The sequence below is a fragment of the Pseudomonas sp. FW306-02-D09B genome, from assembly GCF_058782685.1.
In genome coordinates, this window is sequence record NZ_JBYSXY010000005.1 from 228,505 (window position 1) to 340,489 (window position 111,985).

Genomic DNA, 111,985 nt, shown 5'->3' on the forward strand with positions numbered 1-111,985 from the left:
CTCCCGACTTTTACGTCGTATGGTTTAGGTTTTTTAGATTAAAGCGGTAAAACAAATCGTTTCATCGAGCCCGGTACGGGCCCCCTCTCGCCGAGGCGAGAGGGACATCAGACTAGCCGAAGCCGGTCTTAATGGTTCTCTTCGTGCGCCATCGACAGGTAGACGATGGTCAGCATCATGAAGATAAACGCCTGCAGGGTGATGATCAGGATGTGGAACACAGCCCACGCCCACTGCAGCACAATGCCCAGGCCGCTAAGCCAGAGCAGGCCGCTGCCGAACATCACGGCGATCAGGATAAACACCAGCTCGCCAGCGTACATGTTGCCGAACAGACGCAGTGCCAGCGAGATTGGCTTGGCAATCAGCGTCACGAATTCCAGCAGGAAGTTCACCGGAATCAGCAGCGCCTGAACAAAAATGTTCTTGCTGCCGAACGGGTGCAGGGTCAGTTCGCCGATAAAGCCGCCGATGCCCTTGATTTTGATGCTGTAGAAAATGATCAGCGCGAACACCGAGAAGGCCATGGCCAGCGTAGCGTTCGGGTCGGTGGTCGATACGGCGCGGAACGGAATCTCGTGGTTGCCGGAAATGGCCGCAGCCAGTTGCGGGATCCAGTCGACCGGTACCAGGTCGATGGCGTTCATCATGAACACCCAGACGAAGATGGTCAGTGCCAAAGGTGCAACCACCGGGCTACGGCCATGGAAGCTGTCTTTCACGCTGCTGTCGACAAATTCGACCAATACTTCAACGAAGTTCTGCAAGGCACCTGGTACGCCGGAAGTCGCCTTCTTCGCCGCCATGCGGAAAAGAAGAACGAAGATCAGCCCCAACGCGACCGACCAGCCGAGGGTATCGACGTGGAAAGCCCAGAAGCCCATTGCCTTGGCTTCTGCTGCGGTGTGGGCAAAACCCCAGCCGCCGGTAGGTAGCTGACCGAAGGTCAGGTTTTGCAAGTGGTGCTGGATATAGCCCGAAGCGGATTCTGCTGCCATGGTTGCCTCAAACGCCCTAAGGTCTCGAAAGTCTTGTTCTCATCAGCAGGGGAGCGAACCAGCTGACCAGTTGGGTCAGCACGAAGACGCCGAATACAGCTAGCGGCGCCAGTGGCTTCACACCTGCGAACGTCAATGCAAAGAGCACTGCCGTCAAAATCAGTTTGCCTGCCTCGCCGGCATAAAAAGACCGGACAATGGCTTGAGCTGCTCGGGCGCCGGAAAACCGAAATGCCCTGTGAGCGAAATAAACATTGGGAAGCAAGGCTATCAGACCTCCGCAGAGTCCTGAGTATCCGGCTACGACTCCATGCCATCGCCAGAGCGCCGTCGCTGCAAGCAGCAAAACGACAAATTGCGCCAATAACACGGGAAAAACCGCCAAGCGATGGAACGGCAAGCGGTTTGGCGTGCGGGTTTCCATCACTTTTGCTCCTCAAAGGCCGGCTGCCAGAATTCAATAACTTGGCATAATTTGTGCCGACAAAATGCGCGCAGAGTATAGGGGCGGTTCAGCCCCTATTCAACTGTCAGGTAGTGATTTCGAACGTCGCGCTACATGAGGAAATGTTTCAGCGGATATGTGCGAGGACGCCTTGAAGCTCGTCAAGGGAGTTGTAGCCAATCACCAACTGCCCTTTGCCCTTCTTCCCGTGGCGGATCTGCACCGCAGAGCCTAGGCGCTCTGCCAGGCGTTGTTCGAGACGAGCGATATCCGGGTCCGGTTTCGAGGGTTCGGCGGGCGCCGGTTTACCACTCAACCACTGGCGAACCAGGGCCTCGGTCTGACGCACGGTGAGGCCACGTGCGACAACATGTCGCGCCCCCTCGACCTGTTGATTTTCCGGCAACCCGAGCAAAGCCCGGGCATGACCCATTTCCAGGTCGCCGTGGGACAGCATGGTCTTGATGACTTCCGGCAATGCAATCAGGCGCAACAAGTTGGCCACCGTCACGCGGGATTTACCCACAGCCTCGGCAACTTGCTGCTGAGTCAGCTGGAATTCCTGCTGCAAACGCTGCAGGGCGACCGCTTCCTCGATCGGATTGAGGTCTTCGCGCTGAATGTTCTCGATCAGCGCCATGGCGATTGCGGTTTCATCCGGCACATCGCGCACCATCGCCGGGATGGTTTCCTGGCCAGCCTGCTGGCTGGCACGCCAGCGGCGTTCACCGGCGATGATTTCAAAGCGGCCAGCACCGATCGGGCGAACCACGATCGGCTGCATCACGCCTTGGGCCTTGATCGACTGTGCCAGTTCTTCCAGCGCCTGGGGATCCATATCCCGACGCGGCTGGTACTTGCCGCGCTGGATCAGGTCCAGCGGCAGGTGTTGCAGCTCACGCTGATCGGCCTGCACCGCCAGCTCTTCAAGCGAACTGACGGTCGGACCACTCAGCAGTGCATCCAGTCCACGTCCGAGACCTCGTTTCTTGACGGCCATGGGGATTCCTTAAGTTGCCTGAGCAGCGGCAATGCGTGAATTTTTGCGTTGACGACGAACCATCTCGCCCGCCAGGGCCAGATAGGCCAGTGCGCCACGGGATTGTTTGTCATAGGCCAACGCCGGCATGCCATAACTTGGCGCTTCGGCCAGACGGATGTTGCGCGGTATCACGGTGTCGTACAGTTGCTCGCCGAAGTGTTCCTTGAGCTGCGCCGACACATCGTTCATCAGGCTCAGGCGCGGGTCATACATGGTCCGCAGCAGGCCTTCGATTTTCAGGTTCGGGTTCAGCAGCTCAGCGATGCGCTTGATGTTATCCACAAGGTCGCTCAACCCTTCGAGCGCGAAATACTCGCACTGCATGGGGATAATTACCCCGTCGGAGGCAACCAGAGCATTGAGCGTGAGCATCGACAGCGACGGTGGGCAGTCGATCAAAATGTAATCGTAGTTCTCACGGATCGGCGCCAAAGCGCTGCGCAGACGGCTTTCCTTCATCTGCATTTCCAGCAGAACGACTTCAGCCGCGGTTAAATCGCGGTTGGCCGGCAACAACTGGTAACCACCGTGTTCGGAAAAGTGCATGGCCTGGGCCAGATCGCATTCGCCGATCAACAGGTCGTAGACCGAGTTTTCCAGGCCGTGTTTATCCACACCGCTACCCATGGTGGCGTTGCCCTGTGGATCAAGATCGATCAACAACACCCGGCGCTTGGTCGCGACCAGGGATGCTGCGAGGTTGATGCAGGTGGTGGTCTTGCCCACACCACCCTTTTGGTTCGCTATCGCGAATACCTTAGCCATTCTTGCTTGTGTTCCCAATCATGCCCTGCGGCGCAGTATCAGCAGATGGCGTTGGCCTTGGCAACCGGGTACGGCCAGGGCGTGTTCGCTATCGAGGTGGAAGTCTGCCGGCAATGCTACCAGCTCATCGGCGGGATGAACGCCCTTCATTGCCAGCCAACGCGTGTCGCTATCGCCCAAGTGGCGAGTCCAGTTGCTGAAGTTCTCCATGCTGCTGAATGCCCGGGAAATAATCCCGTTGAACGGCAGTTCAGGCGTGAAGGCTTCGACGCGACTGTGGATAACTTGCAGGTTATCCAGTTTGAGTTCGAGTTTGACCTGAGTCAGGAAGCGGGTTTTCTTGCCGTTGCTGTCCAGGCACGTCACTTGCGACTCGGGAAACAGGATCGCCAGTGGAATACCCGGCATGCCGCCGCCACTGCCAACATCCAGCCAGCGACCGTTTTCGATGAAGGACATCACGCTCAGGCTGTCGAGCAGGTGCCGCGAAACCATTTCGTCCGGATCACGCACGGCGGTCAGGTTGTAAGCCTTGTTCCATTTGATCAACAGGGCCAGATAACCCAGCAGCTGCGCGTGCTGGGTTTCTGTCAGGCTCACACCGAGCTGGCGAGCACCTGTGGATAACTCTTCGGCATGTTGCGAGGTGACCAACGAACTCAAGCGCTTTGCTCCAACTGACGGCCCGCGCCGCGTTTTTTCAAATGAATCATCAACAGCGAAATCGCTGCCGGGGTCACGCCCGGTATCCGCGAAGCCTGGCCCAGGGTCTCTGGACGGGTCGCGCCGAGCTTGCTCTGGATCTCTTTGGAGAGACCGGAGATGTTCGTGTAATCGATATCCACAGGCAATTTGGTGTCTTCACTGGCCCGCAGGCGAGCAATTTCATCTTGCTGGCGGTCGATGTAACCGGCGTATTTGGTCTTGATTTCGACCTGCTCGGCGACCTGTGGATCTTCTGCACCGGCACCTGTCACCGAGATCAGACCAGCGTAGTCGATTTCCGGACGGGTCAGCAGGTTCAGCAAGTTGTATTCGTGGGTCAGCGGCGTGCCGAACTTTTCGGCAATCGCATCGCCCTGCTCCGTACCGGGGCGAACCCAGGTGCTTTTCAGACGTTGCTCTTCCACTTCGATGCTTTCGCGTTTTTTGCAGAAAGCCGCCCAGCGCACGTCGTCCACCAGACCCAGCTCGCGACCTTTTTCGGTCAAGCGCAGGTCGGCGTTGTCTTCGCGCAGGATCAAACGGTATTCGGCACGGGACGTAAACATCCGATACGGTTCCTGGGTACCCAGGGTAATCAGGTCGTCGACCAATACGCCGATGTACGCTTCGTCGCGACGCGGGCACCAGCTGTCTTTGCCCTGGGCACGCAATGCTGCGTTGGCCCCGGCCAGCAAACCTTGGGCCCCGGCTTCTTCGTAACCGGTGGTGCCGTTGATTTGTCCGGCGAAGAACAGACCACCAATAACTTTGGTTTCGAGGCTGTACTTCAGGTCGCGCGGATCGAAGTAGTCGTACTCGATGGCGTAGCCCGGGCGAACGATATGAGCGTTTTCCATGCCGCGAATCGATTGCACGATCTGCAATTGCACGTCGAACGGCAAGGATGTGGATATCCCGTTCGGGTACAGCTCGTGGGTGGTCAAACCTTCCGGCTCGATGAAGACCTGATGGCTTTCCTTGTCGGCAAAGCGGTGAATCTTGTCTTCGATCGACGGGCAGTAACGCGGGCCGATGCCTTCGATCTCACCGGCAGCAGAATACATAGGCGAACGGTCGAGGTTCGCGGCAATGATTTCGTGGGTACGCGCATTCGTATGGGTAATCCAGCAACTGACCTGCTGTGGATGCTGTTCCTTGTTGCCCATGAACGACATCACCGGGATTGGCGTATCGCCCGGTTGCTCGGTCATCACCGAGAAATCCACAGAGCGGCCGTCGATACGCGGCGGAGTACCGGTTTTCAAACGACCCACACGCAATGGCAGTTCACGCAGACGGTGAGCCAGTGCGATCGATGGTGGATCACCGGCGCGACCGCCGGAAAAATTCTGCAAACCGATGTGGATAAGTCCACCGAGGAAGGTGCCAGTGGTCAACACCACGGAGTCTGCGAAGAACCGCAGGCCCATTTGGGTGACAACACCACGCACTTGCTCCTGTTCGACGATCAGGTCGTCGGCGGCCTGTTGAAATATCCACAGGTTCGGCTGGTTCTCGAGAATCTCGCGTACAGCGGCCTTGTACAGAACGCGATCGGCCTGGGCGCGAGTAGCGCGCACGGCTGGGCCTTTGCGGCTGTTCAAGACGCGAAATTGAATACCACCTTTATCGGTAGCCATGGCCATCGCACCGCCAAGGGCATCGATTTCCTTGACCAGATGGCTTTTGCCGATCCCGCCAATCGCGGGGTTGCAGCTCATTGCTCCGAGGGTTTCCACGTTATGCGTCAGCAACAGGGTTTTTGCCCCCATACGTGCTGATGCAAGTGCTGCCTCGGTACCGGCATGACCGCCGCCGATGACGATCACTTCAAAACGGGAAGGGAAATCCACCACGCACCTCGTGCCTGCTTCAGTTGGGTAATCAGGAATAGTTTGAGCTCAGGTTTTCGGACCTGGTCGACAAGTATAGGGACTTCGCCCTTCCTAAAGAACCCTTTGCACAAAATTTAACCAGCTGTGGGTAAGTCACGGACAATAGAAATTAAAAAGAAAGAAATTTATTAAATCTTTGTTTTTATGTTTATTTCTATAGAGCAACTTTTCTGTGGATAGATCTATGTAGCCCTTTATTTTCAATGTGTACAGAGGAATGAAAGCCTGTGGTCATGTGCCAAGGAGGCCCTTGGATAACCGGTGTAAACCTGTGGATGAATGGGGTGGTTATCCACAGAGGTGGTTTTCCTCAGTTTTGAAGCCCTGTTATCAACCGTGCTCAGTGGCAGTTATTCACAGGGCTTAATCCACAGAAAAGCGCTGAATGGAGCAAATTCCGCCCACGGAAAAACCACCGAAGCGATCGATGCCGCTCGGCAATGCGAAAAATCTGGGGGATACACGGATTCGTGGGAGCTGGCTTGCCTGCGATTTAAGCAACACGGCGTGTCAGACACGCCGCCTCGCGAGCAAGCTCGGCTCCCACGGAGGGAGAGGTGAGGTTATTTACCGATACAGAAGCTGGAAAAGATCCTGCCCAACAGGTCGTCGGAGCTGAATTCGCCGGTAATTTCACCCAACGACTGCTGTGCCTGACGCAAATCTTCAGCCAGCAGCTCTCCGGCACCGGCCAAGGTCAGCTGCGCGCGGCCATGTTCGAGTGAAGCACTGGCATGGCGCAGGGCTTCCAGGTGACGTCGGCGGGCGCTGAAGCTGCTTTCCGAGGTCTGCTCATAGCCCATGCAGGCCTTGAGATGATCGCGCAGCAGCTCCAGGCCTTCACCTGCCGACCTGGCGCTCAAGCTGATGGTCACGTGGCCATCTTCACTGACTTCCAGCGCTATCGCTTCTCCGGTCAGGTCTGCCTTGTTGCGGATCAAGGTCACTTTGGCCGGATCCGGGCGTTGCTCGAGGAATTCAGGCCACAAGGCAAAAGGATCGAGCGCTTCAGGCGCAGTGGCATCGACCACCAGCAACACCCGATCTGCCTCGCTGATGGCTTTCAATGCCCGTTCCACGCCAATTTTCTCGACCTGGTCTTCGGTGTCGCGCAAACCAGCGGTGTCGACCACATGCAGAGGCATACCATCGATGTGGATATGTTCGCGCAGGATATCCCGGGTCGTGCCGGCAATCTCGGTAACAATCGCCGCTTCACGGCCAGCCAATGCATTGAGCAGGCTGGATTTTCCGGCGTTAGGGCGACCGGCAATCACCACAGTCATGCCGTCACGCAGCAATGCACCCTGCCCGGCTTCACGCAACACGGTGGATAACTCATCGCGCACTGCATCGAGCATCTTCAGCACGTGACCATCGGCAAGGAAGTCGATTTCTTCTTCAGGGAAGTCGATTGCCGCCTCAACGTAGATCCGCAATGCAATCAACTGCTCGGTGAGGTTATGCACACGCTGCGAAAATGCGCCTTGCAACGAACGCAGTGCATTTCGGGCTGCCTGTGCAGAACTCGCTTCGATCAAATCGGCGATGGCTTCGGCCTGGGCCAGGTCGAGTTTGTCGTTGAGGAACGCGCGTTCGCTGAATTCACCCGGCCGGGCCAGACGGCAACCCAATTGCAGGCAGCGCTGCAGCAACATATCCAGAACGATCGGACCACCATGGCCCTGGAGTTCCAGTACATCTTCACCGGTGAATGAATTCGGTCCAGGGAAATACAAGGCGATGCCTTCGTCCAGCACATCCTCGTTTTCACTGAGAAACGGGCCGTAATGGGCGAACCGTGGTTTCAGTTCGCGACCGCTGATGGCTTTCGCCGCAACACTCGCCAGCGGACCGGAAATACGGACGATACCGACACCGCCACGGCCTTGAGCAGTGGCGACGGCGGCAATGGTTTCACGAGGAGTGCTCATGATTCGATATCCAGATAAAAATGACGGATAGCAAAACGCCCCACTAGGGGGCGTTTTGAGTGGTTATCCACAGAGTAAGTTATGCCGCCGCTTTTTTGGTAGCCGCTTCAATCTTACGTGTGATGTACCACTGTTGGGTGATGGACAGGCAGTTGTTCACAACCCAGTACAGCACCAGACCCGCAGGGAACCACAGGAAGAAGAAGGTGAAGATGATTGGCATCAGCTTCATCACCTTGGCCTGCATCGGATCCGGAGGAGTCGGGTTCAGCTGCTGCTGGATGAACATGGTTGCGCCCATGATGATCGGCAGAATGAAGAACGGATCCTTGATCGACAGGTCAGTAATCCACAGCATGAACGGTGCCTGGCGCATTTCCACGCTTTCCAGGAGTACCCAGTACAGCGAAAGGAAAACCGGCATCTGCACGAGGATTGGCAAGCAACCACCCAGTGGATTGATCTTCTCTTTCTTGTACAGCTCCATCATGGCTTGCGACATTTTCTGCCGGTCATCGCCATGTTGCTCTTTCAGCGCAGCCAGTTTCGGTGCCACTGCACGCATGCGCGCCATGGATTTGTAGCTGGCAGCCGACAGCGGGAAGAAGATCCCCTTGATCAGCATGGTCAAGAAGATGATCGACCAGCCCCAGTTACCAACGATCGCGTGGATATGTTGCAACAGCCAGAAGATCGGCTGGGCGATGAACCACAGAATGCCGTAGTCGACCGTCAGTTCCAGACCTGGGGATAACTCTTTCAGTATCGCCTGGCTTTTCGGACCTGCGTACAACGTAGCGCTGGTTTCAGCCTTGGCACCTGGCGCAACGGACAATACCGGGCCAGTGAAACCGATGATGTAGTTGCCTTGGCTGTCTTTGCGAGTCTGCACCACGTTGCTGTCGTTCTTGGCTGGAATCCAGGCAGTCACGAAGTAGTGTTGCAGCCAGGCGACCCAGCCACCGTTAACGGTTTCTTTCAACGACGCCTTGTCGATATCTTTCATCGACACTTTTTTGTACGGCTCTGCACTTGTCCACAGGGCAGCGCCCAGGTAAGTGGCAGTGCCGGTAGCGGTAGTCGAAGAAGGATCGGCACTTGCATCGCGCTTGAGCTGGGCAAACAGATTGCCCGTCCAGGCTTTATCGCTGGTGTTGTCGATCAGATAAGTGACTTTCAGATCGTACAGACCGCGAGTAAAGCTGAAGCGCTTGATGTAATTGACGCCAGCGTCGCTGAATTTCAGGTCAACGTTGAGCTGGTTCTGGCCATCAGCCAGTTGATAAGTTTTCTGTTCGGTCGAGTAAACCGGACGACCGGTAGCACGAGCATCCGGACCGTTGGTACCGGTCAGGCCGCTTTGAGCCAGGTAAGTACGTTCGCCACCGTTATCAAACAGCTGGAACGGAATTTCCGGATGGTCCTGACGACGTGGATACAGCGGCAGCATCAGCTGGGCGATATCACCACCTTGAGGATCGATAGCCAGTTCGAGCACATCCGTTTTGACATGGATGAGATCTTTATTGGTGACTACCGGCGTTGCGGCAGGGGCACTGATATCGGTATTCGCGCTGGGTACATCGGCACTGGCGGCAGCATTGTTACCAAGTGGCGTATCCGGAATAGCCGGGGCAGCCTGATTGGAAGCAACATTCTGAGTCGGCAAGGCAGCCTGACCATAGTCCTGGTTCCATTTCAGAACCATAACGTAGGACACGATTGCCAGGGCGACGATCAGGATCGTGCGTTTAATATCCATGATTACTCGGCCATCGAAGAAGAACGGGAGGTAGGGATAGATGGAACCGGGTCATAACCACCGGGATTCCACGGATGACAGCGACCTAAACGACGAAAGGTCAGCCAGCCACCGCGCAGAAGGCCATGATTTTCTATGGCTTCATACGCGTAGCAGGAACAACTGGGGTAGAAACGACAGTGGCTGGCCATCAAAGGACTAATGGCATAGCGATAAAACTGGATCGGAACGAGCGCCAGTTTACGCATCAGTGCTGTCTACCCCTACAGTTTCGGTTTTGACTGCTGGTACCGGCGTGCTGCGTGCCAGACGTTTCCAGAGTTTGCCGAAATGCTGAATCAATTCGGGGTTTTCTACATCACCCAAACCTTTGCGCGCGACGATAACGATATCCCAACCAACCAGAGAATCCTGGTGGAGGCGAAATGATTCGCGCATCAAACGCTTGAGGCGATTGCGCTCAACGGAGAGCTTCACACTCTTTTTCCCGATAACCAGCCCTAGGCGGGGGTGATCGAGATCGTTGGTGCGTGCAAGGAGCAGGAGATTTTTCCCCGGAACCTTGCCGGTAGGGGAGTCAAAGACTGCCTTGAAATGCCGGGGGGTAAGCAAACGCTTTTCCCGACTGAAGTCCTGACTCACCTCCAGTACCGGATTATCAAACTGCCAGACGCGCACGACCTTTGGCGCGACGACGCGACAGGACGGCACGGCCGTTCTTGGTAGCCATGCGAGCACGGAAACCGTGGGTACGAGCGCGTTTGATAGTGCTTGGTTGGAAAGTACGTTTCATGTCGTGTTACCTGGTTCGTCCACAACGGGCCGGAATGGCCCCCGTTTTAAGAGACCGGGGATTCTAGAGAAAGCAAGCCTCTAGGTCAATTTCCAACCAACGTTTCCTTTAAATGGATATCCGAAGGGTTCGTCCTTGAAAGGTGGACAGCTAGATATAAAAATAAAGAAGGGAATTATTTAAAGCTTTTCTGTAAAGCTTATAAAAGCTAGGCCTGCCATCCTCTGTGGATAACTACCTTTAGCCCTTCTATTCCGTGCTGTACAGAGAATGACAACTACAGTGGAAAACGGTGGTCAGCCTGTGCTGCGCTGTCGGATAAGCTGTGTGTGGAATGGGTGGTTATCCACAGGCAGGTTATCCACCGGGTTTGCCCCCCACTTGTACAATGAGCTTAGGTAGGTTTATCCACAGGGCTTATGCACAGACCATTGGTCGTCTTTTTTACGTATAAAGCGTTGATTCTTCGACACCCGTGAGCAACCTACGTGTGGATAAGTCGGCGTCTGGTCGCTACAATGGCCGCTTGTTTTTGCCTCACCGGCTTTCAACTTAGGGGATATCCGTGTCAGTGGAACTTTGGCAGCAGTGCGTGGAGCTTTTGCGCGATGAGCTGCCTGCCCAACAATTCAACACTTGGATCCGTCCACTACAGGTCGAAGCCGAAGGCGACGAGTTGCGTGTCTACGCACCGAATCGTTTTGTTCTCGACTGGGTCAACGAAAAGTACCTGAGCCGCGTGCTCGAGCTGCTGGATGAGCACGGCAATGGCATGGCGCCGGCGCTTTCCTTATTAATAGGCAGCAAACGCAGTTCAGCACCTCGTGCTGCGCCGAATGCACCGTTGGCCGCAGCGGCGTCTCAAGCCCAGGCCGCGGCTGCACCTGCACCCGTCAGTGCGCCTGCACCTGCCACGTCGACCAAGCGAGCAACACAAAAAACCGCCGAGGTCAGCGAAGAACCGTCTCGCGACAGCTTCGACCCAATGGCCGGCGCCAGCTCGCAACAGGCCCCGGTACGTGCAGAACAACGCACCGTGCAGGTCGAAGGCGCGCTCAAGCACACCAGTTACCTGAACCGCACCTTTACCTTCGAGAACTTTGTCGAAGGTAAGTCCAACCAACTGGCCCGTGCGGCAGCCTGGCAGGTCGCGGACAATCCCAAGCACGGTTACAACCCGCTGTTCCTGTATGGCGGCGTTGGCTTGGGTAAAACCCACTTGATGCACGCTGTGGGTAACCACCTATTAAAGAAGAACCCGAATGCCAAGGTCGTGTACCTGCATTCCGAGCGCTTCGTGGCCGACATGGTCAAGGCGTTGCAGCTGAATGCTATCAACGAGTTCAAACGCTTCTACCGTTCGGTCGATGCGCTGCTTATCGATGACATTCAGTTTTTCGCCCGCAAGGAACGTTCCCAGGAAGAGTTCTTCCACACGTTCAACGCCCTGCTTGAAGGTGGCCAACAGGTCATCCTCACCAGTGACCGTTATCCGAAAGAAATCGAAGGCCTTGAAGAGCGCTTGAAGTCGCGCTTCGGCTGGGGCCTGACGGTCGCCGTCGAGCCGCCGGAGCTGGAAACCCGTGTCGCGATTCTGATGAAGAAAGCCGACCAGGCCAAAGTCGACCTGCCGCATGATGCTGCGTTCTTTATCGCCCAGCGTATTCGTTCCAACGTCCGTGAACTCGAAGGCGCGCTCAAACGCGTAATCGCCCACTCGCACTTCATGGGCCGCGATATCACCATCGAGTTGATTCGCGAATCCTTGAAGGACCTGTTGGCGCTTCAGGACAAACTGGTCTCTGTGGATAACATTCAGCGCACGGTCGCTGAGTACTACAAGATCAAGATTTCGGATTTGCTGTCCAAGCGCCGTTCGCGTTCGGTCGCACGTCCACGGCAAGTGGCCATGGCGCTGTCCAAGGAACTGACCAACCACAGTTTGCCGGAAATCGGCGACGTATTTGGCGGTCGCGACCACACCACGGTTTTGCACGCATGCCGCAAGATCAACGAACTTAAGGAATCCGACGCGGACATCCGCGAGGACTACAAGAACCTGCTGCGTACACTGACCACTTGATGAACACCAGCGCAGCTAATTAAGGCAAGGGACTAGACCATGCATTTCACCATTCAACGCGAAGCCCTGTTGAAACCCCTGCAACTGGTCGCAGGCGTCGTCGAGCGCCGACAGACCTTGCCGGTGCTTTCCAACGTGCTGCTGGTTGTCGAAGGCCAGCAGTTGTCGCTGACCGGTACCGACCTGGAAGTCGAGCTGGTCGGTCGTGTGCAACTCGAAGAACCGGCCGAGCCGGGCGAAATCACTGTTCCGGCGCGTAAGCTGATGGACATCTGCAAGAGCCTGCCGAACGACGCGCTGATCGACATCAAGGTCGATGAGCAGAAACTTGTCGTGAAAGCCGGCCGTAGCCGCTTTACCCTGTCGACGTTGCCAGCCAACGATTTCCCGACAGTGGAAGAAGGCCCAGGCTCGCTGACCTGCACTCTTGCGCAGAGCAAACTGCGTCGTTTGATCGAACGTACCAGTTTCGCCATGGCTCAGCAGGACGTTCGCTATTACCTCAACGGCATGTTGCTGGAAGTCTCGGCCGGCATCATCCGCGCCGTGGCCACCGACGGTCACCGTCTGGCCATGTGCTCGATGCAGGCTGACATCGGCCAGCCGGATCGTCACCAGGTGATCGTTCCACGTAAAGGTATTCTGGAACTGGCGCGCTTGCTGACCGAGCCGGATGGCAATGTCAGCATCGTTTTGGGCCAGCACCATATTCGCGCTACCACCGGCGAGTTCACCTTTACCTCGAAACTGGTCGACGGCAAATTCCCTGATTACGAGCGCGTTCTGCCCAAAGGTGGCGACAAGCTGGTATTGGGCGATCGTCAGGCACTGCGTGAAGCGTTCAGCCGTACCGCGATTCTGTCCAACGAGAAGTACCGCGGCATTCGCCTACAACTGGCCAACGGTCAGCTGAAGATCCAGGCGAACAACCCGGAACAGGAAGAGGCGGAAGAAGAAGTTGGCGTTGAGTACAACGGGGGCTCGCTGGAAATCGGCTTCAACGTGAGCTATCTGCTCGACGTGCTGGGCGTGATGACTACTGAGCAAGTGCGTTTGATCCTGTCTGACTCCAACAGCAGCGCGCTGGTGCAAGAGTCCGACAACGACGACTCGGCTTATGTTGTCATGCCGATGCGCCTGTAAACATGTTCAGCAGACGCTAGATGTCCCTCAGTCGTGTCTCGGTCACCGCGGTGCGCAATCTGCACCCGGTGACCTTCTCCCCCTCTCCCCGCATCAACATCCTGTACGGCGCCAACGGCAGCGGCAAAACCAGTGTTCTGGAAGCCATCCATCTGCTGGGGCTCGCCCGTTCGTTTCGTAGCAGCCGCCTTTTACCAGTCATCCAGTACGAGCAGTTAGCGTGCACGGTGTTTGGCCAGGTCGAATTGGCCGAAGGTGGACACAGCGCGCTGGGGATATCCCGGGACCGCCAAGGGGAGTTCCAGATTCGCATCGACGGGCAGAACGCCCGCAGTGCTGCGCAACTGGCAGAAATCCTGCCGCTGCAATTGATCAACCCCGACAGCTTCCGCCTGTTGGAAGGCGCACCGAAAATTCGCCGACAGTTTCTCGATTGGGGTGTGTTCCACGTGGAACCACGTTTCATGTCTACCTGGCAGCGCTTGCAGAAGGCCCTGCGCCAGAGAAACTCTTGGCTGCGGCATGGTACACTTGACGCCGTTTCGCAAGCGGTTTGGGACAGAGAATTGTGCCAGGCCAGCGCTGAAATTGATGAATACCGCCGCGCTTATATCAAAGCCTTGAAACCAGTCTTTGAACAGACCTTGAGCGAACTCGTCGAACTCGAGGGCTTAACGCTTAGCTATTACCGGGGTTGGGACAAAGAGCGAGAGCTGAGTGCAGTGCTCGCCGCGTCCGTTCACCGGGATCAGCAAATGGGGCATACCCAGGCCGGACCACAACGCGCTGATTTGCGTCTTCGATTGGGCGCACACAATGCCGCGGACATCTTGTCTCGTGGTCAGCAGAAGTTGGTGGTTTGTGCATTGCGGATTGCCCAAGGGCATTTGGTCAGCCAGGCCCGGCGCGGCCAATGTATTTATCTGGTGGATGACTTGCCGTCCGAGCTGGATGAGCAGCACCGCCGCGCGCTTTGCCGTTTGCTGGAAGACTTACGCTGCCAGGTTTTTATCACCTGTGTAGATCATGAATTATTGAGGGAAGGCTGGCAGACGGAAACGCCAGTCGCCCTGTTCCACGTGGAACAGGGCCGTATCACCCAGACCCACGACCATCGGGAGTGAAGGCATGAGCGAAGAAAATACGTACGACTCAACGAGCATTAAAGTGCTGAAAGGCCTGGATGCCGTACGCAAACGTCCCGGTATGTACATTGGTGACACCGACGATGGCAGCGGTCTGCACCACATGGTGTTCGAGGTGGTCGATAACTCGATCGACGAAGCTTTGGCTGGTCATTGCGACGACATCAGTATCATCATCCACCCGGACGAATCCATCACCGTGCGCGACAACGGTCGTGGCATCCCGGTAGACGTGCATAAAGAAGAAGGCGTCTCGGCGGCCGAGGTCATCATGACCGTGCTGCACGCCGGCGGTAAATTCGATGACAACTCCTACAAAGTATCCGGCGGTCTGCACGGTGTAGGTGTGTCGGTTGTAAACGCCCTGTCGGAAGAGTTGATCCTGACCGTTCGCCGCAGCGGCAAAATCTGGGAACAGACTTACGTCCACGGTGTTCCGCAAGAGCCGATGAAAATCGTTGGCGAAAGCGGATCTACCGGTACGCAGATCCACTTCAAGCCTTCGGCTGAAACCTTCAAGAACATCCACTTCAGCTGGGACATTCTGGCCAAGCGGATTCGTGAACTGTCCTTCCTCAACTCCGGTGTCGGCATCGTCCTCAAGGACGAGCGCAGCGGCAAGGAAGAGCTGTTCAAGTACGAAGGCGGCCTGCGTGCATTCGTTGAATACCTGAACACCAACAAGACTCCGGTCAACCAGGTGTTCCACTTCAACGTCCAGCGTGAAGACGGCATCGGCGTGGAAATCGCCTTGCAGTGGAACGACAGCTTCAACGAGAACCTGTTGTGCTTCACCAACAACATTCCCCAGCGCGATGGCGGCACTCACCTGGTGGGTTTCCGTTCGGCACTGACGCGTAACCTGAACACCTACATCGAAGCAGAAGGCCTGGCGAAGAAGCACAAAGTCGCCACCACCGGTGACGATGCCCGTGAAGGCCTGACCGCGATCATTTCGGTCAAGGTGCCGGATCCCAAGTTCAGCTCCCAGACCAAAGACAAGCTGGTTTCTTCCGAAGTGAAGACTGCGGTCGAACAGGAAATGGGCAAATACTTCTCCGACTTCCTGTTGGAAAACCCGAACGAAGCCAAGCTGGTTGTCGGCAAGATGATCGATGCGGCCCGTGCTCGTGAAGCAGCGCGTAAAGCTCGCGAGATGACCCGTCGTAAAGGCGCGCTGGATATCGCCGGCCTGCCGGGCAAACTGGCGGACTGCCAGGAAAAAGACCCTGCCCTGTCCGAACTGTACCTCGTGGAAGGTGACTCTGCTGGCGGCTCCGCCAAGCAGGGACGTAACCGCAAGACCCAGGCGATTCTGCCCCTCAAGGGCAAGATCCTGAACGTCGAGAAGGCTCGTTTCGACAAGATGATCTCTTCGCAAGAAGTCGGCACCTTGATCACCGCGCTGGGCTGCGGCATCGGCCGCGACGAGTACAACATCGACAAGCTGCGTTATCACAACATCATCATCATGACCGATGCTGACGTCGACGGTTCGCACATCCGTACCCTGCTGCTGACCTTCTTCTTCCGTCAGTTGCCGGAGTTGATCGAGCGTGGCTACATCTATATCGCTCAGCCGCCGTTGTACAAAGTGAAGAAAGGCAAGCAAGAGCAATACATCAAAGACGACGACGCCATGGAAGAGTACATGACGCAGTCGGCCCTGGAAGATGCGAGCCTGCACTTGAACGAGGAAGCACCGGGTATCTCCGGCGAAGCCCTCGAGCGTCTGGTGAATGACTTCCGTCTGGTAATGAAGACCCTCAAGCGTCTGTCGCGCCTGTACCCGCAGGAGCTGACCGAGCACTTCATCTACCTGCCAGCGGTGAGCATGGACCAACTGTCCGATCACGCAGCGATGCAGAACTGGTTGGCCCAGTACGAAGTTCGCCTGCGCACCGTCGAGAAATCCGGCCTGGTCTACAAAGCCAGCCTGCGTGAAGACCGTGAACGTAACGTCTGGCTGCCAGAGGTCGAACTGATCTCCCACGGCCTGTCGAACTACGTCACCTTCAACCGCGACTTCTTCGGCAGCAACGACTACAAGACCGTCGTCTCCCTGGGCGCTCAGTTGAGCACCTTGCTGGACGAAGGCGCTTACATTCAGCGCGGCGAGCGCAAGAAAGCCGTCACTGAGTTCAAGGAAGCTCTTGAATGGTTGATGGCCGAAAGCACCAAGCGTCACACCATCCAGCGATACAAAGGTCTGGGTGAGATGAACCCGGATCAGCTGTGGGAAACCACCATGGATCCAGGCTCGCGCCGGATGCTCAAAGTGACCATCGAAGACGCCATTGGCGCGGACCAGATCTTCAACACCCTGATGGGTGATGCGGTCGAACCACGCCGAGACTTCATCGAAAGCAACGCGTTGGCAGTCTCTAACCTGGACTTCTGATCTGTTGTTGGTTCACACAGTAGTTGCTCATTTACACTTATAAATGAGTCCGGCTCCCTCCCGAGAGGTGAGCCAGAAAAAAGGCCAGCGCACCGCGCTGGCTTTTTTTTTGCATTTTTTTTGAACATCGAGGCTCGACTATCCTTAGAGATCCTGTACTGCACAGCTCCCTTTTGGCTTCAGTAATAGTGAACTGGCGAGACTGAATCGTGTCTATGAAACCAGGGACGACTCAGTAACTACATGGCCGGCGGTACTGATCAAATCAACCGGGCCAGCCCTTAAAGCGTTCAGTAGGAATCAAACATGTCTAAGAAGCTTGCTGCTGTTTTGTTGTCCGTCGTTGTGGGTATGGTTGCCGGTAATGCAATGGCTGCTGATGGCCAGTGGAAAAAAGATCACCCGCGTCGAGCCGAGGTAAATAGTCGTCTGGCCAACCAGAACAAGCGAATCCATAACGAAGTCAAAGAAGGCGAAATGACCAAGGGACAGGCGGCCAATCTGCATAAGGAAGACCGCCAGATTCGTCAGGAAGAGCGGGACATGGCTAGCCAGAATAAAGGGCACATAACCAAGCAGGAACAAAAGAGCCTTAACCAGCAAGAAAATGCGGTAAGCCACAAGATTGGCGGCTAGGTTCAATTTTCTTCTACTGAATGGGTGTCTTTTGAGAATGCACCCGGTACAACCAGCAAAACTGAAAAAGGCCAACGCTCAGCGTTGGCCTTTTTTGCTCACGAGAAACCTGTGAAAGGTTACTCGCTCGCAGCCGCGACACTTTCCAGTCGATACCCGTACCCGTAGATCGTCAGCAACTGCCAACCCCGATCGGCCGTCAGCCCCAGCTTGTTGCGCAGGCGGTAGATATGCGTATCCAGTGGCCGTGAAGACACCATCTCTTCATGGGTCCAGAAACGCTCGTAGAGATATTCCCGCGACAGCGGCCGGCCCAGGTTGGCAAACAGGCAGCGGGCCAGACGGTATTCCCGTTCGGTCAGGCTGATGGGTTTTCCAGCGCGGGTCACCGTCAGTTCGGCGTCATCGAAGTTCAGATCGTTGAAACTCAGCACTTCGCTGGCAGCATTGCGCTGCAAGCCGTGTCGGCGCAGTACGGCACTGACACGGGCCTGGAGCTCATTGGGACGGAACGGCTTGCTGACGTAATCATCGGCGCCGGCGTTCAAGGCCTGAACGATGTCACTCTCCGCATCGCGGCTGGTGAGCATGATCGCGGCGGGAGGTGCCTCCATATGTTCGCGGGTCCAGCGCAGCAGCGATAGACCGCTGATATCAGGCAGCTGCCAGTCGAGTATCAACAGGTCGAACGTCTCGCGTCGAAGCTGGCGTAGCAAGTCTTCGCCGCGCTCGAAGCTGTGCAAGGTCCACGCTTGCTCTCCGGCTCCGGGAATCTGTCGCAGTGTCTGTTCCACCCGGCGTAGCTCGGCGGGTTCGTCATCCAGTATTGCGACACGCATGCGGGGCGTTCCTTCATCTCGTAGAGTGCGATGGGTAAAAATCCTATGTGCGGAGTTTAGGCTGATTGTCTGAATCTGAACAATTGTGGTGAATTGCTCCAGGTTCTTTGCGTCTGGGTAGGCTGATATCAATTGGCCGGCAATCGGCAGATATCAGCTCGAAGACTCGAGGACGCAGCGATGAGGAACAGTCGGAATGTTCGTGCACTGATCGTGGAGGTGACCAGGGACAAGGCGCTGACATGCTGCCTGTCGTTGGCATTTTTGGCTTATGTAGGAGTTGCTTCGCAGACTGTGAGTTCAAGCAGCGAAGCACCGAATGAACACGTGACACAACGCTATTTCAGTCCAGCGGTGGTGAATGTGGCGTTCAGTGACTCACGGGGCTTTGCACCGGTGAGCACTCCTGCGGACGGCGAGCAACCGTTGCCACTGCGGCTTCCTGAAGAGCAGCAGCGCTGGGTGTTCTAACGCGGACTCGGGCAATTCTGAACAAATGTGGAGAATTGCCTCATCGAACGTCGGGGTCGGTAAATTCTCAAGCGTTGAGTGGCACAGGAGCATTCGGAAGTGCTCCGACACAGGGAGTGTCATCGCCAACCTGGCGGGACCGCCGATCGCCGGTTCGCTTGCGGTCTGCAGTTCAGGGGAAAAAAAGGAGTGCCGTCTCACATTGTAAAACCGGATTGATACTGACTCGGTTCCGACACACGGATGTGTCACCTCCTCCCCTCTTCGATTTGTTTGCCTTTATGGATATCCACGACTGCTTTTGTAATGGATGTGGACGTTATGCATAGACGTGGGCTATCTGCCGCAGAGCCCTGTCGGGTAAGGTGCGTAAAGCTGATGAATCAGATGATCGGCCAGATTCTAATAAAAGCCTGAAAAGCGAATCCAATGAGCCAAATGACTTCTTTGCATTGTCGCCACCTGGGCACCTGCCTGTTACTGGTCATTGGCCTGGTGAGTCCATTGACCCAGAGCGCATCCGCAGCGTTCTTCAGCTCAAAGCGCTTGCCGTATATCGATGACAACCAGCAATGCCGTGGACAACCCCTGCCCGCCACTGTCGAACACCTGACGGGCGAAGCCTGGAAGCTCGACCGCAAGGGCAATCAGGTGGCGCTCGAAGAAGGGATGACGGTTGACGAGCAGGAAGGCGTGAAGACCTCCCCTTCGGCGTTCGTCAGTCTGTCGCTGGGTGATGGATCACGTATCGTTCTGCCGTCCAGTTCGCAGGTCACGTTGCGATTAAACGAAGAACTCCTTGTCCCTCAGGTGATTCTTGAGCAAGGTCAGGTCGAGTCGTATGTGATCAAGCGCGCCAGCGACTATGATCGTTTTCAGATTGTGACGCCGGTCGGCGTGCTTGGGGTCCGAGGCACCCACTTTCGAGTGCGAAACAACGACAATGGGCAATCGCTGATCGAAGTGCTGAATGGCCAGGTGGCGGTCGATCGTGGTGAAAACCTTGATGCGCCAGCGAAAAAACGCACAGGCAATCCACTCGCGAAAAAAGCCGAAAAACCGGTAGATGAAGTGCAGGTCATGGCTCGCCAAGGGTTACGCATTCAGAAGGAAGGCAAGCTGACGCCGAGCGAGCTGTTGCCAGCACCGCAGTTGTTGGGGCAGACCGGTCAAACCGGCCCTGCACCGGTCTGGCAGTTGATCATGAAACCCTTGAACGGGGCCACGCGCTACCGGGCGCAAGTGGCGACCGACACAGACTTCCTGAACATCAAGCAGGAACAGTTTTCCAGCACGCCAGAGATCGACTTCAGTGGATTGAAGGCGTTTTTCTACCATGTTCGACTCTCTGCGTATGACGAGCAGGGGCTTGAGGGAGAGACCGGGGTATATGACATCTTCTATTACCCCAGGACCACGCGTGTCCAATAACGACTCGGCCCATTGTCGATGAAACCCTGGCCAAGGAAGGAAGGTCGCGAGCTGACCCAGGCCCAGCGGCTGTTTCATCGGATGGTCCGTGAATGGCTGTGGGTCAGCCTGATCCTGCTGCCATTGACGGCGCTGCTGTCCTTGAACCATGGGCTGACGCTGAGCAATCTGCTGTACGACAACCTGCGTCGGCTGAGTCCGCTTCCGGTTGACCCGCGAATCCTTATCGTCACCATCGACGATTACAGCTTGCAGCAACTCGGTCAGTGGCCCTGGTCGCGAACCTTGCACGCCGACCTGCTGGATCGGCTCAGCGCTGCAAAGGTCAAGGGTGTGCTGTTTGACGTGATCTTTAGCGAGCCAGACAAGCTTCCCGACAACGACCTGCGCCTGGCACACGCCGCATGCCAGGCTGGCAACGTGTTCGTGCCTTTGCTGCGCGAAGGGGTTGCCCGTTACGGGTTGCCGCTGGGTGAAATCGAACCCGTGGCGCCGTTGAGGCTCTGTGCCAAAGGTATCGGGCATATCAACGCCGAGGCGGACGCTGATGGCATCGTACGCAGCGTGTACCTGCGCGAAGGCCCTGAGCGTAATCCAAGGGCGCAACTGGCCTGGCTGCTTTATGAGACGACCACTGAAGGTTCGGATACCCTGCCCGGCTCGCCGTTGGCATTAACGGTTCAAGGCTGGCAACGAACCAACGGCATTCGAATTCCCTTTATCAGCGCAAATGCAGGTTTTCCCAGCGTTCCTTACGTGAGCGTGCTGCGGGGTGAAGTGCCACCCGAGCTGCTGCATGATCGCCTGATCCTGATTGGCTCTACGGCGCCGGGGTTGGGCGACCGCTATGTAACACCGCAATCAGCGAGCATTGGCACCACGCCGGGCATCGAGATTCAAGCCAACATCCTCAACGGACTGCTGCAACAACGCAGCATCGTGGTACTCGCCGATGGCTGGGCGGTCGGGTTGTCGACGGCCATCGTCGCGTTGCTGCTGGCCTTGCTGCTGTTCCGTCCACGGCGTGCCTTGTGGTTGACCCTGGGCTGCATGGTGATGGCATTGGTCGCCTCGGCGCTGTTGCTCCGAGCCGGTTGGTGGTGGTCGCCCAGCGCCAGTTTGCTGGGGATGCTGCTGGGGTATTTGATCTGGAACTGGCGACGCTTGAGCGCAGTGCTCGCTTACTTCGGCTGGGAACTGGCACGGCTTGATAGCGAACCGAAAGTGTTTCCAGAGCGCCGCCGCACGCCGTCACCGGCCGGCGATGTATTGCAGGGGCAGATCGTCGCGCTGGAACAGGCGATGAGCCGGACCCGCGATACCCGACGCTTCATTGCCGACGGTCTGGAATACCTGCCGGTGGCGACGCTGATCAGCGATCCGAACGGACGGATCCTGCTGGCCAACCGCAATGCGCGGGGGCTGTTTGCCAGCGATCTGGTCGGCGAAGACCTGCTGCGACGGCTCTCGGAGATTGGTTATCCGGGGCTGCTCGAGCAGGGAAGTCCTGGGTTGTCGACGCTTGAGACCAACGAGTTTCGCGATACCCAAGGGCGAAGTTTGCGTATGGACCTGGCGCCATTGCTGCCGGCTGAAGGCGGAACGGCGATTGGCTGGTTGCTTAGCCTGACGGATCTGAGCGTCGAGCGCGATGCCGAGGAACAGCGCGCGGTGCTGCTGCGGTTTCTTTCCCATGACCTGCGCGCCCCTCATTCAGCGATTCTGGCCTTGCTCGACGTCCAGCATCACCAAGGCACGGGTGACGCGCAGTTGTTCAGCCAGATCGAGTTGCAGGTACGCAAGGCCTTGAGCCTGACCGAGGCTTTTGTGCAGCTGGCCAAAGCCGAGTCCGAGGCGTACCAGTTCGAACCGAGCATGTTCGCGATGCTGGTGCTTGACGCGTTTGATCAGGCGATGAGCATTGCGCAACTCAAGCAGATCGAGTTGTTGCACGATCTGGACGAAGAAGCGGAAGGCATGGTCCTGGCCGACCAGTCGTTGCTGACCCGGGCGCTGTTCAACCTGTTGGAAAACGCCATCAAGTACAGCCCGGCGGGTTCGCAGGTCAGCGTGCGGGTGAGTTGTGCACAGGGCTGGTTGACCTGCGAGATCGCCGACCAGGGCAAAGGTATTGCAGCCGACGAACTCCCCGAATTGTTCAGCCAGTACAAGCGCTTTGCTTCGTCTCAAGGCAGTGAGGGATTGGGCCTGGGGTTATCGATGGTCAAAGCGGTGGTGGATCGCCACGGTGGACGGATTTTCTGTGAAAGCCAGGTTGGGCAAGGTACGACGTTCAGCGTTCAACTGCCGATGCTGGAGGAGTGAAGCATTCCCCTCCGTAGCAGCTGTCGAGCCTGCGAGGCTGCGTTCGGCTGCGAAGCAGTCGTAAATCCGGTTTGCGGGGTCTACCTGAATCACCGCGGTTTCTGATTTTACGACTGCTGCGCAGCCGGACGCAGGCTGCGCCAGCTGCTACGGATCGCGTGATAACCGGGGGTTGAAACAGGCATAAAAAAACCGGCGCAAATAGCCGGTTTTTTTGCGTCGCGAAAACTTATGCACGTTTTCCTGCGTTTTATGAGCTTAAGAAATATCTATGTAAATCATAAATTTAGCTAACAAATAAGACGCTTTTCAACAAAACGGTACACAGGTTATCCACAGAACGTCAGACAGTCTCTTTATCCGCCGCAGCAGGCAGTGGCGGTAGCGAACCCATGTCCCGCTGGGTCTGCTCGTTCCAGGCCGCAGCGCGGTCGTTGAGCTCGGCAATCGCCCGTGGTCCGCTGCCTTCGGCATACATCGGTGCACCGATGACAACGGTGATGGTGCCGGGTGTTTTCAGCCAACCGGTTTTCGGCCAGAACTTGCCAGCGTTATGCGCGATTGGCAGCACAGGCAACTGCGCATTGACCGCCAACGCCGTGCCTCCACGGGAGAACTTGCCGACGGTACCGAACGGAACGCGGGTGCCTTCCGGGAAGATCAGCACCCAGACATTGTCCTTGAGCAGTTCATCGCCCTTCTTCGCCACATGCTTGAGCGCGGCTTTCGGGTTGTCGCGGTCAATGGCGATTGGTCGTAGCATGGCCATCGCCCAACCAAAGAACGGCACATACAGCAGTTCGCGCTTGAGCACCTGGCTCAATGGCTCGAAGTAGGCCGACAGAAAGAATGTTTCCCAGGTGCTCTGGTGGTTCGAGAGAATCACGCACGGTTGGTCGGGGATGTTCTCGGCACCTTTGACTTCATAGTCAATGTCCAGGAACACCTTGCTCAGCCACAGCGCGCAGCGGCACCAGTAGACGTTGATGAAACGGTAGCGCGCCTTGAACGGTAAAAAAGGCGCGATAAAAAAGCTCAGGCTGCACCAGAGCAACGAGCTGGTGCCCAGCAGCAGGTAAAAAAGAAAGGTTCTGATTGCCTGCAAGATCGACATAGCGGCATTTGCCTATTAAAAGTGCGCACCCGAACAATCCTTGATCAGGATGTCAGAATCGCCCTAGTTGTGGATAAGTTCTGCGGCAATCGCCGCCAGATCGTCAAAAATCAAAGTACCTACCGGTAGGGTCTTGCCCAAAGTCTTTTCGCCTTTCCCGGTTTTTACCAAAACTGGCTGACAGTCGACGGCTTTTGCCGCCTCCAGGTCACCGAGACTGTCGCCGACGAACCATAGGTCAGTCAGCGCCACGTCGTAATGTGCGGCAATGGTTTTAAGCATGCCGGGTTTTGGCTTACGACAATCGCAGCCTTCGTCCGGCCCGTGCGGGCAATAGACGATGAGGCCGAGCTCGCCGCCCTGCTCTTCCACCAACGTGCGCAAGCGCTCGTGCATGGCGTCGAGGGTGGCGACATCGTAATAGCCGCGAGCAATGCCGGACTGGTTGGTAGCGACAGCTACCGTCCAGCCGGCCTTGCTCAACTGCGCGATGGCTTCGATCGAGCCCGGGAGCGGAATCCACTCTTCCACCGACTTGATGTAAGCGTCGGAGTCGTAATTGATCACTCCGTCCCGATCGATAATCAGCAGTTTCAACAGCAGCTCCTCAGCCCAGCAACGAGATGTCGGCAACGCCGAGGAACAGACCGCGCAAACGTGCCAGCAACGCATAACGGTTGGCGCGGACCTTGGCGTCTTCCGCGTTGACCATCACGGCTTCGAAGAACGCATCGACCGGCTCGCGTAACGCGGCCAGACGTGCCAGAGATTCGCTGTACTGCCGGGCTGCAGCCATTGGCTGCACCGCTTGATCCGCTTGCTGGATCGCCGAGTACAGGGAGAATTCGGCGGCGTTGTCGAAGTACTTGGCTTCGACGGTGCTCGGCACGCTGCCTTCGATTTTGCTCAGCAGGTTCGACACGCGCTTGTTTACCGCAGCCAATGCAGCGGCTTCCGGCAATTTGCGGAACGCTTCTACGGCTTGTACACGTTGATCGAAGTCCAGCGCCGAACCCGGTTTCAGGGCACGAACCGACAGGTAAGTGGCCACATCCACGCCTTCGTCTTCGTAACGGGCACGCAGACGGTCGAAGACGAACTCCAGCACTGAATCAGCCAGGCCGGCAGCCTTGACCTTGCTGCCGAACGCATTGACAGCGAACGCCACGGCGTCGGTCAGGTCGAGGTCGAGCTTCTTGTCGATCAGGATCCGCAACACGCCCAGCGCAGCACGGCGCAGGGCATACGGGTCTTTGCTACCGGTTGGCAGCATGCCGACACCGAAGATCCCGACCAGGGTATCGAGCTTGTCGGCGATGGCCACGGCCGCACCGGTCAGGGTGGTCGGCAGTTCAGCGCCGGCACCGCGCGGCATGTACTGCTCGTTCAGCGCCAGTGCGACATCTTCCGGCTCGCCATCGTTGAGGGCGTAGTAGTAACCGGCGACACCTTGCATCTCCGGGAACTCACCGACCATCTCGGTTGCCAGGTCGCACTTCGACAGCAGGCCTGCACGCGCCGCCCACGAGGCGTTGCCGCCGATACGTTGAGCGATGAATGCGGCCAGTTTGGACACGCGCTCGGCCTTGTCGTAGACGCTGCCGAGTTTTTCCTGGAAGACCACGTTTTGCAGGCGCAGGTTGAAGTCTTCGAGTTTCTGCTTCTTGTCTTGCTTGAAGAAGAATTCGGCGTCGGTCAGGCGTGGGCGAACCACTTTCTCGTTACCGTCGATGATCTGCTGCGGGTCTTTGCTCTCGATGTTGGCCACGGTAATGAAACGTGGCAGCAACTTGCCGTCGGCATCCAGCAAGCAGAAGTACTTCTGGTTGTCCTGCATGGTGGTGATCAGGGCTTCTTGCGGCACATCGAGGAAGCGCTCCTCGAACGAGCACACCAGCGGCACTGGCCATTCCACCAGCGCGGTCACTTCGTCGAGCAGGTCCGGCGGAACGATCGCGGTCCCTTCCTGACGAGTGGCCAGTTCGGCGGTACGCGTGCTGATCAGCTCGCGGCGCTCATTGGCATCGGCCAGTACGTAGGCTGCACGCAGGTCGTTCAGGTAGTTGGCTGGCGAGGTGATGCGCACGCTTTCCGGGTGATGGAAGCGGTGACCACGGGAATCGCGACCGGCCTTCTGGGCGAGGATGGTGCAGTCGATCACCTGATCACCAAGCAGCATCACCAGCCATTGGGTTGGGCGAACGAATTCTTCCTTGCGAGCACCCCAACGCATGCGCTTCGGGATCGGCAGGTCGTTCAGCGAGTCTTCGACGATGGTCGGCAACAGGCTGACGGTCGGCTTGCCGGCGATGCTTTGGCTGTAACGCAGCTTCGGCCCGCTTTGATCGATTTCGCTCAGCTCTACGCCGCACTTCTTGGCAAAGCCCAGGGCAGCCTGGGTCGGATTGCCTTCGGCGTCGAACGCGGCCTGGCGTGGCGGGCCGTCGAGGTTGATGCTGCGATCCGGCTGTTGAGTGGCCAGTTTGGTGATCAGCACGGCCAGACGACGCGGTGCGGCGTAGACCTGCTTGGCTTCAAAGCCCAGGCCAGCGGCCAGCAGGCCCTTCTCGATACCGGCGAGGAACGCATCGGCCAGGGTGTTCAGGGCTTTGGGTGGCAGCTCTTCGGTGCCCAGTTCAACCAGGAAATCTTGAGCACTCATTGTGCAGCCTCCAGCTTAGCCAACACTTCATCACGCAAATCCGGGGTCGCCATCGGGAAGCCCAGCTTGGCGCGAGCCAGCAGGTAGGCTTGCGCAACGGAACGCGCCAGGGTGCGAACACGCAGAATGTATTGCTGACGCGCAGTCACCGAGATCGCCCGGCGTGCATCCAGCAGGTTGAAGGTGTGCGAGGCCTTCAGGACCATTTCGTAGCTTGGCAGCGGCAGCGGTTGATCGAGTTCGATCAGGCGCTTGGCTTCGCTTTCGTAGAAATCGAACAGTTCGAACAGCTTCTCGACGTTGGCGTGTTCGAAGTTGTAGGTCGACTGCTCCACTTCGTTCTGGTGGAACACATCACCGTAGGTCACTTTGCCGAACGGACCGTCAGCCCAGACCAGGTCGTAGACCGAGTCCACGCCTTGCAGGTACATGGCCAGACGCTCGAGGCCGTAGGTGATCTCGCCGGTCACCGGGTAGCACTCGATGCCACCCGCCGCCTGGAAGTAGGTGAACTGCGTCACTTCCATGCCGTTGAGCCAGACTTCCCAGCCCAGACCCCAGGCACCGAGGGTCGGCGATTCCCAGTTGTCTTCGACGAAACGGATGTCGTGCACCAATGGGTCCAGGCCCACGTGCTTGAGGGAGCCCAGGTACAGTTCCTGGAAGTTGTCCGGGTTCGGCTTCAGGACTACCTGGAACTGGTAGTAGTGCTGCAGACGGTTCGGGTTTTCGCCGTAGCGGCCGTCAGTCGGGCGACGACTGGGCTGCACATAAGCGGCGTTCCAGGTTTCCGGGCCGATGGCGCGCAGGAACGTGGCGGTATGGAAAGTGCCGGCGCCTACTTCCATATCGTAGGGCTGAAGTACCACACAACCTTGCTCGGCCCAGTATTGCTGGAGGGCGAGGATCAAGTCTTGGAAGGTACGCACGGCTGGCGTAGGCTGGCTCACGAAATTCACCTGTTTCTTGGGCTGCGATTTAAAGAGCGGGAGTATACCCGATTCATTCGTCCGCACGCCCCCTGGAGCCTTATGCCACGCTGCTTTTGGTGTTCCGAAGATCCGCTGTACATGGCTTATCACGATCAGGAGTGGGGCGTACCGCTACGCGATGCGCAGCGCTTGTTCGAGTTGCTTTTGCTCGAAGGGTTCCAGGCCGGCCTGTCTTGGATCACCGTGCTGAGGAAGCGCGAGCGCTACCGTGAGGTGTTGTTCGGCTTCGATGTACAACGGGTGGCGCAGATGAGCGACGCCGAAATAGACGATTTGATGCTTGATCCGGGGATCATCCGCAACCGCCTCAAACTTAACGCCGCACGGCGCAATGCCCAGGCCTGGATGGCGCTGGAGGACCCGGTGGAGCTGCTTTGGTCGTTTGTCGGCGGCGTCCCGAAGATCAATCATTTCAAGGATCGCAGTGAAGTGCCGGCCGTGACACCGGCCGCCGTGGAGATGAGCAAAGGTCTGAAAAAAGCCGGTTTCACGTTTGTCGGCCCAACCATCTGCTATGCCTTGATGCAGGCCTCGGGCATGGTCATGGATCACACCACCGATTGTGATCGTTACGCCATCTTGCGCAGTGGGCGGTTAGAATAGCCGGCTCGCGACAAGGTTCATGACGTCGGTTCAGAAGATCAGGAGTGACCTGTGGATAAGTTTAAAGGCGCCTTGCTGGTAGGCGCTCTGCGTTTGTTTGCCTTGCTCCCGTGGCGGGCGGTGCAAACGGTAGGCGCGGCGATTGGCTGGGTCATGTGGAAAACCCCCAACCGTTCCCGCGACGTGGTGCGCATCAATCTCGCCAAGTGTTTCCCGGACATGGACGCCGCCGAGCGCGAGCGTCTGGTGGGACAGAGCCTGATGGACATTGGCAAATCATTGACCGAAAGCGCCTGCGCCTGGATCTGGCCGGCCCAGCGCTCCATCGATCTGGTGCGTGAAGTCGAAGGCCTCGATGTGCTCAAGGACGCGCTGGCTTCCGGCAAAGGCGTGGTCGGCATCACCAGTCACCTGGGTAACTGGGAAGTGTTGAACCACTTCTATTGCAGCCAGTGCAAACCGATCATTTTCTACCGTCCGCCCAAGCTCAAGGCGGTGGATGAATTGCTGCGCAAGCAGCGGGTGCAATTAGGCAACCGCGTAGCAGCGTCCACCAAGGAAGGCATCCTCAGTGTCATCAAGGAAGTGCGCAAAGGTGGTGCAGTGGGGATTCCGGCTGACCCGGAACCGGCCGAATCCGCCGGGATCTTCGTGCCCTTCTTCGCCACCAAGGCTTTGACCAGCAAGTTCGTGCCGAACATGCTCGCGGGCGGCAAAGCGGTCGGCGTCTTCCTGCACGCCCTGCGCCTGCCGGACGGTTCAGGCTACAAAGTGATCCTGGAAGCCGCGCCCGAGGCTATGTACAGCACCGATACCGAGACGTCCTGCGCAGCCATGAGCCAGATCGTCGAGAAATATGTGCGGGCTTACCCGAGCCAATACATGTGGAGCATGAAGCGCTTCAAGAAACGCCCGCCGGGCGAAGCACGCTGGTATTGATCCAGCTGGCATGATCTGTGGATAACCTTGGGCTGGGGTTATCCACAACCGTTCAATCAAGGGCGCAGAAGATGTCCGAACACCGTAAGTCATTTCGAATCAAGATCCAGCACGAGAGCTTCGGCGAGTGCCTGGGCCAGACTCGCAACCTTTCCGCCAGCGGCGTCTACGTGAAGCATCCGACGCTCGCGGCGTTGGCCAAAGGCGCGGTCGTCTATGGTCAGGTGCAGGGGTTGCCGTGCGGTGCGCCGCGAGTGCGCATGGAAGTGGTGCAGGTCGACGCGGAAGGCATCGGCCTGCGTTACCTTTGAGTTGAGCGTTTTTTGATCAGCTGTCCAACCGGTCAAGCTTCTTCAGAAACACCGTCATTTCCTTTTCTGCCTGCTTGTCGCCATGCGCGCGAGCTGCTTCCAGGCCCTGCTCCCAGGCCTGACGGGCGGCTGCATGGTTTGCCTGTGCCAAATAAGCCTTGCCCAGTAACTTCCAGGCTGCCGAGTATTTCGGATCGAACTCCACGCAGCGGCTGAAATGCTCGGCCGCCTTGGCATGTTCGCCCAGATCCAGATAACCCTTGCCCAGACCGAAGCGCAGCAGCGAGTTATCCACACCCTTGGCGAGCATTTTTTCCAGCGATTCGATCATCGGGTGGATTCCTTGTTGAGGTGGATCAGGAAGGGATAGGTGTCAGTGAGATTGCTTTCGCGAGCAAGCCCGCTCCCACACTGGATCTTTGCCATACACAAAATATGTGTTCACTGAAAATCTAATGTGGGAGCGGGCTTGCTCGCGAAGAGGCCCGCACGAGCACCGTAAGTCCCGGATCAGAAGAAACTCAACCCCACGTGGAACAACTTCTCCACATCACGAATATGCTTTTTATCCACAAGGAACAGAATCACATGGTCGCCGGCTTCGATCACGGTGTCGTCGTGGGCGATCAACACTTCTTCATCGCGAATGATTGCACCAATAGTAGTCCCCGGCGGCAGGACGATGTTTTCGATGGCCTTGCCGATCACCTTGCTCGACTTCGCGTCACCATGGGCAATCGCCTCGATGGCTTCTGCCGCACCGCGACGCAGCGAGTGCACGCTGACGATATCGCCCCGGCGCACGTGGGCCAGCAAAGTACCGATAGTCGCCAGTTGAGGGCTGATGGCGATATCGATATCACCGCCCTGGATCAGGTCGACATAGGCCGGGTTGTTGATGATGGTCATCACCTTCTTCGCGCCCAGGCGTTTGGCCAACAGCGACGACATAATGTTGGCTTCGTCGTCGTTGGTCAGCGCCAGGAACAGATCGGCGTCGGCGATATTCTCTTCCAGCAGTAGATCGCGGTCCGAGGCGCTGCCCTGCAACACCACGGTGCTGTCGAGGGTGTCCGAGAGGTAGCGGCACCGCGCCGGGTTCATCTCGATGATCTTCACCTGATAGCGGCTTTCAATCGCCTCGGCCAGCCGCTCGCCGATCTGCCCGCCACCGGCGATGACGATGCGTTTGTAGCTCTCGTCGAGCCGGCGCATTTCGCTCATCACGGCGCGAATGTTCGCTTTGGCCGCGATAAAAAACACTTCGTCGTCGGCTTCGATCACCGTATCGCCTTGCGGCAGGATCGGTCGATCACGACGGAAAATCGCTGCCACGCGGGTATCGACGTTCGGCATGTGTTCGCGCAACTGGCGCAGTTGCTGCCCCACCAACGGTCCGCCGTAGTAGGCCTTGACCGCCACCAGTTGGGCCTTGCCCTCGGCAAAATCTATCACCTGCAATGCACCGGGGTGCTCGATCAGGCGCTTGATGTAATGGGTCACTACTTGTTCGGGGCTGATCAGCACGTCGACCGGGATCGCGTCGTTGTCGAACAGGCCGGCGCGGGTCAGGTACGCGGCTTCGCGCACCCGGGCGATCTTGGTCGGCGTATGGAACAGGGTGTGCGCGACCTGGCAGGCGACCATGTTGGTCTCGTCGCTGTTGGTCACCGCCACCAGCATGTCGGCGTCGTCGGCACCGGCCTGGCGCAGCACCGTTGGGAACGAGCCGCGACCTTGCACAGTGCGGATGTCGAGGCGATCACCGAGATCCCGCAGGCGTTCGCCGTCGGTGTCGACCACGGTGATGTCGTTCGCTTCGCTGGCCAAGTGTTCAGCCAGCGTACCGCCGACCTGCCCCGCGCCGAGGATGATGATCTTCATCCGGTCACTCCCTTGAAATCCGCTTAACCGCGTGCGGCGGCAATCTTGATCAGCTTGGCGTAGTAGAACCCGTCGTGACCGCCTTCTTGTGCCAGCAACTGGCGGCCATGCGGTTGCTTGATGCCGGCCTGGCTGGCGATGTCCAACTCGCGAGCACCCGGAGTTCGGGCGAGGAAGGCTTCGATAACTTCGGTGTTTTCGGTCGGCAAGGTCGAGCAGGTGGCGTAGAGCAGGATGCCGCCGACGTCGAGGGTCGGCCACATCGCGTCGAGCAGTTCACCCTGAAGCACCGCGAGCGCAGCGATGTCATCCGGTTGGCGGGTCAGTTTGATGTCCGGGTGGCGGCGAATCACGCCGGTCGCCGAGCAGGGCGCGTCGAGCAGGATGCGCTGGAACGGCTTGCCGTCCCACCACGCTTGAGTGTCGCGGCCGTCGGCGGCGATCAATTCGGCGCTGAGGCCCAGCCGTTCAAGGTTTTCCCGCACACGCACCAGACGCTTGGCTTCCAGGTCCACGGCCACTACGCCGGCCAGTTTTGGCTCGACTTCGAGGATGTGGCAGGTCTTGCCGCCCGGTGCGCAGCAGGCGTCGAGCACCCGTTGGCCCGGCGCCAGGTCCAGCAGATCCGCCGCCAGTTGCGCGGCTTCGTCTTGCACGCTGATCCAGCCTTCGGCGAAACCCGGCAGTTGGCGCACATCGCCTGGCGTGTCGAGCACGATGCCGTCCCGACTGAACACGCACGGCTTGGCCGCAACACCGGCATCGCTCAGCAAGGCGAGGTAGGCATCGCGAGTGTGATGACGACGGTTGACCCGCAAAATCATGGGTGGATGCGCGTTGTTCGCGGCGCAAATGGCTTCCCACTGTTCTGGCCAGAACGCCTTGAGGGATTTTTGCAGCCAGCGCGGGTGGGCGGTGCGCACCACCGGATCGTGCTCAAGCTCGGCCAGCAGTGCTTCGCTTTCACGTTGGGCACGGCGCAGCACGGCGTTGAGCAGGGCTTTGGCCCACGGTTTTTTCAGCTTGTCGGCGCAGCCCACGGTTTCCCCGATGGCGGCGTGGGCCGGGACACGGGTGTACAGCAACTGGTAAAGGCCGACCAGCAACAGCGCTTCGACGTCAGCGTCGGCAGCTTTGAAAGGTTTTTGCAGCAGCTTGGCCGCCAGCGCCGACAAGCGCGGCTGCCAGCGTGCGGTGCCGAAGGCCAGGTCCTGGGTGAAGCCGCGATCACGGTCTTCGACCTTGTCCAGTTGCGTCGGCAACGAACTGTTCAGCGAAGCCTTGCCGTTAAGGACGGCAGCCAGGGCCTTGGCGGCGGCCAGACGCGGGTTCATTGGGCGTCCACCACAAGGCCTAAGACGGTGCCCACAGCAAATTTCTCACGACGGCTGTTGAACAAGTCGCTGAAGTTCAGCGCCTTGCCGCCAGGCAATTGCAGGCGCGTCAGGCACAGCGCCTGTTCACCGCAGGCGACGATCAAGCCGTCTTTGCTGGCGCCGAGGATCTCGCCCGGTGCGCCCTTGCCTTCGGCGAGGCTGGCAGCGAGCACTTTCAAGGCTTCGCCATTGAGCGTGCTGTGGCAGATCGGCCACGGATTGAACGCGCGAACCAGACGTTCCAACTCGACCGCAGGGCGGCTCCAGTCGATGCGCGCTTCGTCTTTGTTCAATTTGTGCGCATAAGTAGCCAGGCTGTCGCCCTGCACTTCGCCTTCCAGCGTGCCGGCGGCCAGCCCGGCAATCGCCTGAACCACGGCTGGCGGGCCCATTTCGGCGAGACGGTCATGCAGGCTGCCACCGGTGTCATCAGCACTGATCGGCGTGGTGACCTTGAGCAGCATCGGCCCGGTGTCGAGGCCAGCTTCCATGCGCATCACGGTCACGCCGCTTTCAGCGTCGCCCGCTTCGACGGCGCGCTGGATCGGCGCCGCACCGCGCCAGCGTGGCAGCAATGAGGCGTGGCTGTTGATGCAACCCAGGCGCGGAATATCCAGCACCACTTGCGGCAGGATCAGGCCGTAGGCCACGACGACCATCAGGTCCGGCTTGAGTGCAGCCAGTTCGGCCTGGGCGTCGGCGTTGCGCAGGGTTGGTGGTTGCAGCACCTGGATGTTGTGCTCCAGAGCCAACTGCTTGACCGGGCTCGGCATCAGCTTTTGCCCACGACCCGCCGGGCGATCCGGTTGGGTGTAGACCGCAACGATCTCATAAGGGCTGTCGAGCAGGGCCTTGAGGTGTTCGGCGGCAAATTCGGGGGTGCCGGCAAAGACGATGCGCAGTGGCTCAGTCATGGGAATTCTCGGTTGGAAACACGCGGAAAAGAAAAAGGCTTGCCGCAGCAAGCCTTTGGAAGGGCATCAAGCGTTCTGGCGATGGAGCTTTTCCAGCTTCTTCTTGATCCGGTCGCGTTTGAGCGTGGACAGGTAATCGACGAACAATTTGCCGTTGAGGTGGTCGCATTCGTGCTGAATGCACACCGCCAGCAGTTCTTCGGCGATCAGTTCAAAAGGCTGGCCGTCACGGTCCAGGGCGTTGATCTTCACGCGTTGCGGACGGTCGACGTTTTCGTAGAAGCCCGGTACCGAAAGGCAGCCTTCCTGGTACTGACCCATTTCGTCGGTCAGGACTTCGAACTCGGGGTTGATGAACACCCGAGGTTCGCTGCGGTCTTCGGAAAGGTCCATGACCACGATGCGTTTGTGCACGTTGACCTGGGTCGCCGCGAGGCCGATGCCGGGTGCTTCATACATTGTTTCAAACATGTCATCGACCAACTGCCGCACTTCGTCGTCCACTACGGCCACCGGTTTGGCGATAGTACGCAGGCGCGGGTCGGGAAATTCGAGGATGTTCAAAATAGCCATAAGCGTAATTGCTGCACGTGTGAAGTAAAGTCTGGGCCGATGGCCTGGCGGGTCCGAAGATGCAGGCTACCGTTGTAAAACGTAGCTCCCTTCTTTTCATTAGAAAGGGGGAGCGGGCCACGAGGGCTCTGGCGTTCTACTCGAATGCACATAATAAAGGGATTCACCGCATGAGGAAATCACTACTCGCCTTGCTGCTTCTGGCCTCGGCCGGTTTCGCACACGGACAAGTGCAACTCAAGGAAGGTTTTCCACAGCATTACACCGTGGTGGCGGGCGACACACTTTGGGACATCTCCGGGAAATACCTCCGCGAACCCTGGAAATGGCCCGAACTCTGGCAGGCCAACCCGCAAATCGAAAACCCCAACCTGATCTATCCCGGCGACTCTTTGTCACTGGTCTATATCAACGGGCAACCGCGCCTGACCCTCAATCGCGGGGCTTCACGCGGCACTATCAAGCTCTCGCCGCAAGTGCGCAGCACGCCGATGGCCGACGCCATTCCGAGTATTCCGCTGCGCTCGATCAACAGCTTCCTGCTGAGCAACCGCATCATCGACAACGTCGAAGACTTCAACAAGGCACCGTACATCGTTGCCGGCGACGCCGAACGGGTACTCAGCGGTATGGGCGATCGCATCTACGCACGCGGCAAGTTCGACCCGGAGCATTCGGTGTACGGCATTTTCCGTCAGGGCAAGGTCTACAGCGACCCGCAAAGCAAAGAGTTTCTGGGGATCAACGCCGACGATATCGGCGGCGGCGAGATCATCGCCACTGAAGGCGATGTCGCCACCCTCGCCTTGCAACGCACCACTCAAGAGGTTCGACTCGGCGACCGCTTGTTCAGCGGCGAAGAACGGGCGATCAACTCAACCTTCATGCCCAGCGCGCCGAAAACCGATATTCACGGCTTGATCATCGACGTGCCACGCGGTGTTACGCAGATCGGTGCGCTCGATGTGGTCACTTTGAACAAGGGCCAGCGCGACGGCTTGGCCGAAGGCAACGTGCTGGTGGTGATGAAAACCGGTGAAACCGTACGTGACCGGGTCACCGGCGAACAGGTGAAAATACCGGATGAACGCGCCGGTTTGCTGATGATCTTCCGCACCTACGAAAAGCTCAGCTATGGCTTGGTGCTCAACGCTTCGCGCTCCCTCGCGGTGATGGACAAGGTGCGTAATCCGTAAAAGACTCAACAAGTTACCAACAGACTTATCCACAGCTTGTTGCTGATTCAACACGACCAATAACGATCAAGGATGATCTTATGCCGCTGTTCGCACCTACGCAGGTTTCACCGGCGGAACTGGAAGCGCGTTTGCGTTTGCATCGTCTTCCGGAGCTCGGCCCTCGACGTTTTCAAAAGCTGCTCGAAGCTTTTGGCTCGGCCTCAAAAGCCATCAGCGCACCAGCCTCTGCCTGGCGTGCGTTGGGGTTGCCAGCGGCGTGCGCCGACGCTCGGCGTAGCCCGCTTATTCGTGATGGCGCCTACCACGCATTAGCCTGGCTAGAGCGTGAAGGCCAGTATTTACTGATGGTTGACCAGCCGGGCTACCCGGCTCTGTTGGCAGAAATCAGTGATCCGCCACCGCTGTTATTTGTCGCGGGCGATCCGGGCATTCTGGAAAAACCGCAGCTGGCGATGGTCGGTAGCCGACGCGCATCGAGGCCGGGGATGGACACCGCCACGGCGTTTTCCCGCAGCCTGGCAGGCGCGGGTTTTGTCATCACCAGCGGCTTGGCATTGGGAATCGATGCGGCAGCGCATCAAGCCGCGCTGGACGTCGGAGGGCAGACCGTCGGAGTGCTCGGCACCGGCCTGGAAAATTTTTATCCACAGCGCAATCGGCGGATTGCCGACGCGATGATTGCGCAAGGCAGTGCAGTGGTTTCCGAGTTCCCGCTGGACGCCGGACCGCAGGCCAGCAACTTCCCGCGGCGCAATCGGATCATCAGCGGTTTATCCCTCGGCGTGCTGGTGGTCGAGGCCAGTGTCGCCAGCGGCTCGCTGATTACCGCACGGCTGGCAGCGGAACAGGGTCGCGAGGTGTATGCCATTCCAGGATCGATCCATCACCCCGGGGCTCGTGGTTGCCACCAGTTGATACGTGACGGCGCGGTGTTGGTGGAGACTATCGAACATATCCTCGAAGGCCTGCGCGGTTGGCAGAATCTGCCGTTATCCACAGACACTGCGGCGCCCGTCGATCATCCGTTGCTGTGCCTGCTATTCGCCGCCCCGCATACCAGCGAGGCCCTGGCCGACGCGGCGGGATGGGCGTTGCCGAAGGTATTGGCGGCGCTGACGGAGCTTGAAATGGAGGGACGGGCGGTGAGCGAAGGCGGACGCTGGTTTGCGCGCGTAAGCTAGGTTCATGAAAGATCGGTAAACTGCGCACAGCCTTATTTTGGAGAGTCGGTAATGGTCAACAGTTGGCGTGTGCAACAAGCCGCACAAGCGATTCGCGCAGGGGCGGTGATTGCCTATCCAACCGAAGCGGTCTGGGGCCTGGGTTGCGACCCGTGGGATGAAGAGGCGGTGTATCGCTTGCTGGCGATCAAGGGCCGTTCGGTGGAAAAGGGCCTGATCCTGGTTGCCGACAACATTCGCCAGTTCGACTTCCTGTTCGAAGATTTCCCGGAACTGTGGATGGATCGCATGGCCAGCACCTGGCCGGGGCCGAACACCTGGCTGGTGCCCCATCAAAACATGCTGCCGCAATGGATCACCGGAGTGCATGAGACCGTGGCATTGCGGGTTAGCGATCACCCGCAGGTGCGGGATTTGTGTGCGTTGGTCGGGCCACTGGTGTCGACTTCTGCCAACCCGCAAGGCCGGCCGGCAGCGCGTTCGCGAATTCGCGTCGAGCAGTATTTCCGCGGGCAAATCGATCTGGTGCTGGGCGGGAATCTGGGCGGACGGAAAAACCCGAGCCTGATTCGCGATCTGGCGACCGGCAACGTGGTGCGCCCGGCCTGAGACCTTGTGGCGAGGGGGCTTGCCCCCGTTCGGGCGCGTAGCGCCGGTAAATCAGGCGTGGGTCATATGCCTGATTTACTGCATTGGCAGATTTTGGGACAGCTGCGCAGTCCAACGGGGGCAAGCCCCCTCACCACAATTCAGATTTAAGGCAACAACACCGTCGACCCGGTAGTACGCCGCGCCGACAGCTCAATCTGCGCCTTAGCCGCGTCAGCCAGTGGATAACGCTGGTTGATGTCCACTTTCAACTGGCCGCTGATGATCATCCCGAACAGCTCATCGGCCATGGTTTGCAGGTTTTCAGCGTTGTTGGCGTAAGTCCCCAGGGTTGGCCGGGTCACGTACAGCGAGCCCTTCGCCGCGAGAATCCCCAGGTTCACCCCGTCCACCGCACCTGATGCATTGCCGAAACTCACCACCAGTCCGCGTGGCGCTACACAGTCGAGCGAAGTCAGCCAGGTGTCCTTGCCAACGCCGTCGTAGACCACCGGCACCTTTTTGCCGTCAGTCAGTTCCAGCACGCGTTGTACGACGTTTTCCTTGCTGTAGTCGATGGTTGCCCAGGCGCCGAGGGATTTTGCCAGTGCGGCTTTTTCCGGCGAACTGACGGTACCGATCAACTTCACGCCCAAGGCCTTGGCCCATTGGCAGGCCAGCGAACCGACACCACCGGCAGCGGCGTGGAACAGGATGGTCTCGCCACCCTTGAGTTCGTAGGTCTGACGCAACAGGTACTGCACGGTCAGGCCCTTGAGCATGACGCCCGCGGCCTGTTCGAAACTGATGGCATCCGGCAGGTGCACCAGATTGTCTTGCGGCAACACATGCATCTCGCTGTAAGCACCCAATGGGCCACTGCCGTAGGCCACGCGGTCACCGACCTTGAAGCGAGTAACGCCACTGCCCACCGCGTCGACCACGCCCGCGCCTTCCGCGCCCAGGCCCGATGGCAGGGCGGGCGGCGCGTAGAGGCCGCTGCGGTAATAGGTGTCGATAAAATTCAGACCGATAGCCTTGTTGCTGACGCGTACTTGCTGCGGGCCCGGCTCGGCAGGCTGATAATCCACATACTCAAGCACTTCGGGGCCACCATGGGCTCGGAACTGGATACGTTTGGCCATCTGCACTCTCCTTGGTGTGTTTACCGTCGGTCTTTCGGCGAAGGCCCCTATCGGACTCCTAAGCTTGATCTTCGTCAACTGCGACGGTCACGGGTGCAGTGTTATGCTACGCGCCCATTTGCGCCGGCCGCCGTTCTGATCGAGCGCCGCGTAGCTTTGCCCGATTCAAGGTGATGCCATGACTACCCGCACCGAGGCCGTAAAAGCCTACCTGCTCGACCTGCAAGACCGCATTTGTGCTGCGCTGGAAGCCGAAGATGGTGGCACTCGTTTCGTCGAAGACGCCTGGACCCGGCCAGCCGGTGGTGGCGGTCGCACGCGGGTGATTGAAAACGGCGCGGTCATCGAGAAGGGCGGTGTCAACTTTTCCCACGTCTTTGGCAGCGGTCTTCCGCCGTCCGCCAGCGCCCATCGGCCGGAACTGGCCGGGCGCGGCTTCGAAGCCCTTGGTGTGTCGCTGGTGATTCACCCGCACAACCCGCATGTGCCGACGTCCCACGCCAACGTGCGCTTTTTCATCGCTGAGAAAGAAGGTGAGGAAGCGGTCTGGTGGTTCGGCGGCGGCTTCGACCTGACCCCTTACTACGGCAATGAAGAAGACTGCGTGCATTGGCACCGTGTGGCCGCGAAGGCCTGCGAGCCCTTTGGGCCGGACGTCTACAGCCGTTACAAGGCGTGGTGCGACAGCTACTTCCAGATCAAGCATCGCAACGAACCCCGAGGTATCGGCGGTCTGTTCTTCGATGACCTGAACGAGTGGGACTTCGACACCTGTTTCGCCTTCATGCGCGCTATCGGCGATGCTTACATCGATGCGTACTTGCCGATCGTCCAGCGTCGCAAGGTACAAGCCTTCACCGAAAAACAGCGCGAGTTTCAGGAATTCCGCCGTGGGCGCTACGTCGAGTTCAACCTGGTGTACGACCGCGGCACGCTGTTCGGCCTGCAATCGGGCGGTCGTACCGAGTCGATTCTCATGTCGCTGCCGCCGCAAGTGCGCTGGAGTTACGACTGGAAGGCCGAGCCTGGCAGTGAAGAAGCGCGCCTGACCGAGTATTTCCTGCAAGATCGCGATTGGTTGGCAAACGTCTGAACGAGGAATCCTGATGGACCGTTACGTCGTATTCGGTAACCCGATTGGCCACAGTAAATCGCCGTTGATCCATCGCCTGTTTGCCGAGCAGACCGCTCAGCGGCTGGACTACAGCACCTTGCTGGCGCCGCTGGATGACTTTTCCGGTTGTGCCACGGAGTTTTTCCGCGAAGGTCGTGGAGCCAACGTCACGGTGCCGTTCAAGGAAGAGGCCTATCGTCTGGCCAACAGCCTGACGGAACGGGCTCAACGGGCAGGTGCGGTCAACACCTTGAGCAAACTGGCGGATGGCAGCCTGTTGGGCGACAACACCGATGGCGCCGGGCTGGTGCGGGATTTGACGGTCAACGCCGGATTCAGCCTGCGCGGTAAACGCATTCTGCTGCTGGGTGCAGGCGGTGCAGTGCGTGGCGCGCTGGAGCCGTTGCTGGCCGAGCAGCCGGCGTCGGTGATCATCGCCAATCGCACACTGGAAAAAGCCGAGTTGCTGGCTGAACTGTTCGCCGATCTCGGCCCGGTATCCGCCAGCGGTTTCGACTGGTTGCGTGAGCCGGTGGACCTGATTATCAACGCGACGTCGGCCAGCCTGTCAGGCGATGTGCCGCCGATTGCCAGCAGCCTGATCGAACCGGGCAAGACCGTTTGCTACGACATGATGTACGGCAAGGAACCGACTTCATTCTGCCGCTGGGCCAGCGAACACGGCGCCGCGGTGTCGATGGATGGCTTGGGGATGCTCGCCGAACAGGCGGCCGAAGCGTTCTTCCTGTGGCGCGGCGTACGCCCGGACACCGCCCCTGTGCTGGCTGAACTCCGCCGCCAGTTGGCGCTGTAACTGGCGATGCTGGCCTTTGTGGTGAGGGGGCTTGCCCCCGTTGGGCTGCGCAGCGGCCCTGAAATTTGCTAACGCGATGCATCAGTAAGAGCGCGGGCGCTTCGCACCCGAACGGGGGCAAGCCCCCTCGCCACAGGGGGTGGGGCCGACGCGGTATTTGCGTGTTTCAATCCTCAAACCGGATTGGGCATTTCTCCGGTCCTTCCAGTCTCAACAGCTCTTCGACCACATGCCCGCGCGCCCGGCGCAGGATCAGGCTGCGGCCTTGTCTGAGCAGTCGTCGCGCTTCCTGGTGCAGCATCTCTACGCCGGAATAGTCGATGAAATTGATGTACTGCCCTTCGATCACCACCTTCAAGCCTTGAGTGCGTTGCAGACGGACTTGCAGGTAGTGGCTGGCGCCGAAGAAGATCGAGCCACCGACCCGCAGAATCTCTTCGTCGCCTTCGCTCCATTGCTGCACGCGGGGTTGCGAGGTGCGTTTGAGATAGAAAAACAGCGAGACCAACACCCCGGCGTAGATCGCCGTTTGTAGCTCCAGCAGCAAGGTGGCGACGCACGTCAGCGCCATCACCGCGAATTCGGCATGGCTGACCCGGAACAACGCGCGAATGCCGCGATGGTCCACCAATCCCCAGCAAATCAGCAAAATGCTCCCGGCCATGGCCGGAATCGGGATGTGGGCAATCAACGTTGCGCCAGTCAGTGCAAACAACGCCACCCACAGCGCCGAGAACACCCCGGCCAGTGGCGAGCAGGCACCCGCCTCATAACTCAATCCCGAACGGGTAAAGGAACCGGCCGACAGCGAGCCTGCGAAAAAGCTGCCGACGATGTTCGAAAGCCCCTGCGCGCGGACCTCCTGATTCGCATCGAGTAACTGCTGCGAGCGTTGCGACAAGGAGCGGGCAATCGACAGGCTGGTCACCAGCCCGAGCATGCCGACTGCCACCGCACTGGGCAGCAGGCGCAACACCAGGTCCAGATCCAACGGCAACGTGCTGAATGGCGGTAACCGGCCGACGAACGAGCTGACCAACTTCACATGGCCAAACATCGACGGCCACAGCCACACCAACAGGCCGCTGAAAATCAGGCTGATCAACAGGCTCGGCCAGCGTGGCAGCAGCAGTTTCAGCACAATGCCCACTGCCAGCGTGCCAAGACCCAGCACCAGCGATGGTTTATCCAGCGCGCCAATATCGCCGATCAGTGACACCAGGCTGTTCAGCGCCGTGGCCTGATTAGGCAGGTCCAGCCCCAACAGGTTCGGCAACTGCCCAAGGGCGATCACCACCGCCGCACCGAGGGTGAAACCCAGCACCACCGAGTGCGAAACGAAGTTCACCAGCGCGCCAAAGCGCAACATGCCCAGCAGCCACTGGAAAATACCGGCGAGGAAGGTCAGCAGCAGGATCAGCGTGATGTAGTCCTGGGAACCGGGCACGGCCAAGGGACTGACGCTGGCGTAAAGAACGATAGAGATCGCCGCCGTCGGGCCGCAGATCAAATGCCAGGAGGACCCCCAGAGGCAGGCAATCAACACCGGGATGATGGCAGCGTACAAGCCGTATTCGGCAGGTAACCCGGCGATCAGGGCGTAGGCAATGGATTGCGGCAACGCAAGAATCGCCCCGCTGAGGCCAACGACAAGGTCGCGGCCGACGCTGGCGCGGGTTTGCCGAGGCAGCCAACTGAGAAAGGGGAAGAGCTTATGGCGTCTGGAGATTGCCATGGGGCCTCTCGGTCGGAATCATTCAAAGGCGTCAGGATAAAGCATTGTGGCGAGGGAGCTTGCTCCCGCTGGGCTGCATAGCAGCCCCAAAACCGGCAATCGCGCTCTTTCAGATACAACGCAATGAGCGATTTTGCGACCGCTGCGCGGTCGAGCGGGAGCAAGCTCCCTCGCCACAGGGTGGTCAGAGATCCTTACAGTTTGGCCTTTACGGCTGACAACGCGTCCTTCCCATCCACGGTCTTCACGCCATCCAGCCACTTGTCCAGCACCGCCGGATTGGCCTTGATCCACGCCTTCGCCGCGTCGGCGTTGCTGAGCTTCTTGTTGACCACCTCGGCCATGATGCTGTTCTCCATCTCCTGGGTGAAGCTCAGGTTGGTCAGCAGTTTGCCGACGTTCGGGCAGGCCTGTGCATAACCTTTGCGGGTCAAGGTGTGCACACTGCCGGTGTCGCCGAAGTATTTCTCGCCGCCCTTCAGGTAATGCATTTTCAGCTGCACGTTCATCGGGTGCGGGGTCCAGCCGAGGAAGGTCACGAACTTCTGCTTTTTCACCGCGCGGGACACTTCGGCGAGCATTGCCTGTTCGCTGGATTCGATCAGCTTCCATTGGCCGAGGTCGAAATCGTTCTTCTTGATGATCTCTTGCAGCGAGATGTTCGCCGGGGCTCCGGAGCCGATGCCGTAGATCTTCTTGTCGAACTTGTCGGCGTATTTGTTCAAGTCGGCAAAGTTATGCACACCGGCGTCCCACACGTAGTCTGGCACTGCCAGGGTGAACTCGGTGCCGTCGAGGTTCTTCGACAGCTGGGTGACATCGCCATTGGCCACGAATTTGTCGTAGAAGCCCTGCTGCGCCGGCATCCAGTTACCCAGGAACACATCGACCTGGCCGTCCTTGAGCCCGCCAAAGGTGATCGGCACCGCCAAGGTGTCGACCTTGGCCTTGTAGCCCATGCCTTCAAGCAGGAAACCGGTGATGGCGTTGGTTGCGGCAATGTCGCTCCAGCCCGGGTCCGCCATTTTCACCGTGTCGCAACTTTGCTCGGCGTAGGCCGAAACGCTGCTCAAGGCCAGCAGCCCCACCGTCAGTACTGTGGATAACTTTTGCATGTTCTTCCCCTTACGTTATTGGTTTTGGCAGGGTTGTGGATAACGTGCTTTGCGCTCCAGATCATCGAGGTCGATATGGTTGCGCATGTACTGCTGACTGGCATCGATAAACGGCTGGTGATCCCAGCTCTTCAGCTTGCCGAACGTCAGCGCCTGGGCGACGAAACGTCGTCGACGCTGGCTGGCGAGCACCTGTTGGTGGATTTCCGGGATATTCCATTTAGCCCGTGCTTCGGCGAGAAAACCGTCGAACAACTGGCGATGTTGCACGGATTGGCTGAGTTCTTCCTGTTCATGCGGATCGTTGTGCACATCGAAGAGCAGGCACGGATCGTCTTCGCTGTAGATGAACTTGTAGGCACCACGGCGGATCATCATCAGCGGACTGATGGTGCCTTCGGCCATGTATTCACCAAACACTTCGTCGTGTCCGCCCTGCCCTTGCAGGTGCGGCACCAGCGAGCGACCGTCCAGTGGCAAGCCGGGTTCCAACGTGCCGCCGGCCAGTTCCACCAGGGTCGGCAGCAGGTCGGCGGTGGACACCGCGGCGCCGACTCGCCCAGCGGCGAACTGCCCCGGTGCGCTGACCAGCAGCGGCACGCGGGCGGCCATTTCGAACCAGTGCATTTTGTACCAGAGCCCACGCTCACCGAGCATGTCGCCGTGGTCACCGGAGAAGACAATAATGGTGTCGTCGATCAGCCCCGTATCCTCAAGGGTTTGCAGAAGTTTGCCGACGTTGCTGTCGATATAGCTGCACGCACCGAAATAGGCGCGGCGAGCATCGCGAATCTTATCCACAGGCAGCGGCTTGTCCCACAGGTCGTACACTTTGAGCAGGCGCTGGGAATGTGGATCGAGATCGGTTTGCGCCGGGGTTTCCGGCAATGGGATGTCCTTGTCGTCGTACAGGTCCCAAAAGGCCTTGGGAATGGTGTACGGATCGTGTGGGTGAGTCATCGACACGGTCAGGCAGAATGGCTGATCGCCGTCTTCGCGGATGTGATCGAACAGGTACTGCTGGGCCTTGAACACCACCTCTTCGTCGAAATCCAGCTGATTGGTGCGCACGCAAGGCCCGGCCTGCAGCACCGAGGACATGTTGTGATACCAGCTCGGGCGTACGTCCGGCTCATCCCAGTTCACTGCCCAACCGTAGTCGGCCGGATAGATGTCGCTGGTCAGGCGTTCTTCGTAGCCATGCAACTGATCCGGACCACAGAAATGCATCTTGCCGGACAGCGCAGTGCGGTAGCCGAGGCGTCGCAGGTAGTGGGCATAGGTCGGCACGTCTGCCGGAAAATCCGCCGCGTTGTCGTAGGCGCCGATCTTGCTTGGCAACTGGCCGCTGACCAGGGTGAAACGCGAAGGGGCGCACAACGGGCTGTTGCAATACGCGGCGTCGAACACCACGCCTTGCGCGGCCAGGCGGCTCAGGTTGGGCAGCTTGATCGGCGATGAACCGTAGAACGGCAACAAGGGCGCGGCCATTTGATCGGCCATGATGAAAAGAATGTTCTTGCGCTTCATGAGATCGCGGCATTCCATAGTGAGCAGTTATGCGAAAGTGCTGTGATCGAGGATGTAACCCACGCACTTTGTGGTAAAGCCCACGCCCGGCAATGACTAGGATAAGCACAGCTTATGTATGACGCCCTTGGTGATTTGTCCCTGGACCTGTTTCGCGCCTTTGAAGCCGCGGCACGTCATCGCAGCTTTACCGCTGCGGCGGTGGAGCTCGGCACCACGCAGCCCGCCGTCAGCCAGCAGCTCAAACGGCTGGAGGAGCAACTCGGCACGCGGTTGTTCGACCGCATCTACCGAGGCATCGAGCTGACCGAGGCCGGAGCGATTCTGTTCGAACAGGTGCAGGCCGGTTTGCAGAGCATCGACGCCGGACTGAATGCAATCAGCGCCCAGCATCAGCACGAGGTGTTGCAGGTGGCCACCGACTTCGCCTTCGCCGCGTATTGGCTGATGCCGCGTTTGCACCGTTTTCATGAGGCCAATCCACAGGTGGATGTCAGCCTGGTCACCAGCGAGCGCAGCCACAACATGCTGCGCACTGACATCGACGTGGCCGTGCTGTTTGGTGATGGGCGTTTCAAGCAGGGCGAAAGCCATTGGCTGTTCAGTGAAGAGGTGTTCCCGGTGTGCAGCCCGCTGCTGCTCAAAGACCGCGCAATACCTCTGCCCGCCCACGCATTGCAGGAATTACCGCTGCTGCATTTACGCGGTGAAAACAGCAGCCACTGGTTCGACTGGAGCGGCGTGTTCCGTACTTTGGGCATCGCCACCCCACCGGCACCGGGGCAACTGCGTTTCGACAACTACACACTGTTGATTCAAGCAGCGATTGGCGGCCAGGGCGTGGCCATCGGTTGGCGGCACCTTGTGGATAACTTGCTGGCGCAAGGCTTGTTGTGCCGGCCGATTGCCGAGACGGCGATATCGAGCTTCGGCTATTACGTGGTCTTGCCCCAGCGCAAGCGCCGCAGTGCGCTGATTCAGCAGTTCGTCGATTGGCTGATGACCGAACAGGCCAGCAGCGCGGAGTCGCTGACAGGTTTGGCGCTGCCGTCTATTGCGGTGTAGCGTTGCGGGTGAGGAATGAATCCCGAGACACGAGAACGCTATGCAACGGATCAAGGGCTATCACGCCCATGTGTACTTTGACGCGAACACCATCGATCAGGCGCGAGCCCTGTGTGAGCAGGCTGCGCAGCTGTTCCCGCTGAAGATGGGCCGGGTCCACGAACGGCTGGTCGGCCCGCACCCGGACTGGAGCTGCCAATTGGCCTTCGCGCCGGAGCAGCTCGGCGAAGTGCTGCCGTGGCTGGCGCTCAATCGCAAAGGTTTGGTGGTATTTGTGCACCCGGATACGGGTGACGACCTGGCCGATCACACCGACCATGCGATCTGGATGGGTGCGGTTCGGCCACTGGATTTGTCGATTTTTTGAGCAGGCTTGGGAACTTGGTTGCCTGTCAGGGCCTCATCGCGAGCAAGCTATGCTCCTACAAGGTGGTGTTTTTACTGTAGGAGCAAAGCTTGCTCGCGATGGCGGTGGTTCGGACTACACAAAACGCCGATCAAGACTTAGTACAGAACCCCTTCCAGCACCTCATAAACCACCCCGGTGCCTATGGCGATCAGCACGATGTCACCGCCCATGCGTCGCCATTCGTAACCTGGGTAGTACGGCAAGTGTTCGAGGGCTCGGCTGTCCAGGCGTTCGCCGTAGTAGCCGCGCGGCAAGGGTTGGCCTCTGACCCAGCGAACGCCTGGCGGTGGTGGTGCACCGCGGACGAAATACCCGTGGTTGACGCGGATCACTTCGCGCACCGGACCGAAGTCCCGAGGTGGCCCTCTGAATTCAGGGCCATGCTCGCGGTGTTCATCGCCGCGATGCTCATACCTCGGACCGCCGCGATCATGATCGTCGCGTTCATCGGCGCTTACGTGGAGCAAGGGCGTGGCGCTGAGCATCAATACACCCAGGCTGGCAATCAGGCGTTTGGGCATTTTCATTTGAGTCTTCCTCAGAGCATCCACAGCAAAAAAAGGGGCTTAGAACTCGGTTCCAAACCCCTGGGTCTTGCTATTTAGTCTGCGGTGCCGGGCACTTAATTCCTCTGTATCAGGAACTTTACTCTTAGCTGACGCGGGCTTTACGCACACCTTCGGACAACGCCGAGCACAGGCCGAGTACGCCGTCGATGGCCTGCTCAGGTGTGGTTGCATTTGCGATGTGGTCGATCAGTGCCGAACCCACCACCACGCCGTCTGCCAGACGGGCGATCGACGCCGCTTGCTCTGGTGTGCGGATGCCGAACCCGATGCTGATCGGCAGGTCGGTGTGGCGCCGCAAGCGGGCCACGGCTTCTTCGACGTGTTCCAGGGTCGCCGCGCCAGCACCGGTCACCCCGGCCACCGATACGTAGTACACAAAACCGGAACTGCCATTGAGCACCGTCGGCAGACGCACGTCGTCGGTGGTCGGCGTGGTCAGGCGGATGAAGTCGATGCCTGCCGCTTGCGCCGGGTCGCACAGCTCGGCGTTATGTTCTGGCGGCATGTCGACCACGATCAGACCGTCGACACCGGCTTCTTTGGCATCGCTGATGAAGCGCGGTACGCCGTAGTAATGAATCGGGTTGAAGTAACCCATCAGCACCAGCGGCGTGTGGTTGTTGTCTTTGCGGAACTCGCGAACCATTTGCAGGGTTTTCGCCAGGTTCTGCTTAGCGCCCAAGGCGCGGATGTTGGCGAGCTGGATTGCCGGGCCGTCGGCCATCGGATCGGTGAAGGGCATGCCCAGTTCGATCACGTCGGCGCCTGCCGCTGGCAAACCTTTGAGGATCGCCAGCGAGGTGTCATAGCTCGGGTCGCCGGCAGTGACGAAGGTCACCAGGGCGGCGCGGTTCTGTTCTTTGAGTTCGGCGAAGCGGGTTTGCAGGCGGCTCATCAGTGTTTCTCCTGCTGGGACTGATCCATATGGTGCATCACGGTTTGCATGTCTTTGTCGCCACGGCCGGACAGGTTGACCACCATCAGGTGATCTTTCGGCAGGGTCGGTGCACGTTTGAACACTTCGGCCAGGGCGTGGGCGCTTTCCAGTGCAGGAATGATCCCTTCCAGGCGGCAGCATTTGTGGAAGGCGTCCAAGGCTTCGTGGTCAGTCACCGAGGTGTACTGGACGCGACCGATGTCATGCAACCAGGCGTGTTCCGGACCGATACCCGGATAGTCGAGGCCGGCGGAGATCGAGTGAGCGTCGATGATCTGGCCATCGTCGTCCTGCAGCAGGAAGGTCCGGTTGCCGTGCAGCACGCCCGGTACGCCGCCGTTCAAGCTGGCCGCATGTTTGCCGGTTTCGATGCCATGACCCGCCGCTTCAACGCCGATGATTTCGACGCTTTTGTCATCGAGGAACGGGTGGAACAGGCCCATGGCGTTGGAACCACCGCCAATGCACGCCACCAGGCTGTCCGGCAGGCGACCTTCCTTGGCTTGCAGTTGTTCGCGGGTTTCCTTGCCGATCACCGCCTGGAAGTCGCGGACCATTGCCGGATAAGGGTGTGGGCCGGCCACGGTGCCGATCAGGTAGAAGGTGCTGTCGACGTTGGTCACCCAGTCACGCAGGGCTTCGTTCATCGCGTCTTTCAGGGTGCCGGTGCCGGCAACCACGGGGATCACTTCCGCGCCCAGCAGTTTCATGCGGAACACGTTGGCCTGTTGGCGCTCGATGTCGGTGGTGCCCATGTAGATCACGCAATCGAGGCCAAAGCGCGCGGCCACGGTGGCAGTCGCCACGCCGTGCATGCCGGCGCCGGTTTCGGCGATGATGCGTTTTTTGCCCATGCGCCGTGCCAGCAGGATCTGGCCGATGCAGTTGTTGATCTTGTGCGCGCCGGTGTGATTCAGCTCTTCGCGCTTGAGGTAGATCTTCGCGCCGCCGCAGAACTCGGTCAGGCGCTCGGCGAAGTACAGCGGGCTTGGGCGGCCGACGTAGTCGCGCTGGAAGTAGGCCAATTCTTCTTTGAACGCCGGATCATCCTTCGCCGCTTCGTATTCGCGGGCCAGGTCGAGGATCAACGGCATCAGGGTCTCGGCAACGTAGCGGCCGCCGAACGCGCCAAACAGGCCGTTGGCATCAGGGCCGTTGCGCAGATTAGTCTGGGTCATGGGGCGCTCCAGTTGAATTTCAAAAAGTTAATTCGTAGCAGGGCAATGGCGTTCACTCTACCCCTGACGTCTTGAGCTGAAAACCGATAAGATCGCCGTAACCTGTCAGAAAAACTCACAGATATCATGAGCCACGACCTCCCCCCGCTGAACGCCCTGCGCGCCTTCGAAGCCACTGCCCGCCTGAACAGCGTCAGTCAGGCTGCGGAGCAACTGCACGTGACTCACGGTGCGGTCAGTCGACAGCTGAAAGTGCTGGAGGAGCATCTGGGGGTGAGCCTGTTCGTCAAGGATGGGCGCGGCCTGAAACTCACAGATGCCGGTGTGCGCTTACGCGATGCCAGCAGCGAGGCCTTCGAGCGATTGCGCGCCGTTTGCGGTGAACTGACGCAAGGTCACGCCGACGCGCCGTTCGTGCTTGGCTGCTCTGGCAGTTTGCTGGCGCGCTGGTTCATTCCACGTCTGGGCCGGTTGAATGCCGACCTGCCGGACTTGCGTTTGCACCTGTCGGCGGGTGAAGGCGATCTTGACCCACGGCGGCCGGGGCTCGATGCCTTGCTGGTGTTTGCCGAGCCGCCGTGGCCTGCAGACATGCAGGTTTATGAATTGGCCAGCGAGCGCATCGGCCCGGTGCTCAGCCCTCGCTTTGCCGGTTACGACAGCTTGCGCCAGGCGCCGGCGGCTGCGCTGCTCAACCAATCCTTGTTGCACACCACTTCACGCCCGCAAGCCTGGCCCAGTTGGGCGCAGCGCAACGACCTCGACGCCAAGGCGCTGAAGTTCGGGCAGGGTTTCGAGCATTTGTATTATTTGCTGGAAGCGGCGGTGGCCGGGCTGGGCGTGGCGATTGCCCCTGAGCCGCTGGTGGCCGAGGACTTGAAGGCCGGTCGCCTGGTTGCGCCGTGGGGTTTCAGTGAAACCCCGGCGCAACTGGCGTTGTGGCTACCCAAGCGCGCCGCAGACGGGCGCGCTCGGCAGTTGGCGCAGTGGCTGAAAAACGAGCTGCGCCAGCCTTAATGGCCGCGTTTGTACAGCAGATACGCCGCCACCAAACCCAAGGCACCGACCGCGACGCTAGCGGTAGTCCATGGATGTTCCTGGGCGTAATCGCGGGTGGCGATCCCGGTTTCGCGGGTTTTGACTTTGACTTCTTCGTACGCATCGCTGAGCAGGTGGCGCGAGTGTTTCAGTGCGTTCTCGGCGTTGTTTTTGAGGGCCTTGAGAGTTTTCAGCGACTCGTCCGAGGTATCACTCTTCAAGCTTTCCAGCGACTTGAGCAGACTCTCGATCTCGGCTTCCATGCTTTGCAATGACGCTTTACGCAACGAGGTGATGGCCATGGTGACTCTCCTTCTTTGGTTGAGTGCGTATGTTGGTTGGGACTCCAACGGTTCGGGAAAGTGCATTCATTTTGAACCTTCAACGACAGAAGAAATACCGACAATCGCTGCTAGGCTCTAATCACAATTCCAGGAGAACGCCATGACTGACCATCACACTTACAAGAAAGTCGAACTGGTTGGCTCGTCCCCTACCAGCATTGAAGATGCCATCAACAATGCATTGGCCGAGGCCAGCAAAAGCATCAAGCTCATGGAGTGGTTCGAGGTTACCGAAACCCGCGGGCACATCAAGGACGGCAAGGCGGCACACTTTCAGGTCACGCTCAAAGTCGGGTTCCGGATTGCCAATAGCTGAGGTTGAGCTAGGCTTCTGAACTTGTGCGCTGGCCGATTGCCATAGGGAATGGCAAAGCGCTACTTCGTCTTGGGCGTCAGGCGCCCGAGTGTTAACGCTTACCCCTTTTGATCCGACCAGGGAATGTGACCGATGAAGAAATTTATATTGGCGGTGGGTTTGTTGAGTATTGCGGGAACAACCTTTGCGGCGGGCAAACCGTGCGAAGAGCTGAAAAGCGAAATTGCGGCAAAAATCGATGCCAAGGGCTCCAAAAACTATTCGCTGGAAATCGTCGATAAAGGCGCGGCCGCGGGTGGCAAGGTGGTCGGAAAATGCGAGGCAGGCAAGAAGGTCATCGTCTACAAGAAGTAGGTGAGTCAGCTGTTTATGTAAAGCCGACGCCATGGCGTCGGCTTTTTTGCAGGTGTTGTCAGAGACTTAGCCCTTCATCACTTGCGCCAGCAGTTCGTAGGAATGCAGGCGATCAGCGTGTTCGTACAGGTCACAGGTGAAGATCAACTCGTCGGCTTGAGTCTGCTCGATCAGCACTTCAAGTTTGCCGCGAATTTTCGCCGGGCTGCCGACCATGGCCAGGCCCAGGAAATCACCGACGGCTTCTCTCTCATGGGGCAACCACAGGCCGTCCATGGTTTTCACCGGTGGCCGTTGAACCAGGCTTTGGCCGCGCATCAGCGCCAGGATTCGTTGGTAGACCGAGGTTGCCAGGTAATCGGCTTGTTCGTCGGTGTCGGCGGCTACCAGCGGCACGCCCAGCATCACGTAGGGTTTATCCAGTACGGCTGAAGGCTTGAAGTGATTGCGGTAAACCCGAATCGCTTCATGCATATAACGCGGTGCGAAATGCGAGGCAAAGGCGTAAGGCAAACCGCGCTCGCCAGCCAGTTGCGCGCTGAACAGGCTGGAGCCCAGCAGCCAGACCGGCACATGGGTGCCGGTGCCGGGCATCGCGATAATGCGCTGGTCCGGCGTGCGTGGGCCCAGGTAGCGCAGCAGTTCGGCCACGTCTTCGGGGAAATCGTCGGCGCTGCCGGAGCGTTCACGGCGCAAGGCGCGGGCGGTCATCTGATCGGAGCCCGGTGCGCGACCCAGACCGAGGTCGATTCGCCCCGGATAGAGGCTTTCAAGGGTGCCGAATTGTTCGGCGATCACCAGTGGCGCATGGTTGGGCAGCATCACGCCACCAGAGCCGACACGAATGCTCGACGTCCCGCCAGCCAGATAGCCAAGCAGTACGGAAGTCGCGGAGCTGGCGATGCCATCCATGTTGTGGTGTTCGGCGACCCAGAAGCGGTTATAGCCCCACTTCTCCACATGTTGCGCCAGGTCCAGCGAGTTGCGCAGCGATTGCGCAGGGCTGCCGTTCTCGCGAACGGGCACCAGGTCCAGCGTCGAGAACTTGATATCGGACAGTTGTTTCATAAGCCGGCTTCTCCAATGAGGGTACGCAGGCTTTTCTCACCAACGAAAACCTGCCGAATGCATGAGCGTGTTCTATGCAATGTGGGCATATACCCGAGTTTCAATAGCAGACGTGAAATTGCCGACCAGATAAGCGGTTCGATCCGACACGATGAACTTTGCCCAGCCTTCTATCCTCAGAACCCAGGCAACCGAAAACCATGAAGGCGCGATCCTCGCGCCGGATATTGAGGAGGCAGAGATGAGTATCAAAAAGAAAGCATCGGCACATTGGGTCGGTGATTTGAAGACCGGCCTTGGTTCTATCTCGACCGAAACCGGGGTCCTGAAAGATGCACCTTATGGCTTCAAGGCGCGTTTCGAAGGCGGCCCGGGCACCAACCCGGAAGAGCTGATCGGCGCTGCTCATGCGGGGTGTTTCTCCATGGCATTTTCGATGATTCTCGGCGAGGCTGGCCTCAAGGCCGACACGATCGACACCCAGGCCGAGGTGACGCTGGATCAGGTCGACGGTGGTTTTGCGATCACCGCCGTGCACCTGACGCTCAAAGCGAAAATCCCTGGCGCGAGCCAGCAGCAATTCGAGGAGTTGAGCAAGAAGGCTAAAGTAGGCTGCCCGGTTTCCAAGGTGTTGAACGCTAATATCACGCTTGATGCGACACTCGTGGGCTGATCGCTCCCTGGTAGCAGCTGGCACGCCAGCTGCTACAAATCAGAACTCGTGAACTGAAACTGTGGTCGAATAAGTGACAGCAGCTTCAGCGCATGACTGTGCGCGCTGCCTCAAGGGAGCTTCAACCATGAAACGTTTTGCCTTGGCGGTTATCTGCAGTGTGCTGGCCACATCGGCCCTGGCGGCAACCAAATCCTGCGAAGAACTCAAGGCCGAGATCGAATCGAAGATCCAGGCCAATAACGTATCGTCCTACACCCTGGAGATCGTCACCAATGACGAAGTGCACGACCAGAACATGGTGGTCGGCACGTGTGAAGGCGGAACGAAGAAAATCATCTATCAGAAGAACGACAGATAATCCGTCTTACGGGATGCAAAAAGTCTGACTCTCTTCGGCGACGAGCTCGCGCTTGGCGTTATACAGCCGGGCGCTGGGCGTGGTGGTCAGCGAGCGAGCTTCGAGCAGGTAACGTTGTCCGGCTTCGAAATGATCGTAGCGCACGGTCAAATAGCACAGTCGGTTTGGCGAGTCGAATTGCATGCCAAAACCTCCGTAAAACTGCTCGAAGTCGAAGCGAACCTTCAATTCATGGCTGCCGGGTGTGACCTGGAAGAATCGCCCGTCTTTCAGGCGCTTATTGTCCAGGCTCTCGGCCATGAGGACTTTGCCCCCGGGCGTCGGCATGGCGAAGTCGACCCAGGCCATGTTCGGGTTCGCGGTGGGTAGCGGGCTCACACAGGCAGTCAGAGAGCTGATAGCGAAAAACAGCAGATACCTGCGCATGATTAATTTCCGAGCGGTCAGGTAATAAGCATAGCGCTGATCAGGTGCGTTGGCAGCCCGCCAGATGCGCTTGGCCAACGACTTTGCGCTGCTGATCATAGAGTTTGGCCCACGGCCGGAAGCCGATATTCCCCGCTTGCAGTTGATATCGCTGGCCGGCACTGAAGTCGTTGAACTTCACACTTAACCGGCAATCGCGCCACAGCGGCTCGGCGTCGGGGCCGATATTCGTTGGTTCTACCGCGAACTGATAACGCACCTTCAACTCATGGCTGCCCGGTGGAACCTGGAAATAGCGCTTATCGGTGGTAGCCTTGGCGTCCACTTCCAGCGCTTGCAACACAGTGTCATGTTGATGGGGCCCGAGGTCGATCCAGGCTTGCGCCGGGTCGGGTTGGGGCAGTCCAACACAGCCAGCCAGCATCAGCAGGTTTGCAGTCAGCAATAACGCGCGCATAGCGAAGCTCCAGTCAGGCGAGATAGTCTTGCGAGCAGACTCCCCAAGGATGATTTGATGTGATCAGGCTGCTTTCAAGCCATCGGTTACTTGATCGCGTTTTGCGCGTTTTGTTTCCGGCCGCGTTGCTTTTGTTGCTGAACGGTTGCTCGAGCGTCAATTACTACAGTCAGTTGGCCAGCGGTCAGTGGCAATTGCTGCGGGCGCGTGAGCCGGTGAGCGAGGTGGTTGCCGACCCTGCGCGTGACGCGAAACTGCGCGCGCGCCTGGCTCAGTCGCAAAAGGCCCGCGAGTTCGCCAGCCAGCGGTTGCACTTGCCAGACAACAAAAGTTATCGCCTCTACGCCGACATTGGCCGACCGTATGTGGTGTGGAATGTGTTCGCCACGCCGGAGTTTTCCCTCAAGCCGCAGAATCATTGCTTTCCGATCGCCGGGTGCGTGGCCTATCGCGGGTACTACAGCCAGAGCGCCGCGCGAGGCAACGCTGCGCTGTTGCGCCTGCAGGGCATGGACGTGTCGATCAGCGGTGTTGAAGCCTATTCGACCTTGGGCTGGTTCAACGACCCGATCATCAGTTCAATGATGAACTGGGGTGACGAGCGTCTGGCGACGCTGATTTTTCACGAACTGGCGCATCAGCGGTTTTATGTGAAGGACGACACGGAGTTCAACGAGTCTTTCGCCACCTTCGTCGAACAGGAAGGCACCCGCCAATGGCGTGCAGCTCGCGGTTTACCACCGGCCGGCAAAGCTCAAGAGCAGCAACGTGATCAATTTACCCAGCTGATTCTGGACACCCGTACGCGACTCGAAAAACTCTATGCATTGCCCCTTGCGACCGAACAGATGCGCCAGCGTAAAGCCGCCGAGTTCGACCGCTTGCGCAGCGATTATCGAACCCTGCGCGACAGCCAATGGGCCGGCGACAAGCGCTTTGATGCCTGGATCAATGCCCCGATGAACAACGCCCGGCTGCTGCCATTCGGACTCTATGATCAATGGGTGCCGGCGTTTTCCGAGGTGTTCAAACAGTCGGGTGGAGATTGGCTGAAGTTTTATGCAGTGGTGGAGAAATTGGGGGCGTTACCCGTGGAACAACGCAAGGCTGCGTTGAAGGCGTTGGCAGCCCTTTAAGATTTGCGCTGGATAAACTGACGTCATCGCGGGCAAGCCTTGCTCCTACGGGGGAGCGGCGTATTCACGATGGTGTGAACGGCACACCACCTGTAGGAGCAAGGCTTGCCCGCGATGGGGCCGGTGAACGTTCGCCATGTTCAGCTCATAACCACACCGCATCCCACAAAGGATAGTCCCCAATTTTCTTGACCAATCCTGCTCTCAAGGGAGTGGCAACGATGTATCGGGCCACGGCCTGCAAGTCTTCCTCCTTGCGTATCGCCCGGTCATGGTAACCCGACTGCCAGAGTGGACCTTGGCGCTTCATAGAGCGATTCAGCGTCACTGTGATTCGTGATTTGGTACGTGCCATTAAGGCTGATAGCTGGGTGTTCTGCAGCTCCATCAGCCAGTGAAAATGATCAGGCATGACAACCCAGGCCAATGTGTCAGCGAATTGCTCTTGTTGAGCTTTCTTGAATGCATCTACCACGAGTCGTCCATTCTTGAAGTGGACAAACACCTTCTGACGATCCCGGACAACCACCGTGAGCAAGTAAATTTGTCCTGACTCTGAATGGCGCCCGGTACGCAGGCGATGTGTATGATGCGGCGCAGGCATTGATGAATCTCCTTGATCGTGGCCTCAACATCTGAGACTAGGACGATAAAAGAGAGTCGAGTTGGCAACTGTTGCTCAGGATGTGTCTGTCAGGCCGCCATCGCGGGCAAGCCTTGCTCCTACGATTATTTGTGTCGCCCATATTTTTTGCTCTCGCCATGCCCCTGTAGGAGCAAGGCTTGCCCGCGATGGCGATTCCACTAACCCCGCAAAAACGTCTGATGCAACTCGGCCAATGTCTCGAAGTGATACGCCGGCTGTTCGGCGCTCAATTCTTCGTGGCTGCCGAATCCATAGCCCACCGCCGCTGCGTCCAGACCGTTGCGTTTGGCGCCGATCAGGTCGTGTTTGCGGTCGCCGATCATTAGTGTGCTGGCCGGGTCCAGGCCTTCTTCGGCCATCAAATGGGCAATCAGCTCGACCTTATCGGTTCGGGTGCCATCCAGTTCGCTGCCGTAGATCACTTTGAAGTGCCGATCGAAACCGAAGTGCCGGGCGATTTCCCGGGCGAAAACCCAGGGCTTCGACGTCGCGATATACAGCTGCCGCCCTTGCCCATCAAGGGTTTCCAACAATGGCATGACACCGTCGAACACGCGGTTTTCGTACAGGCCGGTAACCTTGAAGCGCTCGCGGTAGAAATTCACCGCCTCCCAGGCCTTCGGCTCATCAAAGTCGTAGAACTGCATGAAGGCTTGCAGCAATGGCGGGCCGATGAAGTGTTCGAGCTTGGTCAGGTCGGGCTCGTCGATCCCCAGTTTGCTCAAGGCGAACTGGATCGAGCGAGTGATGCCCTCACGCGGGTCGGTCAGGGTGCCATCGAGGTCGAATAAAACGGTTTGGTAATGCATGAATATTCCTGAGTGAGTCTGCCGGTGTCAGAGCTGGTCGTAGCCTTCGGCCAGATGCAGGTCTTTGAGCTTCACGTAATTCGCCGCGCTGTAGGTGAAAAACGCCCGTTCCTTGTCAGTCAGTGGACGGATCTGTTTCACCGGGCTGCCGACATAGAGGAAACCGCTTTCCAGGCGTTTGCCCGGCGGCACCAGGCTGCCAGCGCCGATGATCACCTCGTCTTCGACCACCGCGCCGTCCATGACGATGCTGCCCATGCCGATCAGGATCCGGTTGCCGACGGAGCAGCCGTGCAGCATGACTTTGTGGGCGATGGTCACGTCGTCGCCGATCAACAGCGGGAAACCGTCAGGGTTGAAGGGCCCGGCGTGGGTGATGTGCAGCACACAGCCATCCTGCACGCTGGTGCGCTGGCCAATGCGGATGCGGTGCATGTCGCCGCGGATCACGGTCAGCGGCCAGACAGAGCTGTCTTCGCCTATTTCGACGTCGCCGATCACCACCGCCGAGCTGTCGACAAAGGCGCATTTGCCGAGCACGGGGGTGTGGTTCTGGTACTTGCGAAGGGACACGATAGGCTCTCTCTCTGTTGTTGATAGCTGCGGTTGGCGTCGATTGTAATTAAGATGGCCGCATGTTTCTTCCAGCCAAGGTGCCAACCGTGAGCGTGAACAATCCTCTTTTGCAGCCCTACGACCTGCCGCCGTTCTCGGCGATCCGCGCCGAGCACGTACAACCGGCCATCGAACAGATCCTTGCGGACAACCGCGCCGCCATCGCCGAGATCCTCAAAACCCAGGGCAAACAGCCTACCTGGGCGGGCCTGGTGCTGGCGATGGACGAACTGAACGATCGCCTGGGCGCAGCCTGGAGCCCGGTCAGTCACCTGAACGCGGTGTGCAACAGTGCCGAACTGCGTGAGGCTTACGAGTCCTGCCTGCCGGCGCTGAGTGCCTACGCCACTGAAATGGGCCAGAACCGCGAGCTGTTCCAGGCCTATGAAGCGCTGGTCAATAGCCCGGAAGCAGCCGGTTTCGATATCGCGCAAAAAACCATTCTGGAACACGCGCTGCGTGATTTCCGTCTGTCGGGTATCGATTTGCCGGCGGCTGAGCAAAAACGTTACGCCGAGGTGCAGAGCAAGCTGTCCGAGCTGGGCAGCCATTTCTCCAACCAATTGCTCGATGCCACCCAGGCCTGGACCAAACACATCACCGATGAGGCCGCCCTCGCCGGCCTGACCGATTCGGCCAAGGCGCAAATGGCCGCCGCCGCCCAAGCCAAAGATCTGCAAGGCTGGCTGATCAACCTGGAATTCCCGAGCTACTACGCGGTGATGACCTACGCCCAAGACCGCGCGCTACGCGAAGAAGTCTACGCCGCCTACTGCACCCGTGCGTCGGACCAAGGCCCGAACGCCGGTCAGAACGATAACAGCCCAGTGATGGAAGAGATCCTCGACCTGCGTCAGGAGCTGGCCAAGCTGCTGGGTTTCGCCAGTTTCTCGGAGCTGAGCCTGGCAACCAAAATGGCCGAGTCCAGCGATCAGGTGCTGAGCTTCCTGCGCGATCTGGCCAAGCGCAGCAAACCGTTCGCCGCGCAGGATCTCGAGCAACTCAAAGCCTACGCTGCCGAACAGGGTTGCCCTGATCTGCAAAGCTGGGACAGCGGTTTCTACGGCGAAAAACTCCGTGAACAGCGTTACAGCGTTGCCCAGGAAACCCTGCGTGCGTACTTCCCGATCGATAAAGTCCTGAGCGGTCTGTTCGCTATCGTTCAGCGTCTGTATGGCATCGAAATCGCCGAGCTGAAAGGTTTCGACACCTGGCATCCGGACGTTCGCCTGTTCGAAATCAAGGAGAACGGCGAGCACGTCGGGCGCTTCTTCTTCGACCTGTATGCCCGTGCCAACAAGCGCGGCGGTGCCTGGATGGACGGCGCCCGCGACCGTCGCCGCACCGCTGAAGGTGTACTGCAAAGCCCGGTGGCTAATCTGGTGTGCAACTTCACCCCGGCCGACAGTGGCAAGCCTGCCCTGCTGACCCACGATGAAGTCACCACGCTGTTCCACGAATTTGGCCACGGCCTGCATCACCTGCTGACCCGCGTTGAATATTCCGGCGTGTCCGGGATCAACGGCGTGGCGTGGGACGCGGTCGAGCTGCCAAGTCAGTTCATGGAAAACTGGTGCTGGGAGCCCGAAGGCCTGGCGTTGATCTCCGGTCATTACGAAACCGGCGAGCCACTGCCGCAGGACCTGCTGCAAAAAATGCTCGCTGCGAAGAACTTCCAGTCCGGACTGATGATGGTTCGCCAGCTGGAATTCTCGCTGTTCGACTTCGAATTGCACGCCACCCATGGCGACGGCCGTAGCGTGCTGCAAGTGCTTGAAGGCGTGCGCGACGAGGTTTCGGTCATGCGTCCACCGGCCTACAACCGTTTCCCTAACAGCTTCGCGCACATCTTCGCTGGCGGTTACGCGGCGGGTTACTACAGCTACAAGTGGGCTGAAGTGCTGTCAGCCGATGCCTTCTCGAAGTTCGAGGAAGACGGCGTTCTCAATGCGGCCACCGGTCGTGCGTTCCGCGAGGCGATCCTGGCGCGCGGCGGTTCTCAGGAGCCGATGGTGCTGTTCGTCGACTTCCGCGGACGTGCACCGTCGATTGACGCACTCTTGCGCCATAGCGGCCTCGACGAGGACGCGGCAGCATGAGTGACGCGCCAGTGAGCAAAACCAAGAAACGCTTCATCGCCGGGGCAGTCTGTCCGGCGTGCAGCGAGCCGGACAAGTTGATGATGTGGAGCGAAGACGAGGTGCCGCACCGCGAATGCGTGGCCTGCGGTTATTCCGACACGCTGAACGAGCAAGGTCTGTCAGTACCCAAGGAATTGGGTACGCGGGTCAATACCACCGCGTTGAAAGTCCCGGATGCCAAGGTCCAGGCTGTGCAGTTCTTCCCCAATCCAAAGCTGAAGAAAAAGCCCGACGATCACTCCTGATCTCCCGGCGCTTGGTAATCCGCCTTTGAGTCTGAGCGCTCAAGGGCGGTATTTATCGACTGACGCCACACTCCTCGATTGTATGTTCACGACCCCGCCTTGCCTGTTTGGGGCAGGGGCTGGTTGTGGCGCGCCCCTCAGATCTTCGGTTTTTCGCTATTGACCGTTTTCAACCAGCTTTTCATCGAGCAGGTCGCAAACACACTGGTACTGCAATCGCCGTTGGCCAGTGCGGTACGCAGTTTTTCGATATCTGCCTTCATCATGTAGCGAATTCCGTTCTTGAAGTGGGTATTGTCGTCGAAACCGCCCTGGGTCATTTCGTCGAGGGCGTCTTCCTTGCTCCAGCCTTGTACCACCACGCGGTACATCGCAGCCATCAGGCCAGTGCGATCCGATCCGCGTTTGCAATGGATCAACACCGGGCCTTTGCTTTGACCGGTTTGTATGGCCCGCAATGCACTGAGCACCTCGCTGTCATCGACATGGCTGGTCTTGTACGGCAATTGCACCAGGTTGATGCCGGGTGTCGATAGCCAGCTTGCGTCGGACTCGGGCAGAAAATTGATCACCGTCGTGATCTGGAGTTTTTCCAGCAGCGGCAGCGCTCCGTGATCGGGAAGTGTGCTGCGGTAGAGAGTCGGTGACATCTGGTAAAGGCCGTACTGCGCTTCGACCGGCTGGGCCCATTCGCCGGGACGGATGGATTGGGTTTGCTCGGCTTGAACCTGATCGAACGCAAATAACGCCATGAGCGACAGGCACAGTGCGAGCAAGAGGTGGTTTTTCGACATGAGTCAGGGAGCCGTGGATGAAGGAATGGGTGACTAAATCCCAGCCTGAACCCTGAGCAGTCAAAGCTCTGTGAGGGGCTTGTCAAAGAATCGTTAAGCCTGAGGGGCCCTCGATACTTCAGAAATAATCTGTGGATTTTAAACTGAAACGATTCACTCATATGCTTAGCCTGCTACCATTTGTAACTAAAGTTTGCAGATATGTTCTTTTCCTTCGGGCCTTATCGGCCTGCATCGCTGCCAAAACGACAAGCTGCTCCATGAAGCAGCTGATCTATCCGTGAATGCCTGATGAGGTGCACCCCCCCCATGTCTGATCAAGATCGAGACAACCCGCGGCGTGAGTTTTTACGCAAATCCCTGACCTTGATCCCGGTGGTCACCGTTGCCAGTACCGGTTTGGGCAGTTCGGTCTTGATGGCCGCTCCTGAAGCCGCACCGGCCGGTCCTGGCAAAACGCCGGTCAGCAGCAGTGTTTATGAGCCGAGCTACTTCACCGCCGAAGAGTGGGCATTCATCCAGGCAGCGGTTGCCCGCTTGATTCCTGCCGATGAACAGGGACCGGGTGCACTCGAAGCGGGTGTGCCGGAGTACATCGACCGGCAAATGAATACCCCGTACGCGGCGGGTGCTCTCTGGTACATGCAAGGCCCGTTCAATGCGGACGCTGCGCCGGAAATGGGCTGGCAGAGCAAACTGGTTCCCAAGGACATCTACCGTTTGGGTATCGCCGCGACGGACGCCTGGTCGAAGGCGTTCAACGGCAAAGTTTTTGCTGCGCAAGACAGCGCTACCCGAGACGATTTGCTCAAGCAATTGGAGGCCGGTACGCCAACATTCGACAGCGTCCCGCCGAAGATTTTTTTCAGCCTTTTGCTGCAAAACACCAAGGAAGGGTTCTTCTGCGACCCGATCCACGGCGGCAACAAAGGCATGGTCGGCTGGACCATGATCGGCTTTCCCGGCGCGCGCGCCGATTTCATGGATTGGGTTGAACGCAACGAGCAATACCCCTTCCCGGCAGTTTCTATTCGCGGCGAGAGGGCGTGAGCATGACAACCACCATGAAGAAGGTCGACGCAGTGATCGTCGGGTTTGGCTGGACTGGCGCGATCATGGCCAAGGAACTGACGGAGGCTGGCCTCAATGTGCTGGCGCTGGAACGCGGGCCGATGCAGGACACCTACCCCGACGGCAACTATCCGCAGGTGATCGACGAACTCACCTACAGCGTGCGCAAGAAACTCTTTCAGGACATCTCCAAAGAGACAGTGACCATTCGCCATAGCGTGAATGACATTGCGCTGCCCAACCGTCAGCTCGGGGCGTTCCTGCCGGGTAATGGTGTGGGCGGAGCCGGACTGCACTGGTCGGGTGTGCACTTTCGGGTCGATCCGATCGAGTTGCGTATGCGCAGTCATTATGAGGAGCGCTACGGTAAGCACTTCATCCCCAAGGACATGACCATCCAGGACTTTGGCGTCAGCTATGAAGAGCTGGAACCGTTTTTCGATTACGCCGAGAAAGTCTTCGGCACCTCGGGTCAGGCCTGGACCGTGAAAGGTCAAGTGGTCGGCGAAGGCAAGGGCGGTAACCCCTATGCACCGGACCGTTCGAACCACTTCCCGTTGGCGTCGCAGAAGAACACCTACTCCGCGCAGTTGTTCCAGAATGCTGCCAATGCTGTCGGTTACAAACCCTACAACCTCCCTTCCGCCAATACCTCCGGGCCTTACACCAATCCCTACGGTGCGCAGATGGGACCGTGCAACTTCTGCGGTTTTTGCAGTGGCTACGTGTGCTACATGTACTCCAAGGCTTCGCCGAACGTGAACATCCTGCCGGCGCTCAAGCCATTGCCGAACTTCGAGTTGCGGCCCAATTCCCACGTGCTGCGGGTCAATCTCGACAGTACCAAGCGCAAGGCGACCGGTGTGACCTACATCGATAGTCAGGGTCGGGAAATCGAGCAGCCGGCGGACCTGGTGATCCTCGGTGCGTTCCAGTTCCACAACGTGCGGTTGATGCTGTTGTCCGGGATCGGCAAACCGTACGACCCGATCAGCGGCGAAGGTGTGGTCGGCAAGAACTTCGCCTATCAGAACATGGCGACGATCAAGGCCTACTTCGACAAAGACGTGCACACCAATAATTTCATTGGCGCAGGTGGCAATGGTGTGGCGGTGGATGACTTCAACGCCGACAACTTCGATCACGGCCCGCACGGCTTTGTCGGTGGTGCACCGATGTGGGTCAACCAGGCCGGCAGCCGGCCGATTGCCGGAACTTCGAACCCGCCGGGAACACCCGCCTGGGGCAGTGCATGGAAACGTGCGACTGCCGATTACTACACCCACCAAGTGTCGATGGACGCTCATGGTGCGCATCAGTCCTACCGAGGCAACTACCTGGATCTCGACCCGGTATACCGCGATGCCTACGGCCAGCCGCTGCTGCGGATGACTTTCGACTGGCATGAAAACGACATCAAGATGAACCGCTTCATGGTCGACAAGATGAGCAAGATCGCACAAGCGATGAACCCCAAGGCCATTGCCCTGCTCGGCAAACAGGTGGGTGAACATTTCAACACGGCTTCTTACCAGACCACCCACCTCAATGGTGGAGCGATCATGGGCACTCATCCGAAAACCAGTGCGCTGAACCGCTATTTGCAGAGCTGGGACGTACATAACGTGTTCGTGCCGGGCGCTTCGGCGTTCCCGCAAGGATTGGGTTACAACCCGACCGGTCTGGTCGCGGCACTGACCTACTGGTCGGCGCGGGCGATTCGCGAGCAGTACCTGAAGAATCCCGGCCCGCTGGTTCAGGCTTAAGGAGCGATGACCATGAAAAATCTCGTTATCGCCACCCTTGCCCTGCTCGGCAGTTGCTCGATCAGCGCGGCAGAAGATGCATCGCAAGCGTTGATCAAACAGGGCGAATACCTCGCCCGCGCGGGTGACTGTGTGGCTTGCCATACCGCCAAGGGTGGTAAGCCGTTTGCAGGCGGACTGCCGATGGAGACGCCGATCGGCACGATCTATTCCACCAACATCACCCCGGACAAAACCGGCCTGGGCGACTACAGCTTTGACGATTTCGACAAAGCCGTGCGCCATGGTGTGGCCAAAAACGGTAGTACGCTTTACCCGGCGATGCCGTATCCGTCCTATGCCCGTGTCAGCGATGCAGACATGAAAGCCTTGTATGCCTATTTCATGAAAGGCGTGGTGCCGGTCACTCAAGAGAACAAGGGCAGCGACATTCCCTGGCCGTTGAGCATGCGCTGGCCACTGACCGGCTGGCGCTGGATGTTTGCGCCAAGCGTCGTGGCGTATCAGCCGGCCGACGGTAAAGAGGCGGCAATCAGCCGTGGAGCCTATCTGGTGGAAGGCCTCGGACATTGCGGCGCTTGCCATACGCCGCGAGCCCTGACCATGCAGGAAAAAGCCTTGAGCGCCAACGAAGGCAGTGCGTTTCTGTCAGGCAGTGCGCCGTTGGAAGGCTGGATCGCGAAAAGCTTGCGTGGCGATCACAAGGATGGACTCGGTAGTTGGCGCGAAGAGCAACTGGTGCAGTTCCTCAAGACCGGTCGTAGTGACCGCAGTGCAGTGTTCGGCGGCATGAGCGATGTGGTGGAACACAGCATGCAATACATGAGCGATGACGACCTGACAGCGATCGCCCGATACCTCAAGTCTTTGCCGGCGAATGATCCGAACGATCAGCCACACCCGTACGACCCGCAAGTGGCACAAGCGCTGTGGAAAGGTGACGACAGCAAACCCGGTGCCTCGGTGTACATCGACAACTGTGCCGCCTGCCACCGTACCGACGGGCATGGCTACACCCGGGTATTCCCGGCACTGGCGGGCAATCCGGTGTTGCAATCGGACGATCCGACCTCGCTGATCAAGATCGTGCTCAAGGGCGGTACCTTGCCGGCGACCCACACGGCGCCGTCGACGTTCACCATGCCGGCATTCGCCTGGCGTTTGTCGGATCAGGAAGTGGCGGATGTGGTGAACTTCATTCGCACGAGTTGGGGAAACAAGGGGGCGCAGATTAAGCCGGCTGACGTCGCTGGCGTGCGCAAGGATGAAGTGAAATCAATGCCTGCTGACAAGTCTGGAAAACTAACAAGTTCTAATTGATGTTTATTAAGTTGTAATAATCAACGCCTGCGAAATGAGCCTCGCAGGCGTTGGTTTATGATCGGTAGAGTGCATTAACCGCTACGCGATCAAGTTAATCATGGATTAACAATATTTGCGTAAGCTTTGGCCAGTGCCAGCAGCTTGGCTTTGTCATCGGCATCAATGTCGCCATCACCGTCGACATCCTTGCGCACGGTTCCGAGGGTGAAGGAGTGCCCGCCGTCGCTGGAAACAGCCGTCATGAAAATCGATTTCACCAGCGTCTCGGTTTGCATTTCATTTTCCGCATCCCAGCCAAGTTCTTTACGGGCAAGTTGCAGTGAAACCAGGGTATTGGGTTCAGAAGGACTCGGCTGCATAAGTTGCAGAAAGATACCGCGTTGATTAAAGAAAGACATTGTTAAATCCTTTTAATGGTTGTTCAGTCTGGTGGTGCGTGTGCCAAGGATAGTACGGGTTATCTTTATCGGATGACCAATGCTTATATGTTTCTCGTTCTTGCGTATATAGCGTGATTAGCAAGTAGTTATATAAAGTGGGTAGGCGGCTAGCCTGATCTTTTCGCTGAAGCTGCCGAACGGCACTGGCCTGACATTGGATCTTTCGGTACTGTACATACATACAGCCATGAGAGTTTTTTCCAATGTTCACGCCCTTGCCACCTCGCGGACGTGGCACCGCCAGCAACCCGCACAATCGCTTTGCACCGAACCGTTCGGTGGTCGAAGACGATGGCTGGTACCAGGAAGCACCGCTGACCCAAGGCACCGAGGTGCGCATCGAGACGGCGAAAACCATCATCACCCGCAACAACTCGCCCGACCTGCCCTTCGATCGCTCCATCAATCCCTATCGAGGTTGCGAGCACGGCTGCATCTACTGCTATGCGCGACCCAGTCATGCCTACTGGGACCTGTCACCGGGTCTGGACTTCGAGACGAAGCTGATCGCTAAAAGCAACGCGGCCGACGTACTGGAGCAGCAGCTTTCCAAGCGCGGTTATCAGTGTGCGCCGATCAATCTGGGCTCAAATACCGATCCCTATCAGCCGATCGAGCGTGAACACAAAATCACCCGGCGGATTCTTCAGGTGCTGCTGCGTTACCGGCATCCGGTGACGATCATCACTAAAGGCTCGTTGATTCTTCGTGATCTGGATTTGCTCGGTGAGCTTGCCGAACAGCGGCTGGTGGCGGTGATGATCAGCCTGACCAGCCTCGACGACGAGCTCAAGCGCATCCTTGAGCCGCGAACGGCCGCCCCGAAGGCGCGGTTGCGGGCGATTCGGGTCATGCGTGAGGTCGGGATTCCGGTGGGTGTCTTGTGTTCGCCGATGATCCCGATGATCAACGACAGTGAACTGGAAAGCCTGCTGACCGAAGCTCACGCGGCCGGTGCGCAGAGTGCGGCGTACATGATGTTGCGTCTGCCGCTGGAAGTGGCACCGTTGTTCGAGGAGTGGCTGGCAGCCCACTATCCGCAGCGTGCAGCCCATGTATTGAGTTTGATCCGTCAAAGCCGCGGCGGCGAACTGTATGACAGTCGTTTTGGCGCTCGTATGCGCGGTGAAGGACCGTTCGCCGATCTGTTGGCGCAACGCTTCGCCAAAACAATAAAACGTCTTGGGCTCAATCAACGTGAAGGCTTCAACCTGCACTGCACAGCCTTTTGTCCGCCCGGGGCTCAAATGTCGTTGCTTTAGCAACAATTGGCCTATGGTGAGTAGTGAAAAGCGTTGTGTGTTTGTCCGTCAGTCACGTTTTTTGTAACCTGGAACGCACGTTCTAGAGCAGTTGATTCAGTTTGAGTTAAGTTTCGGTGGGTACCTTGCTCATCAAGTGACTGGATGGTCACTGATCGGCGATCTGGATGTTTCCTTACCAGTCGCTGGCTTTATCCCAGGTAAAACGGGAAAATTTCCCTACTCCGTCGAAGAGGATGAATCATGAGTGACAAGGATAAACAGCCGTTGGCTGCGTCGGCTTCCGCCCTGCCCGAGGCCGAAAGCGCCGATGCAGCGCTGCAGCACATCGTTGACGGTTTTTTACACTTCCACCACGAGGTCTTCCCGCAACAGGAAGAGCTCTTCAAGAAACTCGCCACGGCTCAGCGGCCCAGAGCGATGTTCATTGCGTGCGCGGACTCGCGCATCGTTCCCGAATTGATTACCCAAAGCGCTCCTGGCGATCTGTTTGTCACCCGCAACGTTGGCAACGTAGTGCCGCCCTATGGCCAGATGAACGGCGGGGTATCCACAGCCATCGAATATGCGGTGCTGGCCCTTGGCGTGCAGCACATCATCATTTGCGGACACTCTGATTGCGGCGCCATGCGGGCGGTACTCAATCCACAAAGCCTGGAAAAAATGCCCACGGTCAAAGCCTGGCTACGTCACGCCGAAGTGGCAAAAACCATGGTCCAGGAAAACTGCCATTGCGCTGACGAAAACGAAAGCATGCAGGTGCTTACCGAAGAAAACGTCATCGCCCAGTTGCAGCATTTGCGCACTCACCCTTCAGTGGCCTCGCGCATGGCCAACGGTCAGCTGTTTATCCATGGCTGGGTCTACAGCATCGAAACCAGCGAAATAAAAGCCTACGACGCGGATAAGGGCTGCTTCCTGCCTCTTGATGGCAGTCATCCGATTCCCGTGGCGACGCCCAAAGCGCGCTTCTAAATCCTCCTAAACACCTTGTCTGGTCTGGCCAAGGCTGCTGAAAAAGCGGTCGGGCTTCGCCACGCCTGAAGAATCTCAGGAGAACGCTCATGCGTGTTGCGCAATTGAAAGCTGTTTTGCCACGGGAGCTGTTGGCTTCGGTGGTGGTGTTTCTGGTCGCCCTGCCCTTATGCATGGGGATTGCAATCGCTTCCGGCATGCCGCCGGCCAAAGGCCTGATCACCGGAATTATCGGTGGTCTGGTGGTCGGTTGGCTGGCAGGTTCGCCGCTGCAAGTCAGCGGTCCGGCTGCGGGGCTGGCGGTACTGGTCTTTGAACTGGTGCGCCAGCATGGTGTGGCGATGCTCGGACCAATTCTGTTGCTGGCCGGGTTTCTGCAACTGGTGGCCGGGCGTTTGCGGCTGGGCTGCTGGTTCCGCGTGACGGCGCCAGCGGTGGTTTACGGCATGCTGGCGGGCATCGGTGTGCTGATCGTGCTGTCGCAGGTGCATGTGATGCTCGACGGCGTCCCTAAACCCTCAGGCCTGGATAACCTCAGCGGGTTTCCGGCGGCCGTTGCCCAAGCCTTGCCGACCCTGGGTGGCGGGCTGGGTTGGCAGGCCGGTCTGCTTGGGCTGTCGACGATTCTGGTCATGGGACTGTGGGAGAAATTTCGCCCGCAAGGGCTGCGTTTCATTCCTGGCGCGTTGCTTGGTGTTGGATTGGCGACCCTCGCCAGTTTGGCGCTGGCGTTGAACGTCAAACGGGTTGAAGTCCCGGCTAACCTCGCCGAGGCAATTGACTGGCTGAAACCGGCCGACCTGTTGAATTTCGCCGACCCCAACCTGCTGATCGCCGCCTTCGCCGTGGCTTTCATTGCCAGCGCCGAAACCCTGCTCTCGGCCGCTGCGGTCGATCGCATGCACAGCGGCGAGCGTTCGGATTTCGACCGCGAACTGTCCGCCCAAGGCATCGGCAACATGCTCTGCGGTCTGGTCGGCGCTCTGCCAATGACGGGCGTGATCGTGCGCAGTTCAGCCAACGTACAGGCCGGCGCCAAAACGCGGTTGTCGGCGATTTTTCACGGTGTCTGGCTGCTGGCATTTGTGTTGCTGTTGTCCAGTGTGCTGCAAAGCATTCCGGTTGCCAGTCTGGCAGGCGTGCTGGTGTACACCGGGGTGAAACTGGTGGATTTGAAGGCGTTTCGCGGACTGGGACGGTATGGCCGGATGCCGATGATTACCTACGCGGTGACCGCGCTGGCGATTATCTTCAGCGACTTGCTGACCGGAGTGCTGGTCGGTTTTGGCTTGACCCTGGCGAAGCTGGCCTGGAAGGCTTCGCGGTTGAAAATCAGCCTGATCGACCTTCCGGCAGAGGGCGAAATGGAGTTGCGATTGATGGGGGCTGCGACCTTTCTCAAGGTGCCGGCGTTGACCCGGGTGCTAGGGGCTATTCCGGCGGGCGCGACGGTGCATGTGCCGCTCAATAACCTGAGTTATATCGACCACTCATGTCTGGAGTTGCTTGAGGAATGGGGGCGGGCCAATGCCAGCAAAGGCTCGAAACTGCTGATCGAGGCGCGCGGATTGAAGCGCCGGCTGGAGGGGCGATTACGGACGACCGTAGGAGTGGGGTCTTAGTGTTGCGCTGACTGTGGCGAGCGGGCTTGTCGGAACGCCGCACCGCCTCGTTCGGTTGCGCAGCAGCCGCAAACCTGTACATACAGGAGAAGCGAGGGCCGCTTCGCGGCCCAACGGGGGCAAGCCCCCTCGCCACAGGGGTATGTTCAGACTCAGGCAGCTGGCTGATCCAGTTCCAGGCCTACGCCCAGCTGGCGCGACAGGCATGGCCAGCGCTTCCAGGCGGCGCCGGTGTCCGGGCTGTTGAGTTTTTCCCGGTAGGCTTCGACGGACTCCAGCGCGAAGCTTTCTTCGTTCAGCATCTCATCAACGGCGTGATGCACAGCCTCATCCAGTTGATTGGCGAAGTCCTCGCCGATCAGTTGGTGGGCAATCAGGTTGGCGACAGTCATGTCCAATGGGATCAGTGGCTGGCCGAAATGTTTGATGTAGAGGTCGTTAACCTCTTCTACCAGGCGATGTGCCAGGTAGGCTTCATCCAGCAGGCCATCCAGGCCTTCGTGACCGGCCATGATTGCCGGTGGCTGGAGGAAGAACTGCTCGGCGATTGTCAGCACCGGTTTGATCTGCGACTCGATCCCCGCTTCACGCGCTACGTCATTGGCAGCGTCGAGCAAGTCCGGCACTTGTTCTATATAAGCAGTGACAAAACGGGTCATCACGCCCTTGGCGTCGATGTCTGGCAATTGGATGGATGAATGCAGGTGCGGCAATTGGACTTCCAGCTGACGGGTCAGCTGACCGGTTTCGGCTTCATGTTGTTGTGCACGTTGAATCTGCTCGCGCAATGCGGCGGTGTTCATGAAAACTCCAGGAAACGAATGCAAGGAAATAGGGGAAGACATAAGTTAGCCTGCTTATACAAGTGGCTAAGACGTATTTGTCATAATTATTTCACCTTTCATGCCACTGCGTTATATCGATTTGCCATCACCGATCCCACATCCTTCTCCATCCGTGGCCTGTGGCGCAAGTGTCAGGTGTTTCAGCTCATTTACGCCATCGCGTTGCGGGGTCGCACTCGCTGTCTATACTCGGATCTGAATGGAGTTAGCTGATGACGCCCGACTGCGTAGGCAGCAAGGCCCGGCGATTCAAGTTCGTAGTCTGAAAAAGCCGCTCCCTTGCCGTCGGTGTTAGCCGGCGGGATAACAAGAACGATAAGGGGAACCCGCAATGATGCGACATCCACATGTCTGGATGGGCCTCCTGTTGTGGTCGATTTTCGGTCAGGCGCAAGCGGCCTGGACTGTGAATATGGCGCCTGGAGCGACTGAAGTCAGTCACGCAGTATTCGACCTGCACATGACCATTTTCTGGATCTGTGTGGTGATCGGCATCATCGTTTTCGGCGCCATGTTCTGGTCGATGATGCTGCATCGACGCTCCACCGGGCAGGTGGCCGCCAAGTTCCATGAAAGTACGACGGTCGAGATCCTCTGGACCGTGGTGCCTTTCATCATTCTGGTCGCCATGGCCGTTCCGGCGACCGCGACCCTGATCAAGATGTATGACACCAGTGAGCCGGATATCGATATCCAGATCACCGGTTATCAGTGGAAGTGGCACTACAAATACCTGGGTCAGGACGTCGAGTTCTTCAGCAACCTGGCCACACCGCAAGAGCAAATCCACAACAAAACTGCCAAAGGCGAAAATTACCTGTTGGAAGTCGATCAGCCGCTGGTGCTGCCGATCGGTGCCAAGGTGCGCTTTCTGGTGACCTCTGCCGACGTCATCCACTCGTGGTGGGTGCCGGCGTTTGCGGTTAAGCGCGATGCGATTCCAGGGTTCGTCAACGAAGCCTGGACCCGCGTCGACAAGCCCGGCATCTACCGTGGCCAGTGCGCCGAACTGTGCGGCAAGGACCATGGCTTCATGCCAATTGTGGTCGACGTCAAAACCCAGGCCGACTACGACACCTGGCTGACCGAGCGCAAAGCCGACGCCGCCAAGCTCAAGGAGCTGACCAGTAAAGAGTGGACCCTCGACGAGCTGAAGGAACGCGGCGACAAGATTTATCACACCACCTGTGCTGCCTGTCACCAGCCTGAAGGCCAGGGTATGCCACCGCTGTTCCCGGCACTCAAAGGTTCGCCAATCGCGACCGGGCCAATAGAAGACCACCTGCACCGTGTGTTCTTCGGCAAACCCGGTACCGCCATGGCGGCGTTCGGCAAGCAGCTGTCGGAAGTCGATATCGCTGCCGTCGTGACCTACGAACGAAATGCCTGGGGCAACAACAAAGGCGACATGGTCACCCCTAAAGACGTACTGGCCCTCAAACAGGCGGCAAGCAAATGACCCGGTCTATTGCGTGTTCCCTTGAACGCTTGGGGCCAAGCACCCCGAGCTGTCCAGCCCACCCGTTTGCAGGAGACAGGCCATGAATGCTGTGAACGATGACCACGGTCATGCAATCGTCGACAACCACGTCCACGGTCCGGCCAAGGGCCTGATGCGCTGGGTGCTGACCACCAACCACAAAGACATTGGCACGCTGTACCTGTGGTTCAGCTTCATGATGTTCCTGCTCGGCGGTTCGTTCGCCATGGTGATTCGCGCCGAGTTGTTCCAGCCCGGCCTGCAGATCGTCGAACCGGCATTCTTCAATCAGATGACCACCATGCACGGTCTGGTGATGGTCTTCGGTGCGGTGATGCCGGCGTTTGTCGGCCTCGCCAACTGGATGATCCCGCTGATGATCGGCGCGCCGGACATGGCCCTGCCGCGGATGAACAACTTCAGCTTCTGGCTGCTGCCGGCAGCGTTTCTGCTGCTGGTGTCGACGCTGTTCATGCCGGGCGGCGGACCGAATTTCGGCTGGACCTTCTACGCCCCGCTATCGACAACCTACGCGCCGGAAAGCGTGACCTTCTTCATCTTTGCCATCCACTTGATGGGTATCAGCTCGATCATGGGCGCGATCAACGTGATCGCCACCATCCTCAACCTGCGTGCCCCGGGCATGACCCTGATGAAAATGCCGCTGTTCGTCTGGACCTGGCTGATCACCGCGTTCCTGTTGATCGCGGTGATGCCGGTGCTGGCGGGTTGCGTGACCATGATGTTGATGGATATCCACTTCGGCACCAGCTTCTTCAGCGCTGCCGGTGGCGGTGATCCGGTGCTGTTCCAGCACGTGTTCTGGTTCTTCGGCCACCCCGAGGTGTACATCATGATCCTGCCGGCGTTCGGTGCCGTCAGCTCGATCATTCCGACCTTCTCTCGCAAGCCACTGTTCGGCTACACCTCGATGGTTTACGCCACGGCGAGTATTGCCTTCCTGTCGTTCATCGTCTGGGCGCACCACATGTTCGTGGTCGGCATCCCGCTGGTGGGCGAGCTGTTCTTCATGTACGCGACGCTGCTGATCGCGGTGCCCACCGGGGTCAAGGTGTTCAACTGGGTCAGCACTATGTGGCAGGGCTCGCTGACATTCGAGACACCGATGCTGTTTGCCGTGGCATTCGTGATCCTGTTCTCCATTGGCGGGTTCTCCGGGTTGATGCTGGCCATCGCCCCGGCGGACTTCCAGTACCAGGACACTTACTTTGTGGTCGCGCATTTCCACTACGTGCTGGTGCCGGGGGCGATCTTCGGGATCTTCGCTTCGGCCTACTACTGGATGCCGAAATGGACCGGCCACATGTACGACGAAACCCTCGGCAAGCTGCACTTCTGGCTGTCGTTCATCGGCATGAACATGGCTTTCTTCCCGATGCACTTCGTGGGCCTGGCGGGTATGCCGCGGCGGATTCCGGACTACAACCTGCAATTCGCCGACTTCAACATGGTGTCGTCGATTGGCGCGTTCACCTTCGGGGCGACGCAGATCTTCTTCCTGTTCATCGTGATCAAGACCATCCGTGGCGGTCCGGCAGCCCCGGCGAAACCCTGGGAAGGGGCAGAAGGCCTGGAGTGGAGCGTGCCGTCGCCGGCGCCGTATCACACCTTTGTCACGCCACCGGAAGTGAAATGAACGTTATAGCCGCTGAGGCCCGCCGTCATGGCTGACTCTATTTCCATGAAGAAGCTGGTCACCCGGCTGCTGTTAGTGGTGGCCGGCATGTTTGTCTTCGGGTTTGCCCTGGTACCAATCTACGACGTGATGTGCAAGGCGTTCGGCATCAACGGCAAAACCGCCGGGCAGTACGAAGGCGAGCAGGTGGTCGACACGTCGCGGCAAATCCGCGTGCAGTTTCTGTCGACCAACGCCGTGGACATGGTCTGGGAGTTTTATCCCAAGGCCGACGACATGGTGATCAATCCGGGGGCGGTGAACGAGATGATCTTCGTCGCCCGCAACCCGACCGATCACCCAATGAGCGCGCAGGCGATACCAAGCATTTCTCCGGGCGACTCAGCGGTGTATTTCCACAAGACCGAGTGCTTCTGCTTCACCCAGCAGGTGCTGCAACCCGGCGAACGAATCGAAATGCCCGTACGTTTCATCGTTGACCGTGAGATTTCCAAGGATGTGAAGCACCTGACGCTGGCTTACACGCTGTTCGATATCACCGCACGTCATCCACCGGTCGTGGCAAACACCAATGCCGGTCCTTGAGGCGTTCAAGCGTGCCCGATAAGGAGAACAATAAATGGCAAGTCATGAGCATTATTACGTTCCCGCCCAGAGCAAATGGCCGATCATTGCCACGATCGGCATGTTCGTCACCGTGTTTGGCCTGGCGACCTGGTTCAACGACCTCAAGGCCGCGCGCCCGGAATCCCACGGCCCGCTGATCTTCTTCGTTGGCGGCCTGTTGCTGGCCTACATGCTGTTCGGCTGGTTCGGCACGGTGATCAAGGAAAGCCGCGCGGGGTTGTACAGCTCGCAGCTTGATCGCTCGTTCCGCTGGGGCATGAGCTGGTTCATTTTCTCCGAGGTGATGTTCTTCATCGCCTTCTTCGGTGCGCTGTTCTACGTGCGCAACCTGTCCGGGCCGTGGCTCGGTGGTGAGGGCGGCAAGGGCATCGCGCACATGCTCTGGCCGAACTTCCAGTTCGCCTGGCCGCTGCTGCACACCCCTGACCCGACACTCTTCCCACCGCCCAAGGAAGTCATTAGTCCCTGGGGGTTGCCGCTGCTGAACACGGTGTTACTGGTGAGCTCCAGCGTCACGGTGACCATCGCCCACCATGCCTTGAAAAAGGGCCATCGCGGCGCACTGAAGCTCTGGCTGGCGCTGACAGTACTGCTGGGCTGTGCGTTCCTCAGCTTCCAGGCCAAGGAATACATCCACGCCTATCACGAGCTGGGACTGACCCTGGGCTCAGGCGTGTATGGCGCGACCTTCTTCATGCTGACCGGTTTCCATGGCGCTCACGTGACCATCGGCACGATCATCCTGTTCGTGATGCTGATGCGGATCATGCGTGGGCATTTCGATGGCGATCACCAGTTCGGCTTCGAGGCGGCCAGTTGGTATTGGCACTTCGTCGATGTGGTGTGGATTGGCCTGTTTGTCTTCGTTTACGTGCTTTGAGGTGGCGCTTACCAGGGCGCGCTGGACACCAGCTGGCCGCTGAAGAACCCCCAGGCAATCAAGCCGACGGTGATGGCAGCCAGGCCGACACGAACACTCAGGGCGGTGACCAGGCGTTTTGAGCTGCTGTCGTCCTTGACCAGAAAAAACAGGCCGCTGAACAGGCTGACAACCGTGGCAATCAGCATCAGGACGATGGCTGCTTTGAGCATGGTGAGACTCCGGGGGAATGCGATGTACTTGAGTATAGCTACCCTGTTTATCAACTTTTTGGCGACGCCATGAAGCGCTTTCGGCCAGGTATCGCACCGACCCTGGTGGTGCTCGCACTGCTGCCGTTGCTGGTCTTTCTGGGGTTTTGGCAATTAAGCCGGGGCGAGCAGAAACGCGTGTTGCTGGCGAGCTACGCCGAACGCCGCGTGGCTGAACCGATGACCAGCGAACTACTGTCGAGCACTCAAGACCCGGCATTCCGACGCGTTCGCCTGCATGGCCAGTTCGATGCGGCCCACAGTTACCTGCTCGACAACCGCACCCGCAATGGCCGGCCGGGGGTTGAGCTGCTGCAACCCTTTCACGACCAGGCGAGCGGTCTCTGGTTATTGCTCAATCGCGGCTGGCTGCCGTGGCCGAACCGGCGCACACCGCCGGTGTTCACCACCCCCGAGCAATCGTTGAGTCTCGACGCCTGGGTGTATGTCCCCCCGGGCGCGACCTTTCAACTGCATGCCGATCCGGCGAACGCCAACTGGCCACGGCTGGTGACGGCGATCGATCCGGCCAAGCTCTGGAGCGAGCTGGGCCGAACCGGGTTTGCTTACGAATTACGTGAAGAAGCCGGGCCGACATCTTATGTGGTTGATTGGCCGGTCGTGGCGATGGGGCCGGAAAAACACCTCGGTTATGCCGTGCAGTGGTTCGCCATGGCGCTCGCGCTGTTCGGTCTTTATCTCTATTTCGGATGGCACAACGCAAAGGAGAAACAGCATGGGAGCGGCCATGAATCCACCCAACATGTCTGAAGCGCAGGCGCCACAGCGTCGTCGTGGGCGCTGGCAGCTGGTGCTGATCCTGCTGATGGTGATTGGCCCGATGATCCTCGCCACCGGCATGTACAAGTTGCAGTTCTGGGTGCCGGAAGGTCGCAGCTATCACGGTGAACTGATCGGCAACGGTCAGAGCCGTGCCGAGTTGGGGGTGCAGGCGGACGAAGACCGCTGGCAGATGCTGGTGACCGCACCGCAGGACTGCTCGGTCGATTGTCAGCAGTTGGTGTACCTGGCCCGGCAGATTCAGGTCGCTCTGGGTCGTGATGCCTCGCGTGCCAGCCATGCATTGGCCGTGGCCCAACCCTTGAGCGCGGACTATGAGGCCAAGCTCAAGCGCGAATACCCGCAGTTGCAGCGTTATCCACTGGACCTTTCGACCTACACTAAAAATGTTCAGGGCAAAGGCTCGGCGCAGCTCTGGATCATCGATCCGCACGGCAATCTGGTGCTGCGCTTCGACCCTACCGTCAAAGGCAAGGACCTGCTCAACGACCTGCGCCACCTGCTGAAACTGTCGAACATCGGATAAGGGCATCGTCATGGCCAAACCTGGATTTCGCCTCGCGCTGTTTGCCACCTTGCTGGCACTGATTGTCGTCTTGTTGGGCGCCTATACCCGGCTGACCCATGCCGGCCTTGGTTGCCCGGACTGGCCGGGTTGCTACGGGTTTATCAGCGTGCCGAAGAGCGAAGCCCAACTGGCCCATGCCGAGTTGCATTTTCCAGACACGCCGGTGGTTGCCCACAAGGGCTGGAACGAGATGATTCACCGCTATTTCGCCGGCACCCTTGGCTTGCTGATTGTGTTGCTGGCGGCGCGTTCCTGGACTCATCGCCATCATCTGGACCAACCCCTGAAGCTGCCGTTGTTCTTGCTGGCGGTGGTGTTTGCCCAAGCGGCCTTTGGCATGTGGACGGTCACCCTCAAGCTCTGGCCGCAGGTGGTGACGGGGCATTTGCTGGGTGGCTTTGCGACCTTGAGCCTGCTGTTTCTGCTGACCTTGCGCTTGTCCGGTGTATTGCCGGCGCTGATCGTACCGCGACGTTTGCAGTACTGGGCGACGGCCGGGTTGTTGCTGGTGATCGGGCAGATCGCTCTCGGCGGCTGGGTCAGTGCCAACTACGCGGCGGTGGCCTGTATCGACTTCCCCACTTGTCACGGCCAATGGTTGCCACCGGCTGATTTCGCCAACGGCTTTCACTTGACCCAACACATCGGCCCCAACTACCTCGGCGGACAGCTCGACAGCGATGCGCGCACGGCGATTCACCTGACTCACCGCATTGGCGCGTTGCTGGTCACGCTGGTGCTGCTGGGGCTGGCCTGGCAGCTCAAGGTCGTCGGCATGACCCGACTCGCCGGGTTGGTACTGGGGGCGTTGGCGGTGCAGATCACCCTGGGCATCAGCAATGTGCTGTTTCACCTGCCGTTGCCGGTGGCCGTGGCCCATAACGCGGGCGGCGCGGCGCTGTTGCTGACGATGGTGCTGGTCAACTATCACGCACGAACCAGCCTGGTTCGAGTCAGACAGCAGACGCCCGGACGCTGGCGCTTCAGCCCGCGTAAACACACGGCCGGGCCGATAACAATAAAAGGAGAAATGCCATGGCGACTCTGATCGGCGAACGTCACCGCCAAGCGATCTGGCGTGACTATCTGGAGCTGACCAAGCCGAAAGTCGTGGTGTTGATGCTGATCACGTCGCTGGTCGGTATGTTTCTCGCCACGCGTGCCGGGGTGCCGTGGACGGTGCTGGTGTTTGGCAACCTGGGGATCGGACTGTGCGCGGGCGGCGCGGCGGCGGTCAACCATGTGGTGGACCGGCGGATTGACGCGGTGATGGCGCGCACGCACAAGCGGCCACTGGCCGAAGGCCGGGTTTCACCAACCGCCGCACTGACCTTCGCGCTGTTATTGGCGGTGGCCGGGCAAGCCCTGCTGCTGGCGTTCACCAACCCGCTGACCGCGTGGCTGACCCTCGCCTCGCTGCTTGGCTATGCGGTGGTCTACACCGGTTTTCTCAAGCGGGCGACGCCGCAGAACATCGTTATCGGCGGACTGGCCGGCGCTGCACCGCCACTGTTGGGCTGGGTCGCTGCCACCGGGCATGTCAGCGCCGAACCGCTGCTGCTGGTGCTGATTATCTTTGCCTGGACCCCGCCACACTTCTGGGCGTTGGCGATTCATCGCAAGGAGGAGTACGCCAAGGCCGATATTCCCATGCTGCCGGTGACCCACGGCGAGCATTACACCAAGATCCACATCCTGCTTTACACCTTTGCCCTGTTGGCCGTGAGCTTGATGCCCTATGTCATTCACATGAGCGGTTTGCTGTACCTGATTTGCGCCCTGGGACTGGGCGCGAGGTTTCTGCAATGGGCCGTGGTGCTGTACCGTGGCACTCAGCCGCACGCGGCGATCAACACCTTCAAGTACTCTATTTATTACTTGTTCCTGCTGTTTATCGCCCTGCTCGTAGACCACTACTTAATGTTGAACCTATGACCCGAACCCAGAAAACCGTCTTCATTCTTGTTGCCCTGATCGCGCTGGTCCTGGGGCTTACCGTCAACAAAGTACTGTCTGGCAAAGGCCAGGGCGATCCGACTGCGCTGATCGACGCCGGGATCATCCTGTTGCCGCAAAGCCGTAACCTGCCGGACGTGCAGATGACCAATCAGGACGGCCAACCGGTCACGGTCAACGCCTTGAAAGGCAAATGGAGCCTGCTGTTCTTTGGTTACACCTTCTGCCCGGACATCTGCCCGACCACCCTGGCGCAGCTACGGCAGATCAAGAGCGAGCTGCCAGCGGACGCGGTCGACAAGTTGCAGATCATTCTGGTCAGCGTCGACCCGAACCGCGACACCCCCAAGCAGCTCAAGCAATACCTGGGCTACTTCGATCCGCAGTTTGTCGGCCTGACGCCGGCTTCGGTCGAAGACCTGCAGAAAGTCGCCAATGCGGTGAGCATTCCGTTCATTCCGGCGGACACCAGCAAACCCAACTACACCGTCGACCACAGCGGCAACCTGGCGGTAATCGGGCCGGACGGCACCCAGCGCGGATTCATTCGCGCACCGTTGAACAACACGAAACTGGTGGCCCAGTTGCCGGTGATGCTCAAGCGTATGTAGGCGCACAGCTTGCTGGTGATGGCGATCTTGCGGGCGCCATCGCCAGCAAGCTGTGCTCCTACAGTGGAAAGGGCTATAGCAGCCAGGCGGGACACAGGCATAAAAAAACGGGGACACAGTGATTGTGTCCCCGTTTTGTTTTACATCAGCAGATCAGAACGCCGGCAATACCGCGCCTTTGTACTTCTCCAGAATGAACGCCTTCACTTCCGGGCTGTGCAGCGCAGCAACCAGTTTCTTCATCGCGTCGCTGTCCTTGTCGTCCGCGCGGGCGACCAGGATGTTCACGTAAGGCGAGTCCTTGCCTTCGATCACCAGCGCGTCCTTGGACGGATCGAGCTTGGCTTCCAGCGCGTAGTTGGTGTTGATCAGCGCCAGGTCGACCTGGGTCAGCACGCGCGGGATGGTCGCGGCTTCCAGTTCACGGAACTTCAGGTCTTTGGTGTTCTCGGTGATGTCCTTGACGGTCGACAGGATGTTTTTGGAATCCTTCAACTTGATCAGGCCAGCCTTCTCCAGCAGCAACAGTGCACGGCCGCCGTTGGTGGCATCGTTCGGGATCACCACGTTGGCGCCGCCTGGCAGTTCGGCAAGGGTCTTGTACTTGTTGGAGTACGCGCCCAGCGGCTCGAGGTGCACACCGGCAACGCTCACCAGGTTTGTGCCCTTGGCCTTGTTGAATTCATCGAGGTACGGCTGGTGCTGGAAGAAGTTGGCGTCCAGGCGTTTCTCGGCAACCTGTACGTTCGGCTGCACGTAGTCGGTGAACACCTTGACCTTGAGGTCGACGCCTTCTTTGGCCAGTGCCGGCTTCACGAACTCGAGGATTTCCGCGTGCGGAACCGGAGTAGCAGCGACGGTCAGGGTTTCAGCGGCCTGAGCGGAGAACGCTGCAACGGCAGCGAATGCGACGAGTAGTTTTTTCATCCAGCAAACTCCTTGTGAGGCGCCCTTTCGAGCGCCTGCCAGCCGTGGCCGGCGATTGCATTTATTTTCGGGAAAAGTGCACCACCAGCTTATCGCCGACGGTTTGCAGAACCTGGACCAGCACCAGCAGCAACACCACGGTCACCACCATCACGTCAGTCTGGAAGCGTTGGTAACCGAAGCGGATTGCCAGGTCACCCAAACCACCGGCACCGACCACACCGGCCATCGCCGTGTAGGACACCAGCGTAATCGCGGTCACCGTGATCGCTGCGAAGATACCTGGGCGGGCTTCGGGCAGCAGCGCGTTGACGATGATCTGGCGGGTCGTCGCGCCCATGGCCTGGGTCGCTTCGATGATGCCGCGATCGACTTCACGCAGGGCAGTTTCCACCAGGCGGGCGAAGAACGGTGTAGCGCCGACGACCAGCGGCGGAATCGCACCGCCGACGCCCAGCGAGGTGCCGGTGATCAGTACGGTGAACGGGATCATCACGATCAGCAGAATGATGAACGGCAGCGAGCGCAGGATATTCACAATCAGCGACAGCAGTGCGTAAACGCCTTTAGCTTCGAGCAACTGGCGCGGGCTGCAGAGGAACAGCAACACACCCAGCGGCAGGCCGAGCAGTACGGTGAACAACAGCGAACCACCGAGCATCAGCAAGGTGTCGCCAGTAGCCTGCCAGATTTCGAACCAGTCGATATTGGCGAAGAAACTCATCAGGGCTTCCATTAACGCAGCACCTCCATGTGGACGTCAGCCGCGGTGAAGCGGGCAAACGCCGCGTCCATGTCGCCGCCGGTGACCGCCAGGGTCAGTTGCCCGTAGGGGACGTCTTTGATGCGGTCGATACGACCGGCGAGGATGCTGTAGTCCACACCCGTTTCGCGGGCGACGGTGCCCAGCAACGGCGCGTAGGTCGCGTCGCCCTGGAAGGTCAGGCGCACGATACGGCCCGGCACGTGAGCGAAGTCGTCGCGCTGTTCGCTTTCGTCGATTTGCTCGTCTTCCTGCACGAATCGCTTGGTGGTCGGGTGCTTGGGGTGCAAGAACACGTCGGCCACCGGACCTTGCTCGACGATCACGCCGGCATCCATCACGGCGACCTGGTCGCAGACCCGGCGAATCACGTCCATTTCATGGGTGATCAACACGATGGTCAGGTTCAGCTCACGGTTGATCTCGGCCAACAGTTGCAGGACCGACGCGGTGGTTTGCGGGTCGAGGGCGCTGGTGGCTTCGTCACACAGCAGGATTTTTGGCTTGGTCGCCAGGGCGCGGGCGATGCCGACGCGCTGCTTCTGGCCACCGGACAACTGCGCCGGGTACTTCTTTGCGTGGTCGGACAGGCCGACGCGAGCCAGCAACTCGGCCACCCGTTGATCGATCTCGCTGCGCGACAGTTCACCGGCCAGGGTCAGTGGCAGCGCGACGTTGTCGGCAACTGTCTTGGAGGCCAGCAGGTTGAAGTGCTGGAAGATCATCCCGACTTGCTGACGGAAACGGCGCAGCGCATTGGCGTCCAGCGCGGTGACTTCTTCGCCATCGACGATGATCTTGCCGCCGCTGGAGTCTTCCAGGCGGTTGATCAGGCGCAACAGGGTACTTTTTCCCGCACCGGAATGACCGATCAGGCCGTATACCTGACCGTTCTCAATCGACAGATTGGTAGGGTGCAGCGCGGGAATATCCTTACCGGCAACGCGGTAAGTTTTATGGACGTTTTGAAACTCGATCACGTAGCGAACCTTGTGGGGCGCGTTAGAAAAGGATCAGCGGTTAGCCGGGCGGGCATTTTAGCCTGTCCGTATAGAGGCTCTTAGCATTTATTTCGCATTCATCCAGTCATTTGGAAATAACGCGATAACCGGAAATGCAAAAGCTCGGAGCCTCCGGCAGCTCCTACGGACCGATGTAGGCACTGCCGGAGGCTGCGATCTTCTTCTTTTAAGGCTTACGCGGCGTCAGAACCATCTGTGCCGGAACATTGCGCAGAATCTGTCGCTCGATCTTCAAGTCGAAGTCTGCATCCAGCTTCTTCACCCGTTTGGTCAGCAGCGTGGCCAGCCACGGGTAATCTTCGGTGCGCGGCGCCTGAATGCTGACGTCGCACTCATAACTCACCACATCGCTGGCAATCGCATCGAGTTGCCGACGCAATTGCTTGCTATCGGCGATGTTCAGCGCAACGGTGGTGCTCTCGGCCGTTGGGTCGATGACCTTGGCGACACGCTTGGCTTCGGCGGCTTTGAGGGCTGCCTCGGCCTGGTCCAGTTCGGCCTTGCGCGCGTGGCTGATGGCGTTGTTGACACCACCGGTCAGCGCCGGAGCTTTGGGCATCAACGCACGGGCCCGGCTCAGGGCCGTGGCGGCGGCATTCACGTCGCCTTTTTGCAGAACGATCTGGCTGCGTTGCAAATAGGCTTCGGCGAGTTGCCGTTGATATTGCTCCAGCGACTGATCGTTGGGTGATTCGGCCTGCAAGGCGGCCAATTGATCCTCGGCGGTGGCCAGTTCACTGCTGGCCAGGCTTTGCTCCAGCTGCGCGATCGCCGTAGCCCGTGCGTCCGGGACCTCGGGGGCCGGCGGCGTGCTTTGGCAGGCGCCAAGTAGCAGCGAAAATGCAACAAGGAGCAGATAACGGGAGGCGAACGGCTTCATTCCTGCGACTCTCTGATTGCGCAAAAAACGAGCAAGTCTACACCCCTCGACGGGGCAGGACAAAACTCAGCAGAAACAGCGCGGCGGCAGCCACCACAATCGATGGGCCGGCCGGCGTGTCCTTGAACCACGACAGCGCCAGGCCACCGCAGACCGCGAGTATACCGAGCAAACTCGCGCCCAAGGCCATCTGCTCTGGAGAACGTGCGTGACGTTGTGCCGCAGCCGCCGGGATGATCAACAACGAGGTAATCAGCAGCACGCCGACAATTTTCATCGCCACCGCGATCACCACCGCAATCAGCAGCATCAAGGTCATGCGCAATGCTGCTACCGGCAGGCCTTCAACCGTGGCCAATTCTTCGTGCACTGTAATCGCCAGCAACGGCCGCCACAGCGCCACCAACAGCAACATCACCGCCGCACTGCCGCCGAGGATCCACGCCAGATCGGTCGGGCTGATCGCCAGCAGGTCGCCGAACAGATAGGCCATCAGGTCGATCCGCACTTCATGCATGAAGCTTAGTACCACCAGGCCGAGAGAGAGCGTGCTCGGCGCAAGAATCCCCAACAAGGTATCGGAGGCCAGCGGCTGGCGCTGTTGCAAGGTCACCAGCAGCACGGCCAGCAACAGGCAGCCGACGGTCACCGCGATGGTCGGGCTGACATCCAGCAGAAAACCCAACGCCACACCAAGCAGCGCTGCATGGGACAGGGTGTCGCCGAAATAGGCCATGCGCCGCCAGACCACGAACGATCCCAGCGGACCTGCGACGGCGGCCAGGGCCAGGCCTGCGAGCAGGGCGTACAACAGAAAATCAGCCATGCTTGCAGCCATCTCCATGAACGTGGGTGTGAACGGTCGGTGCCGCGCTGACGACCGAGCCATGCAAGTCGTGGGCGTGGTCGTGATGGTGGTGATAGACCGCCAGGCTCTGCGCGTTCTTGCCGAACAGCTCGACGAACGCCGGGTCGCCGCTGACCTGCTCGGGATGCCCGGAGCAGCAGACGTGGCGATTGAGGCAGACCACCTGGTCGGTGGTGCTCATCACCAGGTGCAGATCGTGGGAAACCATCAACACCCCACAACCGTGGCGGTCGCGCAGGCGGGTGATCAGGCTATAGAGCTCGGCTTGTCCGGCCACATCGACGCCTTGCACCGGCTCGTCAAGCACCAGCAGTTCTGGCTCGCGCAACAGGGCGCGGGCCAGTAATACGCGCTGCATTTCGCCGCCGGAAACGCTCTGCACCGGGCTGTCGATCACCTGTTCGGCGCCGACTTCCTTGAGCGCTGCCAAGGCGCGCGCACGATCTACGCCCGGCACCAGGCGCAAGAAGCGCAGTACCGAGAGCGGCAAGGTCGGGTCAACATGCAGCTTCTGCGGCATATAGCCGACCCGCAGTTTCGGCTTGCGCCAGACGCTGCCGCTGTCGGGCTTGAGCAGGCCAAGCACGGCGCGGACCAGCGTGGTCTTGCCGGCGCCGTTGGGGCCGATCAGGGTAACGATCTGCCTCGGCTCGACGCTCAGCTCGATGTTGTCCAGTACGCTTTGCCCGGCGAAGGTCACCGCAACCTGATTGAGGCGAATTAACGCAGTGCTCATCAAGCCCCCTGGCAACCCGAGCAGAGGCCGACTACTTCGACAGTCTGGCCTTCGACCACGAACCCGACTTCGCCGGCGCTGTGGATGATTGTGTCGCTGATGGATTTTTGCTCGAGTTCGATGGCCGCATGGCATTCGCGGCAAATCAGGAACTGGCCCTGATGAGCGTGCCCCGGATGATTGCAGCCAACGAAGGCGTTGAGCGAGGAAATGCGGTGGACCAGGCCGTTATCCAGCAGGAAATCCAGCGCGCGATACACCGTCGGCGGCGCGGCACGGCGGCCATCCTGCTCGCTGAGTACCGCCAGAATGTCGTAGGCGCCCAGCGGCTTGTGGCTTTGCCAGACCAGTTCCAGCACCCGCCGACGCAGCGCGGTCAGACGCAAGCCTTGGCGTGCGCAAATGACATCGGCCTCGGACAATGCGCTGTGCACGCAGTGAGAGTGGTCGTGGGGACGGCTGGCTAGCGGTGTTTTAGGCATGAGCGGCGACGAGTTTTGTGAGAGACGTTATTATGTTACCCGTTCTCGCCTACTTGAGTGGTCATCGTGCCCAGACTTTTTGCCATTTTTGTCACATTTGCTGCCGGTTTTTTTGCGATCGGCGCCGCTCATGCCGAAGTGAACGTACTGACCAGCATCAAGCCCCTGCAGCTGATTGCTGCTGCGGTGCAGGATGGCGTCGGGGTTCCCGAGGTCTTGCTGCCGCCGGGTGCATCGCCGCATAACTATGCCTTGCGTCCATCCGACGTACGGAAGGTGCAGTCGGTGGAGCTGCTCTACTGGATCGGCCCGGACATGGAAGGTTTCCTTCCGCGCGTGCTCAAAGGTCGTAGCCTGCCATCGGTTGCGGTGCAGGACCTGCCAGGTCTGAAGCTGCGGCGTTTTGCCGAAGACAGCCACTCCCATGCGGAAGAGGCAGACGAACACGATCACGACCATCGCCCTGGCAGTCTCGATGCTCACCTCTGGTTGTCACCGGTCAATGCGCGAGTGATCGCGGCAAAAATCGCCACCGACTTGAGTGCTGCCGATCCGGCCAATGCGCCGCGCTATCAGAGCAACCTCAAGGCGTTCGATGAGCGCCTGGACGCGCTGGATCTGCGTTTGAAAGCGCGCTTGGCCGGTATCGCGGGCAAGCCTTACTTCGTGTTTCATGAAGCGTTCGATTACTTCGAAGACGCCTACGGCCTCAAGCACACCGGCGTGTTCAGCGTGGCCGCTGAAGTACAGCCAGGTGCCCAGCACGTTGCAGCGATGCGCTCGCGCTTGCAGGAAGTCGGCAAGACCTGCGTGTTCAGCGAACCACCGTTGCGCCCACGGCTGGCCGAGACGCTGGTGGCCGGTTTGCCGGTGAAACTGGCGGAGCTGGATGCGTTGGGCGGCTACACACCGGCAACAGCTCGTGGCTATGAGCAGGTGTTGGAGAAATTGGGGAATGATTTGGCCGGGTGTCTTGAATCGTTGTAAGCAGGAAAATTTGCGGTGAGCCTATCGCGGGCAAGCCTTGCTCCTACAGGATTTACGCGGTCCCCTGTAGGAGCAAAGCTTGCTCGCGATGCTTTTAGAGGGCGAACGGCAACGGCGTGCTGACGTGTTGACGCTGGGCCAACCGTTGCTGGAACTCCATCGGGTCGTGAATCAGCACGTCCTGCCCGGCAAAGGATTCGGCGGCGATCAAGCGCGACAGCCAGAACCTCACGCAGGCCACCCGCAACATGGTTGGCCACAATTCGGCCTCGGCTGCGGTGAACGGGCGCAGCGCGGCATAAGCCCCGAGCAATGCCCTCGCCCGCGGGCCGTGAAGCACGCCGTCTTCGTCCGAGCACCAGTCATTCAGGGCAATCGCCACGTCGTAGAGCATCGGGCCTGAGCAGGCGTTGTAGAAGTCGATCAGCCCGGTCAGGTGCGTGCCTTCGAACATCGCGTTGTCGCGGAACAGGTCGGCGTGGATGTTGGCCCGAGGCAGCGCCAGAATTTTAATCTTCTGCTCAGTGATTTCGTTCAAGGCGCGTTGCAGCAGATTGCTTTGCGCGGCATTCAGGTGCGACAGCAGTTGCGTGCCTTCCTCGAGCATCCAGTCGAGGCCACGATCAGTCTTGCGCTTGATCATGTGGTCTTTGGTCGCCAGGTGCAGGTGCCCCAGCAGTTCGCCGACCTGCGCGCAATGCTGTGCGTTGGCTTCCTTGATGTGCTTGCCGGCCAGCCGCGGCTGCAGCAGTGCAGGTTTGCCGGCCAATTCGCGCAGGGCGATGCCGTCGGTGGTCCGCAATGCATAGGGCACCGGCAAGTTGGCGTCGTGCAGCACGTCGAGCAGCTCGATAAAGAACGGCATCTCCTGCACAGGGCCGCGCTCAACCAGGGTCAGGACAAACTCCCCCTGCTCCAGGCTGATGAAGAAATTGGTGTTTTCGCTACCCGCGGCAATCCCCTGGAAATCAAGCAGGCGGCCGAGCCCATAAGGGGCGAGAAAGGTTTCCAGCTCGGGCCGAGCCAGGGGGGTGAACACAGACATGGTTAAAAACTGCTCAGTTCGGGCGCCGCGGTTGAGCCAGCGCCGATTAAAGTTAAGAAACTACTTCCAGGTAAAAATTTCCCACGCCGGAATCAGCATATTCGGCTGATCCGAGCGGATATAGTTTGCCTCCGTTCCGTCCGCACGTATCAGAAAGTACGGTTTTCCACCCTTCGGTGTGACCTTGATCGCGTACACGAAGCCGTTCTGGCGGTACTCCTGAATGACTTTGTCGCCTTCAGTGTGGATGGTGACTTCCGGTTCCGGCGTCGGTGCATCATTGGCTGCCATGACGGCCAGGGGAGTGATTGCAAAGAAGCCAGCCAGTAACAAGCGATTGAGTGAGCGCATGATAACCTTGTCCCTTTGTCGTCAACGGTCCCGCTATTCTAGCGCCGGACCCGCCGAAAAGGTTGATCCTGCTCATGAGCCAAGCCCCCCTCGTCCTGGTGGACGGTTCTTCTTACCTGTACCGCGCCTTTCATGCGCTGCCACCGTTGACCACGTCCAAAGGCCTGCCGACCGGCGCAGTCAAGGGCGTGCTGAACATGCTCAAGAGTCTGCGCAAGCAGTACCCGGACAGCCCGTTCGCCGTGGTATTCGACGCCAAGGGCGGAACATTTCGCGATGACCTGTACGCCGAGTACAAAGCCAATCGTCCCAGCATGCCCGATGACATGCGTGTGCAGATCGAGCCATTGCATGCGAGCGTGATTGCCTTGGGCTTTCCGTTGCTGTGCGTCGATGGTGTTGAGGCCGACGACGTGATCGGCACGCTGGCCCGCAGCAGCGCGGCCGCCGACCGTCCGGTGGTGATCTCGACGGGCGACAAGGACATGGCGCAGCTGGTCGACGGGCACATTACCTTGGTCAATACCATGACCGGTAGCGCGATGGATGTGGCTGGCGTGAAGGAGAAATTCGGCGTCGCTCCCGAGCAGATCATCGATTACCTGGCACTGATGGGCGATTCCTCTGACAACATTCCAGGCGTACCGGGCATTGGCCCAAAGACGGCGTCCGGCCTGCTGGTGGGTGTGAACGGCGGCCTGACCGAGCTCTATGCGCAACTCGATATCGTCCCGACGCTGCCGATTCGTGGTGCCAAAACGTTGCCTGCCAAGCTTGAAGAACACAAGGAGATGGCGTTCCTCTCCTATCAACTGGCGACCATCAAGGTCGATGTGCCGCTGGACGTTGGTCTGGACGACTTGCACCTGCGCGAGCCAGACCGTGAAAAGCTCGCCGAGCTCTATACCCTGCTCGAGTTCAAGAGCTGGTTCGAGGAAGTTCAGCGTGATGCCAAGCGAGCGGGCCAGGAAGTGGTCGCGGCGGTTGAAGAAGCCGTGACCGGCGACGATGGGCCCCAGTACACAACGATCCTCACCCAGGCAGATTTCGACGTCTGGCTGAAGAAGCTGCAAAACGCCACGCTGTTCGCCTTCGATACCGAAACCACGGGCATCGATGCGCAGCAAGCGCAACTTGTCGGGCTGTCGTTCGCTGTGCAGGCCAACGAAGCAGCCTACATTCCGTTGACCCATTCCTACATGGGCGTGCCGGATCAACTGGATCGCGACACGGTGTTGCGCGCACTGAAGCCGATTCTGGAAGACCCGAGCAAACTCAAGGTCGGCCAGCACGCCAAGTTCGACATGAACATCCTGGCCAACTGCGCCATCGGTGGCGATCAGAGCAGCGGCATCATGGTGCAAGGCATCGCCTTCGACACCATGCTCGAGTCCTACGTGCTGGATTCGACCGCGACCCGTCACGACATGGACAGCCTGGCGCTCAAGTATTTGGGCTACACCACCACCAGCTTCCAGGACATCGCGGGCAAGGGCGTCAAGCAACTGACCTTCGACCAGATCTCGCTGGAGCTGGCCGGGCCATACGCCGCCGAAGATGCCGACGTGACGCTGCGTCTGCATCAGACCCTGCATGAAAAACTCGATGCCATTCCAAGCCTGAGCAAAGTCCTCAGTGAAATCGAGATGCCGCTGGTGCCAGTGTTGGCGCGTATCGAGCGCCAGGGCGCGTTGGTCGACGCCAACCTGCTGGGCATCCAGAGCGTTGAACTGGGCGATAAGCTGGTCGCGCTGGAGCGTGAGGCGTTCGCCATTGCCGGTGAGGAGTTCAACCTCGGTTCGCCGAAGCAATTGGGCGTGATCCTCTACGAAAAACTCGGGCTGCCGATTCTCAGCAAAACCGCCAAGGGCCAGGCTTCGACTGCCGAAGCGGTACTCGCGGAACTGGCCGAGCAGGATTACCCGCTGCCCAAGGTATTGATGCAGTACCGCTCCTTGAGCAAGCTGAAAAGCACCTACACCGACCGTCTGCCAGAGCAGATCAATCCGCGCACCGGGCGGATTCACACGTCCTACCATCAAGCGGTGGCAGCGACCGGTCGCTTGTCTTCCAGCGATCCAAACCTGCAGAACATTCCGATTCGTACTGCCGAAGGTCGACGGATTCGTCAGGCGTTCATTGCCCCCAAAGGCTACAAGCTGCTGGCGGCGGACTATTCGCAAATCGAACTGCGGATCATGGCCCACCTGGCCAAGGACGAAGGGCTGTTGCACGCCTTCCGCAATGATCTGGACGTGCACAAAGCCACCGCTGCCGAGGTGTTCGGGGTTGAGCTGGCGGACGTCACCACCGATCAGCGGCGCAGCGCCAAGGCGATCAACTTCGGCCTGATCTACGGCATGAGCGCATTTGGCCTGGCCAAGCAGATCGGCGTCGACCGCAAACAGTCCCAAGCCTATATCGACCGTTATTTCGCCCGCTATCCAGGCGTGCTCGAATACATGGAGCGCACCCGCGCCCAGGCGGCCGAGCAGGGTTTCGTCGAAACCATATTCGGTCGTCGCCTGTACCTGCCGGACATCAACGCGAAAAACCCGGCCCTGCGCAAAGGCGCCGAGCGCACGGCAATCAACGCGCCGATGCAAGGCACTGCGGCGGACATCATCAAGAAGGCCATGGTGGCGGTGGATAACTGGCTGCTGACCTCGGGTCTGGACGCCAAAGTGATTCTGCAGGTGCACGATGAATTGGTACTTGAGGTTCGCGAAGACCTGATTGACCAGGTTCGTGAGGAAATTCGCGTTCACATGAGCAGTGCAGCGACCCTGGATGTACCACTTTTGGTGGAAGTCGGCGTTGGAAATAACTGGGATGAAGCGCACTAAGCCGGTGTGAGGCGCTTTTTCGGGGATAGCGCCGCGGCGTAGTGTCGCGGCAAGTCATCGGCGAAGGGCTCTTAGTTCGGAAAATTCTTGGGGTTATTCCCAATAGGTTTTGAAATTAACCGGAACTAAATCTGTGAAGCGCCACTCAGAGTTACTGAATGGGTGGTGAAGCCCTTCGATGCTCCTATGTTGTGTTAAGTGTTGGCAGATATCTGGACCCCGCCCTAGCGGTCCGGAAACTTAGACCCCGAATTTCTCTCTCCCCATACGAAATTCGGGGTTTTTTTTGCCCGCAAACTGCCTGCGCGTCGCTCATGCTGCGTTAAAAACAGGCTCGCAATGCTCATTTAGGGCCCTAAAGTCGTGTGCGACCCCAGCCGTTGCTCGCCTGTTTTTGCCTTGCCTGAGCGCTGCGCAGACAGCTTGCGCCTTACTCTGCGGCCGTCTCGGCGCCCTTGTCGGCCAGTTCCATCCAGTTCGCCAATACGGTGTAGGCGTCTTCGAGGCCCAGGCGTTTTGGTGCCGAGAACAGCTGGATGGTCACGGTTTCGCCCCAGCCTTTACGGATTTCTGCCTGAACTTTGAGCAAGGTGTTCTTCGCTGCGCCATAGGTCAGTTTGTCGGCCTTGGTCAGCAGAATGTGCATCGGCATGCCGCTGGCCACGGCCCAGTCGAGCATCAGCAGGTCGAAGTCGGTCATTGGATGACGGATGTCCATCATCAGAATCAGTCCTTTCAGACTCTCGCGGCTACCCAGATACGCTTCCAGGTGGCGCTGCCAGTGTTGCTTCAGCGGGATGGGTACTTTCGCATAACCGTAACCCGGCAGGTCGACCAGACGGCGTTCATCGTCTAGCTTGAAGAAGTTCAAGAGTTGCGTGCGGCCTGGTGTTTTCGAGGTGCGCGCCAGGCTGGCGTGAGTCAGGGTGTTCAGGGCGCTGGATTTGCCGGCGTTGGAACGCCCGGCGAAGGCCACTTCAAAGCCTTCATCGTCAGGACATTGGTCGACTTTGGCGGCGCTGAGCATGAAGGTGGACTGTTGGCACAGGCCGAGGATGGGGTTCTTGAGTTGCATGGGATTTCCGATGTGGGCGGTGCCGAGATTGGTCGCAAAGAGCAGCGTCGTTTCCGTTTCAGTGACGCCAGTATATAATGCCGCAGATTTTGTGTGCGCTTTGTCCCGGCGTAGGATGAAGTTCACGAGAGCGATTAACCTTGATTGCGCACTAGAACGCAGCACGCTCTCAACCCTGAAAAGGTCGTTTTATGACGAAATGGCTGCTAGCTGCCGGTGTCTTGATGCCGCTTTACAGCGCTCAGGCTACACAGGATCCGGAAGCTGTGTACAACCGTGTTTGTGGAGCCTGTCATTCCGGCCAACTCCCAACGGCGCCTCAAAAGGGCGACAAGGAAGCTTGGGCGCCAAGACTGGCGCAAGGTATGGAGACGCTGGTGCAACACGTGACCCAGGGTTTCAAGGCGATGCCGCCGCGTGGTTTGTGCATGGACTGCAGTGCCGAGGATTACCGAGCAATCATCCAGTGGATGAACGAGTGATCCCGGTCCATAACTCTTTAACCCTTAGCCGTAGTTGGATTAGCTGATGAACAAATTGATCGTGAGTCTGCTGTTGACCCTGGGGATCTCCGGCATAGCCCATGCTGCAGGCGATGCGACTGCTGGTCAGGCGAAAGCCGCAGTATGTGGCGCCTGTCATGGCCCGGACGGCAATAGCATGGCGCCAAACTTTCCAAAGCTGGCGGGTCAGGGTGAGCGTTACCTGAACAAGCAACTGCACGACATCAAGTCGGGCAAGCGCACCGTTCTGGAGATGACCGGCCTGCTGACCAACCTGAGCGATCAGGACCTGGCTGACCTTGCTGCCTACTTCTCCAGCCAGAAAGGCAGCGTCGGCGCAGCAGATCCTAAAGTCGTGGCTCACGGTGAAGAGTTGTTCCGTGGTGGCAAACTGGACCAGGGCATGCCGTCTTGCACCGGTTGCCACTCGCCTAATGGCGCGGGCAACGCCGCTGCTGCCTTCCCGCATCTGGGCGGCCAGCACGCTCAATACATCGCCAAGCAGCTGACTGATTTCCGCGAAGGTAACCGTACCAACGACGGCGACACGAAAATCATGCAGAGCATTGCTGCAAAATTGAGCAACAAGGACATCGAAGCGGTGTCCAGCTACATTCAGGGCCTGCACTAAGGTCGGTTGAGCGGGCGTTGCGCAGGGTGTTGATCTCGCGCAATGTTAACGCTCGATTAATCCTTCGATGCAAACATAAAAAGGGTGGCTTAGGCTGCCCTTTTTTGTGGCTGCTGCCGTTACACTAGAGCACTAATGCCCGCCATGATCTGCCAGAAAACAGGTCGCGCGAGGCGACCCAATTTGTTCAGGAGTAAAGCATGCGTAATCTGATTCTCAGCGCCGCACTCGTCACTGCCAGCCTGTTTGGTATGACCGCCCAAGCTGCCGAACCGCTTGAAGCCGGTAAACAATATGTCGAATTGGGCAGCGCCGTTCCGGTGGCTGTGCCTGGCAAGATCGAAGTCGTGGAGCTGTTCTGGTATGGCTGCCCGCACTGCTATGCATTCGAGCCGACCATCAATCCCTGGGTTGAAAAACTGCCTGCAGACGTGAACTTCGTGCGTATTCCGGCCATGTTCGGCGGTATCTGGAACGTTCACGGCCAGCTGTACATCACCCTGGAAGCGATGGGCGTGGAGCACAAGGTCCATAAAGCCGTCTTCGAAGCGATCCACAGTGGCAAGAAGCTCGCTACCCCGGAAGAAATGGCTGAGTTCCTGGCCGGCGAAGGTGTCGACAAAGAGAAGTTCCTGAGCACCTACAACTCGTTCGCCGTCAAAGGCAAAGTTGAAGATGCCAAGAAAAAGGCTCAGGCCTATCAGATCTCTGGCGTACCAACCATGGTCGTGAACGGCAAATACCGCTTCGATCTGGGCACTGCCGGTGGTCCTGAAGGCACCTTGAGCGTGGCCGATCAGCTAATCGCCAAGGAGCGCGCCGCTAAGTAAGCGGCGCCCGCCATGCGCCGCTGGGGTACTGAACGTCTCGTTGGTCTGCATGATCCGCAGGTCAACGAGCATCATCTGGAGTCCTCGGGCTTGCCTGCAGACAGCCGTCTGCGTTTGCTCAGTTTCAACATCCAGGTCGGTATCAGTACCGAGCGTTATCGGCATTACCTGACCCGTAGCTGGCAGCATTTGCTGCCGCACACCGGGCGAGCGGATAACCTGCAGAAAATCGGCAATCTGCTGGGCGACTACGATCTGGTCGCTTTGCAGGAAGCCGATGGCGGCAGCCTGCGGTCAGGCTACGTCAATCAAGTCGAACACCTGGCCCAGCTCGGTGCCTTCCCCTACTGGTATCAACAACTCAATCGCAACCTGGGCCGCCTCGCCCAGCACAGCAATGGCGTGCTCAGTCGATTGCGCCCATGGGCGATTGAAGATCATCCGCTGCCGGGGCCCAAGGGCCGTGGTGCGATTCTTGTGCGGTTTGGCGAAGGACCGGATGCGCTGGTGGTCGTGATGATGCACCTCGCGCTGGGGGCGCGCGTGCGGACGATGCAGTTGGCCTACATCCGCGAGCTGATCGGTGACTACAAGCATCAGGTGCTGATGGGCGACATGAACACCCACGCCAGTGACCTGCTGCAAACCTCTCCACTGCGAGACCTGGGCCTGCTTGCGCCGCAAGTCGAAGCGACTTTCCCGAGCTGGCGCCCGCAACGCTGTCTTGACCATATTCTGCTCAGCCCTACGCTGGTCCTTGAACGGGTCGAAGTGCTGGCGCAACCGATTTCTGATCACCTGCCCGTCGCGGTAGAGATTCGTCTGCCGGGTTCGCTCACGGTCGATGCATTGCCCGCGCTGAGTCCTGCCCTTCGCGGAACCCCTGAATGAGCGACGAAGCACAGCGCTGGAAAGAGAAATACCTCAAAAGTATCGAACAACAGGAAAAGCTCGAGCGTCGTTGGGATGCCCGCCTCGACTTGCTGCGTCGCGGACTGGTTCGCAGCACGCTGGCGGCCGAGGGCACCGACCGTGCGGTTGACCAGTGCATGAAGGAAATGCGCGAAGTCATCCGCACCAACGATATGGATGCTGGATTGGCGGCATTGCTGCCACGCCTGGAGAAAGCGGTACTCGACTCCGAGCAGCGGCGCGAGACTCGGGTCAATCAAGTCAGCGCTGCGTTGACCGCCCTGGTCAGTCAGCTCCAGGCGTTGCCGTTGCCGCGCGAGATCAGCCGCCCGCTCAAGACCTTTGCCAAGCAGCTCGACGGACGGGTTGGCCAGGCACGTGAAATCCCCCTGTTGCTCGGTGAGCTCAGTGGTCTGCAAGGTCAGGCGCTGAACCTGCTGGATAACCCTGCCGAGCCAAGCCGCCCAGGTTTGCTGCAGCGTTTGTTTGGCGGTAGAGAGGCGGATGCTCAGGCTTCAGAAGCCGGTGCGCTACAACACGAAGCGCCTGCTCCGAGCCCTGTTGAGCAAGTGTCGGCACCTGTAACAGAGGCGACAGCCGAGCCGGTGCATGAATCACCAGTGCCGTTGCCGATCCAGGTTATTAGCCCCGCTGTACACGAAATCCCGGCGCCCACCGCGCAGGTGCCGCACGCTGTGATTGCAGAGTCGGAGCCGTTGGCAGCTCAGTCGCTGGAAGAAGCAAAGCCAGCACCTGACGTGGTGGCTTTTGTTCCTCCAGTACTGGCCGTCGAAGCTGCGCGTGGCAAAGCGCAGGTAGCGGAACAGAATCTGCCGGATGTGGATACGCCGGAAGAACCGCAGATATCCCCGACACCCGACCCGGTGACGGCTGCTGATTCAGTGGCGATCAATCCCGACGAGCTGACATCCGAGGTCCCTCGGACGGGGGATGAAGCTTCGCCGTTAATTGATAGCCTTCCTCCCCTGCCGGCGATGGCAGAAGCCTTGGCTACGCTGGACCCGGAGCATCCTGAGCAGGATGTTCTTTACGCACTGCCCGACTCGCCGGAGCCGTCCTACAGCTCGGTGGCCAAACACATCGAGAGCACGCTGCTGGGGCTGCTGGACGATTTGTCGCTGCCCGAGCGTCACCGTCCGCAGGCCGAGGCGATGCGCGATCGGCTGCAAAATGGCTTGAATTGGTACGAACTGCTGCCGATCCTCGATGATCTGGCGGTTTTGATGCTGGCGATCACTGACAGTGGTCAGCATGAGTTCGAGGTTTATCTCAAGCAACTCAATGAGCGATTGGAGTCCTTCCAAAGCAACCTGCAAGCCGCCAGTGAGGGTCATGCCGACAACCGCTCTGCTGCGCGGGAGATGGACACGCAGATCCGTGAGCAGGTCGATGGCTTGCAGAGCAGCATGCAGGACGCCGCCGATCTGGAGGGCCTCAAGCATGTGCTGGAGAACCATCTGGAAGGGTTGCTCGGCACCATGGATCAGCACCAGAAACAGCGCGACGAGCGTGAGCAGGAGGTTGCGGCACGTCTACAAGGCTTGGCCGAGCGAGTTGCGAGCATGGAGCAGGAGGCTCAGGGTTACCGCGAGCACCTGGAAGAGCAACGTCAGAAAGCCCTGGTCGATCCGCTGACCGGTTTACCGAACCGGGCGGCCTGGAGCGAGCGTCTGGAGCACGAGATTGCCCAGTGGCAGCAACACGGAAACTCGCTGTTGCTGGCGATGCTCGATCTCGACCACTTCAAGCGCATCAACGATAACTACGGTCACCTGGCCGGCGACAAAGTGCTGAAGATCATTGCCAACGTGCTGCGCAAGCGCCTGCGCGGTACGGACTTCATTGCCCGTTTCGGTGGTGAGGAGTTTGTCTTGCTGGTGCCCAATACCCCTTTGGCTGTCGGCGCCAGGTTGGCAGAAACCCTGCGCGCGGCTATCGAAGCCTGCCCGTTTCATTTCAAAGGTGAGCGCGTGACGATCACGGTTTCCATGGGAATGACGGCGTTCAAAGCGGGAGAACACAGCGATCTTGTGCTGAAAAGAGCCGATCAGGCGCTTTACCGGGCAAAAAATGCCGGCCGAAACCGAGTGGAGCTGGGCTGACGATAAGTGATCCATCGGGTTAAATGCCAGGCTTTGCCGGTCCAGAAGAAGGCGGTACGTTACACTGTTGCATTACTATCTCAGCGTATTGTCCAGATCATGAAATCGATTCCTCTGCTTTTGGTACTTCTGGTCCTGGCGGGTTGCGCCAGCGGTCCGCGAATCGACACCAACCATCCGTCGGTGAACTTCGACAATCGTGTGCAGTTTATCGTGGTGCATTACACCACCGCCTCGCAGGAGCGTTCGTTGGCGCTGTTGACCCATGGCGAGGTCAGCAGCCATTACCTGGTGGGCGATGACAAGAGCGCCACTATTTTCAAGTTGGTGGATGAAAGCCGTCGGGCCTGGCATGCCGGGGAAAGCGAGTGGCAGGGCCGGACCTGGCTGAACTCAAGCTCGATTGGCATCGAAATCGTCAATCCGGGATTTCACGATACGCCTGCCGGGCGCGTCTGGTATCCCTACAGCGAGGCGCAGGTTCAGTCTTTGATTTTCCTGATCAAGGACATCAGCAAGCGCAACAACATCAGCCCGCGAAACATCATTGGCCACAGTGACATCGCGCCGCTACGCAAGCTTGATCCGGGTCCGTTGTTCCCGTGGAAGCGTCTGGCCGACGAAGGGCTGGTGGTCTGGCCCGATGCCCAGGCCGTAGCGCGTCAGCAGGCGTTATTCGAAGCACAACTTCCGAGCATCACCTGGTTTCAGGAAGAGCTCGCGCGTCTGGGCTATACAACGCCGCAGACCGGTGAACTGGATGTGGCCACCCGGCATGTGCTGACAGCTTTCCAGATGCACTATCGACCTTCACGGTTTGACGGTACGCCAGACGCGCAAAGCGCCGCGATTCTGCAGGTGCTCAACCAGACAAAATAATGACGCCCGCCCGACGGTCAGGGCTATTTTCTGATCAGTAGCTATAACTCATTGGTAATCCTTCGGATATTCAATGATGGCAGTCGCTGGCGAAACCCTGCGCAGTTGGTTCTATCGCCCTTGGTCTTTGGCGATACTAGCGGCTGCGCTGAGTGCGGCCTTGCTGTTGGCTGGCAGCCTCGGGGTGGCGCAGCGGCAGGTCCAGCAACGTGAAAGCGAACAGATGAATGCTCAGGGCGAACGCTTTCTGGAGCGTCTGGAGCAACTGTTCGGTCAACTGCGCGAAGGCCTGGATGACCTGGAAGCGCAGCCGTTGCGTAACTGTGATGCAGACATGATCGCGACCTTGCAGCAGGTCAGTTTCAATTACCGCTTCGTCTATGAAGCGGCCTATATCGATAGCACGCAATTTTGTTCGAGCCGACCGCGGCAGGATGGGCTTTCGGCAATCCGACCGCCGGACATCAAAGGGCCGACCTACAGTTATTGGCTCAACACCTCGACCGAGCCCGATGAAGACCGTGCAGCGCTGATGTTGGGACGCGGTAATTTTCGCGTCGCTACCTCCCGAGGGCATTTGACCGACATGGTTGATCTCACGCCCGGCAGCAGCCTGTTGGTGGTGGTCGATCATGGCGCTCGGGCGATCCCGGTACTCGGCACACCACAAGCCTGGCCACTCAGCGACCCTTGGTCGTCCTTCAGCAGTGAACCGTTGCAGGTCACGAAAACCCGGCTGATCTATCGCATGCCGACCAACAATCCCGAGTACCAGTTGGTGTTGATCAGCCCTCGAACCGCATCGCACCTGCCCACGCTGTGGTGGTGGTTGGTGCCGGCAAGCCTGGTGCTGGGCTTGAGCATTGGCGGTTTGGTGTTTTTGATGGCCCGCCAGCGGCAATCGTTGGGCGGTGAGTTGCAGGGAGCCCTCAAGCGGGGGGAGTTACAGGTCCTGTATCAGCCGATCTTCGATCTCAAGAGCCGTCACTGTGTCGGTGCCGAAGCCTTATTGCGCTGGCGCCGGCCGGACGGCACGCTCACCAGCCCGGACCTGTTTATTCCCATGGCGGAAGACTCCGGGCAGATCCGTCAGATCACTGACTTCGTGTTGCAGCGATTGCTTGAACAGCTCGGTAAGTTACTGCGCGCCAACCCGCAGTTGTATATTTCGGTCAACCTGGCGGCCTGCGACGTCATGGTGCCGCGGGTTGGCCAGGTCATGGCAGGCTTGCTGGCCACGCACCGGGTCGCTGCGCGGCAGATCGCATTTGAGGTGACCGAGCGCGGGTTAATCGATGTGGTGGTCGCACGGGAGAACCTGCAAGCGTTGCGCGATGCCGGGCATCAAGTGTTGATCGACGACTTTGGCACCGGTTATTGCAGCCTGGCTTACCTGCAAACCCTGCCAGTGGACTACCTTAAAATCGACAAGGCTTTCATTGATGCGCTGGGCCACGACGCCGCCAGCAGCGGCGTGGCGCCGCACATCATTCGCATGGCGCATGCCTTGCAGCTCAAGGTGATTGCCGAAGGTATCGAACATGAAGCCCAGGCCACGTTGCTGAGCAGTGAGGGAGTGAATTACGGCCAAGGCTGGTTGTTCGCCCATGCCTTGACCGCGACGCAGTTCATTGAACTGATCACCCGAGGCCGTCGGTTGGCGTCACGGCGGTTGGATGACGAGGCGTGATCGCTCGTTAGAGTGGCAGTGCCATATAGAACTGGGTGCCCTGTCCCGGCCGGGAATATACGCCCATGCGACCACCGTGCAGCTGCACGATCTCCTTGCACAGTGCCAGACCGAGCCCGGCGCCGCCCTTCTTGCGCCCGACTTGAACGAAGGGTTCAAAAATCCGCCCCTGCTGGCCGTAAGCGATGCCTTCGCCATTGTCCTCGACGCTGACGATCACCCTTTCGCCGTGCCGGCGAGCCTGCAAGCGTATTTGCCCATGGTGGCTGGTATGGCGTAGCGCGTTGTCGATCAGGTTGTCCAGAACCCGGTCGAGTTGCGCCTGATCGGCCTGCAGGCGCGGGAGTGGTGTGTGCACTTCCACCAGCAACTCGATGCTTTGCTCATTAGCCCGCTCGGCGAAACGCTCCTGTGCCTGCTCCAGCAGGTCATCGATGTTGCACGGCGCCAGGGTGAGTTTTTGTAGACCATTCTGATAACGCGAGAAGTTCAGCAGGTCGTTGATCAACTGCATCAAACGCTGCATTTCCTCATTCACCGTGTTCAACAGGTCGGCTTCGCGAGAGTCCTCGGTAAAGTGCGCGCGCTCGCGGAACAGGCCGAAGGCCATGTGCATGCCGGTGACCGGCGTACGCAGCTCATGGGAGGCACGCAGTACGAACTCGCTGCGCACCCGTTCAAAGGCCCGTTGCTCGGTGACATCGTGCAGCACCATGACGGCGCCGAGGATATGCCCCTGGGGATGAATGACCGGCGTCAGGCTGTAGGTCAACAGCCGCGACTCGCCATCGACTTCGATGCTCAGGTCTTCAGGCGCACGCTCCAGCGTTCCACCGCGCAGTACCGTTTGTAGTTGTTCATCGAGCTCCGGCCGTTGGAGTGCGGTGCCCAGGCCTTGGCCGAGGCGGCCTTCGTCCCAGCCCAATTGACGCTGTGCAACCGGATTAAGGTGCTCCAGTTGGCCCTGACGATCAATCATCAGCAAACCGTCATCGATGCTGTCGAGCACGGCTTGCAAGCGTTGCTGACCGGCGAGCAGTTCATCGACATTGGTTGCCTGATGCTCGCGCAAGGCTTCGGCCATGATCCCGAAGCGCCGGGTGAGCTGGGTCAGTTCCACCGCCGGGGAAATCGGCAGGGTGACATCGAAGTTACCCTGGCCGATGTTATCCGCGGCCTTGGCGAGTGCCTCGATCGGCTCACCGAAGCGCCGGGCGATGCCGTGAGCGGTGATGAAGCCGATGGCCAGTACTGCCAACCCGACCAGTCCGAGCAAACCGGCAATCAGCAGTGCATGTTCGCGGGCATTGCGCTGGGTCTCGTCGATGTTGTCCAGGGCCTGTTTGTGTTCGGCAACAAGGCCGTTGCGCAGCACGTTGAACTTTTCGGTGAGGTCCCGATTGCCGGCGAGCTTGCCGGACGGTTCCTGCGTGAGGCTGAAGGCCTTGAGAAAGGACAGGTAGTCCGTGCGGGCCTGCTCGAAGCCGTGATGCTCGCCATTGAAACTGTTTTCATGCTCGATGCCTTGATCCAGCAGCTCGAAGTAGCGCCGTTCAGAGGATTCCAGTGCCTCAAGGTCGGGCTTTATGCTGAGCATGTTGATCAACTGATCGTCCAGGGTCTGGCGCAGCTTGAGTTCCAGGTCGAGGGTGATGAAGTTGTCGCGGATCAATGCTTCCTGATTACCGGCTATCTGCATCACGCTGACCAGCCCGAGTACCAGGCCGAGCAACGCCACGGTGATCAGTGCCGAGATACTCAGAAACAGCCGTGTGCGCAACTTCATCGCCAGCTTCATAAGGTGTTGCTCACAGGTTGTACTGCTTGCGTTTGCGGTACAGCGTCGAGGCGTCGATACCCAGGGTCTTGGCTGCTTGATCGAGGGTGCCGGCGCTGGCCAGTACCGCGCCGATGTGGGCTTTCTCCAATTCATCCAGGCTTAGCGCCGCTCCGATTCTGGGAGCGTTGCTGGTGGTTTGCTCGGCCATGCCCAAATGGCTGATCTCGACTCGCTCCTGTGGGCAAATGATGCTTGCTCGTTCGACCACGTTACGCAGTTCGCGGATGTTGCCTGGCCAGCGATAGCCGAGCAGCGCCTCGCGTGCTTCGTCGCTGAAGACACGAGCCGGCCGCGCGTACTCCTTGACGAAGCGTGCCAGGAAGCGCTCGGCCAGGGCCAGAATGTCCTCGGTTCGTTCGCGTAGTGGCGGCAGGTGCAAGGTGATGACGTTCAGCCGGTAGAGCAGGTCTTCGCGGAAACGACCGTCGCGAGTCATGTCTTCAAGATTGAGGTTGGTGGCGGCGAGGATTCGCACATCGGCGCGACGGGTCACCGGGTCGCCGACCCTTTCGTATTCCTTGTCCTGAATGAAGCGCAGCAGTTTGGGCTGCAAGGCCAGCGGAAAATCGCCGATCTCATCAAGAAACAATGTACCTCCGTCGGCCTGATTAACCCGGCCGAGGGTACTTTCGCTGGCACCGGTAAATGCCCCGCGGCTGTGGCCGAAGAGCTCGCTTTCCATCAGCTCGGTTGTCAATGATGGGCAGTTGATGGTGATGAAGGATTTCTTCGCGCGTTTGCTCCAGCCGTGAATGGCCCGGGCCAGTTCGCCTTTACCGGTACCGGATTCGCCGAGTATCAGAATATTGGCATCGGTGCTGGCGACCTGGCGGGCGGTTTCCAGTACGACTTTCATCGCCGGGCTGTGGGAATCCAGGCCATCGTTGGGTTTGCGGACTTCACCTTCGAGGGCTTCAAGGCGTGCCGAGAGCTGGCGCATTTCCAGTTGTTTGGCGGTGGCCAGGCGCAATTGGTCAGGGCTGCAAGGTTTGACCAGATAGTCGGCGGCGCCGGCCTGGATAGCATCGACGGCGGTGTCCACGGCCGAGTGTGCGGTGACGATCACTACGCGCATCCAGGGCGCCTGCACACGCATTTGCGCCAGGACGTCGAGACCGTTGTCCTCGCCCAGACGCAGGTCAAGGAAGCACAGGTCGAAGACCTGCCGTTGCAACAAGGCGTCGGCCTGGGCCGCGCTGTTGGCGGTGGCAACGCTATAGCCTTCGTCTTCCAGGCAGTAGCGGAAGGTGCGCAGGATGGCGGATTCATCATCTACCAGCAAAATGCGGCCTTGATGCTCGGTGGCGGATTCCATTTTTCCTACGCTCCTTAAATGAATGCTCTTAATTTAGTCTCGGAAAAATCGGGCAAGTTGCATGGTTTATTCTGGGCGCTTCTCATCAGAATGGGGTAGTTGTCTGTCGGGATTTATAATAACTATATGATTTTAATGGTTTTTATTCTTTGTCTGACGGCCTCGACGTTTTCCCGTCTCTTTTTCTGACATCCGTATCCCTTCATACATTCCAAAAATTTTCGATTTCCTGCAAATCGATCGTGCATTACGCACGATCTTCTGCGGGGCATCGTGCAGGATGCGTCCGAATGCACTTTGCTAATCAATATATCTATTTGATTTTGTTGTGTTTATTTCTGTTCTGAAGCTGGCATGCAGGCTGCAATGGTCTGGTTAAGTCGGGGGCATTTTAAGAAGAAGCCCCCCTGACCAATAACCACCAGTGTGGGAGGAGTTTCGGATGAATCGCCAACGTGCCGCCCAATTGCGTATCTCGCCACTGTCTATCCAGCAAGGGATGTTTGCCGTGTTTGCCTTGTTGATCACCTTGATCGGCGGCCAGCAGTTCTTGCGCTGGGAACAAAGCCAGCAGCCAGAGGCAGCGATTGCGCCGACTCATCACTTGACCCAAACCCATTTCAGCGCAGTAGGCAGTCGGCCTGCTGGTGCAGCCTCAATGCGAATGATGAGTGTGGACCAGGCAGAACCTGGTGCCGTGGCGCTGCGTCAGGACCGTTGGGTGTTCTAGGTAACTGGCTCGGCGCGATGTTCATGTGCCGGGAATAGCAACACCTCTAAATAGAAGCGTAAGGAGAATCACCATGTTGAGCTGGGCGATTACATTTTTGATTATTGCCATTGTCGCTGCCGTACTGGGCTTCGGTGGTATCGCGGGCACCGCCACGGGTATCGCCAAGATTCTCTTTGTCGTGTTCCTGGTGATGTTTGTTGCTTCGTTCATCTTTGGCCGTCGTGGTCGAGGCTGATCGTGGGCATTTGCTTGAAGACAGACCCGAACGGGTAGCGGGTTTGAAAAACAGAAGGAGGTCAGCAATACCTCTTTCCTCTGCGCCCACCCGAGGAGGGTGCGCGCATGGCCAAGGGGCCGGGACGTTCTGATTGCTTCAGAATTGGAGTGACCTACGGGTACAGGGAGTACCCGCGCAAGGGCCGGGTCAGGACAAGCAGCGCCGCATATTTGACCGTCATTCATGACGTGACAAATCTGCGGCGCGCTTATATGTGCAAAGCATTGACCTAGAGCTGCCAAACCATTTTTATCGCTACTCCGGCCGGCAAAAAAACCATCGGTGTTCTTCACAAAACATTTCGCAGTGTTTCCGGGTGACCGTATATCGACAAATTTGGCGCTGATTGCTGCTCACAATTCACTACGGCGCGTAGGATTTTTCCTTGGTTTTTGTCCATATTCCGTTGCTCAAAAAACGATCAACCCCCTCTACGATGGCCGGTTCACGGCACTTATGCCTGCCGAAATGTCGTATTCGAACCGGTTGGGACGGCGGTTTGCTTTGAAAAAGCTCATGCCGATTCGGCATAGGGTAGGCGTTTACGGCATTAGACGTCGCTCCTGTGCATCGGAATAGTTGCGCCTTTTTTATCTGCCAGAGAGCCGTAATTACGCGCTCCGGGCGACCTTATCCGGGGGCAGATGCACAGACTTTTCCGCCATTGGGCGTTCCAGTTTGTGCATCTTCCCGAGTCCATTTATAAGAAAAGGGTAATGATATGAAGAAGGCAAAGCTGAGCCTCGCTTGGCAGATCCTCATCGGTCTGGTACTGGGCATTGCAATCGGTGCGTTGCTCAACCACTTCAGTGCGGAAAAAGCCTGGTGGATCAGTAACGTCCTGCAACCGGCGGGCGATATCTTTATCCGTCTGATCAAGATGATCGTGATCCCTATCGTGATCTCCTCGCTGGTCGTCGGCATTGCCGGTGTGGGTGATGCGAAGAAGCTGGGGCGCATTGGTCTCAAGACCATCATTTACTTCGAAATCGTCACTACCATCGCCATTCTGGTCGGCCTGGTGCTGGCCAACGTGTTCCACCCGGGTTCCGGCATCGACATGAGCACCCTGGGCACTGTGGATATTTCCAAGTACCAGGCGACCGCGGCCGAGGTTCAGCATGAACACGCGTTCATCGAAACCATCCTCAACCTGATTCCATCGAACATCTTTGCCGCCATGGCGCGTGGCGAGATGCTGCCGATCATCTTCTTCTCGGTGTTGTTCGGTCTTGGTCTGTCGAGCCTGCAATCGGACCTGCGCGAGCCGCTGGTGAAGATGTTCCAGGGCGTCTCGGAAAGCATGTTCAAGGTCACTCACATGATCATGAACTACGCCCCGATCGGCGTGTTCGCACTGATCGCAGTGACCGTTGCCAACTTCGGTTTCGCGTCCCTGCTGCCGCTGGCCAAACTGGTGATCCTGGTTTACGTCGCCATCGCCTTCTTCGCCTTCGTAGTGCTGGGCCTGATTGCTCGCCTGTTCGGTTTCTCGGTGATCAAGCTGATGCGCATCTTCAAGGATGAGCTGGTGCTGGCCTACTCCACCGCGAGCTCCGAAACCGTGCTGCCGCGCGTGATCGAGAAGATGGAAGCCTACGGTGCACCGAAAGCTATTTGCAGCTTCGTGGTGCCAACCGGTTACTCGTTCAACCTCGACGGTTCGACCCTGTACCAGAGCATCGCGGCGATCTTCATTGCCCAGCTGTACGGTATCGACCTGTCGATCAGCCAGCAGTTGCTGCTGGTACTGACGCTGATGGTCACCTCCAAAGGTATCGCCGGCGTGCCGGGCGTGTCGTTCGTGGTTCTGCTGGCAACGCTGGGCAGTGTCGGGATTCCATTGGAAGGCCTGGCGTTCATCGCCGGTGTCGACCGCATCATGGACATGGCCCGTACCGCACTGAACGTGATCGGCAACGCCTTGGCTGTGCTGGTTGTCTCCCGTTGGGAAGGTATGTACGACGACGCCAAGGGCCAGCGCTACTGGAACTCCCTGCCGCACTGGCGCAGCAAAGAGAAGCTGCCGGCTGGCGAGGCTTCCCGCAACTGACAGTGCCCTCTGTAGGCGCCCCCCGCTCCTACAAGTAGAGCCAAACAAACCCCGGAGAAATCCGGGGTTTGTCGTTTCTGCCCACCCCGCTATCATTCGCGGCATCTTCTGGGGGATTTGACTGATGCTCAATGGCCTGTGGCTTGGCTTTTTCATCGTGGCGGCCGTTTCGGCACTCGCGCAGTGGCTGATTGGCGGCAATGCCGGGATCTTCGCGACGATGGTGGAAAGCATCTTCGCCATGGCCAAGCTGTCGGTCGACGTCATGGTGTTGCTGTTCGGCACCCTGACCCTCTGGCTGGGCTTTCTGCGGATCGCTGAAAAAGCCGGGATCGTCGACTGGCTGGCCAAGGCGCTGGGCCCACTGTTCCTGCGCCTGATGCCCGAAGTGCCGGCGGGTCATCCGGCCATCGGCCTGATCACCCTCAACTTTGCTGCCAACACCCTGGGGCTCGACAATGCCGCTACGCCGATTGGTCTCAAGGCGATGCGTGCGTTGCAGGAGCTCAATCCCAGCACCACGGTCGCAAGCAATGCACAAATCCTGTTCCTGGTGCTTAACGCCTCGTCCCTGACCCTGCTGCCCGTGACTATCTTCATGTACCGCGCCCAGCAAGGTGCGGCCGACCCGACGCTGGTGTTCCTGCCGATTTTGCTGGCGACCAGTTGTTCAACCATCGTCGGTCTGCTGTCGGTATCGTTCATGCAGCGTCTGAGACTGTGGGACCCGGTTGTGCTGGCCTATCTGATTCCGGGTGCGCTGCTGCTGGGTGGCTTCATGGCGCTGTTGACGGCGCTCTCAGCCACTGCCCTGGCGAGCCTGTCATCGATCCTCGGCAACCTGACGATGTTCGGGATGATCATGCTGTTTCTGGTGATTGGCGCGCTGCGCAAGGTCAAGGTCTACGAAGCGTTCGTCGAAGGTGCCAAAGAAGGCTTCGATGTCGCCAAGAACCTGCTGCCGTATCTGGTAGCGATGCTCTGTGCGGTGGGCGTATTGCGCGCGTCCGGGGCGCTGGACTTCGGTCTGGACGGGATTCGCCATCTGGTGCAGTGGGCCGGATGGGACACGCGTTTCGTCGATGCCCTGCCGACCGCGATGGTCAAGCCGTTCTCCGGCAGCGCTGCACGGGCGATGCTGATCGAAACCATGAAGACTCAAGGCGTCGACAGCTTCCCGGCGCTGGTGGCAGCGACTATTCAAGGCAGTACCGAAACCACGTTCTATGTGCTGGCGGTGTACTTCGGAGCGGTGAGCATTCAGCGTGCGCGACATGCCGTGGGTTGCGCACTGCTGGCGGAACTCGCCGGGGTGCTGGGGGCGATCGGGGTTTGCTACTGGTTCTTTGGGTAGTCCGCTATCTCTGTGGCGAGGGAGCTTGCTCCCGCTGGGTCGCGTAGCGGCCCTAAAACCTGTGATTACATTCTGTCTGGCACACCGTGCCCAATGGTTTGCGACTGCTTCGCCCGAGCGCGGACCGGCCGGCGGGAGCAAGCTCCCTCGCCACGGGTACGGTGCTGGCTCAGGGCTTCATGGTCGCAGTCTTCTGCCCCTGCTCTACCGTCCACGCAATCACCTGCGCCGTGAGCGTGTCACTGGCCTGACCAAACCCGGTCACCACTGCGGGCACCTTCACATCGCTCAATGGCTGGCGCACTTCGAAGCGGCGGCTGGCGAGGATCCGCTGGTCATTGCCACGCACCAGTAGCGCATCCAGGCTAATGACCACTTGCGCGGTGTTGCCTTGATATTCCGTCTGGAACGCTTGCAGGTTCCCGCCCAGTTCCAGATCCGTCTGCAAGTTGCTGTCGTCGGTGCTGAGCCGCTGTACGCGGCCATCCTGGGCAAACCCGGCGAGCAGCCGATTGCGCAACAGGATCGGCGTAGGATCGCTCCAGCGCGAAGCCTTGTAGCTGCTGATCAGATCGCCTTGAGGGATCACGGCGATTTTTGCACTGTTGAGCACGTCGCTGGCCTGAGGTTTAGACAGACGTAGCGACCACAGCACCGAGTTGGCGTGCATCGATGACGCGGCGTTCAGCGTGGCAGGCAGGCGGTAGACATCCAGCGGGTCAGCCTTGGGTAAAATCGAGCAGGCACTGGTCAGCGCTAAACTCGCCAACAGCGCGCAGTGCGCAAAAGCGCGGTAGACGGGTTTCATGGCGTGAACTCCTTATCCTTGTCTCCGCCCAGCAAGTAACCGCTGGGGTTGGAATCCAGGCGACGAGAGATGGCGCGTAACGAACTCAGGGTGTCGCGCAACTCACGTATGGCCGGGGCCAGGCTGTTGAGCCCCTGCATTCCGTTATTCAGCGCATCCTGATTGTCGGTCAGCAAGCTGTTGATGGTCGCGCTGCTCTGCTCCAGCGACTTCATGGCTTGCTCGGCACTGCCGACCATCTGTTTGCCTTGATCGTTGAGCATGCCGTTGGCGTTGCGCATCAGCGCAGACGTCTGTTCCAGAGTGGCGCTGGCCTGTTTGCCTACCGAGGCCAGTTGCTGCATGGCCTGGCTAAGATCCCCGCGCTGCTCGGCAATGCTTCCGGTGGTTTGCTCCAGGTTCTCAAGGGTTTTGCCCAAGCGGTCGACGTTTTCCGGCGACATCATCTGGTTGGCGCTATGCAGCAACAGGTTGACGCTGCTGATCAGGTCATCACTGTTGTTCAGCAATCGTGAGATGGGCGAAGGAGAGGCAACAATCTCCGGCAAATTACCGTCCTTGCCACGCAGCTCGGGGCTTTGCGGCGTACCCCCGCTGAGCTGGATGATCGAGGTGCCGGTAATCCCGGTCAGCGCCAGTTTCGCCTGGGTGTCTTCCTTGATCGGGGTTTCGCCACCCAGGCGAATCCGCGCCAATACCCGGCGTGGGTCTTTGGGGTCGAGGCGCAAACTCACTACATCGCCGACCTTGATCCCGCTGTACTGCACTGCACTGCCTTTGGACAGACCGCTGACCGCCTCGTTGAAGACGACCTCATAATCCTTGAACTCGCTGTCGACGCTGGACTTGGCCAGCCACAGGCCGAACAGCAATGCACCGGCCACCACCAATACGGTGAACAGGCCGATCAATACATGGTGGGCTCGGGTTTCCATGTCATACCTCGTTAAGCTGTGAAGCGGCTGAAAGCGCCGCGCGGCCGCGTGGGCCGTGGAAGTATTCGTGAATCCACGCGTCGTCGGTTTCCGACACGGTGTCGATGGCGTCGGCCACCAGTACTTTTTTCTGCGCCAGCACCGCGACCCGGTCGGTGATGGTGTACAGCGTATCGAGGTCGTGGGTGACCAGGAAAACACTCAGCCCCAACGCATCACGCAACGTCAGGATCAACTGATCGAACGCCGCGGCGCCGATCGGATCGAGGCCGGCGGTCGGCTCATCGAGGAACAGGATGTCCGGGTCCAGCGCCAAGGCGCGGGCCAGCGCGGCGCGTTTGATCATGCCGCCGGACAGCGAGGCCGGGTACTTGTCGGCAGCCGACAGCGGCAGGCCAGCCAAGGCCAGTTTAACCGCCGCCAGATGCTCGGCGTCGTTGCGACTCAGGCCGGCGTGCTCGATCAAGGGCAAGGCGACGTTTTCGGTCACGGTCAGCGAAGAGAACAACGCACCCTTCTGAAACAACACGCCGAAGCGCCGCTCGACCAGTGAGCGTTCATGCTCCGTCAGGCTCGGCAGGTTTTTGCCAAACACCTTCACCATGCCTTCGCTGGGCTGGCGCAGGCCAACGATGCTGCGCAGCAACACCGATTTGCCGCTGCCTGAACCGCCGACCACGGCGAGAATCTCGCCCTTGTACAAATCCAGGTCGAGGTTTTCATGCACGCTCTGGCGGCCGAAGCGATTGCACAGCCCACGAACTTCGATCACCGCCTCGCAGGGCCTACGGGGTAAACGACTCACCAGCCCATCTCCATAAAGAACAACGCGGCCACCGCATCGAGCACGATCACCACGAAAATCGACTGCACCACGCTGGACGTGGTGTGGGCGCCAACGGATTCAGCGCTGCCACTGACCTTGAAGCCTTCCAGACAACCAATGGAGGCGATCAAAAAAGCGAAGATCGGTGCTTTGACCATGCCAACCAGAAAATGTTGAACGCCGATGTCCGATTGCAGCAAAGAGAGGAACATTGCTGGCGAGATGCCCAGCGATATCGCACAGACCACCCCGCCACCGACAATCCCCGAGAGCATTGCCAGAAAGGTCAGCATCGGCAGCGCCACCAGCAACGCCAACACCCGTGGCACCACCAGCAGTTCCATCGGATCGAGACCCAAGGTGCGGATCGCGTCGATTTCTTCGTTGGCCTTCATCGAGCCGATTTGTGCGGTAAAGGCACTGGCAGTGCGCCCGGCCATCAGGATCGCGGTCAGCAGCACACCAAACTCACGCAGGAACGAGAATGCCACCAGGTCCACGGTAAAAATGCTCGCACCAAAACTGGCGAGTACCGTGGCACCGAGGAAGGCCACGACTGCGCCCACCATGAAGGTCAGCAACGCGACGATGGGTGCGGCGTCGAGGCCGGTTTGTTCGATGTGCGCGACCATCGGCGTGATCCGCCAGCGTTTGGGGCGAAACAGGCTGCGAGCGATGGTTTCCAGGATCAGCCCGACAAACCCCAACAGTTGCAGCGTGTCCTGCCAGACCGCATTGACCGCGCGCCCGATGCGGGTCAGCAGTTGAATGCCGACACTGATTTCGGGCTCTTTGATGGGGATGCAGAAGTCAGTCAGCGAGCAATAGACGGTTTGCAGCAGCGCGCGGTCGGCTGCGGACAGGCTGCAGTCGGGGTGCTCGGCGGACTTGCCGAGGCGCTCGGCGCCGAGCAGCTCGACCAGCAGCGAGGCGCCGGCGGTGTCGAGCGCGCCGAGGCCGTTGAGGTCGATGGGGGTTCGGTCGTCGTACTGACCTTTGAGAGTGTTGCTCAGGCGTTTGAGGTCGGCGTAATGGACAAGCGTCCAGTCACCCGTGACCCGCAACCGCGCAGGGGTGTTCGAAGTATCGAGTTGGGCACTGCCGGCAATTGTGCTGCTCATAATCTCCGTGCTTGTTCGACTGATACGCAGTGCTACGTAATAGCATGATCCCGGCTATTTTGCCTCGCTCGGCGTCGTGCCGTTTTGACTGGCGTCGGTCACCTCAAAGCGCAGTACGCCGATCACCTGACCGTCTTCAGTCAGTACCCTTACTTGCCAGTCGCCTGCCGGGTTGCCGGGGAAGTTCTGTTTATGGCTCCAGGCCCGGTAGCCTTCCTTGCGTCCGCCGTGGATATCCAGTGCGATGCGGTCGACCTCTTGGCCGTTGAACTGCCAGACGTGATAAATCCGCTCGTCGAGCCCGCGCGGTGCGTTGATCGCGGTGTAGGCGTACAGGCCATCGGGGCGCAGCTGGGCGACGCTGACTTCATTGTGGCTGTCGCCGGGTGTACGGTCTTGTAGTTGTGTGCTGATTGCCACTTGCGTCATCCACAACGTGGCCGGCGGCACCCAGGAACGCAGCAACCAGCCGGCGCAGCCGATGGCCAGGGTGATGCTGAGCACGCTCAGGGCACCGCGGATCGTGCGAATCGGAAAGATCGACGCCAGGCTTGGAAAGGACAGCAGCATCGCAGTGCCAAGAGCCAGTTTGAAACTCTGGGCGGTGGTCAGGTTCAGGATGATCGGCAATGCCGTCAGCAGCACGGCAAACAGCGTCAGGGTGTGCATCGCCAGGAACAGCCAGCGGCGCGGCGCCAGCCATTTGTAATACAGCGGGTCGGTGATCGAAACCAGCGCCGCCGCTCCGAGCAGCCCGGTGAACACCAGTTGCCCACTGTTCCAGGTGGTAGTGATGAAAAAGAACGGCAAGACGAAGAACAGACTTTCCTGATGAATCATCTGCGTCGCATAGCGCAACAACGGCTGCGGGATCTCACGCTTGAAGACTTTGGTGAACAGCTCCGTCAGGCTGTTTTCCAGCATCAGCCAGAGCCAGCTGACCAGCATGATGGTTGCAATCCAGGTTGCCAGGCTTTGTTGGCGGTCGACCAGAATGAAACTGCAGACCCCTGAGATGAAGCCACCGAGCGCAATGACCCCAGGATAGCGCTTCATCAGTTCGAGGATGCGCAGTACGTAACGGGTCAGGATAGGCATTCGGTAGTTCGCAATTGTCGTGGGAAAAAACCCCGACAGGATAACGCTGGCACTCTGATGTTGCGAGGAGCCACTGTGTGACCGGGTACAGCAACTGTGGCGAGGGAGCTTGCTCCCGCTGGGTCGCGAAGCGGCCCTAAAAACTGCCAGCGCGATTGTGAACGTTGAACTCCTGCGACCGTTTGCGGCTGCTGCGCACCCGAGCGGGAGCAAGCTCCCTCGCCACAGTCATCATTTTTTGCGATACAAGCGCCAACTTGGAACGCCCAGCGCCATCAACCCCAATACCCCGCCGAGCAACCACAGCACCTCGTCATAACTGAGCAGCGGCTGCTCGATGCGAATGTAACCCTGCTGTTCGAGCAATTTGCGCAGGGTCTGGTTGGCCTGGTCCAGAGTGACTGTTTGCAGGCGTTTGGCCGGGTCGTCGAAATGTCCGTCCTCATAGTCGCCAATGGCACTCCAGTAGTAGTCGGCCAGCCCGCTGTTGCCTTGCACGGCCCAGGCCTGTCGGGCGATGGCGACCTGTTTCAGGCGTTCAAAGCCTGCGGGGTCGAGGCCGTTCTTGAGCAGATCGGCTTTCAGATCCTCGAGTACCTGCTGCGCTTGTGGCAGATCATCGCGCTCCAGATCGGCGTTCAGGCTAAGGAAGCCGACACTGCCGAACACTTCGCGTTCGGCCCAGGGGCCGTAGGACAATCCGTGAGCCAGACGCAATTGACGATAAAGCGCCCAGTCGAGGTAGTCCTTGAGCAGGTCGTACGTTTCGTCATATTGGTCCTCAAGCGCCGGTTCCGGGAACAACCAGTGCAGTTTGGCGCCACCCCCCACCCAGCCCTGGATCAGATTGCGTTCGTCGAGCGCCGGGTGCTGGATCTCCGGCAGCGACAAGTGCTCGGTGGGATCAATGGCTTTGAGCTCGCCATAGGTGCGCTCCAGGTAGGCCGGTAGCAGGCGATCGAGCTCACCGACAATAATCAGTGTCATGTTGTTCGGTGCGTACCACTCTTTGCGGACCTTCTCCAATTGTTCGCGGGTCAGGTGCTCTACCTGGGCACGCTCCGAGCACTTCAGGCCCAGCTCCACCGCCAGCTGATTGCTCGCCGTGTGGCCCAGGTCCTGGCGGTCGAGCCAGCGCTGCAAGTGGGAGTAATGGCCGCCATCTTCGCGTTCGACCACCTGTTTGGCCGCGCTGATTGCGTTGTCGTCGAGTCGGGTCTGGGTCAGTAGTGCCAGCAACAGGTCGAGGACTTTGCGTTGATTTTTTGCCGGTGCTTCGATGACGAACGTGGTGTCGGCGTTACTGGTGTAGGCGTTCCATTCGCCACCCAGTGCCTGCATGCGCTCCTCGAGCCCGCCTTCGCCGCTCGCGTCGATGCCACTGAAAAGCAAATGTTCAAGCAGGTGCGGCAGCTCTTTGTCGGCGCAGGCGAAGTCGTCCAGGCCAACGCCGACCACCAGGCGAATCGCCACATGCCCGCGTTCGCTGCCGGGCTTGAGCACTAACTGCAAGCCGTTGGGCAGCGAATAACCTTCGACCTGAAAGCGATCCAGGGCAAATGAGCAGGTGGAACTCAATAGCAGGCACGCAAACAACAGACAGCGCATAGCAACCTTCCTGGCGGGTAAAAGCGATCTTCTAAGTGACTGCTGTCAACGCTAGACGTTCAGGGTGAATGGGTGATGTCAGCCGTATCGTCGGCAGCCAATGTACCGGTTTCGGTGGTTTCGAGGACAACATAGGCGCTGCCACAGAA

At 58.9% G+C, this 111,985-nt stretch carries 112 protein-coding genes (1 of these 112 cut by a window edge); 54 read left to right on the top strand and 58 right to left on the bottom strand.

The window, feature by feature from the left end:
* Nucleotides 1-128: 128 nt before the first annotated feature.
* The 11 genes from atpB to rpmH form a co-directional block, all read right to left on the bottom strand.
* Nucleotides 129-998, bottom strand: coding sequence for a F0F1 ATP synthase subunit A (gene atpB / locus AC3WK5_RS11260; RefSeq protein ID WP_054594856.1), 870 nt, complete (start codon nt 996-998; stop codon nt 129-131).
* Between the two features lie 16 nt (nt 999-1,014).
* Entirely contained in the window at nt 1,015-1,422 is a 408-nt protein-coding gene (locus tag AC3WK5_RS11265) for a F0F1 ATP synthase subunit I (protein ID WP_054594857.1), read from the bottom strand.
* Nucleotides 1,423-1,570: 148 nt separating this feature from the next.
* Nucleotides 1,571-2,443, bottom strand: coding sequence for a ParB/RepB/Spo0J family partition protein (locus AC3WK5_RS11270; protein WP_103314861.1), 873 nt, complete (start codon nt 2,441-2,443; stop codon nt 1,571-1,573).
* A gap of 9 nt (nt 2,444-2,452) precedes the next feature.
* A complete protein-coding gene (locus tag AC3WK5_RS11275; RefSeq protein ID WP_019694399.1) occupies nt 2,453-3,250 on the bottom strand; it encodes a ParA family protein in 798 nt (265 codons plus the stop codon).
* Between the two features lie 18 nt (nt 3,251-3,268).
* Entirely contained in the window at nt 3,269-3,913 is a 645-nt protein-coding gene (gene rsmG / locus AC3WK5_RS11280) for a 16S rRNA (guanine(527)-N(7))-methyltransferase RsmG (protein ID WP_103314862.1), read from the bottom strand.
* Entirely contained in the window at nt 3,910-5,808 is a 1,899-nt protein-coding gene (gene mnmG, locus AC3WK5_RS11285) for a tRNA uridine-5-carboxymethylaminomethyl(34) synthesis enzyme MnmG (protein WP_103314863.1), read from the bottom strand. The genes rsmG and mnmG overlap by 4 nt, the downstream gene beginning before the upstream one ends.
* Nucleotides 5,809-6,413: 605 nt before the next feature.
* The gene (gene mnmE, locus AC3WK5_RS11290; protein WP_054594862.1) at nt 6,414-7,784 is read right to left on the bottom strand and encodes a tRNA uridine-5-carboxymethylaminomethyl(34) synthesis GTPase MnmE; all 1,371 of its coding nucleotides are present in this window, start codon (nt 7,782-7,784) and stop codon (nt 6,414-6,416) included.
* A gap of 79 nt (nt 7,785-7,863) precedes the next feature.
* Entirely contained in the window at nt 7,864-9,546 is a 1,683-nt protein-coding gene (yidC, locus tag AC3WK5_RS11295) for a membrane protein insertase YidC (protein WP_054594863.1), read from the bottom strand.
* Between the two features lie 2 nt (nt 9,547-9,548).
* On the bottom strand, nt 9,549-9,794 hold the full coding sequence (yidD, locus tag AC3WK5_RS11300; protein ID WP_052966011.1) for a membrane protein insertion efficiency factor YidD: 246 nt from the start codon (nt 9,792-9,794) through the stop codon (nt 9,549-9,551).
* The gene (rnpA, locus tag AC3WK5_RS11305) at nt 9,787-10,188 is read right to left on the bottom strand and encodes a ribonuclease P protein component (protein WP_031319651.1); all 402 of its coding nucleotides are present in this window, start codon (nt 10,186-10,188) and stop codon (nt 9,787-9,789) included. Before rnpA ends, yidD begins: the two co-directional genes overlap by 8 nt.
* A 16-nt stretch (nt 10,189-10,204) precedes the next feature.
* Nucleotides 10,205-10,339 carry a 50S ribosomal protein L34 gene (rpmH, locus tag AC3WK5_RS11310; RefSeq protein ID WP_003213577.1) on the bottom strand — a complete coding sequence of 45 codons (135 nt, stop codon included), beginning with the start codon at nt 10,337-10,339 and terminating at the stop codon, nt 10,205-10,207.
* Between the two features lie 565 nt (nt 10,340-10,904).
* Between rpmH and dnaA the strand changes: the two genes are divergently transcribed.
* The 5 genes from dnaA to AC3WK5_RS11335 all read left to right on the top strand — a co-directional run bounded on the left by dnaA (nt 10,905) and on the right by AC3WK5_RS11335 (nt 17,747).
* The gene (dnaA, locus tag AC3WK5_RS11315) at nt 10,905-12,422 is read left to right on the top strand and encodes a chromosomal replication initiator protein DnaA (RefSeq protein ID WP_103314864.1); all 1,518 of its coding nucleotides are present in this window, start codon (nt 10,905-10,907) and stop codon (nt 12,420-12,422) included.
* A 39-nt stretch (nt 12,423-12,461) separates the two neighbouring features.
* Nucleotides 12,462-13,565 carry a DNA polymerase III subunit beta gene (gene dnaN / locus AC3WK5_RS11320; RefSeq protein ID WP_095081049.1) on the top strand — a complete coding sequence of 368 codons (1,104 nt, stop codon included), beginning with the start codon at nt 12,462-12,464 and terminating at the stop codon, nt 13,563-13,565.
* 20 nt (nt 13,566-13,585) lie between these two features.
* Nucleotides 13,586-14,689, top strand: a complete 1,104-nt coding sequence (recF, locus tag AC3WK5_RS11325; protein ID WP_054594865.1) for a DNA replication/repair protein RecF — start codon at nt 13,586-13,588, stop codon at nt 14,687-14,689.
* A gap of 4 nt (nt 14,690-14,693) precedes the next feature.
* Nucleotides 14,694-17,111, top strand: a complete 2,418-nt coding sequence (gene gyrB, locus AC3WK5_RS11330) for a DNA topoisomerase (ATP-hydrolyzing) subunit B (protein WP_019694408.1) — start codon at nt 14,694-14,696, stop codon at nt 17,109-17,111.
* 306 nt (nt 17,112-17,417) lie between these two features.
* Complete coding sequence (locus AC3WK5_RS11335; protein WP_103314865.1) at nt 17,418-17,747, top strand: hypothetical protein; 330 nt, start codon at nt 17,418-17,420, stop codon at nt 17,745-17,747.
* 119 nt (nt 17,748-17,866) lie between these two features.
* Here AC3WK5_RS11335 and AC3WK5_RS11340 read toward each other — a convergent pair whose 3' ends face one another.
* A complete protein-coding gene (locus AC3WK5_RS11340; RefSeq protein WP_103314866.1) occupies nt 17,867-18,586 on the bottom strand; it encodes a response regulator transcription factor in 720 nt (239 codons plus the stop codon).
* Nucleotides 18,587-18,880: 294 nt separating this feature from the next.
* Between AC3WK5_RS11340 and AC3WK5_RS11345 the strand changes: the two genes are divergently transcribed.
* From AC3WK5_RS11345 to AC3WK5_RS11355, 3 genes are all read left to right on the top strand, one after another.
* On the top strand, nt 18,881-19,057 hold the full coding sequence (locus tag AC3WK5_RS11345; RefSeq protein WP_158249100.1) for a hypothetical protein: 177 nt from the start codon (nt 18,881-18,883) through the stop codon (nt 19,055-19,057).
* 438 nt (nt 19,058-19,495) lie between these two features.
* Nucleotides 19,496-20,488, top strand: coding sequence for a FecR family protein (locus tag AC3WK5_RS11350; protein ID WP_103314868.1), 993 nt, complete (start codon nt 19,496-19,498; stop codon nt 20,486-20,488).
* Between the two features lie 18 nt (nt 20,489-20,506).
* Entirely contained in the window at nt 20,507-22,813 is a 2,307-nt protein-coding gene (locus AC3WK5_RS11355; RefSeq protein WP_103314869.1) for a CHASE2 domain-containing protein, read from the top strand.
* A 343-nt stretch (nt 22,814-23,156) separates the two neighbouring features.
* Here AC3WK5_RS11355 and AC3WK5_RS11360 read toward each other — a convergent pair whose 3' ends face one another.
* The 4 genes from AC3WK5_RS11360 to glyQ form a co-directional block, all read right to left on the bottom strand.
* A complete protein-coding gene (locus tag AC3WK5_RS11360) occupies nt 23,157-23,927 on the bottom strand; it encodes a lysophospholipid acyltransferase family protein (protein WP_103314870.1) in 771 nt (256 codons plus the stop codon).
* Between the two features lie 63 nt (nt 23,928-23,990).
* A complete protein-coding gene (gmhB, locus tag AC3WK5_RS11365) occupies nt 23,991-24,530 on the bottom strand; it encodes a D-glycero-beta-D-manno-heptose 1,7-bisphosphate 7-phosphatase (protein ID WP_173859956.1) in 540 nt (179 codons plus the stop codon).
* A 4-nt stretch (nt 24,531-24,534) separates the two neighbouring features.
* Nucleotides 24,535-26,589, bottom strand: a complete 2,055-nt coding sequence (gene glyS / locus AC3WK5_RS11370; RefSeq protein WP_054594886.1) for a glycine--tRNA ligase subunit beta — start codon at nt 26,587-26,589, stop codon at nt 24,535-24,537.
* A complete protein-coding gene (gene glyQ, locus AC3WK5_RS11375; RefSeq protein ID WP_031319418.1) occupies nt 26,586-27,539 on the bottom strand; it encodes a glycine--tRNA ligase subunit alpha in 954 nt (317 codons plus the stop codon). Before glyQ ends, glyS begins: the two co-directional genes overlap by 4 nt.
* Before the next feature lie 81 nt (nt 27,540-27,620).
* On the opposite strand from glyQ, the gene tag reads away from it, so the two are divergent.
* The 3 genes from tag to AC3WK5_RS11390 all read left to right on the top strand — a co-directional run bounded on the left by tag (nt 27,621) and on the right by AC3WK5_RS11390 (nt 29,434).
* Nucleotides 27,621-28,184, top strand: coding sequence for a DNA-3-methyladenine glycosylase I (tag, locus tag AC3WK5_RS11380; RefSeq protein WP_019694421.1), 564 nt, complete (start codon nt 27,621-27,623; stop codon nt 28,182-28,184).
* A 51-nt stretch (nt 28,185-28,235) separates the two neighbouring features.
* Nucleotides 28,236-29,123, top strand: coding sequence for a lysophospholipid acyltransferase (locus tag AC3WK5_RS11385; RefSeq protein ID WP_054594887.1), 888 nt, complete (start codon nt 28,236-28,238; stop codon nt 29,121-29,123).
* Between the two features lie 71 nt (nt 29,124-29,194).
* Entirely contained in the window at nt 29,195-29,434 is a 240-nt protein-coding gene (locus AC3WK5_RS11390) for a PilZ domain-containing protein (RefSeq protein WP_054594888.1), read from the top strand.
* 16 nt (nt 29,435-29,450) lie between these two features.
* Here the strand turns inward: AC3WK5_RS11390 and AC3WK5_RS11395 are convergent, their stop codons facing one another.
* The 5 genes from AC3WK5_RS11395 to def form a co-directional block, all read right to left on the bottom strand.
* Entirely contained in the window at nt 29,451-29,765 is a 315-nt protein-coding gene (locus AC3WK5_RS11395; protein ID WP_103314871.1) for a tetratricopeptide repeat protein, read from the bottom strand.
* Nucleotides 29,766-29,944: 179 nt separating this feature from the next.
* Nucleotides 29,945-31,318: a Trk system potassium transporter TrkA gene (gene trkA, locus AC3WK5_RS11400; protein ID WP_054594890.1), complete on the bottom strand. Its 1,374-nt coding sequence runs from the start codon at nt 31,316-31,318 to the stop codon at nt 29,945-29,947.
* Nucleotides 31,319-31,341: 23 nt separating this feature from the next.
* Nucleotides 31,342-32,652 carry a 16S rRNA (cytosine(967)-C(5))-methyltransferase RsmB gene (gene rsmB / locus AC3WK5_RS11405; protein WP_103314872.1) on the bottom strand — a complete coding sequence of 437 codons (1,311 nt, stop codon included), beginning with the start codon at nt 32,650-32,652 and terminating at the stop codon, nt 31,342-31,344.
* Nucleotides 32,649-33,608: a methionyl-tRNA formyltransferase gene (gene fmt, locus AC3WK5_RS11410; protein ID WP_103314873.1), complete on the bottom strand. Its 960-nt coding sequence runs from the start codon at nt 33,606-33,608 to the stop codon at nt 32,649-32,651. Before fmt ends, rsmB begins: the two co-directional genes overlap by 4 nt.
* 66 nt (nt 33,609-33,674) lie before the next feature.
* Nucleotides 33,675-34,181 (bottom strand): peptide deformylase, encoded by a 507-nt coding sequence (gene def, locus AC3WK5_RS11415; RefSeq protein WP_054594893.1) that lies wholly within the window; start codon nt 34,179-34,181, stop codon nt 33,675-33,677.
* A gap of 170 nt (nt 34,182-34,351) precedes the next feature.
* On the opposite strand from def, the gene AC3WK5_RS11420 reads away from it, so the two are divergent.
* The 3 genes from AC3WK5_RS11420 (at nt 34,352) to tsaC (ending at nt 37,170) form a co-directional block, all read left to right on the top strand.
* Nucleotides 34,352-35,377 (top strand): LysM peptidoglycan-binding domain-containing protein, encoded by a 1,026-nt coding sequence (locus AC3WK5_RS11420; RefSeq protein ID WP_054594894.1) that lies wholly within the window; start codon nt 34,352-34,354, stop codon nt 35,375-35,377.
* An 80-nt stretch (nt 35,378-35,457) separates the two neighbouring features.
* Entirely contained in the window at nt 35,458-36,561 is a 1,104-nt protein-coding gene (gene dprA, locus AC3WK5_RS11425) for a DNA-processing protein DprA (protein WP_103314874.1), read from the top strand.
* Nucleotides 36,562-36,612: 51 nt separating this feature from the next.
* Nucleotides 36,613-37,170, top strand: a complete 558-nt coding sequence (gene tsaC, locus AC3WK5_RS11430) for an L-threonylcarbamoyladenylate synthase type 1 TsaC (protein ID WP_054594896.1) — start codon at nt 36,613-36,615, stop codon at nt 37,168-37,170.
* Between the two features lie 146 nt (nt 37,171-37,316).
* On the opposite strand, the gene AC3WK5_RS11435 is transcribed toward tsaC, so the two are convergent.
* Nucleotides 37,317-38,294, bottom strand: a complete 978-nt coding sequence (locus AC3WK5_RS11435; RefSeq protein WP_103314875.1) for an NADPH:quinone reductase — start codon at nt 38,292-38,294, stop codon at nt 37,317-37,319.
* Between the two features lie 178 nt (nt 38,295-38,472).
* On the opposite strand from AC3WK5_RS11435, the gene hemF reads away from it, so the two are divergent.
* Together hemF and aroE are read left to right on the top strand one after the other, a co-directional pair.
* The gene (hemF, locus tag AC3WK5_RS11440) at nt 38,473-39,387 is read left to right on the top strand and encodes an oxygen-dependent coproporphyrinogen oxidase (RefSeq protein WP_103314876.1); all 915 of its coding nucleotides are present in this window, start codon (nt 38,473-38,475) and stop codon (nt 39,385-39,387) included.
* 13 nt (nt 39,388-39,400) lie between these two features.
* A complete protein-coding gene (gene aroE / locus AC3WK5_RS11445; RefSeq protein WP_103314877.1) occupies nt 39,401-40,222 on the top strand; it encodes a shikimate dehydrogenase in 822 nt (273 codons plus the stop codon).
* Between the two features lie 166 nt (nt 40,223-40,388).
* Here aroE and AC3WK5_RS11450 read toward each other — a convergent pair whose 3' ends face one another.
* The 3 genes from AC3WK5_RS11450 to betC form a co-directional block, all read right to left on the bottom strand.
* The gene (locus AC3WK5_RS11450; RefSeq protein WP_103314878.1) at nt 40,389-41,957 is read right to left on the bottom strand and encodes a SulP family inorganic anion transporter; all 1,569 of its coding nucleotides are present in this window, start codon (nt 41,955-41,957) and stop codon (nt 40,389-40,391) included.
* Between the two features lie 194 nt (nt 41,958-42,151).
* The gene (choX, locus tag AC3WK5_RS11455; RefSeq protein ID WP_103314879.1) at nt 42,152-43,072 is read right to left on the bottom strand and encodes a choline ABC transporter substrate-binding protein; all 921 of its coding nucleotides are present in this window, start codon (nt 43,070-43,072) and stop codon (nt 42,152-42,154) included.
* 15 nt (nt 43,073-43,087) lie between these two features.
* Nucleotides 43,088-44,602 carry a choline-sulfatase gene (gene betC, locus AC3WK5_RS11460; protein WP_103314880.1) on the bottom strand — a complete coding sequence of 505 codons (1,515 nt, stop codon included), beginning with the start codon at nt 44,600-44,602 and terminating at the stop codon, nt 43,088-43,090.
* Nucleotides 44,603-44,716: 114 nt separating this feature from the next.
* Here betC and AC3WK5_RS11465 point away from each other — a divergent pair, with 114 nt between their 5' ends.
* Together AC3WK5_RS11465 and AC3WK5_RS11470 are read left to right on the top strand one after the other, a co-directional pair.
* A complete protein-coding gene (locus tag AC3WK5_RS11465; protein ID WP_103314881.1) occupies nt 44,717-45,667 on the top strand; it encodes a choline sulfate utilization transcriptional regulator in 951 nt (316 codons plus the stop codon).
* A gap of 40 nt (nt 45,668-45,707) precedes the next feature.
* A complete protein-coding gene (locus AC3WK5_RS11470) occupies nt 45,708-46,034 on the top strand; it encodes a DOPA 4,5-dioxygenase family protein (RefSeq protein ID WP_103314882.1) in 327 nt (108 codons plus the stop codon).
* Between the two features lie 137 nt (nt 46,035-46,171).
* On the opposite strand, the gene AC3WK5_RS11475 is transcribed toward AC3WK5_RS11470, so the two are convergent.
* The 3 genes from AC3WK5_RS11475 to trpB all read right to left on the bottom strand — a co-directional run bounded on the left by AC3WK5_RS11475 (nt 46,172) and on the right by trpB (nt 48,760).
* Nucleotides 46,172-46,603 carry an anti-virulence regulator CigR family protein gene (locus tag AC3WK5_RS11475; protein WP_103314883.1) on the bottom strand — a complete coding sequence of 144 codons (432 nt, stop codon included), beginning with the start codon at nt 46,601-46,603 and terminating at the stop codon, nt 46,172-46,174.
* Nucleotides 46,604-46,727: 124 nt separating this feature from the next.
* Nucleotides 46,728-47,540, bottom strand: a complete 813-nt coding sequence (gene trpA, locus AC3WK5_RS11480) for a tryptophan synthase subunit alpha (protein WP_054594906.1) — start codon at nt 47,538-47,540, stop codon at nt 46,728-46,730.
* Nucleotides 47,540-48,760: a tryptophan synthase subunit beta gene (gene trpB, locus AC3WK5_RS11485; protein WP_054594907.1), complete on the bottom strand. Its 1,221-nt coding sequence runs from the start codon at nt 48,758-48,760 to the stop codon at nt 47,540-47,542. The genes trpA and trpB overlap by 1 nt, the downstream gene beginning before the upstream one ends.
* Nucleotides 48,761-48,886: 126 nt before the next feature.
* On the opposite strand from trpB, the gene AC3WK5_RS11490 reads away from it, so the two are divergent.
* Nucleotides 48,887-49,777, top strand: a complete 891-nt coding sequence (locus AC3WK5_RS11490) for a LysR family transcriptional regulator (RefSeq protein ID WP_103314884.1) — start codon at nt 48,887-48,889, stop codon at nt 49,775-49,777.
* On the opposite strand, the gene AC3WK5_RS11495 is transcribed toward AC3WK5_RS11490, so the two are convergent.
* On the bottom strand, nt 49,774-50,100 hold the full coding sequence (locus AC3WK5_RS11495) for an ElaB/YgaM/YqjD family protein (protein ID WP_103314885.1): 327 nt from the start codon (nt 50,098-50,100) through the stop codon (nt 49,774-49,776). The genes AC3WK5_RS11490 and AC3WK5_RS11495 overlap by 4 nt on opposite strands.
* A 142-nt stretch (nt 50,101-50,242) precedes the next feature.
* Here AC3WK5_RS11495 and AC3WK5_RS11500 point away from each other — a divergent pair, with 142 nt between their 5' ends.
* Nucleotides 50,243-50,458: a dodecin gene (locus AC3WK5_RS11500; protein ID WP_054594910.1), complete on the top strand. Its 216-nt coding sequence runs from the start codon at nt 50,243-50,245 to the stop codon at nt 50,456-50,458.
* Between the two features lie 132 nt (nt 50,459-50,590).
* Nucleotides 50,591-50,812, top strand: coding sequence for a DUF1161 domain-containing protein (locus tag AC3WK5_RS11505; protein WP_054594911.1), 222 nt, complete (start codon nt 50,591-50,593; stop codon nt 50,810-50,812).
* A 66-nt stretch (nt 50,813-50,878) separates the two neighbouring features.
* Here the strand turns inward: AC3WK5_RS11505 and AC3WK5_RS11510 are convergent, their stop codons facing one another.
* Nucleotides 50,879-51,880: an LLM class flavin-dependent oxidoreductase gene (locus AC3WK5_RS11510; protein ID WP_103314886.1), complete on the bottom strand. Its 1,002-nt coding sequence runs from the start codon at nt 51,878-51,880 to the stop codon at nt 50,879-50,881.
* Nucleotides 51,881-52,121: 241 nt separating this feature from the next.
* Here AC3WK5_RS11510 and AC3WK5_RS11515 point away from each other — a divergent pair, with 241 nt between their 5' ends.
* Nucleotides 52,122-52,553, top strand: a complete 432-nt coding sequence (locus AC3WK5_RS11515) for an OsmC family protein (RefSeq protein WP_103314887.1) — start codon at nt 52,122-52,124, stop codon at nt 52,551-52,553.
* Nucleotides 52,554-52,680: 127 nt separating this feature from the next.
* Nucleotides 52,681-52,914, top strand: coding sequence for a DUF1161 domain-containing protein (locus tag AC3WK5_RS11520; protein WP_054594914.1), 234 nt, complete (start codon nt 52,681-52,683; stop codon nt 52,912-52,914).
* A gap of 6 nt (nt 52,915-52,920) precedes the next feature.
* Here AC3WK5_RS11520 and AC3WK5_RS11525 read toward each other — a convergent pair whose 3' ends face one another.
* Both AC3WK5_RS11525 and AC3WK5_RS11530 read right to left on the bottom strand, forming a co-directional pair.
* Nucleotides 52,921-53,340, bottom strand: a complete 420-nt coding sequence (locus tag AC3WK5_RS11525) for a PA0061/PA0062 family lipoprotein (protein WP_054594915.1) — start codon at nt 53,338-53,340, stop codon at nt 52,921-52,923.
* 40 nt (nt 53,341-53,380) lie between these two features.
* On the bottom strand, nt 53,381-53,797 hold the full coding sequence (locus tag AC3WK5_RS11530; protein ID WP_103314888.1) for a PA0061/PA0062 family lipoprotein: 417 nt from the start codon (nt 53,795-53,797) through the stop codon (nt 53,381-53,383).
* A 59-nt stretch (nt 53,798-53,856) separates the two neighbouring features.
* Between AC3WK5_RS11530 and AC3WK5_RS11535 the strand changes: the two genes are divergently transcribed.
* A complete protein-coding gene (locus tag AC3WK5_RS11535; RefSeq protein WP_103314889.1) occupies nt 53,857-54,933 on the top strand; it encodes an aminopeptidase in 1,077 nt (358 codons plus the stop codon).
* A gap of 145 nt (nt 54,934-55,078) precedes the next feature.
* Here AC3WK5_RS11535 and AC3WK5_RS11540 read toward each other — a convergent pair whose 3' ends face one another.
* The 3 genes from AC3WK5_RS11540 to AC3WK5_RS11550 form a co-directional block, all read right to left on the bottom strand.
* A complete protein-coding gene (locus AC3WK5_RS11540; RefSeq protein ID WP_103314890.1) occupies nt 55,079-55,537 on the bottom strand; it encodes an REP-associated tyrosine transposase in 459 nt (152 codons plus the stop codon).
* A gap of 200 nt (nt 55,538-55,737) precedes the next feature.
* Entirely contained in the window at nt 55,738-56,388 is a 651-nt protein-coding gene (locus AC3WK5_RS11545) for an HAD family hydrolase (RefSeq protein WP_103314891.1), read from the bottom strand.
* Nucleotides 56,389-56,415: 27 nt separating this feature from the next.
* Complete coding sequence (locus tag AC3WK5_RS11550) at nt 56,416-56,961, bottom strand: gamma carbonic anhydrase family protein (protein WP_054594919.1); 546 nt, start codon at nt 56,959-56,961, stop codon at nt 56,416-56,418.
* 62 nt (nt 56,962-57,023) lie between these two features.
* On the opposite strand from AC3WK5_RS11550, the gene prlC reads away from it, so the two are divergent.
* Together prlC and AC3WK5_RS11560 are read left to right on the top strand one after the other, a co-directional pair.
* Nucleotides 57,024-59,102 (top strand): oligopeptidase A, encoded by a 2,079-nt coding sequence (gene prlC / locus AC3WK5_RS11555; RefSeq protein WP_177474737.1) that lies wholly within the window; start codon nt 57,024-57,026, stop codon nt 59,100-59,102.
* Complete coding sequence (locus AC3WK5_RS11560; RefSeq protein ID WP_019694456.1) at nt 59,099-59,389, top strand: YheV family putative zinc ribbon protein; 291 nt, start codon at nt 59,099-59,101, stop codon at nt 59,387-59,389. The genes prlC and AC3WK5_RS11560 overlap by 4 nt, the downstream gene beginning before the upstream one ends.
* Nucleotides 59,390-59,526: 137 nt before the next feature.
* Here the strand turns inward: AC3WK5_RS11560 and AC3WK5_RS11565 are convergent, their stop codons facing one another.
* On the bottom strand, nt 59,527-60,183 hold the full coding sequence (locus AC3WK5_RS11565; protein WP_103314892.1) for a dual specificity protein phosphatase family protein: 657 nt from the start codon (nt 60,181-60,183) through the stop codon (nt 59,527-59,529).
* A gap of 309 nt (nt 60,184-60,492) precedes the next feature.
* Here AC3WK5_RS11565 and AC3WK5_RS11570 point away from each other — a divergent pair, with 309 nt between their 5' ends.
* From AC3WK5_RS11570 to AC3WK5_RS11580, 3 genes are read left to right on the top strand one after another with little or no spacing between them, the layout of a single operon-like run.
* Complete coding sequence (locus tag AC3WK5_RS11570) at nt 60,493-61,233, top strand: gluconate 2-dehydrogenase subunit 3 family protein (protein ID WP_054594921.1); 741 nt, start codon at nt 60,493-60,495, stop codon at nt 61,231-61,233.
* A 2-nt stretch (nt 61,234-61,235) separates the two neighbouring features.
* On the top strand, nt 61,236-63,020 hold the full coding sequence (locus AC3WK5_RS11575; RefSeq protein WP_054594922.1) for a GMC family oxidoreductase: 1,785 nt from the start codon (nt 61,236-61,238) through the stop codon (nt 63,018-63,020).
* 12 nt (nt 63,021-63,032) lie between these two features.
* Nucleotides 63,033-64,340, top strand: a complete 1,308-nt coding sequence (locus AC3WK5_RS11580; RefSeq protein ID WP_103314893.1) for a c-type cytochrome — start codon at nt 63,033-63,035, stop codon at nt 64,338-64,340.
* 98 nt (nt 64,341-64,438) lie between these two features.
* Here AC3WK5_RS11580 and AC3WK5_RS11585 read toward each other — a convergent pair whose 3' ends face one another.
* The gene (locus AC3WK5_RS11585) at nt 64,439-64,741 is read right to left on the bottom strand and encodes a hypothetical protein (protein ID WP_054594924.1); all 303 of its coding nucleotides are present in this window, start codon (nt 64,739-64,741) and stop codon (nt 64,439-64,441) included.
* Between the two features lie 245 nt (nt 64,742-64,986).
* Between AC3WK5_RS11585 and AC3WK5_RS11590 the strand changes: the two genes are divergently transcribed.
* The 3 genes from AC3WK5_RS11590 (at nt 64,987) to AC3WK5_RS11600 (ending at nt 68,642) form a co-directional block, all read left to right on the top strand.
* Nucleotides 64,987-66,045 carry a PA0069 family radical SAM protein gene (locus AC3WK5_RS11590; protein WP_103314894.1) on the top strand — a complete coding sequence of 353 codons (1,059 nt, stop codon included), beginning with the start codon at nt 64,987-64,989 and terminating at the stop codon, nt 66,043-66,045.
* A gap of 243 nt (nt 66,046-66,288) precedes the next feature.
* On the top strand, nt 66,289-67,020 hold the full coding sequence (locus tag AC3WK5_RS11595; protein ID WP_054594926.1) for a carbonic anhydrase: 732 nt from the start codon (nt 66,289-66,291) through the stop codon (nt 67,018-67,020).
* Between the two features lie 89 nt (nt 67,021-67,109).
* Nucleotides 67,110-68,642 carry a SulP family inorganic anion transporter gene (locus AC3WK5_RS11600; RefSeq protein ID WP_103314895.1) on the top strand — a complete coding sequence of 511 codons (1,533 nt, stop codon included), beginning with the start codon at nt 67,110-67,112 and terminating at the stop codon, nt 68,640-68,642.
* 152 nt (nt 68,643-68,794) lie between these two features.
* Here the strand turns inward: AC3WK5_RS11600 and AC3WK5_RS11605 are convergent, their stop codons facing one another.
* Complete coding sequence (locus AC3WK5_RS11605; RefSeq protein ID WP_054594928.1) at nt 68,795-69,445, bottom strand: hypothetical protein; 651 nt, start codon at nt 69,443-69,445, stop codon at nt 68,795-68,797.
* Between the two features lie 373 nt (nt 69,446-69,818).
* Between AC3WK5_RS11605 and coxB the strand changes: the two genes are divergently transcribed.
* The 4 genes from coxB (at nt 69,819) to AC3WK5_RS11625 (ending at nt 74,131) form a co-directional block, all read left to right on the top strand.
* Entirely contained in the window at nt 69,819-70,946 is a 1,128-nt protein-coding gene (gene coxB, locus AC3WK5_RS11610) for a cytochrome c oxidase subunit II (protein ID WP_054594929.1), read from the top strand.
* An 82-nt stretch (nt 70,947-71,028) separates the two neighbouring features.
* The gene (gene ctaD, locus AC3WK5_RS11615; protein WP_103314896.1) at nt 71,029-72,624 is read left to right on the top strand and encodes a cytochrome c oxidase subunit I; all 1,596 of its coding nucleotides are present in this window, start codon (nt 71,029-71,031) and stop codon (nt 72,622-72,624) included.
* A gap of 27 nt (nt 72,625-72,651) precedes the next feature.
* Nucleotides 72,652-73,209: a cytochrome c oxidase assembly protein gene (locus AC3WK5_RS11620; RefSeq protein ID WP_103314897.1), complete on the top strand. Its 558-nt coding sequence runs from the start codon at nt 72,652-72,654 to the stop codon at nt 73,207-73,209.
* Between the two features lie 34 nt (nt 73,210-73,243).
* Nucleotides 73,244-74,131: a cytochrome c oxidase subunit 3 gene (locus tag AC3WK5_RS11625; RefSeq protein ID WP_054594932.1), complete on the top strand. Its 888-nt coding sequence runs from the start codon at nt 73,244-73,246 to the stop codon at nt 74,129-74,131.
* 8 nt (nt 74,132-74,139) lie between these two features.
* On the opposite strand, the gene AC3WK5_RS11630 is transcribed toward AC3WK5_RS11625, so the two are convergent.
* Nucleotides 74,140-74,343, bottom strand: coding sequence for a twin transmembrane helix small protein (locus AC3WK5_RS11630; protein ID WP_019694466.1), 204 nt, complete (start codon nt 74,341-74,343; stop codon nt 74,140-74,142).
* Nucleotides 74,344-74,412: 69 nt separating this feature from the next.
* Between AC3WK5_RS11630 and AC3WK5_RS11635 the strand changes: the two genes are divergently transcribed.
* The 5 genes from AC3WK5_RS11635 to AC3WK5_RS11655 are packed head-to-tail and all read left to right on the top strand — an operon-like array spanning nt 74,413 to nt 78,318.
* Nucleotides 74,413-75,153: an SURF1 family protein gene (locus tag AC3WK5_RS11635; protein ID WP_103314898.1), complete on the top strand. Its 741-nt coding sequence runs from the start codon at nt 74,413-74,415 to the stop codon at nt 75,151-75,153.
* Complete coding sequence (locus tag AC3WK5_RS11640; protein WP_103314931.1) at nt 75,119-75,709, top strand: PA_0111/PP_0108 family redox-active disulfide protein; 591 nt, start codon at nt 75,119-75,121, stop codon at nt 75,707-75,709. The genes AC3WK5_RS11635 and AC3WK5_RS11640 overlap by 35 nt, the downstream gene beginning before the upstream one ends.
* A 10-nt stretch (nt 75,710-75,719) precedes the next feature.
* Nucleotides 75,720-76,799 carry a COX15/CtaA family protein gene (locus AC3WK5_RS11645; protein ID WP_103314899.1) on the top strand — a complete coding sequence of 360 codons (1,080 nt, stop codon included), beginning with the start codon at nt 75,720-75,722 and terminating at the stop codon, nt 76,797-76,799.
* Nucleotides 76,787-77,686 (top strand): heme o synthase, encoded by a 900-nt coding sequence (cyoE, locus tag AC3WK5_RS11650; protein ID WP_103314900.1) that lies wholly within the window; start codon nt 76,787-76,789, stop codon nt 77,684-77,686. The genes AC3WK5_RS11645 and cyoE overlap by 13 nt, the downstream gene beginning before the upstream one ends.
* Nucleotides 77,683-78,318, top strand: coding sequence for an SCO family protein (locus AC3WK5_RS11655; RefSeq protein ID WP_054594936.1), 636 nt, complete (start codon nt 77,683-77,685; stop codon nt 78,316-78,318). The genes cyoE and AC3WK5_RS11655 overlap by 4 nt, the downstream gene beginning before the upstream one ends.
* 153 nt (nt 78,319-78,471) lie before the next feature.
* Here AC3WK5_RS11655 and AC3WK5_RS11660 read toward each other — a convergent pair whose 3' ends face one another.
* The 7 genes from AC3WK5_RS11660 to AC3WK5_RS11690 all read right to left on the bottom strand — a co-directional run bounded on the left by AC3WK5_RS11660 (nt 78,472) and on the right by AC3WK5_RS11690 (nt 83,996).
* Nucleotides 78,472-79,245: a MetQ/NlpA family ABC transporter substrate-binding protein gene (locus AC3WK5_RS11660; RefSeq protein ID WP_103314901.1), complete on the bottom strand. Its 774-nt coding sequence runs from the start codon at nt 79,243-79,245 to the stop codon at nt 78,472-78,474.
* Between the two features lie 61 nt (nt 79,246-79,306).
* Complete coding sequence (locus AC3WK5_RS11665; protein ID WP_103314902.1) at nt 79,307-79,981, bottom strand: methionine ABC transporter permease; 675 nt, start codon at nt 79,979-79,981, stop codon at nt 79,307-79,309.
* Nucleotides 79,981-80,988, bottom strand: coding sequence for a methionine ABC transporter ATP-binding protein (locus AC3WK5_RS11670; protein ID WP_103314903.1), 1,008 nt, complete (start codon nt 80,986-80,988; stop codon nt 79,981-79,983). Before AC3WK5_RS11670 ends, AC3WK5_RS11665 begins: the two co-directional genes overlap by 1 nt.
* A gap of 208 nt (nt 80,989-81,196) precedes the next feature.
* Entirely contained in the window at nt 81,197-81,910 is a 714-nt protein-coding gene (locus AC3WK5_RS11675; RefSeq protein WP_054594940.1) for a PA5502 family lipoprotein, read from the bottom strand.
* 37 nt (nt 81,911-81,947) lie between these two features.
* Nucleotides 81,948-82,736 (bottom strand): zinc ABC transporter permease subunit ZnuB, encoded by a 789-nt coding sequence (znuB, locus tag AC3WK5_RS11680; RefSeq protein WP_054594941.1) that lies wholly within the window; start codon nt 82,734-82,736, stop codon nt 81,948-81,950.
* The gene (gene znuC, locus AC3WK5_RS11685; protein WP_054594942.1) at nt 82,729-83,514 is read right to left on the bottom strand and encodes a zinc ABC transporter ATP-binding protein ZnuC; all 786 of its coding nucleotides are present in this window, start codon (nt 83,512-83,514) and stop codon (nt 82,729-82,731) included. Before znuC ends, znuB begins: the two co-directional genes overlap by 8 nt.
* A complete protein-coding gene (locus AC3WK5_RS11690) occupies nt 83,514-83,996 on the bottom strand; it encodes a Fur family transcriptional regulator (RefSeq protein WP_054594943.1) in 483 nt (160 codons plus the stop codon). The genes znuC and AC3WK5_RS11690 overlap by 1 nt, the downstream gene beginning before the upstream one ends.
* A 57-nt stretch (nt 83,997-84,053) precedes the next feature.
* On the opposite strand from AC3WK5_RS11690, the gene AC3WK5_RS11695 reads away from it, so the two are divergent.
* Nucleotides 84,054-84,983: a zinc ABC transporter substrate-binding protein gene (locus AC3WK5_RS11695; protein WP_081013722.1), complete on the top strand. Its 930-nt coding sequence runs from the start codon at nt 84,054-84,056 to the stop codon at nt 84,981-84,983.
* Nucleotides 84,984-85,077: 94 nt separating this feature from the next.
* Here the strand turns inward: AC3WK5_RS11695 and AC3WK5_RS11700 are convergent, their stop codons facing one another.
* Together AC3WK5_RS11700 and AC3WK5_RS11705 are read right to left on the bottom strand one after the other, a co-directional pair.
* Nucleotides 85,078-86,028 carry a homoserine kinase gene (locus tag AC3WK5_RS11700; RefSeq protein WP_103314904.1) on the bottom strand — a complete coding sequence of 317 codons (951 nt, stop codon included), beginning with the start codon at nt 86,026-86,028 and terminating at the stop codon, nt 85,078-85,080.
* Nucleotides 86,029-86,088: 60 nt separating this feature from the next.
* Nucleotides 86,089-86,379: a DUF2782 domain-containing protein gene (locus AC3WK5_RS11705; RefSeq protein ID WP_054594946.1), complete on the bottom strand. Its 291-nt coding sequence runs from the start codon at nt 86,377-86,379 to the stop codon at nt 86,089-86,091.
* Between the two features lie 74 nt (nt 86,380-86,453).
* Here AC3WK5_RS11705 and polA point away from each other — a divergent pair, with 74 nt between their 5' ends.
* Nucleotides 86,454-89,225, top strand: a complete 2,772-nt coding sequence (polA, locus tag AC3WK5_RS11710) for a DNA polymerase I (protein WP_103314905.1) — start codon at nt 86,454-86,456, stop codon at nt 89,223-89,225.
* A gap of 430 nt (nt 89,226-89,655) precedes the next feature.
* On the opposite strand, the gene yihA is transcribed toward polA, so the two are convergent.
* Nucleotides 89,656-90,300 (bottom strand): ribosome biogenesis GTP-binding protein YihA/YsxC, encoded by a 645-nt coding sequence (gene yihA / locus AC3WK5_RS11715; RefSeq protein WP_103314906.1) that lies wholly within the window; start codon nt 90,298-90,300, stop codon nt 89,656-89,658.
* A 191-nt stretch (nt 90,301-90,491) separates the two neighbouring features.
* On the opposite strand from yihA, the gene AC3WK5_RS11720 reads away from it, so the two are divergent.
* From AC3WK5_RS11720 to AC3WK5_RS11750, 7 genes are all read left to right on the top strand, one after another.
* Nucleotides 90,492-90,782 (top strand): c-type cytochrome, encoded by a 291-nt coding sequence (locus tag AC3WK5_RS11720; RefSeq protein ID WP_103314907.1) that lies wholly within the window; start codon nt 90,492-90,494, stop codon nt 90,780-90,782.
* 46 nt (nt 90,783-90,828) lie between these two features.
* Nucleotides 90,829-91,434: a c-type cytochrome gene (locus tag AC3WK5_RS11725; RefSeq protein ID WP_054594950.1), complete on the top strand. Its 606-nt coding sequence runs from the start codon at nt 90,829-90,831 to the stop codon at nt 91,432-91,434.
* 200 nt (nt 91,435-91,634) lie between these two features.
* Nucleotides 91,635-92,264 (top strand): thiol:disulfide interchange protein DsbA/DsbL, encoded by a 630-nt coding sequence (locus tag AC3WK5_RS11730; RefSeq protein ID WP_103314908.1) that lies wholly within the window; start codon nt 91,635-91,637, stop codon nt 92,262-92,264.
* A gap of 12 nt (nt 92,265-92,276) precedes the next feature.
* The gene (locus AC3WK5_RS11735) at nt 92,277-93,155 is read left to right on the top strand and encodes an endonuclease/exonuclease/phosphatase family protein (RefSeq protein ID WP_054594952.1); all 879 of its coding nucleotides are present in this window, start codon (nt 92,277-92,279) and stop codon (nt 93,153-93,155) included.
* Nucleotides 93,152-95,299 (top strand): diguanylate cyclase, encoded by a 2,148-nt coding sequence (locus tag AC3WK5_RS11740; RefSeq protein ID WP_103314909.1) that lies wholly within the window; start codon nt 93,152-93,154, stop codon nt 95,297-95,299. The genes AC3WK5_RS11735 and AC3WK5_RS11740 overlap by 4 nt, the downstream gene beginning before the upstream one ends.
* 99 nt (nt 95,300-95,398) lie before the next feature.
* The gene (locus tag AC3WK5_RS11745) at nt 95,399-96,178 is read left to right on the top strand and encodes an N-acetylmuramoyl-L-alanine amidase (protein ID WP_054594954.1); all 780 of its coding nucleotides are present in this window, start codon (nt 95,399-95,401) and stop codon (nt 96,176-96,178) included.
* Nucleotides 96,179-96,254: 76 nt separating this feature from the next.
* Nucleotides 96,255-97,868: an EAL domain-containing protein gene (locus tag AC3WK5_RS11750; protein WP_054598211.1), complete on the top strand. Its 1,614-nt coding sequence runs from the start codon at nt 96,255-96,257 to the stop codon at nt 97,866-97,868.
* Between the two features lie 7 nt (nt 97,869-97,875).
* Here the strand turns inward: AC3WK5_RS11750 and AC3WK5_RS11755 are convergent, their stop codons facing one another.
* Both AC3WK5_RS11755 and algB read right to left on the bottom strand, forming a co-directional pair.
* Nucleotides 97,876-99,666, bottom strand: a complete 1,791-nt coding sequence (locus AC3WK5_RS11755; protein ID WP_103314910.1) for an ATP-binding protein — start codon at nt 99,664-99,666, stop codon at nt 97,876-97,878.
* 10 nt (nt 99,667-99,676) lie between these two features.
* A complete protein-coding gene (algB, locus tag AC3WK5_RS11760; protein WP_054594956.1) occupies nt 99,677-101,023 on the bottom strand; it encodes a sigma-54-dependent response regulator transcription factor AlgB in 1,347 nt (448 codons plus the stop codon).
* 442 nt (nt 101,024-101,465) lie between these two features.
* Between algB and AC3WK5_RS11765 the strand changes: the two genes are divergently transcribed.
* From AC3WK5_RS11765 to AC3WK5_RS11780, 4 genes are all read left to right on the top strand, one after another.
* On the top strand, nt 101,466-101,753 hold the full coding sequence (locus AC3WK5_RS11765; protein ID WP_054594957.1) for a hypothetical protein: 288 nt from the start codon (nt 101,466-101,468) through the stop codon (nt 101,751-101,753).
* Nucleotides 101,754-101,826: 73 nt separating this feature from the next.
* Complete coding sequence (locus AC3WK5_RS11770) at nt 101,827-101,991, top strand: DUF1328 domain-containing protein (protein ID WP_019694493.1); 165 nt, start codon at nt 101,827-101,829, stop codon at nt 101,989-101,991.
* A 763-nt stretch (nt 101,992-102,754) separates the two neighbouring features.
* Nucleotides 102,755-104,086 (top strand): glutamate/aspartate:proton symporter GltP, encoded by a 1,332-nt coding sequence (gene gltP / locus AC3WK5_RS11775; RefSeq protein ID WP_054594958.1) that lies wholly within the window; start codon nt 102,755-102,757, stop codon nt 104,084-104,086.
* Between the two features lie 124 nt (nt 104,087-104,210).
* A complete protein-coding gene (locus tag AC3WK5_RS11780; RefSeq protein WP_054594959.1) occupies nt 104,211-105,440 on the top strand; it encodes a nucleoside recognition domain-containing protein in 1,230 nt (409 codons plus the stop codon).
* Between the two features lie 169 nt (nt 105,441-105,609).
* Here the strand turns inward: AC3WK5_RS11780 and AC3WK5_RS11785 are convergent, their stop codons facing one another.
* The 7 genes from AC3WK5_RS11785 to AC3WK5_RS11815 form a co-directional block, all read right to left on the bottom strand.
* Nucleotides 105,610-106,248 (bottom strand): ABC-type transport auxiliary lipoprotein family protein, encoded by a 639-nt coding sequence (locus tag AC3WK5_RS11785; RefSeq protein ID WP_103314911.1) that lies wholly within the window; start codon nt 106,246-106,248, stop codon nt 105,610-105,612.
* Nucleotides 106,245-107,183 carry an MlaD family protein gene (locus tag AC3WK5_RS11790; RefSeq protein WP_054594961.1) on the bottom strand — a complete coding sequence of 313 codons (939 nt, stop codon included), beginning with the start codon at nt 107,181-107,183 and terminating at the stop codon, nt 106,245-106,247. Before AC3WK5_RS11790 ends, AC3WK5_RS11785 begins: the two co-directional genes overlap by 4 nt.
* Before the next feature lies 1 nt (nt 107,184).
* Nucleotides 107,185-107,988, bottom strand: a complete 804-nt coding sequence (locus AC3WK5_RS11795; RefSeq protein WP_103314912.1) for an ABC transporter ATP-binding protein — start codon at nt 107,986-107,988, stop codon at nt 107,185-107,187.
* Nucleotides 107,985-109,130 (bottom strand): ABC transporter permease, encoded by a 1,146-nt coding sequence (locus AC3WK5_RS11800; protein ID WP_103314913.1) that lies wholly within the window; start codon nt 109,128-109,130, stop codon nt 107,985-107,987. Before AC3WK5_RS11800 ends, AC3WK5_RS11795 begins: the two co-directional genes overlap by 4 nt.
* 54 nt (nt 109,131-109,184) lie before the next feature.
* Nucleotides 109,185-110,228, bottom strand: coding sequence for a DUF5924 family protein (locus AC3WK5_RS11805; protein ID WP_103314914.1), 1,044 nt, complete (start codon nt 110,226-110,228; stop codon nt 109,185-109,187).
* A 231-nt stretch (nt 110,229-110,459) separates the two neighbouring features.
* Nucleotides 110,460-111,836: a M16 family metallopeptidase gene (locus tag AC3WK5_RS11810; protein WP_103314916.1), complete on the bottom strand. Its 1,377-nt coding sequence runs from the start codon at nt 111,834-111,836 to the stop codon at nt 110,460-110,462.
* Between the two features lie 59 nt (nt 111,837-111,895).
* A protein-coding gene (locus tag AC3WK5_RS11815; protein WP_103314917.1) for a Na/Pi cotransporter family protein crosses the window boundary here: on the bottom strand, nt 111,896-111,985 show its final stretch. Its footprint extends 1,569 nt past the window's final position; only the last 90 of its 1,659 coding nucleotides appear in the window; its start codon lies beyond the right edge, outside the window — the gene reads right to left on this strand; its stop codon occupies nt 111,896-111,898.

Bases quoted from the DNA above. Each gene is read 5' to 3' on its own strand.
- atpB (WP_054594856.1), bottom strand. From the start codon at position 998: ATGGCAGCAGAATCCGCTTCGGGCTATATCCAGCACCACTTGCAAAAC.
- AC3WK5_RS11265 (WP_054594857.1), bottom strand. From the start codon at position 1,422: ATGGAAACCCGCACGCCAAACCGCTTGCCGTTCCATCGCTTGGCGGTT.
- AC3WK5_RS11270 (WP_103314861.1), bottom strand. From the start codon at position 2,443: ATGGCCGTCAAGAAACGAGGTCTCGGACGTGGACTGGATGCACTGCTG.
- AC3WK5_RS11275 (WP_019694399.1), bottom strand. From the start codon at position 3,250: ATGGCTAAGGTATTCGCGATAGCGAACCAAAAGGGTGGTGTGGGCAAG.
- mnmE (WP_054594862.1), bottom strand. From the start codon at position 7,784: ATGAGCACTCCTCGTGAAACCATTGCCGCCGTCGCCACTGCTCAAGGC.
- yidC (WP_054594863.1), bottom strand. From the start codon at position 9,546: ATGGATATTAAACGCACGATCCTGATCGTCGCCCTGGCAATCGTGTCC.
- yidD (WP_052966011.1), bottom strand. From the start codon at position 9,794: ATGCGTAAACTGGCGCTCGTTCCGATCCAGTTTTATCGCTATGCCATT.
- rpmH (WP_003213577.1), bottom strand. From the start codon at position 10,339: ATGAAACGTACTTTCCAACCAAGCACTATCAAACGCGCTCGTACCCAC.
- dnaN (WP_095081049.1), top strand. From the start codon at position 12,462: ATGCATTTCACCATTCAACGCGAAGCCCTGTTGAAACCCCTGCAACTG.
- recF (WP_054594865.1), top strand. From the start codon at position 13,586: ATGTCCCTCAGTCGTGTCTCGGTCACCGCGGTGCGCAATCTGCACCCG.
- gyrB (WP_019694408.1), top strand. From the start codon at position 14,694: ATGAGCGAAGAAAATACGTACGACTCAACGAGCATTAAAGTGCTGAAA.
- AC3WK5_RS11335 (WP_103314865.1), top strand. From the start codon at position 17,418: ATGTCTAAGAAGCTTGCTGCTGTTTTGTTGTCCGTCGTTGTGGGTATG.
- AC3WK5_RS11340 (WP_103314866.1), bottom strand. From the start codon at position 18,586: ATGCGTGTCGCAATACTGGATGACGAACCCGCCGAGCTACGCCGGGTG.
- AC3WK5_RS11350 (WP_103314868.1), top strand. From the start codon at position 19,496: ATGACTTCTTTGCATTGTCGCCACCTGGGCACCTGCCTGTTACTGGTC.
- AC3WK5_RS11355 (WP_103314869.1), top strand. From the start codon at position 20,507: ATGAAACCCTGGCCAAGGAAGGAAGGTCGCGAGCTGACCCAGGCCCAG.
- AC3WK5_RS11360 (WP_103314870.1), bottom strand. From the start codon at position 23,927: ATGTCGATCTTGCAGGCAATCAGAACCTTTCTTTTTTACCTGCTGCTG.
- glyS (WP_054594886.1), bottom strand. From the start codon at position 26,589: ATGAGTGCTCAAGATTTCCTGGTTGAACTGGGCACCGAAGAGCTGCCA.
- tag (WP_019694421.1), top strand. From the start codon at position 27,621: ATGCCACGCTGCTTTTGGTGTTCCGAAGATCCGCTGTACATGGCTTAT.
- AC3WK5_RS11390 (WP_054594888.1), top strand. From the start codon at position 29,195: ATGTCCGAACACCGTAAGTCATTTCGAATCAAGATCCAGCACGAGAGC.
- AC3WK5_RS11395 (WP_103314871.1), bottom strand. From the start codon at position 29,765: ATGATCGAATCGCTGGAAAAAATGCTCGCCAAGGGTGTGGATAACTCG.
- trkA (WP_054594890.1), bottom strand. From the start codon at position 31,318: ATGAAGATCATCATCCTCGGCGCGGGGCAGGTCGGCGGTACGCTGGCT.
- rsmB (WP_103314872.1), bottom strand. From the start codon at position 32,652: ATGAACCCGCGTCTGGCCGCCGCCAAGGCCCTGGCTGCCGTCCTTAAC.
- fmt (WP_103314873.1), bottom strand. From the start codon at position 33,608: ATGACTGAGCCACTGCGCATCGTCTTTGCCGGCACCCCCGAATTTGCC.
- def (WP_054594893.1), bottom strand. From the start codon at position 34,181: ATGGCTATTTTGAACATCCTCGAATTTCCCGACCCGCGCCTGCGTACT.
- AC3WK5_RS11420 (WP_054594894.1), top strand. From the start codon at position 34,352: ATGAGGAAATCACTACTCGCCTTGCTGCTTCTGGCCTCGGCCGGTTTC.
- dprA (WP_103314874.1), top strand. From the start codon at position 35,458: ATGCCGCTGTTCGCACCTACGCAGGTTTCACCGGCGGAACTGGAAGCG.
- tsaC (WP_054594896.1), top strand. From the start codon at position 36,613: ATGGTCAACAGTTGGCGTGTGCAACAAGCCGCACAAGCGATTCGCGCA.
- AC3WK5_RS11435 (WP_103314875.1), bottom strand. From the start codon at position 38,294: ATGGCCAAACGTATCCAGTTCCGAGCCCATGGTGGCCCCGAAGTGCTT.
- hemF (WP_103314876.1), top strand. From the start codon at position 38,473: ATGACTACCCGCACCGAGGCCGTAAAAGCCTACCTGCTCGACCTGCAA.
- aroE (WP_103314877.1), top strand. From the start codon at position 39,401: ATGGACCGTTACGTCGTATTCGGTAACCCGATTGGCCACAGTAAATCG.
- AC3WK5_RS11450 (WP_103314878.1), bottom strand. From the start codon at position 41,957: ATGGCAATCTCCAGACGCCATAAGCTCTTCCCCTTTCTCAGTTGGCTG.
- choX (WP_103314879.1), bottom strand. From the start codon at position 43,072: ATGCAAAAGTTATCCACAGTACTGACGGTGGGGCTGCTGGCCTTGAGC.
- betC (WP_103314880.1), bottom strand. From the start codon at position 44,602: ATGAAGCGCAAGAACATTCTTTTCATCATGGCCGATCAAATGGCCGCG.
- AC3WK5_RS11465 (WP_103314881.1), top strand. From the start codon at position 44,717: ATGTATGACGCCCTTGGTGATTTGTCCCTGGACCTGTTTCGCGCCTTT.
- AC3WK5_RS11470 (WP_103314882.1), top strand. From the start codon at position 45,708: ATGCAACGGATCAAGGGCTATCACGCCCATGTGTACTTTGACGCGAAC.
- AC3WK5_RS11475 (WP_103314883.1), bottom strand. From the start codon at position 46,603: ATGAAAATGCCCAAACGCCTGATTGCCAGCCTGGGTGTATTGATGCTC.
- trpA (WP_054594906.1), bottom strand. From the start codon at position 47,540: ATGAGCCGCCTGCAAACCCGCTTCGCCGAACTCAAAGAACAGAACCGC.
- trpB (WP_054594907.1), bottom strand. From the start codon at position 48,760: ATGACCCAGACTAATCTGCGCAACGGCCCTGATGCCAACGGCCTGTTT.
- AC3WK5_RS11490 (WP_103314884.1), top strand. From the start codon at position 48,887: ATGAGCCACGACCTCCCCCCGCTGAACGCCCTGCGCGCCTTCGAAGCC.
- AC3WK5_RS11495 (WP_103314885.1), bottom strand. From the start codon at position 50,100: ATGGCCATCACCTCGTTGCGTAAAGCGTCATTGCAAAGCATGGAAGCC.
- AC3WK5_RS11500 (WP_054594910.1), top strand. From the start codon at position 50,243: ATGACTGACCATCACACTTACAAGAAAGTCGAACTGGTTGGCTCGTCC.
- AC3WK5_RS11505 (WP_054594911.1), top strand. From the start codon at position 50,591: ATGAAGAAATTTATATTGGCGGTGGGTTTGTTGAGTATTGCGGGAACA.
- AC3WK5_RS11510 (WP_103314886.1), bottom strand. From the start codon at position 51,880: ATGAAACAACTGTCCGATATCAAGTTCTCGACGCTGGACCTGGTGCCC.
- AC3WK5_RS11515 (WP_103314887.1), top strand. From the start codon at position 52,122: ATGAGTATCAAAAAGAAAGCATCGGCACATTGGGTCGGTGATTTGAAG.
- AC3WK5_RS11520 (WP_054594914.1), top strand. From the start codon at position 52,681: ATGAAACGTTTTGCCTTGGCGGTTATCTGCAGTGTGCTGGCCACATCG.
- AC3WK5_RS11525 (WP_054594915.1), bottom strand. From the start codon at position 53,340: ATGCGCAGGTATCTGCTGTTTTTCGCTATCAGCTCTCTGACTGCCTGT.
- AC3WK5_RS11530 (WP_103314888.1), bottom strand. From the start codon at position 53,797: ATGCGCGCGTTATTGCTGACTGCAAACCTGCTGATGCTGGCTGGCTGT.
- AC3WK5_RS11540 (WP_103314890.1), bottom strand. From the start codon at position 55,537: ATGCCTGCGCCGCATCATACACATCGCCTGCGTACCGGGCGCCATTCA.
- AC3WK5_RS11545 (WP_103314891.1), bottom strand. From the start codon at position 56,388: ATGCATTACCAAACCGTTTTATTCGACCTCGATGGCACCCTGACCGAC.
- prlC (WP_177474737.1), top strand. From the start codon at position 57,024: ATGTTTCTTCCAGCCAAGGTGCCAACCGTGAGCGTGAACAATCCTCTT.
- AC3WK5_RS11560 (WP_019694456.1), top strand. From the start codon at position 59,099: ATGAGTGACGCGCCAGTGAGCAAAACCAAGAAACGCTTCATCGCCGGG.
- AC3WK5_RS11565 (WP_103314892.1), bottom strand. From the start codon at position 60,183: ATGTCGAAAAACCACCTCTTGCTCGCACTGTGCCTGTCGCTCATGGCG.
- AC3WK5_RS11570 (WP_054594921.1), top strand. From the start codon at position 60,493: ATGTCTGATCAAGATCGAGACAACCCGCGGCGTGAGTTTTTACGCAAA.
- AC3WK5_RS11575 (WP_054594922.1), top strand. From the start codon at position 61,236: ATGACAACCACCATGAAGAAGGTCGACGCAGTGATCGTCGGGTTTGGC.
- AC3WK5_RS11580 (WP_103314893.1), top strand. From the start codon at position 63,033: ATGAAAAATCTCGTTATCGCCACCCTTGCCCTGCTCGGCAGTTGCTCG.
- AC3WK5_RS11585 (WP_054594924.1), bottom strand. From the start codon at position 64,741: ATGTCTTTCTTTAATCAACGCGGTATCTTTCTGCAACTTATGCAGCCG.
- AC3WK5_RS11590 (WP_103314894.1), top strand. From the start codon at position 64,987: ATGTTCACGCCCTTGCCACCTCGCGGACGTGGCACCGCCAGCAACCCG.
- AC3WK5_RS11595 (WP_054594926.1), top strand. From the start codon at position 66,289: ATGAGTGACAAGGATAAACAGCCGTTGGCTGCGTCGGCTTCCGCCCTG.
- AC3WK5_RS11600 (WP_103314895.1), top strand. From the start codon at position 67,110: ATGCGTGTTGCGCAATTGAAAGCTGTTTTGCCACGGGAGCTGTTGGCT.
- AC3WK5_RS11605 (WP_054594928.1), bottom strand. From the start codon at position 69,445: ATGAACACCGCCGCATTGCGCGAGCAGATTCAACGTGCACAACAACAT.
- coxB (WP_054594929.1), top strand. From the start codon at position 69,819: ATGATGCGACATCCACATGTCTGGATGGGCCTCCTGTTGTGGTCGATT.
- ctaD (WP_103314896.1), top strand. From the start codon at position 71,029: ATGAATGCTGTGAACGATGACCACGGTCATGCAATCGTCGACAACCAC.
- AC3WK5_RS11620 (WP_103314897.1), top strand. From the start codon at position 72,652: ATGGCTGACTCTATTTCCATGAAGAAGCTGGTCACCCGGCTGCTGTTA.
- AC3WK5_RS11625 (WP_054594932.1), top strand. From the start codon at position 73,244: ATGGCAAGTCATGAGCATTATTACGTTCCCGCCCAGAGCAAATGGCCG.
- AC3WK5_RS11630 (WP_019694466.1), bottom strand. From the start codon at position 74,343: ATGCTCAAAGCAGCCATCGTCCTGATGCTGATTGCCACGGTTGTCAGC.
- AC3WK5_RS11635 (WP_103314898.1), top strand. From the start codon at position 74,413: ATGAAGCGCTTTCGGCCAGGTATCGCACCGACCCTGGTGGTGCTCGCA.
- AC3WK5_RS11640 (WP_103314931.1), top strand. From the start codon at position 75,119: ATGGGAGCGGCCATGAATCCACCCAACATGTCTGAAGCGCAGGCGCCA.
- AC3WK5_RS11645 (WP_103314899.1), top strand. From the start codon at position 75,720: ATGGCCAAACCTGGATTTCGCCTCGCGCTGTTTGCCACCTTGCTGGCA.
- cyoE (WP_103314900.1), top strand. From the start codon at position 76,787: ATGGCGACTCTGATCGGCGAACGTCACCGCCAAGCGATCTGGCGTGAC.
- AC3WK5_RS11655 (WP_054594936.1), top strand. From the start codon at position 77,683: ATGACCCGAACCCAGAAAACCGTCTTCATTCTTGTTGCCCTGATCGCG.
- AC3WK5_RS11660 (WP_103314901.1), bottom strand. From the start codon at position 79,245: ATGAAAAAACTACTCGTCGCATTCGCTGCCGTTGCAGCGTTCTCCGCT.
- AC3WK5_RS11665 (WP_103314902.1), bottom strand. From the start codon at position 79,981: ATGGAAGCCCTGATGAGTTTCTTCGCCAATATCGACTGGTTCGAAATC.
- AC3WK5_RS11675 (WP_054594940.1), bottom strand. From the start codon at position 81,910: ATGAAGCCGTTCGCCTCCCGTTATCTGCTCCTTGTTGCATTTTCGCTG.
- znuB (WP_054594941.1), bottom strand. From the start codon at position 82,736: ATGGCTGATTTTCTGTTGTACGCCCTGCTCGCAGGCCTGGCCCTGGCC.
- znuC (WP_054594942.1), bottom strand. From the start codon at position 83,514: ATGAGCACTGCGTTAATTCGCCTCAATCAGGTTGCGGTGACCTTCGCC.
- AC3WK5_RS11690 (WP_054594943.1), bottom strand. From the start codon at position 83,996: ATGCCTAAAACACCGCTAGCCAGCCGTCCCCACGACCACTCTCACTGC.
- AC3WK5_RS11700 (WP_103314904.1), bottom strand. From the start codon at position 86,028: ATGTCTGTGTTCACCCCCCTGGCTCGGCCCGAGCTGGAAACCTTTCTC.
- AC3WK5_RS11705 (WP_054594946.1), bottom strand. From the start codon at position 86,379: ATGCGCTCACTCAATCGCTTGTTACTGGCTGGCTTCTTTGCAATCACT.
- polA (WP_103314905.1), top strand. From the start codon at position 86,454: ATGAGCCAAGCCCCCCTCGTCCTGGTGGACGGTTCTTCTTACCTGTAC.
- yihA (WP_103314906.1), bottom strand. From the start codon at position 90,300: ATGCAACTCAAGAACCCCATCCTCGGCCTGTGCCAACAGTCCACCTTC.
- AC3WK5_RS11720 (WP_103314907.1), top strand. From the start codon at position 90,492: ATGACGAAATGGCTGCTAGCTGCCGGTGTCTTGATGCCGCTTTACAGC.
- AC3WK5_RS11725 (WP_054594950.1), top strand. From the start codon at position 90,829: ATGAACAAATTGATCGTGAGTCTGCTGTTGACCCTGGGGATCTCCGGC.
- AC3WK5_RS11730 (WP_103314908.1), top strand. From the start codon at position 91,635: ATGCGTAATCTGATTCTCAGCGCCGCACTCGTCACTGCCAGCCTGTTT.
- AC3WK5_RS11735 (WP_054594952.1), top strand. From the start codon at position 92,277: ATGCGCCGCTGGGGTACTGAACGTCTCGTTGGTCTGCATGATCCGCAG.
- AC3WK5_RS11740 (WP_103314909.1), top strand. From the start codon at position 93,152: ATGAGCGACGAAGCACAGCGCTGGAAAGAGAAATACCTCAAAAGTATC.
- AC3WK5_RS11745 (WP_054594954.1), top strand. From the start codon at position 95,399: ATGAAATCGATTCCTCTGCTTTTGGTACTTCTGGTCCTGGCGGGTTGC.
- AC3WK5_RS11750 (WP_054598211.1), top strand. From the start codon at position 96,255: ATGGCAGTCGCTGGCGAAACCCTGCGCAGTTGGTTCTATCGCCCTTGG.
- AC3WK5_RS11755 (WP_103314910.1), bottom strand. From the start codon at position 99,666: ATGAAGCTGGCGATGAAGTTGCGCACACGGCTGTTTCTGAGTATCTCG.
- algB (WP_054594956.1), bottom strand. From the start codon at position 101,023: ATGGAATCCGCCACCGAGCATCAAGGCCGCATTTTGCTGGTAGATGAT.
- AC3WK5_RS11765 (WP_054594957.1), top strand. From the start codon at position 101,466: ATGAATCGCCAACGTGCCGCCCAATTGCGTATCTCGCCACTGTCTATC.
- AC3WK5_RS11770 (WP_019694493.1), top strand. From the start codon at position 101,827: ATGTTGAGCTGGGCGATTACATTTTTGATTATTGCCATTGTCGCTGCC.
- gltP (WP_054594958.1), top strand. From the start codon at position 102,755: ATGAAGAAGGCAAAGCTGAGCCTCGCTTGGCAGATCCTCATCGGTCTG.
- AC3WK5_RS11780 (WP_054594959.1), top strand. From the start codon at position 104,211: ATGCTCAATGGCCTGTGGCTTGGCTTTTTCATCGTGGCGGCCGTTTCG.
- AC3WK5_RS11785 (WP_103314911.1), bottom strand. From the start codon at position 106,248: ATGAAACCCGTCTACCGCGCTTTTGCGCACTGCGCGCTGTTGGCGAGT.
- AC3WK5_RS11790 (WP_054594961.1), bottom strand. From the start codon at position 107,183: ATGGAAACCCGAGCCCACCATGTATTGATCGGCCTGTTCACCGTATTG.
- AC3WK5_RS11800 (WP_103314913.1), bottom strand. From the start codon at position 109,130: ATGAGCAGCACAATTGCCGGCAGTGCCCAACTCGATACTTCGAACACC.
- AC3WK5_RS11805 (WP_103314914.1), bottom strand. From the start codon at position 110,228: ATGCCTATCCTGACCCGTTACGTACTGCGCATCCTCGAACTGATGAAG.
- AC3WK5_RS11810 (WP_103314916.1), bottom strand. From the start codon at position 111,836: ATGCGCTGTCTGTTGTTTGCGTGCCTGCTATTGAGTTCCACCTGCTCA.